The organism is Maribacter sp., from assembly GCF_016744255.1.
GTDB lineage: Bacteria > Bacteroidota > Bacteroidia > Flavobacteriales > Flavobacteriaceae > Maribacter_B.
This window is the reverse complement of the sequence record NZ_JADGES010000003.1, coordinates 1-105,512: the sequence shown is the minus strand read 5'-3', so window position 1 is coordinate 105,512 and position 105,512 is coordinate 1. Positions and strand designations below refer to the sequence as shown.

Annotated in this window: 76 protein-coding genes, 2 tRNA genes and 1 other RNA gene; 50 read left to right on the top strand and 29 right to left on the bottom strand. The window is 33.0% G+C overall.

Annotated features, from left to right (window positions below; all coding sequences use genetic code 11):
* From QZZ51_RS01485 to QZZ51_RS01400, 18 genes are all read left to right on the top strand, one after another.
* Positions 1-2,734, top strand: a 2,734-nt coding sequence (locus QZZ51_RS01485) for a SusC/RagA family TonB-linked outer membrane protein (protein ID WP_291864881.1), incomplete at its 5' end; no start/stop codon positions are given.
* A 13-nt stretch (positions 2,735-2,747) separates the two neighbouring features.
* On the top strand, positions 2,748-4,382 hold the full coding sequence (locus tag QZZ51_RS01480; protein ID WP_291864878.1) for a RagB/SusD family nutrient uptake outer membrane protein: 1,635 nt from the start codon (positions 2,748-2,750) through the stop codon (positions 4,380-4,382).
* 29 nt (positions 4,383-4,411) lie between these two features.
* Positions 4,412-5,338: a DUF5017 domain-containing protein gene (locus QZZ51_RS01475; protein ID WP_291864875.1), complete on the top strand. Its 927-nt coding sequence runs from the start codon at positions 4,412-4,414 to the stop codon at positions 5,336-5,338.
* Between the two features lie 438 nt (positions 5,339-5,776).
* The gene (locus QZZ51_RS01470; protein WP_291864872.1) at positions 5,777-8,728 is read left to right on the top strand and encodes a TonB-dependent receptor; all 2,952 of its coding nucleotides are present in this window, start codon (positions 5,777-5,779) and stop codon (positions 8,726-8,728) included.
* A 19-nt stretch (positions 8,729-8,747) separates the two neighbouring features.
* Positions 8,748-10,274: a RagB/SusD family nutrient uptake outer membrane protein gene (locus QZZ51_RS01465; RefSeq protein WP_291864868.1), complete on the top strand. Its 1,527-nt coding sequence runs from the start codon at positions 8,748-8,750 to the stop codon at positions 10,272-10,274.
* 103 nt (positions 10,275-10,377) lie between these two features.
* Positions 10,378-13,689, top strand: a complete 3,312-nt coding sequence (locus QZZ51_RS01460; RefSeq protein ID WP_291864865.1) for a VCBS repeat-containing protein — start codon at positions 10,378-10,380, stop codon at positions 13,687-13,689.
* A 259-nt stretch (positions 13,690-13,948) separates the two neighbouring features.
* A complete protein-coding gene (locus QZZ51_RS01455; RefSeq protein ID WP_291864862.1) occupies positions 13,949-15,211 on the top strand; it encodes a glycoside hydrolase family 88 protein in 1,263 nt (420 codons plus the stop codon).
* Between the two features lie 7 nt (positions 15,212-15,218).
* On the top strand, positions 15,219-16,748 hold the full coding sequence (locus tag QZZ51_RS01450; protein WP_291864861.1) for a sulfatase: 1,530 nt from the start codon (positions 15,219-15,221) through the stop codon (positions 16,746-16,748).
* Positions 16,749-16,758: 10 nt separating this feature from the next.
* A complete protein-coding gene (locus QZZ51_RS01445; RefSeq protein WP_291864858.1) occupies positions 16,759-19,401 on the top strand; it encodes an alkaline phosphatase D family protein in 2,643 nt (880 codons plus the stop codon).
* 65 nt (positions 19,402-19,466) lie between these two features.
* Positions 19,467-22,526, top strand: a complete 3,060-nt coding sequence (locus tag QZZ51_RS01440; protein WP_291864856.1) for a chondroitinase family polysaccharide lyase — start codon at positions 19,467-19,469, stop codon at positions 22,524-22,526.
* Between the two features lie 36 nt (positions 22,527-22,562).
* Positions 22,563-24,161 (top strand): DUF4955 domain-containing protein, encoded by a 1,599-nt coding sequence (locus tag QZZ51_RS01435; protein WP_291864853.1) that lies wholly within the window; start codon positions 22,563-22,565, stop codon positions 24,159-24,161.
* The gene (locus tag QZZ51_RS01430) at positions 24,140-25,618 is read left to right on the top strand and encodes a sulfatase-like hydrolase/transferase (RefSeq protein ID WP_291864850.1); all 1,479 of its coding nucleotides are present in this window, start codon (positions 24,140-24,142) and stop codon (positions 25,616-25,618) included. The genes QZZ51_RS01435 and QZZ51_RS01430 overlap by 22 nt, the downstream gene beginning before the upstream one ends.
* Positions 25,619-25,925: 307 nt before the next feature.
* Positions 25,926-26,294: a hypothetical protein gene (locus QZZ51_RS01425; protein WP_291864848.1), complete on the top strand. Its 369-nt coding sequence runs from the start codon at positions 25,926-25,928 to the stop codon at positions 26,292-26,294.
* Positions 26,295-26,311: 17 nt separating this feature from the next.
* A complete protein-coding gene (locus QZZ51_RS01420; RefSeq protein ID WP_291864845.1) occupies positions 26,312-28,477 on the top strand; it encodes an alginate lyase family protein in 2,166 nt (721 codons plus the stop codon).
* A gap of 174 nt (positions 28,478-28,651) precedes the next feature.
* A complete protein-coding gene (locus QZZ51_RS01415) occupies positions 28,652-29,632 on the top strand; it encodes a TRAP transporter substrate-binding protein (RefSeq protein WP_291864842.1) in 981 nt (326 codons plus the stop codon).
* A gap of 2 nt (positions 29,633-29,634) precedes the next feature.
* Positions 29,635-30,099 (top strand): TRAP transporter small permease, encoded by a 465-nt coding sequence (locus QZZ51_RS01410; RefSeq protein WP_291864839.1) that lies wholly within the window; start codon positions 29,635-29,637, stop codon positions 30,097-30,099.
* A complete protein-coding gene (locus QZZ51_RS01405; protein WP_291864836.1) occupies positions 30,099-31,394 on the top strand; it encodes a TRAP transporter large permease subunit in 1,296 nt (431 codons plus the stop codon). The genes QZZ51_RS01410 and QZZ51_RS01405 overlap by 1 nt, the downstream gene beginning before the upstream one ends.
* 116 nt (positions 31,395-31,510) lie before the next feature.
* On the top strand, positions 31,511-32,182 hold the full coding sequence (locus QZZ51_RS01400) for a sugar-binding protein (RefSeq protein ID WP_291864834.1): 672 nt from the start codon (positions 31,511-31,513) through the stop codon (positions 32,180-32,182).
* Here QZZ51_RS01400 and QZZ51_RS01395 read toward each other — a convergent pair.
* Positions 32,179-33,219, bottom strand: coding sequence for a substrate-binding domain-containing protein (locus tag QZZ51_RS01395; protein ID WP_291864831.1), 1,041 nt, complete (start codon positions 33,217-33,219; stop codon positions 32,179-32,181). The genes QZZ51_RS01400 and QZZ51_RS01395 overlap by 4 nt on opposite strands.
* 166 nt (positions 33,220-33,385) lie before the next feature.
* Between QZZ51_RS01395 and QZZ51_RS01390 the strand changes: the two genes are divergently transcribed.
* From QZZ51_RS01390 to nagB, 3 genes are all read left to right on the top strand, one after another.
* Positions 33,386-34,297 (top strand): sugar phosphate nucleotidyltransferase, encoded by a 912-nt coding sequence (locus QZZ51_RS01390; RefSeq protein WP_291864829.1) that lies wholly within the window; start codon positions 33,386-33,388, stop codon positions 34,295-34,297.
* A gap of 1 nt (position 34,298) precedes the next feature.
* Positions 34,299-35,390 (top strand): aminoglycoside phosphotransferase family protein, encoded by a 1,092-nt coding sequence (locus QZZ51_RS01385; RefSeq protein WP_291864826.1) that lies wholly within the window; start codon positions 34,299-34,301, stop codon positions 35,388-35,390.
* 440 nt (positions 35,391-35,830) lie between these two features.
* On the top strand, positions 35,831-37,759 hold the full coding sequence (gene nagB, locus QZZ51_RS01380; RefSeq protein ID WP_291864822.1) for a glucosamine-6-phosphate deaminase: 1,929 nt from the start codon (positions 35,831-35,833) through the stop codon (positions 37,757-37,759).
* A gap of 68 nt (positions 37,760-37,827) precedes the next feature.
* Here the strand turns inward: nagB and QZZ51_RS01375 are convergent, their stop codons facing one another.
* The 4 genes from QZZ51_RS01375 to QZZ51_RS01360 all read right to left on the bottom strand — a co-directional run bounded on the left by QZZ51_RS01375 (position 37,828) and on the right by QZZ51_RS01360 (position 43,206).
* Positions 37,828-37,953 (bottom strand): hypothetical protein, encoded by a 126-nt coding sequence (locus QZZ51_RS01375; protein ID WP_291864818.1) that lies wholly within the window; start codon positions 37,951-37,953, stop codon positions 37,828-37,830.
* 10 nt (positions 37,954-37,963) lie between these two features.
* A complete protein-coding gene (locus tag QZZ51_RS01370) occupies positions 37,964-40,039 on the bottom strand; it encodes a PepSY-associated TM helix domain-containing protein (RefSeq protein WP_291864816.1) in 2,076 nt (691 codons plus the stop codon).
* Complete coding sequence (locus QZZ51_RS01365; protein ID WP_291864813.1) at positions 40,039-40,341, bottom strand: hypothetical protein; 303 nt, start codon at positions 40,339-40,341, stop codon at positions 40,039-40,041. The genes QZZ51_RS01370 and QZZ51_RS01365 overlap by 1 nt, the downstream gene beginning before the upstream one ends.
* 438 nt (positions 40,342-40,779) lie before the next feature.
* Positions 40,780-43,206 (bottom strand): TonB-dependent receptor, encoded by a 2,427-nt coding sequence (locus QZZ51_RS01360; protein WP_291864811.1) that lies wholly within the window; start codon positions 43,204-43,206, stop codon positions 40,780-40,782.
* 183 nt (positions 43,207-43,389) lie between these two features.
* Here QZZ51_RS01360 and QZZ51_RS01355 point away from each other — a divergent pair, with 183 nt between their 5' ends.
* The 4 genes from QZZ51_RS01355 (at position 43,390) to QZZ51_RS01340 (ending at position 48,357) form a co-directional block, all read left to right on the top strand.
* Positions 43,390-43,728 carry a hypothetical protein gene (locus tag QZZ51_RS01355; RefSeq protein ID WP_291864808.1) on the top strand — a complete coding sequence of 113 codons (339 nt, stop codon included), beginning with the start codon at positions 43,390-43,392 and terminating at the stop codon, positions 43,726-43,728.
* 7 nt (positions 43,729-43,735) lie between these two features.
* Positions 43,736-44,422 (top strand): class I SAM-dependent methyltransferase, encoded by a 687-nt coding sequence (locus QZZ51_RS01350; protein ID WP_291864805.1) that lies wholly within the window; start codon positions 43,736-43,738, stop codon positions 44,420-44,422.
* 128 nt (positions 44,423-44,550) lie between these two features.
* Positions 44,551-47,043 (top strand): TonB-dependent receptor, encoded by a 2,493-nt coding sequence (locus QZZ51_RS01345; RefSeq protein ID WP_291864802.1) that lies wholly within the window; start codon positions 44,551-44,553, stop codon positions 47,041-47,043.
* A 3-nt stretch (positions 47,044-47,046) separates the two neighbouring features.
* Positions 47,047-48,357, top strand: a complete 1,311-nt coding sequence (locus QZZ51_RS01340; RefSeq protein WP_291864799.1) for a PepSY-associated TM helix domain-containing protein — start codon at positions 47,047-47,049, stop codon at positions 48,355-48,357.
* Positions 48,358-48,686: 329 nt separating this feature from the next.
* On the opposite strand, the gene ssrA is transcribed toward QZZ51_RS01340, so the two are convergent.
* Positions 48,687-49,084: a transfer-messenger RNA gene (gene ssrA, locus QZZ51_RS01335) on the bottom strand.
* Positions 49,085-49,315: 231 nt separating this feature from the next.
* Here ssrA and QZZ51_RS01330 point away from each other — a divergent pair.
* Entirely contained in the window at positions 49,316-50,521 is a 1,206-nt protein-coding gene (locus QZZ51_RS01330; RefSeq protein ID WP_291864797.1) for an NAD(P)-dependent oxidoreductase, read from the top strand.
* A 4-nt stretch (positions 50,522-50,525) separates the two neighbouring features.
* On the opposite strand, the gene QZZ51_RS01325 is transcribed toward QZZ51_RS01330, so the two are convergent.
* The 5 genes from QZZ51_RS01325 to QZZ51_RS01305 form a co-directional block, all read right to left on the bottom strand.
* Entirely contained in the window at positions 50,526-51,173 is a 648-nt protein-coding gene (locus QZZ51_RS01325) for a DUF1361 domain-containing protein (protein ID WP_291864795.1), read from the bottom strand.
* Between the two features lie 387 nt (positions 51,174-51,560).
* Entirely contained in the window at positions 51,561-52,961 is a 1,401-nt protein-coding gene (locus QZZ51_RS01320; RefSeq protein WP_291864792.1) for a DUF4173 domain-containing protein, read from the bottom strand.
* A 12-nt stretch (positions 52,962-52,973) separates the two neighbouring features.
* A complete protein-coding gene (locus tag QZZ51_RS01315; protein ID WP_291864788.1) occupies positions 52,974-53,429 on the bottom strand; it encodes a hypothetical protein in 456 nt (151 codons plus the stop codon).
* A 54-nt stretch (positions 53,430-53,483) separates the two neighbouring features.
* On the bottom strand, positions 53,484-53,774 hold the full coding sequence (locus QZZ51_RS01310) for a transcriptional regulator (RefSeq protein ID WP_291864785.1): 291 nt from the start codon (positions 53,772-53,774) through the stop codon (positions 53,484-53,486).
* Between the two features lie 31 nt (positions 53,775-53,805).
* Entirely contained in the window at positions 53,806-54,438 is a 633-nt protein-coding gene (locus QZZ51_RS01305; protein WP_291864782.1) for a hypothetical protein, read from the bottom strand.
* A gap of 96 nt (positions 54,439-54,534) precedes the next feature.
* On the opposite strand from QZZ51_RS01305, the gene QZZ51_RS01300 reads away from it, so the two are divergent.
* Positions 54,535-54,894, top strand: a complete 360-nt coding sequence (locus tag QZZ51_RS01300) for a DUF1801 domain-containing protein (protein WP_291864779.1) — start codon at positions 54,535-54,537, stop codon at positions 54,892-54,894.
* A gap of 29 nt (positions 54,895-54,923) precedes the next feature.
* On the opposite strand, the gene QZZ51_RS01295 is transcribed toward QZZ51_RS01300, so the two are convergent.
* Together QZZ51_RS01295 and kdsA are read right to left on the bottom strand one after the other, a co-directional pair.
* On the bottom strand, positions 54,924-56,900 hold the full coding sequence (locus QZZ51_RS01295) for a DUF3857 domain-containing protein (protein WP_291864777.1): 1,977 nt from the start codon (positions 56,898-56,900) through the stop codon (positions 54,924-54,926).
* Between the two features lie 42 nt (positions 56,901-56,942).
* Entirely contained in the window at positions 56,943-57,761 is an 819-nt protein-coding gene (gene kdsA / locus QZZ51_RS01290) for a 3-deoxy-8-phosphooctulonate synthase (RefSeq protein ID WP_291864775.1), read from the bottom strand.
* Between the two features lie 85 nt (positions 57,762-57,846).
* Between kdsA and QZZ51_RS01285 the strand changes: the two genes are divergently transcribed.
* Together QZZ51_RS01285 and typA are read left to right on the top strand one after the other, a co-directional pair.
* Positions 57,847-58,392: a hypothetical protein gene (locus QZZ51_RS01285; protein ID WP_291864773.1), complete on the top strand. Its 546-nt coding sequence runs from the start codon at positions 57,847-57,849 to the stop codon at positions 58,390-58,392.
* Between the two features lie 114 nt (positions 58,393-58,506).
* Positions 58,507-60,306 (top strand): translational GTPase TypA, encoded by a 1,800-nt coding sequence (gene typA / locus QZZ51_RS01280; protein ID WP_291864772.1) that lies wholly within the window; start codon positions 58,507-58,509, stop codon positions 60,304-60,306.
* Positions 60,307-60,379: 73 nt separating this feature from the next.
* On the opposite strand, the gene ppgK is transcribed toward typA, so the two are convergent.
* The gene (gene ppgK, locus QZZ51_RS01275) at positions 60,380-61,129 is read right to left on the bottom strand and encodes a polyphosphate--glucose phosphotransferase (protein ID WP_291864769.1); all 750 of its coding nucleotides are present in this window, start codon (positions 61,127-61,129) and stop codon (positions 60,380-60,382) included.
* Between the two features lie 146 nt (positions 61,130-61,275).
* Positions 61,276-62,031, bottom strand: a complete 756-nt coding sequence (locus QZZ51_RS01270) for a DeoR/GlpR family DNA-binding transcription regulator (RefSeq protein ID WP_291864767.1) — start codon at positions 62,029-62,031, stop codon at positions 61,276-61,278.
* Between the two features lie 191 nt (positions 62,032-62,222).
* Here QZZ51_RS01270 and QZZ51_RS01265 point away from each other — a divergent pair, with 191 nt between their 5' ends.
* The 5 genes from QZZ51_RS01265 (at position 62,223) to murQ (ending at position 70,190) form a co-directional block, all read left to right on the top strand.
* Positions 62,223-65,309, top strand: a complete 3,087-nt coding sequence (locus QZZ51_RS01265; protein ID WP_291864765.1) for a SusC/RagA family TonB-linked outer membrane protein — start codon at positions 62,223-62,225, stop codon at positions 65,307-65,309.
* Positions 65,310-65,319: 10 nt separating this feature from the next.
* Positions 65,320-66,627 carry a RagB/SusD family nutrient uptake outer membrane protein gene (locus QZZ51_RS01260; RefSeq protein ID WP_291864762.1) on the top strand — a complete coding sequence of 436 codons (1,308 nt, stop codon included), beginning with the start codon at positions 65,320-65,322 and terminating at the stop codon, positions 66,625-66,627.
* Between the two features lie 80 nt (positions 66,628-66,707).
* The gene (locus QZZ51_RS01255) at positions 66,708-67,898 is read left to right on the top strand and encodes a DUF1343 domain-containing protein (RefSeq protein WP_291864761.1); all 1,191 of its coding nucleotides are present in this window, start codon (positions 66,708-66,710) and stop codon (positions 67,896-67,898) included.
* 24 nt (positions 67,899-67,922) lie between these two features.
* A complete protein-coding gene (locus QZZ51_RS01250) occupies positions 67,923-69,374 on the top strand; it encodes a sodium:solute symporter (protein ID WP_291864758.1) in 1,452 nt (483 codons plus the stop codon).
* Positions 69,375-70,190, top strand: a complete 816-nt coding sequence (gene murQ, locus QZZ51_RS01245) for an N-acetylmuramic acid 6-phosphate etherase (RefSeq protein WP_291864756.1) — start codon at positions 69,375-69,377, stop codon at positions 70,188-70,190.
* A gap of 50 nt (positions 70,191-70,240) precedes the next feature.
* On the opposite strand, the gene QZZ51_RS01240 is transcribed toward murQ, so the two are convergent.
* A complete protein-coding gene (locus QZZ51_RS01240; protein ID WP_291864754.1) occupies positions 70,241-70,924 on the bottom strand; it encodes an ATP-binding cassette domain-containing protein in 684 nt (227 codons plus the stop codon).
* Positions 70,925-71,107: 183 nt separating this feature from the next.
* Between QZZ51_RS01240 and QZZ51_RS01235 the strand changes: the two genes are divergently transcribed.
* The 4 genes from QZZ51_RS01235 to QZZ51_RS01220 all read left to right on the top strand — a co-directional run bounded on the left by QZZ51_RS01235 (position 71,108) and on the right by QZZ51_RS01220 (position 77,425).
* The gene (locus QZZ51_RS01235; protein ID WP_291864752.1) at positions 71,108-74,125 is read left to right on the top strand and encodes a tetratricopeptide repeat protein; all 3,018 of its coding nucleotides are present in this window, start codon (positions 71,108-71,110) and stop codon (positions 74,123-74,125) included.
* A gap of 42 nt (positions 74,126-74,167) precedes the next feature.
* Positions 74,168-75,922, top strand: coding sequence for a TonB-dependent receptor (locus QZZ51_RS01230; protein ID WP_291864749.1), 1,755 nt, complete (start codon positions 74,168-74,170; stop codon positions 75,920-75,922).
* Between the two features lie 126 nt (positions 75,923-76,048).
* A complete protein-coding gene (locus QZZ51_RS01225; RefSeq protein WP_291864747.1) occupies positions 76,049-77,182 on the top strand; it encodes an OmpA family protein in 1,134 nt (377 codons plus the stop codon).
* 24 nt (positions 77,183-77,206) lie between these two features.
* Positions 77,207-77,425, top strand: coding sequence for a hypothetical protein (locus QZZ51_RS01220; RefSeq protein WP_291864746.1), 219 nt, complete (start codon positions 77,207-77,209; stop codon positions 77,423-77,425).
* A 27-nt stretch (positions 77,426-77,452) separates the two neighbouring features.
* Here QZZ51_RS01220 and QZZ51_RS01215 read toward each other — a convergent pair whose 3' ends face one another.
* A complete protein-coding gene (locus QZZ51_RS01215) occupies positions 77,453-79,090 on the bottom strand; it encodes an ABC-F family ATP-binding cassette domain-containing protein (protein WP_291864744.1) in 1,638 nt (545 codons plus the stop codon).
* A gap of 179 nt (positions 79,091-79,269) precedes the next feature.
* Positions 79,270-79,809, bottom strand: coding sequence for a DUF2911 domain-containing protein (locus QZZ51_RS01210; RefSeq protein WP_291864742.1), 540 nt, complete (start codon positions 79,807-79,809; stop codon positions 79,270-79,272).
* A 245-nt stretch (positions 79,810-80,054) separates the two neighbouring features.
* On the opposite strand from QZZ51_RS01210, the gene asnB reads away from it, so the two are divergent.
* From asnB to QZZ51_RS01195, 3 genes are all read left to right on the top strand, one after another.
* The gene (gene asnB / locus QZZ51_RS01205) at positions 80,055-81,719 is read left to right on the top strand and encodes an asparagine synthase B (protein ID WP_291864740.1); all 1,665 of its coding nucleotides are present in this window, start codon (positions 80,055-80,057) and stop codon (positions 81,717-81,719) included.
* Positions 81,720-82,124: 405 nt separating this feature from the next.
* Positions 82,125-84,065 carry a DNA topoisomerase (ATP-hydrolyzing) subunit B gene (gene gyrB / locus QZZ51_RS01200; RefSeq protein WP_291864739.1) on the top strand — a complete coding sequence of 647 codons (1,941 nt, stop codon included), beginning with the start codon at positions 82,125-82,127 and terminating at the stop codon, positions 84,063-84,065.
* A gap of 71 nt (positions 84,066-84,136) precedes the next feature.
* Positions 84,137-85,147, top strand: coding sequence for a DUF6588 family protein (locus tag QZZ51_RS01195; RefSeq protein WP_291864736.1), 1,011 nt, complete (start codon positions 84,137-84,139; stop codon positions 85,145-85,147).
* 57 nt (positions 85,148-85,204) lie between these two features.
* Here the strand turns inward: QZZ51_RS01195 and QZZ51_RS01190 are convergent, their stop codons facing one another.
* Complete coding sequence (locus QZZ51_RS01190; protein WP_291864733.1) at positions 85,205-85,585, bottom strand: hypothetical protein; 381 nt, start codon at positions 85,583-85,585, stop codon at positions 85,205-85,207.
* Between the two features lie 255 nt (positions 85,586-85,840).
* Between QZZ51_RS01190 and QZZ51_RS01185 the strand changes: the two genes are divergently transcribed.
* The 3 genes from QZZ51_RS01185 to secDF all read left to right on the top strand — a co-directional run bounded on the left by QZZ51_RS01185 (position 85,841) and on the right by secDF (position 90,719).
* Positions 85,841-86,767 (top strand): malate dehydrogenase, encoded by a 927-nt coding sequence (locus tag QZZ51_RS01185; protein WP_291864730.1) that lies wholly within the window; start codon positions 85,841-85,843, stop codon positions 86,765-86,767.
* A 135-nt stretch (positions 86,768-86,902) separates the two neighbouring features.
* A complete protein-coding gene (locus QZZ51_RS01180) occupies positions 86,903-87,526 on the top strand; it encodes a hypothetical protein (RefSeq protein WP_291864728.1) in 624 nt (207 codons plus the stop codon).
* 211 nt (positions 87,527-87,737) lie between these two features.
* Positions 87,738-90,719: a protein translocase subunit SecDF gene (gene secDF / locus QZZ51_RS01175; RefSeq protein ID WP_291864724.1), complete on the top strand. Its 2,982-nt coding sequence runs from the start codon at positions 87,738-87,740 to the stop codon at positions 90,717-90,719.
* A 157-nt stretch (positions 90,720-90,876) separates the two neighbouring features.
* Here the strand turns inward: secDF and QZZ51_RS01170 are convergent, their stop codons facing one another.
* The 7 genes from QZZ51_RS01170 to folE all read right to left on the bottom strand — a co-directional run bounded on the left by QZZ51_RS01170 (position 90,877) and on the right by folE (position 96,644).
* Positions 90,877-92,118, bottom strand: a complete 1,242-nt coding sequence (locus tag QZZ51_RS01170; RefSeq protein ID WP_291864721.1) for an ATP-binding cassette domain-containing protein — start codon at positions 92,116-92,118, stop codon at positions 90,877-90,879.
* Entirely contained in the window at positions 92,115-92,633 is a 519-nt protein-coding gene (locus QZZ51_RS01165; RefSeq protein ID WP_291864717.1) for a GNAT family N-acetyltransferase, read from the bottom strand. The genes QZZ51_RS01170 and QZZ51_RS01165 overlap by 4 nt, the downstream gene beginning before the upstream one ends.
* A 4-nt stretch (positions 92,634-92,637) precedes the next feature.
* A complete protein-coding gene (locus tag QZZ51_RS01160; protein WP_291864715.1) occupies positions 92,638-93,126 on the bottom strand; it encodes a DUF192 domain-containing protein in 489 nt (162 codons plus the stop codon).
* Between the two features lie 16 nt (positions 93,127-93,142).
* Positions 93,143-94,105 (bottom strand): prolipoprotein diacylglyceryl transferase, encoded by a 963-nt coding sequence (gene lgt, locus QZZ51_RS01155; RefSeq protein WP_291864713.1) that lies wholly within the window; start codon positions 94,103-94,105, stop codon positions 93,143-93,145.
* Between the two features lie 92 nt (positions 94,106-94,197).
* Positions 94,198-94,422 (bottom strand): membrane protein insertion efficiency factor YidD, encoded by a 225-nt coding sequence (gene yidD / locus QZZ51_RS01150; RefSeq protein WP_291864711.1) that lies wholly within the window; start codon positions 94,420-94,422, stop codon positions 94,198-94,200.
* Positions 94,423-94,467: 45 nt separating this feature from the next.
* Complete coding sequence (gene cysS / locus QZZ51_RS01145) at positions 94,468-95,946, bottom strand: cysteine--tRNA ligase (RefSeq protein WP_291864709.1); 1,479 nt, start codon at positions 95,944-95,946, stop codon at positions 94,468-94,470.
* A 17-nt stretch (positions 95,947-95,963) separates the two neighbouring features.
* A complete protein-coding gene (folE, locus tag QZZ51_RS01140) occupies positions 95,964-96,644 on the bottom strand; it encodes a GTP cyclohydrolase I FolE (RefSeq protein WP_291864707.1) in 681 nt (226 codons plus the stop codon).
* A gap of 138 nt (positions 96,645-96,782) precedes the next feature.
* Between folE and QZZ51_RS01135 the strand changes: the two genes are divergently transcribed.
* Both QZZ51_RS01135 and QZZ51_RS01130 read left to right on the top strand, forming a co-directional pair.
* Positions 96,783-98,588, top strand: a complete 1,806-nt coding sequence (locus tag QZZ51_RS01135; protein WP_291864705.1) for a T9SS type B sorting domain-containing protein — start codon at positions 96,783-96,785, stop codon at positions 98,586-98,588.
* 130 nt (positions 98,589-98,718) lie between these two features.
* Complete coding sequence (locus QZZ51_RS01130; protein ID WP_291864702.1) at positions 98,719-100,161, top strand: T9SS type B sorting domain-containing protein; 1,443 nt, start codon at positions 98,719-98,721, stop codon at positions 100,159-100,161.
* Positions 100,162-100,213: 52 nt separating this feature from the next.
* Here the strand turns inward: QZZ51_RS01130 and QZZ51_RS01125 are convergent, their stop codons facing one another.
* Together QZZ51_RS01125 and QZZ51_RS01120 are read right to left on the bottom strand one after the other, a co-directional pair.
* Complete coding sequence (locus tag QZZ51_RS01125; RefSeq protein ID WP_291864699.1) at positions 100,214-101,716, bottom strand: outer membrane protein transport protein; 1,503 nt, start codon at positions 101,714-101,716, stop codon at positions 100,214-100,216.
* A 40-nt stretch (positions 101,717-101,756) separates the two neighbouring features.
* The gene (locus QZZ51_RS01120) at positions 101,757-103,049 is read right to left on the bottom strand and encodes a hypothetical protein (protein WP_291864696.1); all 1,293 of its coding nucleotides are present in this window, start codon (positions 103,047-103,049) and stop codon (positions 101,757-101,759) included.
* A gap of 95 nt (positions 103,050-103,144) precedes the next feature.
* Here QZZ51_RS01120 and proS point away from each other — a divergent pair, with 95 nt between their 5' ends.
* From proS to rpsT, 4 genes are all read left to right on the top strand, one after another.
* Complete coding sequence (proS, locus tag QZZ51_RS01115) at positions 103,145-104,620, top strand: proline--tRNA ligase (RefSeq protein ID WP_291864694.1); 1,476 nt, start codon at positions 103,145-103,147, stop codon at positions 104,618-104,620.
* Between the two features lie 76 nt (positions 104,621-104,696).
* A tRNA-Glu gene (locus QZZ51_RS01110) sits at positions 104,697-104,768 on the top strand.
* Positions 104,769-104,808: 40 nt separating this feature from the next.
* Positions 104,809-104,880 (top strand) — tRNA-Glu (locus QZZ51_RS01105).
* 47 nt (positions 104,881-104,927) lie between these two features.
* Entirely contained in the window at positions 104,928-105,179 is a 252-nt protein-coding gene (rpsT, locus tag QZZ51_RS01100) for a 30S ribosomal protein S20 (RefSeq protein ID WP_291864691.1), read from the top strand.
* 119 nt (positions 105,180-105,298) lie between these two features.
* Here the strand turns inward: rpsT and QZZ51_RS01095 are convergent.
* Positions 105,299-105,512: transposase (locus tag QZZ51_RS01095; protein WP_291864689.1), on the bottom strand; the 214-nt coding region annotated here is incomplete at its 5' end.

Below are 105,512 nucleotides of genomic sequence, written 5' to 3'. Positions count from 1 at the left end.
TTTTGATGAAGCTTTAGCAGGGCGAGTAGCAGGCGTACAAGTAAGTGCGGGTAATGGAGAGCCAGGAAGTGGCTTAGATATTGTAATTAGAGGAGGTAATACAGTTAACGGGGATAATTCTCCTTTATATGTTATGGATGGGTTTATTATAGATAATTTTAACCCAGGCCTTATTGATCCTTCAGATATTGAATCCATGAGTATCTTAAAAGATGCATCTGCAACCGCTATTTATGGAGTAAGAGGAGCCAATGGGGTTATTATCATTACTACTAAAAGGGCAAAGTCAGGGAAAACTAAAATCACATATCAAACTAGATTAGATGTGAAAAATGTTTCCGAAAAATTAGATGTTTTAGAACCTTATGAGTTTTTAAAACTTTCATCAGAAATTAATGAATCGAGTACAACTAGTAGGTTTCTTTCTGTTTATGATGAAAATTTAGGACAGAGTGTAAGAGCTGGTGAGCTTGAAGATTATATAGGAGTCAAAGGCAGAAACTGGCAAGACGAAGCTTTTAGAACAGCATATTCTAAAACCCATAAGCTAAATATATCTAGCGGTGGTGATAGAACTAGTTTCAACGCTTCTATTAATGCTATTGAAGATCAAGGCTCGTTGTTAAATTCAGAATATAACAGACTAAATGGTAGAATGACTGTAAATCATAAAGTAAATGATAAGCTAGATGCCACTTTTGATGTGTTATACACGAACTATACACAAGAAGGTTTAGATACCCAGGGTACATCATCTTACTCATTTATGAGAAATCTTATTACTTATAATAATGTTAGTAATAAATTTATAAATTATCCAAACGGTTTTGATCCATTAGACGATGTGAGCGAAGATTATGACTTAATAAACATTGTAAGCTGGCACCCAATAGTATCATTAAACAACGAATATAGAAAACGAGAAACAGACCAATTTATAGCTAACTTTAGCTTAAAATATAGATTGTCTCCAAACTTTAGATTAGAAACTAAAGCAAGTTTCAATAGACAATTTAGAAATACAGGTCTTTTTAATAATAGTAAAACGGTATACGGTAGGTTAGTAAATAAAATTGATGGAATAAGTGGATCAATAGATAACCAAAGGAATAGAAATTTCTCAACGGTTAATACATTAAATTATAAAAAAACATTTAATGACCACTCTATAAATGCTTTAATAGGAGCAACATTAAATATTAGAAAAAGCAATCGTACGCTAGTTAGGTATATCGATATACCACAGTACTTAGAAGGCCTAGGAATTAATTCCTTAGATGGGGGTACATTAGATGACTCCAACGATATTAATGGAGATGATGAATCAAGAATTTTTTCGTTATTAAGTAGAGTTAATTATGATTACAAAGGAAAGTATTTATTTACGGCTTCTTTAAGACGAGATGCATCTTCAAATTTCCCAGAAAAAAATAGAGTAGGTTACTTCCCATCTGCAGCAGTTTCTTGGAATGCAGATAGAGAATCTTTTATAAATAAGTTAGGTGTATTCTCTCAATTAAAGTTTAAAGCTGGTTATGGTAAAACGGGTAACGATAGAATCCCAAGCTCTGCTAGGTTTGAATTTTTAACAGATATAGATGCTTCGTACTTTTTTAACGGAGAAACCATACAGGGGCAACGACCAACAAGTTTTGGAGCAAACCCTAATTTATTCTGGGAAACTACAGAACAATATAATGTTGGTGTAGATATGGGGTTTTTTAACGACCGCATATCTTTTGGAGTTGAAACGTACCAAAAAGACACCAATGATTTGCTTATAAATGCTGATACAGCCTTGTCTCAAGGTTTTGAAAGTGTTTGGACAAATACGGGACAAGTAAGAAATAGAGGATTAGAGATTAGTTTAAACACAACCAATATCTCTTCTAAGGACTTTAAATGGACAACAAGTTTTAATATCTCATTCAATCAAAATACCATCGTATCGTTACCAGATGGAAAACCAATTTTTGGAAGACCAAATTATTACAGTAGACTAAGTACTAATCAATTTCTTGTAGAAGAAGGACAGTCTTTAGGAAATATGTATGGTTATGTGTCTGATGGGGTTTATCAAATAAGCGATTTTGAAAATTATGATTCTACCGCTTCTATGCACACTTTAAATTTCGGAGAGCCTAGTTATAAAAGCCACCAACCAGGAGATGAAAAATTTAAAGATTTAAATGGAGACGGACAAATAACTAGTGGAGATAAAACTATAATTGGAAATGCTTTACCAAAACACTTTGGTGGTTTAGGAAATACATTTAGTTATAAGAATTTTCAGTTGAGCACCTTTTTTCAATGGTCTTATGGAAATGATATTTTAAATGCAAATAGATTAGTCTTTGAAAGTATGTCAGTACCTAATCAAAACCAATTAGCTAGTACATTAAACAGATGGACTCCAGAAAATCAAGATACAGATTTACATAGAGCAGGAGGACAAGGCTTTGAAGATGTATCGTCTAGAGTTATTGAAGACGGTTCTTACATTAAATTAAAAACGGTTAATTTTTCGTATAATTTTTCTAAAAACACGCTAGAAAAATTAAAGTTAAATAGTTTAGAGTTATTCTTATCTGGACAAAACTTAATTACATGGACAGAATATACAGGTTTTGATCCAGATGTGTCAGTTGCAAGTTCGCTAATAACACCGGGTATAGATTATTCTGCATACCCAAAACATAGAACTATTAGTTTAGGTTTAAATGTTTCATTTTAAAAAAAATAAAACCATGAAAATAAAATTTATATTAATTATAATTCTTACCACCTTTATATTCCAAGGTTGTGATGATCAATTAGAAATTTCTCAAAACGATAATATTACTTCAGAGAACTTATACAATACTCCCTCTGGTGCACTAGCTGGTTTGGCAGGTGTGTATAGCCGTGTTGTTTTGGTTTATAGAGATGCTGTAATAAATGCACAGTATCCTACCAACTCAACAGATGAAGGACATTATAATAGAAAGGGAATTAAAAATATTCTTAAAAATAATTTCACAGCATCAGAACCATTGTTAAGAAATATATGGGGTACTTATTACGAGGGTGTTTCAGCAGCAAATACCTTATTAGTAGGTCTTGAAAATTCTTCTTTGGAAGAAGGTGTTAAACAAGAATTTTTAGCAGAAGCACATTTTTTAAGAGCGTTTCTCTTTTTTGATATACAAAGAGCATTTGGAGGTATAGAAGGTATACCAATGCCTACAGAAGAAACTAATAAGCAATTATTACCAAGAACACCAGGTATTGATGTATACAAACAAATTGTTTCAGATTTAGAATTTGCAGAACAATATTTACCTAGTGCAGGGGAATCTATAGCAGGTAGAGCAAATAAAAGTGCAGCAAGAGGGTTGTTAGCAAGAGCATATTTATATATGGCAAGCCAGCCTTTTAACGAAGAAGGAGCTTATGAGAAATCTAGAGATTGGAGTAAGAAAGTTATCGACGATTCATATCATCAATTAAACTCTAGTTATGAAGATATATTCAACCAATTGGGAATGGGAAATTATGAAACAAAGGAAATGTTATTCCAAATAGGTTTTTCTTTTGCTAATTTAGATTCCAACCAATCTTCAAAATTAGGTTCTGCTTTTGGAATGAAAATTGACGATGAAGGTTGTGGAAAAGGCTATGCTTTAACCTATGCAACGATTCCATTAATTCAAAAATATAGATCTGATCCTACAGATGAAAGAGGCTTTTGGAATACTTATCCTTATTTTAATAAAAGGAATAATGATTGTCAATTAAGTGTTATAAATAACCAATTTATATACCCAGCATCAAAATATCGTAGAAATTTAGAACCCAATAATACGAATTCTAGTTATGGCCCACACCATTGGCCAGTACTACGATTTTCAGATATGTTGTTAATGTATGCAGAAGCAGAAAATAAGTTAAACCCTGGATCGGGTCTTGCATTAAACGCAGTAAACCGTGTTAGAAACAGAGCTAAAGCAACACCTCTAACGGCTATTGATGATACATCAATTCAAGAAGAACGTTTATTAGAACTTTGTTTTGAAGGACACCGAAAATACGATCTTGTAAGATGGGGAATATTAGAGGAAAAAGTAAATGAGACAAAGAATATAATGGAAACCTTAGCAGCCAATACTAATTTTATTAATGATGATTGGACATCTTATGGGGAGCCTAATTTGGGCCCAGATGGTATTCCAGAAAGTGGAGATGAACCTTCTAGCCGTAATATTAGAAAGAATGCGCTTCATGCATCTTTTAATTATTTTGATGGTTATAATGATTTTGATGCAAGTAAGCATTATATACTTCCAATTCCAGAACAAGAATTAGGGGTAAACACAAATTTAAAGCAGACCATAGGTTGGTAAAAGGTATATTAATTAAAAAACATACAAAAATGAAAAAACAATTATATATATATTCAACATTGCTTATCGTAGCTTTTATTTTTCACAGTTGCGAAGATTTAGAAGTTGTAGAAGAGCCTGACTTTGAAGTAGCTTTTAATACTACAGTAAAAGTTGGGGAGCCAGTTAATTTTAAAATAAATAACGCACCAGATTTCTTATATTTTTATTCAGGAGATTTTCAGCATCAATATAAATTTAAGGATAGAACTAAAGCAAAAGGAAAAGTAACTATGTCTTTTTTAAACTCACAAAAATGGGGAAAAGGTTCTAATGCAACAGAAACACTGTCAGTTTGGTATTCTAAAGATTATGATGGAAGTGGTACAGCTGAAGCAGTAGGTAGTGCAAGTTGGACGGAGATTACCGATAGGTTCAACATATCTACACTTTACGATTTTACATTCCAGAGTTCTGGTGTTGTTGAGATTACAGATTTAGCCGATGAAGACCTTATTTATTTTGGTTTTAAGTATTTTTCTGATAATGTAACAGATAGGGGTGCTGAGTGGTATTTTGATGATTTTACTATTAAGGCAGATGTAGAAGGTGCTCCTGCGCCACTTACAGTCGCAAACGATAATGATCCAGGATTTCAAACAGTTGATGTGCAAGGGATACATACAGGATGGAACCGAGCTAAATGGTATTTTGATACAGGAAAAAAGCATTGGAGAATGCGAGGGAATAGCAATAAAATAGTTAATGAAGATTGGTTAATTACCAATGCCATTAATTTAACAAAAGTAAGTCCAGACAAAGGTATTGCGTTAAAGACATATTCCGAAAAGTTAGAGTCTTTTACCTATACCTATACAGAAGCAGGAACATATACTGTAACCTTTCTTGGTAAGAATGAGACTATACACGATAAACAAGAAAAAAATCAAGAATTTACAATTACTGTGACGGATTAATGAATCCTCTAGTTTAAGAATTTCTAAGGGGCTCTAATTTTTTAATCTTTTTAGAAAGTTCTCTTTTTAATGAAACAAATATATTTAAACCTAAATACTGCGAGCGAGCTCAAAGTATTTAGGTTTCATTATTTATATAGCTTTCCTTATATTAAAAATATAAGTTTCTAAAAGTTAAAGGTTTAATGCATAAAGTTAGTGGGTGTTTAAAAAAGAGGAGATTTTTATACTTTTAAAAAAACCACATCCAGAGCCTCTTTAATAGCTATAGAAAAATGATTACTATCCTGAGTTCTTGCAGGCTGCTTTCATACTTAATAGAGACTAGAGCAGTAGAAATGAACAAATAATCCCTCTATTTTGAATATTTACCCCCCTATATTTTCAGAGACTAATAATAATCTTTGTTACTAAATAATTAACTAAACTTTAACGAATATGAAATTTTTTTCTAACTTTTTCTTATGTAAAGTTAAGAATAGACTGGGTCTAATCTTAATTGTTTTTTTTATTGGTTTGGGAACAAACTCTGCTAGTGCTCAAGCTAAAACAGTCCAAGGTACAATTACCGATGAATCAGGGGAGCCACTCCCAGGGGCTAATGTTATTGAACAAGGAACATCTAATGGGGCGGTATCCGATTTTGATGGTAACTACATTATTGATGTATCAGAAGAAGCTTCTCTTGCTATTTCTTATGTAGGTTTTGATACGAAGGTAATCGTAGTTGGCTCACAAACCATTATTAATGTAAGTCTAAACGCAAATAATGTTTTAGACGAAGTGGTTTTGGTAGGCTATGGTACACAGCGTAAAAGTGATTTAACAGGGTCTATTTCTAGTATAGGAGCTAAAGATTTTGAAAAACAACCCATTTTTAGGGTCGAAGATGCTTTGTCTGGTCGTGCATCTGGTGTGCAAGTGAGTAAAAACTCTGGTGCTCCTGGAGCAGATATAAAAATACGTATTCGTGGAGCTAACTCTATCAGTAGTAATAATCAACCTTTAATAGTAATTGATGGTATTATTGGCGGGGAATTAAAATCTATAAATACCAACGATATTCAGTCAATGGAAATTTTAAAAGATGCATCGGCAACAGCAATATATGGTTCTAGAGGTGCAAATGGTGTTATTCTAGTTACTACTAAAAAAGGTAGTGGTAAAGCCAAAATTAATGTGGGCTATTTTACAAGTGTTTCAGAAGTGCCAGAATTTATTGATTTATTAAGCTCTCAAGAATTTGCCACTATTAATGGCCTCACCGTTACTGAAGGTGGAGCAGACTATCAGAAAGAATTTTTTCAAACAGGCATAACAAATAACTTACAAGTATCCTTAAGTGGTAGCGATGATACATTTAGTTACTTTATTTCAGGAAATAGTGTAGATCAAAGTGGTGTTAGTATAAATACAAATTATAAAAGATATTCATTAAGGTCTAATTTAAATGCAAAGGTTAATGATAAATTATCTATTGGTTTAAACTTGTTTGGGGGCATAGAAGACTCTCATAATTTAGTAGCTAATGGAGAAAGAACATCTACAGATGTAAGAGGAGGAATAACTGCTGTTTTAGGATGGGATCCAACTTTACCTGTTAAAAATGTAAATGGTAATTATAATTTAATGTCTCCAAATGGTGTTGGGTTAGTAAACCCTATTGCTGTAAGGCGCGAATCGGATGTCAATGTAACAACCAATAGTTTTAATGCAAATCTTAATCTTTCATATAAAATTGTTGATAATTTAACACTTAACGTTGTTGGTGGTTTGTTGCATAAGAATAAAATAACAGAGGGTTATAGAGGTGTGCCAGCAGGTAGTAGTGTAGAGCCACCTTCTGCTAATGGTTCATTTGCAAGTGATATTACATTACAAAACAGTAATATTCTTACTTGGAATAAAGACTTTACTAAAAGTAATTTAAAACTTACGGGTATTTATGAAATTTACAAGAATGTAAATAGAGGGTTTTCTGCAAATGGCGGACCAATGAACATTCCGGCTAATTTTTTCTCTATACAATTAGGTACTACTCCAAATATAAGCTCAATTCTTAAGCCACGTACTATGGAGTCTTGGATTGGTAGAGGAGAATATAATTACAATAGAAAATTATTCTTAACTGCAACAATTCGTTCGGATAAATCATCTGTATTTGCATCAGGTAACCAAACAGGTATATTTCCTTCAATATCTGCCGCATATCAATTAGATGATATATTTTCAGATAATTCTTTTATAAATAGGTTAAAATTAAGAGGAGGTTATGGTGAAACAGGAAACCAGTCTATAGCGCCTTTTTCTACTTCGAATACCATCTCGCCTGGCGAGGCTAATTTTCCAATTAACGGTTTGTCAGAAAGCATAGGAATAGCCCTAGGAGCTACAGGTAATCCAGACTTAACTTGGGAAACAACAACACAAACCAATATTGGTGTAGATTTTTCTTTTTTTAACAGTAGAATAAATTTAAGTGCTGATGCGTATAGAAAAAATACTACAGACCTTTTATTGGCAGTGCCAATACCTGCGTATGAAGGAGGAGGAACTATTTTGAGAAATATAGGAGAGGTATCTAATAATGGTTTCGAGTTTAATTTAGACGCTAAAGTTGTTTCAACGGATAAATTTAATTGGATCTCCGCTCTTAACTTTTCAACAAATAAAAACAAAGTTGTTAGCTTAACGGAAGGGCAAACTCAAATTTTTGTAAACCCAGCTGGAGAAAATTCAAACTCAGCAGGTAGTATGGGTATTATTAGAGTAGGTGATCCTTTAGGACAATTTTATGGGCCAACATTTTTAGGTACACATCAATCAGGCGCTACAGATGGCACCCCTGGTGATGCGCGTTACCTAGAAGATACTGATGGTTTGGTTTTAGGTGTTACAGGTAATGGTACACCAGATTATACTATTGGTTTTAATAACACACTTACCTACGGGAACCTTGATTTAAACTTCTTAATAAATATGGTACAAGGCTTCGATGTGTTAAATCTTTCTAGAGCTTTTGTATCCTTACCAGGAGGTGCAATAAATAATGCAACTATTGGGGAGTATAGAAATAGATGGACACCTACTAATGAAACTAATATTCCTGCCACGGGGAATAACTTTATAAACTCATCAAGATTTATTGAAGACGGTAGTTTCTTAAGATTAAGTAACATTTCTTTAGGGTACAATATTAAAGAGGTAAAAGGCTTTAACTCCCTTAGAGTTTATGCTAGTGCTCAAAATCTATTCACTATTACAGATTACACAGGGTATGATCCTGAAGCAAGTTCAACAAGTGCTTCTAGCGATTCGGGGTCTTCAATAGATTGGGGAGCATCTCCAAATCCTAGAACATTTACTTTTGGAATTAATATTGGGTTTTAATATAAAAAATAAAATAAAGATGAAAAATAAATTAAAAATAACAAGGCGAGTGATTACTATAGTCGCTCTATGTGTAGTGTTTCTTACTGCATGTGTTAATTTAGAGGAAGATGTTTCTGCTGCTAGGTTAGATCCTGCTAACTTAACTTCTTTAGAAGGTCTAGAGGCTTCAGTTGTTGGTGCGTATAAACAAGTAGGTTTATCTGTAAAATGGGCGCAATTTTGGATTAATTCATTCGGAGCCGATGATCTTACGACACACAGTGGTAAAAATAAAATATCTTTTAGAGAAGCGGACAGAAGAACCTTAACTTCAGCATCTGGCAGAATTAATACAGCCTGGGAAGAGTCTTATAAAGTTATTAAATCAGTAAATAATATTATTGAAAACAAAGATAATTTTGAAGGTAAGGAGAGTGACAGAGTCGCTATTAATTCTCTTATTGGAGAAGCATATTTTTTAAGAGGTTTGTATTACTTTAATTTAACCCAAACTTTTGGAGAAGTACCTTTAAACCTTACCATAGAAATAGATCCTGATTTAGGTAAATCTGAAATTAGTGAAATCTACACGCAAATTGAGTCCGATTTTCTTAATGCCGAAAGTTTACTTCCTGTAAAATACCCTGGCGTAAACGCTGCAATTAGACCTAATAGTGGTTCTGCTAGAGCGTTTCTGGCCAAATTGTATCTTCATTGGGCGGGTTGGCCTTTAAAAGATAGTGGTAAATATGCATTAGCAGCTTCTAGCGCTAAAACTGTTATAGATAACGCAGGAGCACATGGTTTTGCTTTAGTACCAGATATGAACACACTATGGTCTATAGCAGATGAAAACAGATTGAATTCAGAAATCGTGTTTGCGGTAGCACATTGTGTTGATTGTGGTAATTCTTACGCAAATAGGCATACTGGTAAATTAGGATACGCATCTTCTGTAGGTGGTTGGAACGAGGTATTTGCTGAAATAGCCTTTTTAGAAGATTTTCCAGAAGGACCAAGAAAAGATGCTACCTATGTTTTAGAAGGTAAATTAAAAAAAGATGATAGTGATGGTATTCATAAGAAAGGAGATATTGTTAATTGGACAATTTTTGATGATGAGGCACACCCAAGTTTTAAAAAAGTAACAGGTCTTTTAGAGGAGATTCCTACGGGTAATTCTTCAACGAGTATGACTACTTATTTTATGAGGTACGCAGATTTACTATTAATATATGCTGAGGCTGAAGGACGATCTGGCGGCAGTTCTGTGGAGGCTTGGGAAGCTTTAAATAAAGTTAGAAGAAGAGCTTACGGAAATAGTAATGTTGATTTAAGTACAGGCGATTTGGCTGAGCTAGCATTTACAGAAAGAAAATGGGAGCTTGCAGGTGAATTTATTCGATGGGGTGATCTTGTTAGAATGGAAAGAGTAGCAAATGCTTTAGCAAACAGGTCTACAAATGAATTGGTAGGTCCTGTTGAAGGAGACACATCTCCTGCAAACTATTTTTCACCAATACCACAGTCAGAAATTGATAGAGCACCACAATTGAGTAATTAATTGTGTTTTATATTTGAGTTAGTTAGTTGAAAAACCTTATGGACATACCATAGGGTTTTTCTTTTAATAATTAATATTTTCCTATTAATATCATTTTTATAAAATGAGAAAAATAACCTTTATTTTCGTATTTCTTGGCGCATTTATTACATCATGTAAAAAAAATGCCCCTCTAGTAGCTACAGGAACTAACTTATTTGAATCAATATCATCTGAATATTCCGGTGTACATTTTTCAAATGAACTGGTAGAGTCAGAAGATTTTCATTATTATAAATATATCTATTCCTATAACGGAGGTGGAGTAGCCGCTGCTGATTTTAATAGGGATGGACTTATCGATTTGTTTTTTACTTCAAACCTAAAATCGAATGAACTTTATATAAATGAAGGTAATTTAAAGTTTACAAATATTACTAAAAAAGCAGGTTTCAAAAAAAATGATGGTTTTAATTCTAGTGTTTCGATTGTGGATATAAATAACGATGGTTTTCCAGATATTTATATATGCCGAGCCGGGAAGTTTGATGACCAACGGCTAGTAAATCAACTTTATATTAATAATAGAAATTTAACTTTTACAGAGAAAGCAGAAGAATTTGGATTAGCAGATGCCAATAGATCAACAGCAGCAACATTTTTTGATTTTAATAAAGATGGTTATTTAGATTTGTATATAGCAAACAGTCCTGTAATAACAAGAGATTATCGTGAGATTAAAAACTTAAAAACAATTCAAGAGGATCCAAAAACGATTGCTTTAAAAGGAAGCGATAAATTGTATAAAAACAACGGAAATGGAAAGTTTATTGATGTGTCTATTGAGTCTGGGATATTGCCAGATAGAGCTTTCGGCTTAAATGCCCAAATAGGGGATTTAAATAACGATGGATGGCCAGATATTTATGTGAGTAATGATTTTGAAATGCCAGATTTTACTTATGTTAATAATAGAGATGGTACCTTTTCTGAGAGTAGAAATCAATTATTTAAACACATGTCTTTTTATAGCATGGGAGGAGATATTGCCGATATTGATAATGATGGTTTAATGGATTTAATGACATTAGACATGAGTCCTGAAGACTATGTAAGGTCAAAAACAACCATGGCAATGACCTCTATAAGTAAGTTTAAAACGATGGTAGAAAAAGAGTACCATTACCAGTATATGCATAATATGTTGCAGGTAAATAATGGAAACGGAACCTATAGTGAAATTGCTCAAGCAGCTGGCGTTGCTAATACAGATTGGAGTTGGTCTGTTTTGATGGCAGATTTTGATTTAGATGGGTATAATGATATATATATTACCAATGGTGTGTATAGAGATGTTATTGATCAAGATAAAACCAATGAAATAAAGAGTATAATAAGAAGTAGCAAAAGTAAGCCTACAGACAAGGACCTCTTAAAGTTTACGCAAATGCTTCCACAGCAAAAATTGCCAAACTATTTTTTTAAAAATAAAGGAGACAGAACATTTAGTAATGAATCTAACCATTGGATAAAACAAAAACCAACATTTTCTAATGGAGCAGTTTATGCAGATTTAGATAATGATGGTGATTTGGATATGGTTGTAAATAACTTGAATGAAGAGGCAACAATACTTAAAAATAAAGCTAGAGAAATAGGTAGCGGAAATTATATTCAAATTCAATTTTCTGGATTAAAAGAAAATGTGTCAGGAGTTGGTGCTAAAGCGGAACTAATTTTTAATCAAAAAAAAATTCTTACACGAGAACTAGTAAAGTCTAGAGGGTATTTATCTTCCGTGTCAAATAAACTACATTTTGGTTTAGGTAAAGAAAATGTAATTCCCGAAATAAAGATTACTTGGCCCGATGGTAAAACACAACAATTGTTTCATGTAAAGTCAAATCAATTGCTTGAAGTGGCGTATAGAAATGCAAAAATTACACAAGAAAAATCAGAAAATAAACAAGCAATTTTTATTAAAGAAAAATGGAATGTTTCGCATGAAGACCCAGTATATGACGATTTTAAAAAGCAACTACTATTACCACATAAATTGTCTCAAACAGGTCCAGCACTTGCTGTGGCTGATGTTAATAATGACGGTATCGATGATGTGTATTTGGGAGGAGCATATACTATGGCGGGTAAGTTGTTATTGGGGGAAACCTCTGGAAAATTCCAAAAAATAACAACCAAAGCGTTTATTACAGATAAAAACCATGAAGATGTAAGTGCTTCTTTTTTTGACGCTGATAATGATGGAGATTTAGACCTTTATGTAGTAAGTGGAAGTTATGAGTTTGGTGTTAATACACAACCATTGCAAGACCGTCTTTATTTTAATAACGGAAAAGGGGAATTTACAAAATCGTATGATGCATTGCCTATAATAAATTCAGCAGGATCTGTGGTTGTCTCCGCAGATTTCGATAAGGACGGAGATTTAGACCTTTTTGTAGGAAGTAGAGTAATTCCAGGCTTATACCCATATGCTCCAATAAGTTATTTATTAGTTAATAATGACGGTAAGTTTTCTATAGAGACAAAAAATAAAGCTCCTCAATTAGAGAAAATAGGAATGATAACGGATGCTATTTGGAATGATATCGATAAAGATGAGGATCTAGATTTAATAATTACAGGCGAATGGTTAGGTATAGAGGTCTTTGAAAATATATCTGGTAAATTATTAAGATCAAAAAAATATAATAACCTATCTAAAGCCACAGGTTGGTGGAATAAATTACTGGTTGCTGATGTCGATGGCGATGGCGATAAGGATATTATTGCTGGTAATTTAGGGTTGAATTATAAATTCCACGCTTCTAAAGAGAAACCTTTTCATGTGTATACTTCCGATTTTGATCATAACGGAGTCGCTGATATTATGCTGGCTAAATATTATAAAGATAAACAAGTGCTTGTAAGAGGTAAACAATGTACAGCAGAACAAATACCAGTTCTAAACGAAATTGTACCTACATATACAGATTTTGCTAACAGAGATATTAAAGGAATTGTTGGTAGTAATTTAGATAAGGCATTACATTTTATGGCAGTAGAATTTAGGTCGGGAATTTTTTTTCAAGATCAATATAATGAATTTACTTTCTCTCCTTTTTCAAATGAGGTGCAACAATCACCAATCAATAGTATATTGTTTGAAGATTTTGATGAGGATAATAATAAAGATATTTTATTGGCGGGGAATAATTATCAATCAGAAATTGAAACCACTAGGTCAGATGCCGGGATTGGTTCATTTTTAAAAGGAGATAACACAGGGAATTTTCAATTTATTCCTAATAGAGAACATGGTTTTTTTGCAAGCAATGATGTTAGGAATATGGCAATAGTAAATACAAACCAAGGTAAAGTTGTATTAGTGGTTAATAATAATGATACGCATTATTACTATCTTTTTAAGGAGTAATAATGTAGACTTTATAAGATAAAATCAATTATGCTTTTATAGAGTAGTAAATAAAAAACTAATAAACGTTTATGCCTTTAAGTCTTTTTGTTCTATAAGTTACTTGTGCAAAATTAAAATGCTTTCTCCGAAAATTAAAGAATAATAGTTTAATTGATCAATATACACCTGTGCTATGAACGCTTACACCTCCTTCTTTTTAAAGAAGCATATCTAATTTAGCTATCTAAATTACGGCAACTATAAATAAATTTTTTTTATGAAATTAATTAACCCAAGATATAAAGTCTTTTTGACTTTGATATTATTATGTATTCTTACTTGTATCGTAAGTTGTAAGGACAATAAAAACCAAGATCAATTAGTAAAAACCGATAGGGAGGTTAATGTAAAAAGTAGTTTCAATTTAAATAAAGAAATTGAGAATTGTGAAATGCAATTAACTACCTCGTCATCTAAACTCACAGATTTAACAAAGCATCCTCGTTTAATTGAGAAAAACCAGACAGAATGGAAAGAGGTTTCTAATAATAAACTGGTGTGGACTTCTGGTTTTTATCCAGGAATTTTATGGTACATGTACGATGTTACAAATAATGAAAAATGGAAAAATGAAGCTATTAAACGTACCGAAGTATTCGAGGACTTTAAAAACATTACCGAGCACCACGATATTGGTTTTATGATGTTTCCTGCTTATGGCAATGGATATAAAATTGGGGGTAAAAAAGAGTATAAGGATATTTTGTTAACATCAGCAGCCTCTTTAGCAACAAGATTTAATCCAAAAGTAGGTACTATAAAATCATGGTCAGTAAAAATGCATCCACGTTGGAAACAACATCTTACCATTATAGATAATATGTTAAATTTAGAATTACTGTTTTGGTCCGCTAAAAACGGTGGTGATTCTACGCATTATGATATAGCAGTAAAACATGCTGAAACTACAATGAAAAATCATTTTAGAGAGGATTTAACCTCTTGGCATGTTTTAGAATACGATTCTATTTCTGGTAAAGTATTAAATAAACACACAAAACAAGGTTATGCAGATAATAGTAGATGGTCTAGAGGACAGGCTTGGGGCGTTTATGGTTATACTATGGTGTATAAGCAAACCAAAGATAAAAAGTTCTTAGATTTTGCTGAAAAAATAGCAAATAAATATCTGTCCTTGCTTCCAGAAGATATGGTGCCTTGTTGGGATTTTGATGTTCAAAATGACCCAAAAGAAGAAAAAGATGCCTCTGCCGCAGCAATTGTGGCTTCTGCATTGTTAGATTTAAGCACGTTAGTAGAAGATAAAGAAGATCAAAAGCGGTATTATAATGCAGCAGTAAATATGCTAAAATCTTTAGGGTCAGATAAGTATTCTGCAGTTGGTAAAGCAGATTCATTTTTATTACACTCAACAGGAGCTAAATCTTTAGGACACGAAATAGATGTTGCTTTAATTTACGCAGATTACTATTATATTGAAGCCTTATCTAGATTAAAAAAATTACAGACGAAAAAATAAGCCTTAAATGTTCATAATAAAATCCTTTTTTAGAAATTTAGTAATATTACATTCCGTGGTATTTATATTTGGTTGCTCAAGTATTACAAAAAAAGAAACCAAAGAAAATATTATTGAAAATGAACAAGTAAAACCAAATTTACTATTCATTTTCCCTGATCAATTAAGGAATTCTTCAATAGGAATAAATAAAGAAGACCCGGTAGTTACCCCTCATATAAATAAATTGGCAGAAGAAGGTATTACTATGTCTAATGCTATTAGTAATTATCCATTATGTAGTCCGTATAGGGCTATGTTAATGACCGGTAAATTACCATATAATAATTCGGTTTTAACAAACAGTAATTCTGGTAGATATAAGTATAATAATTCTTGGCAAAAAAAGGATGTTAGTTTTTCAGACGTATTGGTTAAAAATGGTTATGATGCAGGTTATGTGGGTAAATTACATCTTACATCACCACCACCTATCGATGGTAAAGATTCCTTAATCTGGGATGCTTATACACCAAAAGAACTTCGTCACGGATTTAATTTTTGGTATTCATATGGTACTTTCGATATACATAACAATCCGCACTATTGGATAAATGATGCTAAAGAAGAGGAATTAACTTATGTTAATGAATGGTCTCCAAAACATGAAGCCGATATTATTATAGATTATATTAAAAACCCATCGGCAAAAACAAGGAATAAAGATAAGCCGTTCGCATTATTTTGGTCTATAAACCCTCCACACCCACCTTATCAATACGTTCCAGAAAAATATTTAAAGTATTATAAAGATAAATCATTAGATGAATTGTTGGTAAGAGAGAATGTAGTTTTAGATTCAGATGCTAAAGATTTGGCTTTTCACTCGGGCGCATCAAGAAATAGAACGCATTTAGCCAAAGAACACGTTCGAGATTATTTTGCGATGGTTACGGGTGTAGATGATCAAATAGGGCGTGTTTTAAAAGCCTTAGAGGAACAAGGTTTAGATGATAACACCATTGTAGTTCTTACTTCTGATCATGGCGAAATGATGGGTAGCCATGGCTTAATGTCTAAAAATATTTGGTACGAGGAAGCACTCAATGTACCTTTTATTATTAGGTGGCCAAATAGAATTAAAAAAAATCAAAAAAACGATTTAATAATAAGCGCCACAGATATTATGCCAACCCTTTTAAATATGATAGAAGCCACGGATGGTTTCCCAACTAATTTAGATGGTAAAGATTTATCATCGATCATATTAAACGGAGAAGGGGATAAACCAACATCTGCTTTATATTATTTTATTAAAGAAGGACAGCCCGAATCTGGACATAGAGGTATAAGAACCCACAAACACACCTATGTGATTACTATCGATAAAAAAAATATTGAACGTAAGTTTTTGTATGATAATGAAAATGACCCATACCAAGAAATAAACCTTATTGGTAAGGAGGTTACAATAGAAAAAAAACTACATAAAGAGTTGCTTAAAAACTTAAAAGAAAAGAAAGATCCTTGGTTAGGAAAATATCAAAACTTAAAATAATGCTCTCATAATGAAAACATGTATATTTCGTTTTTTTTATATATTAAAAGTACCTTTTAGGACTGCTAAATGGTCTCTTGTAATTGGGTTTTTATTGCTAATTGTTAGTTGTAAAAATGAAAATAATACGACTACTTTTAAAAGTGATTTTAAAAGTGTAGCAACTAGAACATTTATTAGTCCTCAATATTGGGCAAATCCTATGCAAGATTGGCAAGTAGCCAATGATAGAATAGAGTGTTTGGTAAGTAACGAAAATAGAAATATCCATTTATTAACAAGGCAACTTTCAGAACAAGAAGGCAGCTTAGAAATGCGAGTTCGTTTAGGGTTTTTTAACAATGAAGTATCAAACCTGAATAAAAATTGGGCTGGTTTTAGTATTGGTTCTAAAGGGCAATTTAATGATTATAGAGACAATGCTGTTTTTGGTAAAGGAATTAATATAGGAGTTAGCACAAATGGCACTTTATTTATTGGTAAACCAAGACCTAATAATGATAATAATAAAAATGTAATTAAGGCTTTAAATACGGGTGTTGAGTTAAAAGTTTTAGTAAGCCCCAAACAAAATAAATATACCATAGATTTTTCTGTAATTGATGTAAAAACAGGAAAAACGATAAGTCATATTTCTAAATCAGATATTTCGCCAGAGCGTCTTATTGGGGACGTTGTTTTAGTAAGTAATTTTGAAAATAAAAACGGAGCAAAAATCAACAATACAAAAAGTGTATGGTTTCAAGATTGGGAAATAGCAGGCAGTAAAATTGAAAAACATGATGACCGTTCTTTTGGGCCAATTATGTTCTCACAATACACTTTAAGTCGCAATACTTTAAAAATAACAGCGCAAATGGCGCCAGATGATAATGAGGGTAAAGATGTTGAATTTCAAATAAAAGAAAACAACATTTGGAAAACAATATCAAAAGCATCTATAGATAAAAAAGCCCGTACAGCAAGATTTAAAATAGAAAATTGGGAGGATACTAAAGCGTGTAATTACAGATTAGCATATGTTTTAAACGAAGCAAATAATAAAGTAAAAACATATTATTGGGAGGGTATTATTAGAAAAAATCCTAGGGATAAAAAAAATATTGTAGTTGCTGGTTTTACAGGAAATAACGATTTAGGCTTCCCTAATAACGATATTGTAGAACAAGTAAAATATCAAAATCCAGATGTGTTATTTTTTTCTGGGGATCAAATTTATGAGCCTGTTGGAGGTTACGGTATTCAGCGAGAACCTTTAGATATAGCCACCTTAGATTATTTGCGAAAATGGTATATGTATGGCTGGGCGTATAGAGAGATATTAAAAAGTACACCTACAGTTGTAATAACCGATGACCATGATATGTATATGGGCAATATTTGGGGAGAAAATGGGAAAGCCTCACTGAAAAACGGAACACGTACAGAAATCCAAGATAGTGGTGGTTATAGAATGTCCCCAGAATGGGTAAATATGGTAGAGCGCACGCAAACAAGTCATTTGCCAGACCCCTATGATGCAACTAGTGTAGAAAGAGGTATAGGTGTTTATTATACACAGATGAACTATGGTAATGTTAGTTTTGCGATTATTGAAGATAGAAAATTTAAATCGGCACCAAAAGCATTACTTCCAGAAGCAAAAATTGTAAACGGTTGGCCGCAAAATAAGGCGTATAATATTAAAAAGGCAGATGTGCTATCCGCAAAATTATTAGGAGATAGGCAATTAAATTTTTTAAGTAAGTGGTCGTCAGATTGGAGTTATGGCGCAGAAATGAAAGTCCTATTATCACAAACTATTTTTGCAAATGTAGCAACACTTCCGGAAGAAGCTATGACAGATGCTATTGTACCAACACTAAGAATATTAAAAGCAGGTGAATATCCTAAAAATGATATGCCTGTAACAGATATGGATTCTAATGGTTGGCCTCAGACAGGAAGAGACAATGGTGTTAAAGCCATTCGCAAAGGATTCGCTTTTCATTTAGCAGGGGACCAACATTTAGGTAGTACTATACAATATGGAGTAGATAATTTTAACGATAGTGGTTATGCATTCTGTGTGCCTTCTATTTCTAATTATTGGCCTCGTAGATGGTACCCAATGTTTGAAGGGGAAAATAGAAAAGAGGGCTCTCCAAAATATACAGGACAATTTGAAGACGGTTTTACAAATAAAATTACTGTAGAAGCTATTTCGAACCCTTTGTATACAAATAAGCTTCCATCAGAATTACATGATAGAGCTGCTGGGTACGGCATTGTGCGTTTTAATAAAGAGTATAGAACAATAAAGATGGAGTGCTGGCCTCGTGGAGCAAACCCTCAAAAAGGCGATTCGGAGCAATATAGCGATTGGCCAATAACCATAAGCCAAACAGATAATTTTGGTAAAGAGTGGGGAACTACATTGCCAAAAATTAAAGTGATTGGTTTAGTAAATCCTGTGGTTCAAGTAATTGATGAAGCTAGTAAAAACATACTTTACACTTTAAGAATTAAGGGAGACTCGTTTACACCTAAAGTTCCAAAAAAAGGCAGTTATACAATAGGTATTTCTGAGCCAGATAAGAAAATTAGTAAAAAAATGTACAATATTAAAGCATCAAAAAATAATACCGAAAAATTATTTTTCGATTTTAACTAGATAAGGGCATTAAATTTGTCTTACTCATTATTTAAAATAAATATTTTAATTATAAAGAGGTACTTATGAATCTATTCAATAAAACAATAGTATCTACATTTTTAGCATTCTTAGTAGTATACTTTGGTTATTCGCAAGAAAGCAAAAAACCTTCTGTAGAATCCTTTGAAAAAGAGACTGTTTTAAGCGAGTATAAAGCTTCTAATAGTAGTTTGTCTACAAGTTCAGCTCATTTTAAATTTGGAAAAAAATCCTTGCAGTGGAGTTGGAGTGGACAAAGTAATTTTGGAACATCAAATTTTAGAATTTTAAACCATGATGAAAGCCCATTGGCATATGGAGATTATTTTCCTGCATCTCCCACTTTAGCAATATCATTATATAATGAAACCCCTCAAGAAGGAACAATAACTATTTCTTTTGAAAAAGAAGGTGTTAAAGAAGTTTGGTTTAATCTAGAGCTGTCTTTTAAAGGATGGAGGCGTATCTGGGTGCCTTTTTATGAAATGCAAGGTAACAAGCCAAAAAAAGGAGCAGCCATTAGTTACGATTATTTTAGAGTAAGTACTAATACTAATAGTGGAACCCTATTTTTTGATGATATTATTTTTTCTCAATACCAAGATGATAGGCACCAGTATCCAGATACTATGGTGCCATTTATTAAATCAAAAATGCAATCGGGAGAGGATCATTGGATGCCTTTAATTAGTAATTACGAACGTATAGAGAATATAGATGCTAAGCCTATTTCTAGTCCAATAAGGGGGGATTTAAAAAAAATCGAAGAATATATAGATCAAGATTTATCGGTAGCCAAAAAGGGCGGGGTTTATATGAATACTCTAAAAGAATTATTCCAAAGTCTAAATATTAATAATGTAGGAAAAACGGTATTAGGGCCACCATTAACTTTTAAAGCTGAACAGGAATATTTTAATGTAAAACAACAAGGTCCCAATAAGTTTAATGATATACACGACTTAGGGAAAGTGATGAAAAAAATTGCCAGTTTTCATGGCAAAGCCAATGATTTAGAAAGGCAAGAAATTGAAAAGATGTTTATTACAGGCGCAGGGTATTTTTTAGATCAAGGGTGGCAAGCTGGTGCATCTGGAGGCACAAGACATCATATTGGTTATGGTGTTGGAGAAATTACCGAAGCCTTTTTTATAATGCGCCAATTATTACATAAAGAAGGTTTGTTGAATGATGTAGGATCGAGTTTACATTGGTTATTTAATCTAGGAATGGTTTTAGATAACGAAAAAGAGTTCCATGTAAATATTGATTATTTAAATACACAATCGTACTACCATTTAATGCTTATTTTTTTATTAGATAGTCAAGAAAAGCAAGCAGCTTTATTAAGAGCATATTCTAAATATACGTCTATTATTTTAGCACAACAGAAAGAAGAATGGGGGTTTAAAGCAGACGGTACTTCATGGCACCATAATGGTCATTATCCGGCATATGGTATGGGCGCATTTAAAAAAGTTCCAAAAGTTATAAGGGCCTTATCAGACACAAAATTTCGTATAAGTACAGATGGACATAGAAATTTTAAAAAAGCATTTTTAGCTACACGTACTTATAGTCAATTATACGATTGGGGTTTTGGTAATGCAGGCAGACACCCATTAGATGGTACAAGTTCAATAGCATCTTTAAAAAATCAATACTTATTAATGGCATATTCTGGAAACCCAGAAGGAACCTCAAAAATAGATAAAGAAGTTGCGGCAGCCTATTTACGTCTTTGGGGTAAAGATGATATTGTCAATACGTTTGTTTTTACAGAAGATGGTGTTCAGAAAGAAATTTTAAGAGGTTACCATACAATGCCTTATGCAGCTACCGCTATATATAGACAGAATGATTGGGCAGCTATAATTAAAGGGTATAGTAGATATGTTTGGGCATCAGAAATTTATGTAGCTTCAAACAGGTATGGTAGATACCCAGCTAACGGAACGGTTCAATTATTAAATAGTAAAGGAGAAAAGAGTAGCGGGTTTCACCAAGAAGGATGGGACTGGAATCGTTACCCAGGGGCAACCATTATCTATTTACCTTTTAAAGAGTTAGAGCCTAATTCGCCTTTACTCATGTTTAGGTCTAATGAAACATTTGCCGGGGCAGTTAAATTAGATGGGAATGGTGTTTTTGGAATGATATTGAATGAGGAAAAAGGTATTAATGCAGAGCCACCTAACAAGCAATTGGGTTTTCCTGGAAGGTTAAAAGCAAAAAAAACGGTGTTTTCATTTGGGGATAAGATTATATGTATTGGTACAGATATATCTAGCGTAGATGATAAAAACCTTACACAGACTAATTTGTTTCAAACGTTTTTAACAGATAAAAAAAATCCTATTTATACTTCAGATAAAAAAATTACAAAATTTCCTTTTGAAGGGCAGTTGCCTAAAAATACAAAAGCAGAGAATTGGTTAATAGACCCCTATGGAAATGGATACCATATTTTATCTAACCATGCCGTTAACTTTAAGAAAGAAAAACAAAGTTCGTATCATAATAAATACTCTATAAATACGGGTAAAATGAACCGTAAAGGGAAAGGAGTAAAGGAAACCGAAGGTAATTATGCTTCTGCGTGGATTAATCACGGACTAGCCCCTAAAAATGAAGGTTACCAGTATGTTATTTATCCTTTTAATAATGAATTGCAAATAAATAGTTTTAATAAAAAAATAAAAAAGGATACGTCTTATGCTATTTTAAGAGCAGATAGTATTGCTCACATTGTAAAAGACTTAAAAACAAACACCACAGGTTATGTGGTTTTTGAGGCAAATACCAATATAGAACAAGGTATTTTAAAAACAGTTTCTAAACCAGTTTTGATAATGGCTAAGGAAGAAAGTACCCAAAAAACAACATTAAGTGTTGTGCAGCCAGATTTAAACTTTCCAGAAGACAAGAATGGAAAATTAAAAAACTTTAGTGAACCACTAAAATTTGCTATTACTGTGAATGGAAGATGGTCAACTTTAATAACAGATAAAGTTATTTCTGTAGATAATTCAGAAGAGGTAACCACTATTTTTTTAGAGCTTAAAGATGGCTTTTCTCAAAAAATAACTTTGTTTAAAATGTAATTTTTAGCAAATATTTTAACCTTTTTTACTATAATTATGCGAATTTTTTTTCTTTTATATTTTATAGCTTCAAGTGCTTTTGCACAAGAATCTATAATTTGGAAAAAGTTTACAGGGGAAATTTCAGATCCTAAAATTCCTAAACTTTTCGATTATTCGTATGCAGGTTATAAATTAGGTGAAGAAGGAATTCCTAAACGTTTTAAAAAGGCAACTATTTTTAATGTAATAGATTTTGGAGCCATACCAAACGATTCTTTTTCTGACCAAAAAGCTATACAATCCGCAATTAATGCTGCCGAAAAAAATAATGGAGGCATTGTTTTTTTTCCTAAAGGCGAATTTTTAGTAAATGTAAGTCCCCAAAAAACGAACCCAATCACAATAAAATCCTCTAATATAATTTTAAAAGGCAGTGGTTTAGGTAGAAACGGAACAGTGATACATATGCAAAATCACATGTTACAAAGCTATCCTAATGAACCAGAGTGGAAAGTAAGTTATATGTTTAAATTTTATTCTAATAAGAGTAAAAATGTTGCAACTAATATTACAATAAATGCAGAAGAAGGCGCTTTTGTAATTGAAGTAGAAAACCCTAATATTTTTAAAAAAGCTAAATACATTCGGTTAGAAATGCCTTTTAGTATAGATGCAATTTCAGAATCTTTAGGTGGTAAAAATACGCGTCCGCATTGGGAAAAGATAAAAGAAAAAGGAGTAACTTTTGTAGAGAACCATGAAATAAAAAGTATTTCGGGTAATAAAATAACCTTAAAAGATCCTTTGGTAAATACTCTCAAAACAGAGTATGATTGGCAAGTGATGCCTTTTTATCCTATAGAAAATGTGGGTGTAGAAGACATTTTTTTTAAAGCAAATTTTAAGGATAAATTTATACATCATAAAAATTTTATCCATGATAATGCCTGGTCTATGATTTCTATGCAAAACGTTTCAAATTCTTGGGTAAGAAGATGTAGATTCAGTAACATTACAGGCGCTGTTTCAATAAATGCTAGTTACGCTTCTTCTCTTTTAATGCTATTAGTAGAAGGCAATAGTGGACATAAATTAACCAATGTAACCCAATCAACAAGGGTGTTAACAGGTTTAGTTTTTGATGCTACAAATAATGGGCAATGGCATGGAGCATCTATGTCTCATAAAACCTCGGGCTCTGTAGTTTGGCGTGTAAAAACCCCAAAGCAAGGGTGGGATTCGCATGCAGATATTCCAAAAAACAATTTAGTCGATTTGTATGAAGCATCTAAAATGACTGCTCATGGCGGGTTTTACAAAAACGAACCACACCATTTAAAAGGTTTAACACTTTGGAATTATAAAAGGGTAGGCAATACGGTTTTAGATTATGATTTTTGGAGCCTTTCTGGCAAAGGTATGTATTGGGGATTTTCTGCAGTAAATCCTATAATTGTTGGTTTACACGGCTCTAAAACTACATTTAATAAAGATAATATTGGTTATTTAGAAAGTTTGGGAACTAAAGTTTTTCCAGAATCTTTGTACGAAGCACAATTAAAATATAGGATAGGGAGAATGCCAAATTGGATTCGTAAAAGCCAAAAAGAATGGAAAAAAATAGAAAAAAAATGGCTACGAGAAAAACTATAAAGGTTAGACAAAGCAAAATAATATTGTTTTTATTTTTAATTGGTATTCTAATTTCATCTTGTAAACAGAGTGAAAAAAAAATACCAATTGAACAAGATGTAGTTTTAAATCAAAACCAACCAAATATAGTTTTGATTGTTACGGACCAACACCAAGCCGAAGCTTTAAGTATTGCAGGGAACTTAAATGTAAATACACCAAATTTAGACAAGCTAGCAAAAACAGGAATACGTTTTAAAAACGCCTATGTAACATTTCCGTTGTGTACACCTTCCCGATCTAGCATGTTTACAGGTAAAATGTCGCATACTTTAGATGTAAATTCTAATGAAAAAGGGGATAATGTTATGCAGCCTCAAGATAAAAAGCTAGGCCTAGGAAATGTTTTAAAGAATGCTGGCTATGATTGTGCTTATGGCGGAAAATGGCATGCTCATGAAGCCGCTATTGTAGAAGGTAATGGTTTTGAGAAAATAGCTGATTTTGGAGATATTCCACTAGCAGAAAAATCGATTAACTATTTAAAATCTAGACAAGGCAAAAGACAACCTTTCTTCTTGGTAACATCTTTTGATAACCCTCATAACATTTGTGAATGGGCAAGAAACCAGCCTTTACCTTATGGTAATATTCCTCCAGTGCCTTTAAACGATACTCCAGAATTACCAGTTAATTTTATGAAATCAGAAACTTTTCCTGAAGCTTTACAAATAGAGCAAAATGCTTCTGTAAAAACATATCCAACAAAAAATTATACCAAAGAAGATTGGCGTCAATACCGATATGCTTATTACAGATTAGTTGAAAAAGTAGATAAAGAAATTGGTAAAATTATTAATGCTATTGATAGTTTAGGTTTACGAGAAAAAACGGTAATTATATTTACTAGTGATCATGGAGATGGTAATGCATCTCATGGTTGGAATCAAAAAACAGCCTTATTTCAGGAAAGTATAAAGGTGCCTTTTATCATTAATTATAAAAATACTTCCAAAGAAAAAATAAATTCCACTTTAATTTCTAACGGACTAGATTTATACCCAACAATTTTAGACTATGCAGGTATTCCTGTTTTCGATGGTCTTTTAGGAAAAAGTATTAAACCGCTTATTGAAGGTAAAAGCGATTATGAAAAACACGATAATATAGTTGTTGAAACCAAATTTGAAGGTAAGCAAGCTTATGGTACTACAGGAAGAGCTGTAATTGGTAAACGCTACAAATATGTTATTTACAATTGGGGTAAAAATAGAGAGCAATTTTTTGATTTGGAATACGACCCGTATGAAATGAATAACCTTATTAACTCTAAGAAACATTTACAAAAGGTAGATGAATTTCGCAGAAAATTAATCGATTGGTGTAAGCAAACAAAGGACACCAAGTTCTTAAAAAAGGTCATGTTGCCAAGTCATACCGCTATAAACTCAAGCGAGTTGTTTGATAAACCTTATTAAAAAGCGTTAATGTATCTGTTTTAAATTACAAATTTTTACTATTTAAATGGATGAAGAGTTACTCCTTAGTAACTGTTATTTATAAGAAAATTTTAAAGGATTATAAAAACTAAACTTTAGAACAATAACCAAATAGAAAAGACTATTTAGAAATAATATGTAATAGGTTTTTAGAAGTTAAAGGGTGCCTAAAGTTAACAATGATAAACCTTAGGTAAATGGTTATTTTTAATTAGTTGGAGTTAATAATAACAGGATGTTTCAAAATTTTGAAGTTATACAGTAGAATAAATTTAGTAAATTTTAAATGAAAAAACCGAACCTAAAAACAATAGAGTGGATTTTAAGAATAGGTATTTTTATGACTTTTTTAGGCCATGGTGTTTTTGCAATTCAAGGAAACCCCAGTTGGATTAAGTATTTAGAAACTGTTTATATCCCAACAGAATCTGCTCATACTTTGATTGTATATATTGGTTGTTTAGATGTTGTTGTAGCTTTATTTATACTATTAAAACCTTACAATAAAATAATTATTTGGGCTGCTATTTGGGCTTTTTTAACAGCTTTAATTCGCCCAATATCTGGAGATTCTATTTGGTCTTTTATTGAACGTGGAGCTAATTTTATGATGCCATTAGCGCTGTATTATACCCTTAAAATGAATAAATTATAACACGTATGAATTTAAAAATGAAGTTAGCATATAGCAAGGCAAGTACTTTTCTACTTTTAGTAATGTTTATTTGCGGAAGTTTTGCTCAAAATAAAGACCAGGGTATTTTTAATAAGCTCAATTTTAATGAAGATTTATTAAAATCAGTAGAGAAATCTATAAAAAGTAATCAAAAGGATCAAGCATTAAAAGACTTGCTTACTATTTATAGAGAAAAAGATAATTTGTATTTACAGGTTAATGAAAATGATGTTGTTTTTATTAAAAAAGAATATCCAGAAAATGTTAGGAAAACCATGAAAGTGGCAAATGATGTTCTAAATCAGTATTTTCTATTTCGAGATGATTGGGATATGGAAAAAACAAATATTCCATATCAATTTAAAGGAGAAATAGATTGGACTGTAATACCAAACGGGGATGAAGAATGGTGTTATATGTTAAATAGGCATAAGTTTTGGATTGATTTAGGAAGAGCCTATTTGCTCACTAGAAACGAAAAATATGCTAAAAAATTCGTAAAACAAGTAACGCATTGGATAGATAGCAATCCATTAAAAGACGATTTAAAGCACTTTACATGGCGGAGAATCGAAGCGGGCATTCGGTGCGAAAACTGGATAAAAGCTTTTGAGTATATTAAAAATTCTAAACACGTAACTCCTGAATTTCTAGAAAAATTCTTAACCTCATTATATGAGCATGGAGAATATATAAACAGTTCGTTTAATAATTTCTCGCAAACCAGTAATTGGGGAGTTCTAGAGTTTCATGGATTATTTAATGTGGCTCATTTTTTAACAGAATTTAAAGTAGCCAAACAGTGGCAAAAAGAAGCTTTAGATAAATTAACTACCTGTGTTAAGTTGCAAATTTTACCAGACGGAACACAGTGGGAGCAATCTCCTATGTACCATAATGAGGTGTTTCATTGCTATATGAATGTTAATTTATTAGCGCAACGGAAGAATATTAAGCTTCCAGAAATTATTATTCAGAAAACTAAAGATATGGCATATGCCAATGTAAAATGGCAGAAACCTAATTATCATCAGCCGTTATTGGGAGATAGTGATGATACAGATTTAAGAGGATTGTTAACACTTGCTTCTTCATTATACAATGATTCGGTTTTAAAATCTAGAGCTTTTGAACAACTAGATTATGAAACTTTATTCATAACAGGTATAAAAAATAAGGATATCTATAATAATATGACTTCAGAATCGCCTAGTTTTTTAAGTACATACCAGCAAAGTTCTGGCGATTTTTATATGCGAACTTCATGGGAGCAAGATGCAACATATACAAGTTTTCATTTAAAAAAGTTAGGCTGTGGACATGGGCACGATAACTTGTTGCATTTTACCATTTTTGCTAATAATAGAGATTATTTAATTGATGGAGGCCGTTACTCTTATGTGGATGATAAATGGCGAGAATTTTTTAAAAGTAACATAAGTCATAATACATTAGGGGTAGATGATATGCCCAATACGGTATATAAAGATTCTTGGACTAACACTTTTGAAGCACGGTCTAATGCCATATTTACAGAATCTACAAAAACGTATGATTATGCAGAGGCAGAAAATACGGCCTATAAAAGATTAGAACATCCTGTTTCTATGAAACGAAGATTATTGTTTTTAAAGCCCAATATATGGTTGGTTTTCGATAGTTTTTCATCAAATGGTAGCCATAAATATTCGCAATATTTTAATTACCCTAATAAGAAGGTTAAAATAGAAAATGATGGATTAGTAACCACGTATGATAAAAAAAATTTAAGAATACAGCCAATTAATGATGTTGATATTAAATTAACCGACTCTTGGTGGTCACCAGAGTATAATTTAAAAAAAGAGAATAAAAAAGCCGAACTATTTAAAAAGGTAGAAGGCTCTACTTCATTTATTTCTCTTTTGTATTTCCCCGAAGAAACAAAACTCAGTTTTAAAAAAACACTAGTTTATACCAGAAATAATGTGGTGTTAAAAGATGAAGATGCAGAGGCGATAACAATTACTATCGATGAAAAAGAATATACACTACTAGTAGTTCATAACTCATCCGTACCAGCAGCGCATTTTTTAAAAGTAAATAACCAATTTGTAAGTGGAGAGGTAGTTTTAATTGAAAAAAGCAAATTAGAAAACGATATTCACATCATTAAGGATTAAATAAGTAGGTGTTTAGTGTTAATTTGCCCCCTCTTGATTGAGCATTTTCCCCCCTTGTGTTTTCATATTTAAGGAGGAACTTGCTACTTGTAATACAATGTTAAAAATCTTTAAAATACAAAATGTAATAATGTTTTTTAAAGTGATTTGTATATAGAATAAAAACGGCTCTACATGAAAAAAAATCTTATCCTGTTTATACTTTCACTTGTCATGCTAGTATTTAATTCTTGTCAAACTTCACAAAAACAAAAAACAATCAAATTAGCGCATGGGTTAGATATGAGTCACCCTGTACATAAAGCCATGCAGCTTATGGGTGAGGAACTCGAAAAAAACTCTAAAGGGAAATTAAAGTTAGAGATATATCCAAATCAGCAACTAGGGTCAGAACGTCAATGTCTGGAGTTACTGCAAATAGGAAGCTTAGATATGACCAAAGTATCTGCAGCTGTTATGGAAAATTTTTCACCAGATATGAAAGTATTTGGATTGCCTTTTTTGTTTAGAGATCGCAAGCATACTTTTAATGTTTTAGATGGTGATATTGGTAGAGAATTATTAGATGGCGGAAAAAAATATTGGTTAAAAGGTCTGGGATATTATGATGCTGGGAGTAGAAGTTTTTATACAAAAGAAAAGTCAGTAGTGTCTCCAAAAGATCTAGAAGGACTAAAAATAAGGGTTATGGAAAGCGTTACTGCCATGAACATGGTAAGTAGTCTAGGTGGTTCTCCTACACCTATTTCTTCAGGGGAATTATACACAGCATTGCAACAAGGAGTTGTTGATGGAGCAGAGAATAACCCACCAACGTTTTATTTATCAAGACATTATGAGGTTTGTAAGTTCTTTTCTCTAAATGAGCATACTACTATTCCAGATGTGCTAATTATAAGTACACATTTATGGGAGCGTTTATCCAAAGAAGAACAGAATTGGTTGCAAACGGCTGTTGATGCTTCTGTAATATATCAAAGGAAGTTATGGGCAGAATCAGAATCAGAGGCTTTAGAGGCCGTAAAGAAAGCAGGTGTAAAAGTTGTAAGACCAGACAAATCATTATTTAAGAAAAAAGTGGAGCCTATTTATGAAAGTTATAGGGATAATGAATCTATATATAGCCTTATTAAAAGAATTCAAGAAAGTGAATAACTATGGAATTAAGAAAAAAAGTTGATCGCATTTTAGGGAAGGTACTTGCTATAATTATGGGGGTTATGGTTGTTAATGTATTATGGCAGGTTTTTACCAGATTTATAGTTGGTACACCAAGTTCCTTTACCGATGAATTGGCACGGTATCTTATGATTTGGGTGGGAGTATTAGGAGCTGCTTATATTTCGGGGCGGCGCATGCATGTTGCCATAGATTTATTACCAACAAAGTTAAATAAAGAGGGGCAAACAAAACTAAAAATATTTATCAATTGGATTATCATTGTTTTTTGCTTTTTCGCATTAGTAGTTGGGGGACTGCGTTTAGTGTATATAACATTTACTTTAGGGCAGTATTCTCCAGCCTTACAAATACCCTTAGCAGTAGTTTATTTTGTTATTCCGATAAGCGGAATTTTAATAATTTATTACAAACTTTCTGATATTATAAACAAACAATTATAATGGAATATTTACCTATACTCATCTTAGTACTTAGTTTTATTGGGTTATTATTAATAGGTGTCCCTGTAGCATGGAGCATAGCTATTTCGTCGTTATTAACGATGATGACAAGCATATCAATGCTACCTGCACTTACAACGGTGTCTCAACGTATGGCTACAGGTTTAGATAGTTTTGCTTTATTAGCGATTCCGTTTTTTGTCCTTTCTGGTCAGCTTATGAATAAAGGAGGGATTGCGCATCGTTTAATAGACTTTGCAAAAACAATAGTAGGTTCGCTTCCAGGAGGATTAGCTTTAATTAACGTCATTGCAGCTATGTTAATGGGGGCTATTGCGGGTTCTGCTATGGCATCAGCATCTGCTATGGGTAGTATTTTAGGTCCAGAAATGGAAAAAGAAGGCTATTCAAAAGAATTTGGAGCCGCAGTAAATATTACATCATCAACCACAGGATTAATAATTCCACCTAGTAATGTTCTTATTGTATATTCATTAGCAAGTGGAGGAGTGTCCATTGCTGCATTGTTTTTGGCAGGATATATACCTGGTATTATAACAGGGTTGTTTCTTATGATAGTAGCTTCGTTTTGGGCTAAAAAGAAAGGCTATAAAGTAGGTAAAAAAAGTACTTTAAAGGAAGTAGGAAGTTCTTTTGTAAGAGCATTTCCTAGTTTAATGTTATTAGTAGTAGTTATTGGGGGTATAGTTGCTGGTATTTTTACAGCCACTGAAGCATCTGCAATAGCCGTACTATATACACTCGTTTTAGGAATTATATATAAAGAGATAAAATATAAAGACCTATCACAAATTTTATTAGATTCTTGTGGCACAACAGCAATTGTAATGCTGTTAATAGGTGCTTCTATGAGCATGTCTTGGGTAATGTCTTATGAAAATATTCCTCAAAGTATTAGTTCTGTATTGTTGACTGTAAGTGATAATCCTATTATAATTCTTTTAATAATAAACTTAATATTATTGTTTGTAGGTATTTTTATGGATATGACACCAGCAGTTTTAATCTTTACACCAATATTTTTACCAATTATTGAAAAATTAGGAATGGATCCTATTCAATTTGGAATTATCATGGTAATGAACTTAAGCATAGGCTTATGCACACCACCAGTAGGCTCTGTTCTTTTTGTTGGGGTTGGTGTAGCAAATACAACCATAGAGAAAGTTATTAAACCTCTTTTACCTCTCTTTATAGCAATGATAATAGCATTGTTTCTAGTAACTTATTTCCCTCAGTTAAGTCTATGGTTACCTAGTTTATTAGATTTGTAAATAGGTGTTAGGTAAAAAATAGATTACTCCTAGGATTAGATTAGTATAAAAATGGAAGATTTAGGTATATTATAAGGCTTCTATTGTATGATAACCCAATTAAGAAACAAAGCCTAATGAACACAGTTACTATACAAGATAATAAAACAAAAAAATATAATGTATTGCCAATTAAGGCAGATTGTCTTAAAATAACAGGAAAGGGAATAGATCAAAATTGGAAATACGCCGAAGTATTATCAGAATTTGTTTCTCCTTGGGATAAAAAAGAAATACGTAAAATTGAATTTAGATCGCTATACGATACAAAAACGATTTTTTTTTATTTTAAAGTGGAGGACTCTAAAGTATATATAGACACTTCGGATAATAAAATTTCGAATATTAATAATTCAGATAGAGTAGAGCTTTTTTTTAGGTCGAGCAAATCTATGGATCCATATTATTGTTTAGAAATTGATCCAGATTCAAGAATTATGGATTTTATGGCACGCCCAAACAAGCAATTTGATTTTGATTGGAATTGGCCAGCAAATGATATAACCGTTAAATCATCTATTGAGGCCACATTTTTTACAGTAGAAATAGGAATAAGTATCTCTTCGCTGAAAAAGTTTGGTTTATTAAGAAATGGAGAGATTGAAACCGGAATATTTAGGGCAAAGTACAATAAAAAAGAGGGTAATAAGTACCAGCCTACTTGGATAACTTGGGTCGACCCTAAAACTGAAAACCCCAATTTTCATACCCCTAGCTCTTTTGGGATGCTAAAATTACATAACTTTTAATCTCCTGTATAGGTTTTAATGCTCTCAGAATTAATAATATTTATGGGTAATAATATTTGACTAGGAATTTCTTTATCGAAAAGAAAATGTTCAATTAAATGTTTTAGTCCAAGATAAGCTTGTTGCTTTGGATTTTGATGTATTAAAAAATCGATATTTCCCTTTTTTAAAAAGGAGATATTTTCACGTAATAAGTCATAACCAACTAATGCTATTTTTTTTTCATGCTCATTTTGAAGAATTTCGGCCACTTGATAACTCTTAGATGTTGTTACAAAAATCCCCTTCAATTCAGGGTGTTCTGCCATAATACTAGTTAATGTTTTTTCTATATTAGAATGTTTTAATTTGTAAGTTATAATGTTGTATTTGGGGGCGTTTAATTCCTGAAAATAGCTTTTAAAACCTTTTTCTTTTTCTTGCATATGTATGGCGTTATTGTATTTTTCATCAATATGAATAATTGCAAGACCTCCTTTACTTATAATGCTACTTAGTAGTTTAGCGCCAATTCTACCACTTTGAAATAAATCTTGTCCAATAAAATTTTTTGCAGGGGAAGAATTAATATGATTGTTAAATATAGAAACAGTGATTCCTGAATTACTATATTCTTCTATAATAGTACTAGCTTCTTTAAAAAATAAAGGAACTAATAGTACGGCATCTGGAGCTACTGCTTGTATAGTTAAATTAGCTTTTAAGAACGATGCAGTACTTGTTGGGTTAAAAAAGTAGATTTCCACATGGATTCCAAAAGCGTTAAATTCTAAAACAGCTTTGTTAATACCAACAATACAAGACTCCCAGTATGCATCCTTTTTAGGGTCGGGTAGTAAAACGCAAATGGTATAAATTTTATTATTCTTTAATTGTTTCGCAATAAAGTTTGGTTTAAAATCTATATCATCAAGTATACTATTTACTTTTTTTAAAGCAGTTTCCGATACTTTCCCTCTTTTATGAAGAACTCTATCAACGGTACCTTTAGAAACACCAGCTAACTTAGCAATATCTTTTATGGTATATTTTTTCATAGAGAACGAATATAGTAAATTCACTCTAGATTAAATATAATGTGCTCGAACACATTTTAAGCTTAAATCCTTTTATATCCCATAATAACATCCTATTTTTGTGCTGTAAAGAGGTGATTTTAGTTGCTTTTTTAAAACTATTAATGGCCTATAATTTATAATAATCATGAGTAATAGAAATACACCAACACTTGTAGTTTTAGCCGCCGGAATGGGAAGTCGTTATGGAGGGTTAAAACAAATTGACACATTTACTCCGGAGGGGGATAGTATTATTGATTTCTCGATATACGATGCTCTGCAAGCAGGGTTCGGAAAATTTGTATTTATCATTAGAAGAAGTTTTGAAAAAGAGTTTAAAGAAAAGTTTAATAAAAAATTAGAAGGAAAAGCGGAAGTTGTTTATGTATATCAGGAACTAGAAAATGTACCTAAAAAATATATTAACCCTGAAAGAACAAAACCATGGGGAACAGGGCACGCCCTGTTAATGGTAAAAGATTCTGTTACGGAAAATTTTGCAATTATCAATGCAGATGATTTTTATGGGAAAGAAGCTTTTGTTGTTATGGCAAAATCTTTAGCAGCCAAAAATAAAGAGTCATATGATTTTAATACAATGGCCTATTTGTTAAAAAATACAGTATCAGATTATGGGTTTGTTTCAAGAGGGGAATGTAAAGTAAATGAAAAAGGATACTTAACAGATGTTACAGAACGTACTCATATAGAAAAAATAGACGGTAAACTAATGTGTAAAGATGAGGAGGGTGAATTTATACCAATTGATGAAGACACAGTGGTTTCAATGAATTTTTGGGGCTTTACTCCAAAATGTTTTGAGTTTGGAGAGGAGTTGTTTCTAGAGTTTTTAGAAGCTAATAAAGAAAATTTAAAGGCTGAATTTTATATACCTTCAGTAGTAAATGAGATATTAAAATCTGGTACAGCTACCGTAGAAGTTTTAAAATCTAATGCAAAGTGGTTTGGTGTTACTTATAAAGAAGATAAAGAAACCGTAGAAAAGGCAATTGGGGAATTAAAAAAACAGAATATTTATCCACTAAATCTTTGGTAGTATGTTATTAGAAAAGCTAAAATATATTTTTAATAAATTTAACCATCAAGGCACCTTTGATTCTTATAAAGAATTAGCTTCTGGGTATATTAATGACACCTATTTAATAGAAACAAAAAAGAAACCATATTTTGTTCTACAACGTATTAATCACGATGTGTTTAAAGATGTGTCTGGTCTTATCGAAAATAAAGTTAATGTAAGTCGTCACCTTCAGGAAAAACTAGCAAACTTATCAGAGGAAGAACTAAAAAAACGTGTGCTAACATTTGTGGAGACAAACAAAGGAGAACCCTATTATAAAGATAATGATGGGGATTATTGGAATATGATGCACTATATTCATGACAGTATCACCTATGATATGGTTACAAATAAAGAAGTAGCTTATGAAGGAGGAAAGTTGTTTGGCGAATTTTTAAATCTAACGAGCGATTTTAACCCTAATAATTTAACAGAGATTATTCCAAAATTTCACGACATGTCATTTAGGTTCTCTCAGTTTAAAGCGGCTATGAAGGTAGCTCCTGAAAAGCGATTAATACAAGCAAAAGAGTCTATTGAATTTGTTGAAAATTTGAAAGAAGAAATGCATATTCTTCAAAATTTAAAAGATACTGGTGCTATAAAATTACGGGTTACACATAACGACACAAAAATTTCGAATGCTTTATTCGATTTAAATAATAAAGGACTGTGTGTTATTGATACGGATACAGTTATGCCTGGGATTATACATTATGATTTCGGGGATGCCATAAGAACTATATGTAATACGGCTTCAGAAGACGAGAAAGATTTAGCTCTTGTAAAATTTAATATAGAGTATTATGAAGCTTATGTTAAGGGGTTTCTAGAGAGATTAGGAGATTCATTAACGCCTATAGAATTAGAATACCTGCCCTTAGGAGCAAAATCTATCATATTTATTATGGGTTTAAGGTTTTTAACCGATTTTTTAAATGGAGACACATATTATAAAATAGAATATACAGACCATAATTTAGATCGAGCAAAAAATCAATTCAAGTTAGTAGAAAGTTTTTCTGATAAGTGGGATGAGATTCAAGAAATAATGAAGAAGTACCAATAAATAATATATTGAAACAAGAAGAGGTATAGTTCCTCAGAGTTAATAACAAAAAATAGATAAGTTATTGTTATAGTTACGCTAGCAAGGGGTTTTTGTTTCTAAGTTTTATAACTTAGATAAATGGGGTGTTCCTTCCCTTTCTGAAAACTATAAAAGATTAAGCGGTAGATAAATATTTTTTGTAAAATGAGCTATAAAAAAGGAGGTTTTAGTTTATTTAATAGAGTCTCCTTTTGGAGGTGTTATTGTATCTTAACTTTATGGTTTAATGGGGAATATAACAAACAAGAACAAGTAATAAATGGGGTAAATTTTTAATAAGAGATCAATTAGTAATTATCATTTTTTTCCTTGTTATGCGCTCATGCTATTGATAAAATCAAGAATAGAGAAGATAGGTAAAAGTATTTTATAATATATAACACAATAAAAATAATAAAATGTTTAAGAGTCATATTGATAAATCTACAGGTTTTGAAAAACGTTTTGAAAACGCAGGTACTATAGTCTATGAAAATTCAGCAGAAGCTTCAAAATCTGTTGCAAAAGAAATAGCAGATCTAATTAGGGTTAGGCAGGCTCAAAAACAGCCTTGCATTTTAGGATTAGCAACAGGGTCTTCTCCAAAAGGATTGTATGCCGAGTTGGTGCGTATGCATAAAGAAGAAGGCTTAAGTTTTAAAAATGTAGTATCATTTAACTTGGATGAGTATTATCCAATGGAGCCAGATTCTATTAATAGTTATGTACGATTCATGAAGGAACTGCTATTTGATCAGGTAGATATCCTTCCAGAGAATTATCATATCCCAAATGGAATGTTATCCAAAGAAGGGATTGCGGATTATTGTGACCAATATGAAGCAAAAATAGAAGCTTTAGGAGGTATTGATTTGCAAATTTTAGGTATAGGTGGTAATGGTCATATAGGATTTAATGAATCTGGGTCTTTACAGAATTCAAAGACACGTTTAGTAGCTTTAGATCATGTTACAAGAGTCGCTGCGAGTAATGATTTTTCAGGTTTAAATAATACACCAAGAACAGCCATTACCTTAGGAATTAAAAAGATAATGGAAGCTAAACGGGTGATACTTATGGCCTGGGGAGAAAGAAAATCCAATATCATAAAAGCCTCAGTTGAAGGAGCTATAACAAATCAAGTGCCAGCATCTTACTTACAAGAACATAACAATGCCACTTTTGTTTTAGATAAGGAAGCAGGGTCAAAATTAACCCGTATTAATACCCCCTGGCTAGTAGAGAAGATTGAATGGACAGATAAACTTATTAGAAAAGCTGTTTTAGGTTTAGCACTACATTTAAATAAGCCAATATTAATGCTTACAGATGCCGACTATATAGAAAATGGAATGAGTGATTTACTCGCTAATTCTGGACCAGCTTATGATGTTAATATCAATATTTTTAACAAACTACAAAATACCATCACAGGTTGGCCTGGAGGAAAACCTAATGCAGATGATAGTAAACGTCCAGAGCGTGCAGAGCCAGCAAAAAAACGAGTGATTATTTTTAGTCCACATCCAGATGATGATATTATTAGTATGGGTGGCACGTTTAAAAGATTGCATGACCAAGGGCATGAAGTACATATCGGTTATCAAACATCAGGGAATATAGCCGTAGCAGATGATGAAGCACTTCGTTTTGCAAGCTTTGTTTGTGATTATAACAATAAATTTGGAATTAAAAATACAGAGGCTGAAGATATTTATAAAAGAGCGGTAACTTTTCTGAAAAACAAAAAATCTAGTGAAATAGATACAGAAGAAGTAAGGTATATAAAAGGATTAATTAGAAAAGGGGAAGCAAGAGCTACCTGTCATTTTATAGGTATTCCAGACGAGCAAATCCATTTTATGGAGCTCCCTTTTTATGAAACTGGCGCGATAAAAAAGAATCCAATTGGAATAGCAGATGTAAAAATGACTTCTGATTTAATAGAAAAGATTAAGCCTCATCAGATTTATGCAGCTGGTGATTTAGCAGATCCGCATGGTACACATAAGGTATGTTTAGATGCCGTTTTTGAAGCCGTAAAGAGATTAAAACCCGAAAAATATATGAAAGACTGCTGGGTTTGGTTGTATAGAGGTGCTTGGCAAGAATGGGGTGTGGATGAGATAGAAATGGCAGTGCCAATGGGACCTGGTCAAGTATTAGAAAAACGAAAAGGAATTTTTAAACACCAATCACAAAAAGATGGTGTAGTGTTTCAAGGAACAGATAGCAGGGAGTTTTGGCAACGTGCGGAAGATAGAAATAGGGAAACAGCCGAATTGTATGATCAATTGGGGCTGTCTCACTACGCTGCAATGGAAGCTTTTGTGAGGTGGATATATTAATTAGTATCTAATTGTATTTCTTTTTTGATGCTAAAGAAGAGCAAATAAACCAAAAACCTGTAAATTATTTATTTACAGGTTTTTTTGTTTTTAAAATATTCAATAAGTAATGTCTTTACTATGGGGAGTTCTTTTCTTGCAGAACAACTTAAAACAGCAGGGCCAATTCCTAATAATATTAAAATAGGCTTCATTTTAGATTATTTATATAGCTTTTCTCCATTGGTTTAAATGGATAACTAAAAGGATACTTGCTGCTGCCATTAGTAATAAGATAAATATTTCAGAATAATTTGTAGCCTCGTGCATTATGGCTTCAGAAACATGGTATACATTAAATAAGGCAACTATAATAGCCCAAATAAAGGACGTCCATTGAAACCATTTTTGAGATAATTGTACGGTTAATAAGGCAAATAAAAAGGCTAATCCTTCCATTAAAATACGCCATTGATGCGCCCAAAAAGGAGTTTCTCCTGTAGAACCTTCTATAAATACAGATTCGTTGAAGAACACGCTTGCTAGTCCGTAAATATGATGAAAAATGAACCCTAATATTATAAAGAGCCATAAGCTGATAATTTTTGTTTTCATGGGTAAATAGTTTTTGTTATTACTTTTTGTTTTTGAAATTGGATTCATAGTAGTATTTGTATTTAGTGATTTTTTGGGTTCTATTTCTTTTAGTTTGGAGATGTTCTTATAGTCGATAGGGTTTTTTTGAAAAGAACTTTGTTCTTTAATTTGTGGTTTTGTTTTTAAGTAAAAAACAAGAGCGATTGTGGCTATTACTATCCAAAGAACATCAATAAATAGAATAGAAAATTGATTCTGGGAATAGGTAATCCAAAGCCAATTGCCAGTTACTATTCCAGAAGAGATAGGTACCAAAAACCCAAAAATAGAGCCAAGTAATAAGCTATATTTATTCGTGAAGTAATTATTTCTTTTGAACCGGAAAAAAAGAATTGCAATTAGCCAAGTAATAAAAAAGAAATAGTAGATAGCCGTTTGTTTATCTTCAAAATAACCATTAGATATTTTTACAAATAAAAAGGCTAGAGCGGTTACAGGGAGCATGGATAAACAAATGGATAGATATATATGGCCAACCTTAGCGGTATATAACCGCTGTTTAAGTGTCATACTCTTTTTATTGCGGGCTTCAATCCAAATAAGAACACCAGTTAGGATTACAAAGCAGGTAATAAAGGATAATATGAAGTAGATTAATTTTACAGGAACACCTCCAAAATCAGCAAAGTGTAAGCGGCCTAAAAGACGTTGTGAATCTTCGGTATAGGATAATTTGTTAGGTTTTTTTTCTTCTGTTATGGTATCTGTTTTTAAATTGTATACCAATCTACCTATGCCTATAAACTTTTCTTTGTCCGTAAGTTCACCAACTAAAATGTATTTCATATTAGAACCTTTATAGTTTTTAATGAACCCTCTGGTTAGGTGAGGGTTGTTCCAATAGGTGGTAGTTTTTTTTGCAAATGCGTTAAAACTAGGAATGTCTTTATTTGTGGTTTCACTCCACTCATAATTTTTTCTGGCGGGTCTTAGGTCTTCTAATAATTTTTCTTGATTATTATTATATAGAGCGTTTGCCGGAATTAAGACTAATATGCTTAAACAAAAATAGGCTCCTGTTACAGCGAAAATAAATTGAAAGGGTAGACCTATAATTCCTAGTGCGGTATGCGCATCTGTCCAAACTCGTTTCAGGGCTACTTTGGGATTAAAAGCATAGAAATTTGGAATTATTTTTTTCCAATGAATTATAACTCCCGTAACAATAGCAAATAAAAAAAAGAAAGCAACGAATCCGGCAAGGTAGATTCCAATATTTGGTATTTGTGCAAAGAAATGTAATCTATATAAAAATTCACCCAAACTATATTGTTGGGAATATGTTTTTGTTGTTGCGTCTTTTATGTCTACATAGAAGTAATTAGTTTCTTTTCCTTTTTCGGAGGCTAAAGAATCTTTACTGGCTCCGGCAAAAATATATATATGGTCGCTTTTTTCTTCAAAATTAATTTGTAAATCTCGACCAGTAAAATCATATTGATTGTCTAATTTTTTAAGTATCTTATCGTAATCAATATCCAGCCTTTCTATATTAGAAGTATGTTTTCCTTCTTCCCAAATTGCAATTTCATCTTTAAATAAGGCAAAAGCTCCCGCAAAGAAAATAACATATAAGGCAAAACTTATAATTATGCCACTAACCGTATGGGTGTTAAAGAATACATTGTAATTTCTTTTGCTCATTATATAAAGGGGTTATTTTTATTTCCTAGAAAGTATATTCCATATAAAAGCAGCGCAATTAGAATATATAATGCCCAAGCTTTCCATCCATTTTTAAATAAAAACGGTATAATTAAAAGGGTGCACCAAACTATAAAGGTTGTGAAAATAGAAGTTATTAAAACCGCTCTATGATTGGGTAGCCACAATGCTAAAGACATATGTAACAAAGCTGTAATAATGTAACCACCAAGTATTCCTGATGAAATTTTAGCAAATTGTTGCCAGGGCGATTTGTTTAAATATTTGAGATTTGCAGGCATTGTTTAAAATGTTAGTTCTAGGATGAAAAGGATTGTAAATAAGATTGAAATATGTTTGTATGATAGTTTTTGTAATGGGGTGATGAGGATAACCAATCCTAAAATTGTCATTAAGGAAAGCAACCAAAATAAGAATCCAGAAGTTTTTCCGAATATTGTAATAGCAGTTATCAAGGCAATGATAAGACATGAAAGGCCTATGAATTTTGAAACTTTCAGGTTTGCTTGTACCCACTTTTCAATGATCAAACTACGATGCAACATTACTTTCTCTGATGTGTTGTAGAGAAAAAAAATTCCTATAAGAATTACTAATAAACTACTTGTTATCATATTTCCTTTTTATAAACTAAGCAACCCTAAACAAAGTGCTTAGAGTTGCCCAAACTAACAAACTCAAAAAATCAACTAACTCAAATTATCCATTCATTATATATATTAAAACTTATAGGTAACCGTGGCTATAATAGAACGGGTTCTTTGTGGTGTAATAGTACTCCAGCCTTTGTAGTATTGCTTATCTGTTAGGTTATTTGCTTTAACACTAATTCTTACTTTATTAATATCATAATAAGCAGATGCATTAAAAAGGGTGTATGCAGGTAAGTAGAACTCACCAATGTTAGGGTAACCAGACACTGTGTTGTACTTACTGGCACCATTAAAACCTGCACCTAAGCCAAAGTTTTTAATAAAGCCATTTTGAAATTTATAATCTGCCCAAAAATTGTAAGATACTTCTGGTCCAGCTTGTTCAAAACGTTTGCCAATTAAGTCTGGTCTTGATAGTGATTTTGTTACTTCAGCATCGTTATAACTAGCTCCCCCTTTAATATTTAATCCACCAATGGGGTTGGAGTGTAACTCTAATTCTACCCCTTTACTTTTTACAGTTCCATCTTGTTGTTTTGAAGCTCCGTAGCCCATTACTTTATCATCTACAGTAACGTTGTAATAATTTATGGTAGCATCTACTTTATTGTTAAATAGATTAGATTTTATACCAATTTCAAATTGATTTGCTTTTTCTAAGTCGTAGGATTGAAGTGTTGTTCCTGCTGTTGGATCTGCGGAGTTAACAGGGATAATTTCAGGGTTAACATAGGTATATCCATTTTGATAATTAGCAAAAACAGATAATTTGTTTAATATGGGTTGATATACAACACCGAATTTTGGAGAAAAAGTTGATTTTATATATTCTTTTTCATCATCTGCTAGGTTGTTTTTATCCCCTTTGTAATTAAATCTATCGTAACGAACTCCTAATGCTAAGGATAGTTTAGGAAGAATATTTATAACATCGGATGCATAAATACCTAAGAAATTCTGATTGGTATCTGTATTAGAATTTTGAGTTCCACTTATAACAGCTTCAATACTGTTATTATTTATTGGTAACCCTTGAAGTACTTGTCCTTGAGCATTTACCCCTTGTACTAATCCGTATCCCGAACCATTATCAATGATTTGAGACTCTAAATAATCCGCTCCAATTACGATCCGATTTCTTACAGAAGCTAGTTTAAAATCACCAATAAAATTTTGTTGTAGGTTTAGTGTGTTCGTTTTTGCATCCGTTCTTTGCGCATATAAAGCAAAATTAGGAGTTGGTTGGGGAGTACCTGAACTCCAATCAGCGGCATTCCACAAATACGAATAATACCCTTTTGATTTTGCACTACCACCAGAAAAAATAGTTTGAGAAGACCAGTTATCTGTTATTTTGTATGCAATTTCTCCACGATAGTTATGTGTTGGGTTTTTAATAGTAACACTATCATCTGTTAACGATTTGTTGTAATCATAATTTAACTCCTCCAGATTATTAAATGCCAATGGTGCAGACCTGTTTAAAAATAAGAAAACGGCATTGGTTTGTTCGGTGTTTGATGCTTCTAAGCTTAAGTTTAAGGTTAGCTTATTGTTTACTTTGTAAGAAATTGCTGGAGCCATAAATACAGATTCATTAAAGCCCGCATCTTGCCAACTGTCTTGAGATTGAAAACCAGCATTAAAACGTAATGAGAATTTTTCACTTGCTTTATCCGTTACATTTAAATCGATAGTCGCTTTTTTAAAATTGAATGAACCACCTGCAACAGAAATATTTCCTCCTGTTCCGTTATAGGGTTTTTTAGTAACAATATTAATTAGTCCGCCATAAGAACTCACAGAGTTACCAAACAATGTCGCAGAAGGTCCTTTTATAACCTCTATGCGCTCTACGTTAGAAGGGTTTATAAAACCATTAGTAATACCAGCAATGCCGTTTACTAATTTTGGCTGTATAGAAAATCCTCTTAAGGAATAATAACCAGCACCATCGCCACTTCTACCCGTTGAAGGCCATAATTGATCTACACCAACTGCGTTTTGGAGAGCTTCAGAGAAAGTGGTTACAGATTGAGACACTAATATTTCATTAGTAATTGTAGAGTATACTTGAGAGTTTTCTAAATCTTTTAATGGTAATTTAGAAACATAGGCCGTTTTTTTTCTGGAGAATTTATTTCTACGTTCACCTACCACTACAACTTCGGTCAATAGTTCATTACCTTCATATAGGATAATTGTATCTAAAGTACTTGTCTCGTTATTAAGTATCGAAAATGGAATCTCTTTAGTTTTAAAACCCAAATAGGAAATAATAAGGGTGTAATCGCCATTTTCAACGTTCGTTATTTCAAATATTCCATTCTCGTTGGATTGTACACCTTGGGTTGAATTTTTAATCAAAATGTTAACTCCCAAGATTGGTGTTTGGGTATTATCGGTTATGGAGCCTTTTATACTTCCGTTTTGTGCAAGGGAAGAAGCAAACGATAATAGTAAAGCTAGAAGGGGAAATAATCGGTTTTTCATTTAATTATAAATTGTGTGTTAATTAGCACTTATTCTTATTTAGAATAAATAAAAATAATATTATATTTGCAGCAAATCTATGTAGAATGATTCTAAATAAAAAAATATTTTAATTTTTTTTATCAATTATTTATTTAGATATAGGAATAAAATATTCACATAACATTTAAATAAAGGGGTAGTATGAAATTAATTTATGAGAACAATTTTGGAGCATGCTATAAGGTGAGTAGCACTATAAATGCTAACAGCTCGTTGCAAATGATTCTAGGAATTGTGGGGGTTTTTATGTCTACCAAAGAGTTGGCTAATTTATTAGATATTGTTCGTAATGCTGACCAACCATGTAATTGTGAACAGTGTAATGGAAAGCAATGCAATAAGATATGGACAACTACTCCTTTAATTGACATTTGTTTAAAAGTAGATAATGACATTTTAGAAGAACTAGAAGATTTAATTGTAGGAACTCAGTTTATTTTAAATATGGACGCCACTTTTAAAAAAAATAGGATTAAATAAAGTGGTAATGGGTAAACAAAAGAAGGTACCTACTGTAAGTGTAGAAAATTTAAAAGAAATTGCTGCTCAACTTAGTTGTCCATCTGGTAGTGAAGGAAAAGAAATAGGTGAATTGTTACATTTTAGTAACGAAGGAATGATTAAGGAAAGCGTTTTATCGCTTAAATTAAAAAATAACAAGAGAGTGCTAGAACTAGGTCACGGAAATTGTTCTCATTTACCAGATCTATTAAAAGAAGGGGCTCAACTTCGATATTTTGGAATGGAGATATCAGAAGTAATGCAAAAAGAAGCGCAACGTATAAATGCTTCTTATGTAGAGAAAGGGCAAGCTTTATTTTCGTTGTATGATGGTCAGAAAATACCTTATGTCCTTAATTTTTTTGACAACGTATTTTCTGTTAATACTATTTATTTTTGGAATAATCCAGTTGCTCTTTTGAAGGAAATATATAGAGTACTAAAACCTAATGGAAAATTTGTACTAACATTTGTTAATAGTTCCTGTATGGAAAAATTGCCTTTTGTGGCGCAAACTAATTTTTTTGAATTGTATGATTCTCCAAAAATAATAGATTTAGTGGATAAAACCGATTTTGTATTGATGACAATAACTAGTAAAAAAGAGAAAGTAAAGAGTAAAACTGGAGATTGGGTGGATAGAGACTATTCTATCGTTGTTTTAACTAAATAAAAAGAATATAAGTAATGAAAGAAGTAAGAGCTCCTTAAATAAAAAAAAACCAGTATGCCGTCGACAAACTACATACTGGATAAATGCGAATCAATCCTTAAAATTAAATTAACATTTTTTATAAAAATATGAAATATTTTACACTTAATATACGCACATCATATGTAGTAAAAATAGCTATGATTCTCTTGTGTTGTTTTAAAATACAATCTTGTGTAGCTCAGACGAATACAGAGAAATTTGAAGTAGCAGGAAAAATAACTACTGAAAATGGTAGTCTGGTCCCATTTGCAACCATAGTGTTAGAAAATACAAGTTATGGTACGTCTTCAGATGAAAACGGAACTTTTAATTTGTACGCTCCACAAGGAGAGCACATTATGGTAGTTAGCTATATAGGCTATAAAACTATTAGAAAAGAGATTACTGTTGGCTCTACAGGATCTAATACCGAGAATTTTATTTTATTAGAAAATAGTACGCAATTACAGGAGGTAGAAATAATTGGAAGAAAAGCCAAAACATATAAGAATGATGAAACCTTTGCAGCAACAAAAACAGCAACAAAAATAAAGGATATCCCGCAAGCTATAAGCTATGTAACCAAAGAAATATTTGCAGACCAACAGGCATATCGTGTCAACGATATTGTAAAAAATGTAAGTGGTGTAAACCAATATTCTTGGTATGATGATTTTTCCATGCGAGGCTTTAGGTCTGGGGAAACTTATATCAATGGTTTACGTGTAATAGGACTGTTTGGTCCACAACCTTTACTTGCTAATATAGAGCGTGTTGAAGTATTAAAAGGACCTGCATCTGCTATGTTTGGTAATTCTAGTCCAGGAGGTACTATGAACAGGGTAACCAAGAAACCTCTTACCGAAGATAGAAAATCTATCAACTTTACAACAGGTAGCTTTAATACTTTGCGTTCATCTTTAGATTTTACGGGGCCAATGAACAAAAGTAAATCATTGTTATATAGGCTTAATATTGCCTACGAGAATTCTGATTCCTTTAGAGATTTACAAGAAAACAAAACGCTGTTAATCGCTCCTTCCATATCCTTTCTACCAACAGATAAAACCAGTATTAACTTTGATTTGGTAATTCAAAAATTTGACGGAAAATTGGATAGAGGACAACCTATTTTTGGAGCATCGGCTGGAGCAAAATTGGATGACCCCAATAACACACCTATTAATTTTGCTATTGGTGCCACCAATGATTACCATATAAGTAATGTAAATTATTTTACATTATCCCTTAACCATAGGTTTAGTGATAAAATATCGTTCAATTCTTCCTATATGAAATATATAAATGAGGAAGATTTATTTGAGCATCGTACTTCTAACAGATTTGCACTCGATGCTAATGGTAATGAAATACCTACACTAATGGGCATGCGAATTTCGGCAAGACAGCAAAAACGTGTTACGGACAATATTTCTAATTACTTTGTTTTCAATGCGGAAACAGGACAGGTAAAACATAAAATACTCTTAGGTTTTGATTATGCGCAACAGGTTAGACCCCTAGGTGGTGGTGCAATTTGGACAGGAAGTAATGATTATCTTAAACTTGATGGTACCGTTGGAAGTTTTAACCCAGCTAATATTTCAGATTTTCAATTGGATGGAGATGGAAACCCAATACCCAACATTCCACATTTTGACCTTGTAAACCCCAACTATACCTTAGCTTATCCTAACGATTATATTTTAAGAAGCCGTGGTTATGATGCTACCAAGTACTTTACCACAGGTTATTATTTACAGAATCAAATTACAATAAATAAATTACAGGTGTTATTAGGAATGCGTTTTAATAACTATTATGATTACGAAGGGTATAAGACCAGCGAAGAAGAAAAAATAAAGCAAAATAAACTTATACCAAGAGTAGGATTGGTTTATGGTATAACAGACAATATTAACGCATATGGCACATATACGGAGAGTTTTGAGCCACAGAGAGCTAGCAATCTTGCCATCGATGTAGGAGGCCCTTTTGATCCTTTAGAAGGTCGAATGGTAGAATTTGGTTTAAAAGGGGAGTTCTTTAGCAATAGACTTGCCGCAAATTTGGCTATTTATAGTATCGCACAAAAAAATGAACTGGTTGATGACCCAAATAATTCGGATAAATTAATTCAAATAGGAGAAACAAGTTCCAAAGGATTGGAACTGGATGTTATGGGTAGAGTAAATAAAAACTTTAGTATTACTGCCAATTATGCATTTAATGAAGCCATTTTTGAATCTACTCCAGCAGATTCAGATTTTAAAGAAGGTGACACTAGGCAAAATGCACCAAAACATCAAGGAGGTGTATTTGCGAAATATGCAATTACAAATGGTGGGTTAAGTGGAATTAGTTTTAATCTTGGGACAAACTTTGTATCCGAAAGAAATTCTACAGACGGGCCAGAACTTAAATTTCCTTCATATACAGTTGCCGATTTCGGAGTAAGTTATCAAGTAGACAAATTTGCTTTAAGAGCAACTATAAACAATGTTTTTGATAAAACACATTGGGTTGGAGGTTACAATTATGTCAGGTTATTTCCTGGTGCACCAAGAAACTATTTATTAAGTGTTGGTTATACCTTCTAGGGAATGACGCTAAAAGTTAATAAAAAACTTTTTTTTAAAATCCATAGTTGGATAGGTATCAAGTTAAGCATACTATTTTTTATAGTATGCTTTTCTGGCACATTGGCTACGCTTAGCCATGAGATGGATTGGCTGTTTATCCCCGAAATAAGGGCAATACCTCAAAAAGAAGTAGCTTCTAGAAATCATATTTTAGAAAATTTAAAAGAAGAATATCCCAATGGAAAGGTCACCTATTGGATGCGGTCAGAGGAGCCTTATTTATGCGATATTATTTATATGGATGATGGTATTTCTGGCAAAACGTATGTCCTTGCAAATCCATATACCGGAAAAATACAAGGGAGTGCAAATCTTACTTTTCAACGTTTTTTTAGAGACTTGCACTATTTTTTATTTATACCTTTTCAAATAGGAAATTTTACAGTATTAATATTCGGATTTCTGCTGTTCATTTCTATGGTAACAGCATTGGTGTTCTATAAAAAATGGTGGAAAAAATTATTCAAGATTCAAACGGGAAAGGGAAGTCTTGTTTTTTATAGAAGTCTTCACAGATTGGTAGGCTTATGGTCAATTCCGTTTACAATAGTATTTTCCGTGACAGGAATGTGGTATTTTATGGAACGAGCTAATATTGGCAATTTAGGGAGTGCTGTAAATCCGCGTTACCCAGATGTAAACACTCCAAAAAATGTAGATAGTGTTGCCAATATTAGTTATAGCATAGATTATGATAAAGCAGTGGCTATTGCAGAACAAGAAATATTAAATTTTAAGGTGGGCAGTATTGCCCCATCCGAGAATAGAAAAGATGTCATTTATTTAAGAGGGAATTCCGATGTGTCTCTTGTTAGGCAAAGGGCTAACCGAGTTTATATAGATCCTAATACGTATAAAGTTTTAAAAGTTCAAAACGCAAACAAGATAAGCACACTAATGTGGTTTAATGATATTGCGGACCCTTTACATTTTGGTTATTGGGGAGGCTTAGCAACTAAAATAATTTGGTTTTTTGCAGGGCTTGGAATATCGTCATTAGTATTATCTGGTATTTGGATTACTTTGAAGAGGAAAAGAATAAAGCAAAAAAATGAAGGAACAAAAGTTATGGGAGCTTGGAAATATGCGAATTGGGTTTTCTTTGCAATCATTTTATTTTTCATGTATGCCATTATTATAACGAAATATAGAGCTTCATTGAAGTCGGTTTTTATAATAAGTATAGGTTGGTCTATTTTTATAGCGTTAGGATATTATATTTTTGTGTATCGTTTAAACAAAATTATAAGCTTAAGAGAATTTAGAAAATAATAGTTTATGATTTAAGTCTAATAGAATAGTTTCTGGTGTTTTAAGGTTAAAAGTATTGTGGTATTTTAACACCTTTTTCTTTCAACTTGTTCATTCGAGAATCTCATTTGGGTGAATCTATTTTTCGATTAAAACTTATGGATGCTCGCCTCCCATAATTATTAGGTGTAATCTGGCTTTTCTTTCTTAGCGCAGTATTCATCTCTAATGATAAAAAAGATATAAAAAAAGAAAATTTTTCAGCAATATTTTTTTATGCCAAATGGGAGTAAATAAAAAACCTGTAAATCATAAGATTACAGGTTTTTTGTTTTTGGTAGATACCATTTTAGTGGAGCCGGAGGGAATCGAACCCTCGTCCAAACAAGTAATTAAAATACTTTCTTCATGCTTAGTTTCTATTTGGTTTTCGATACGTACCTGACTAGAAACAGCCCAATACATACTTAGCTTCTTTAAGTTTTAGTGATACTGCCAAAGCAACAATATCCTTATATCGACATTTATGGTGCCCCGAGTTGAATCGCCGTCGACAGAGGCTATTCAGGGACATCTCGCTTCTCTACCTGGTAGAGACGAGGCTTATCTTACTATAATTCAGATTAAGCGGCAAGAGCGTAATTATTTTCGCCTATTAAAAGTGTGTAACATGAGATTAACGAGCCACATAACAAAGCTCGGCATGCTTATATTCCAATTAGTCTCGCTGTCAAAACCAGTCGGCCCCTTAATGTTTAATTAGGTATTTAAAAACACCCAAAACCATTATTTTTTTCAAGGAACTTTACTTTATATTTGCAATCTTATTTATTGCAATAAATGCATTTATAAATTAGCAATAGTAGAAGTAGCTTACAAAGGTACTTCAAAAAGTATTCCAAAAAAAAGTTTTGTTACAGCAGTTCTATTTTGTTATATTTAAAACTTTTGCATCGTAATAAGTTATAAAAATATATTTATGAAATTCGGAATTATTCAAGAGCGTAAAAATCCACCAGACCGTCGTGTGGTTTTATCACCAAAGGCATGTAAAGAATTGACGGGTAGGTTTTTAGACGCAGAGATTCTTGTGGAACCTTCGCCAATTCGTGTTTTTAAAGATGAAGAGTACGTGGAAGCAGGTCTGTCTTTATCCGACAATATGGCAGAGTGCGATGTTCTGATTGGTGTAAAAGAAGTTCCTATGGAAGCCCTAATTCCGAATAAAAAATATTTTTTTTTCTCCCACACTATAAAAAAGCAACCCTATAATAGGGAGCTATTACGTACTATATTGAAGAAAAATATAGAAATGTATGACCATGAAGTAATAACCAATACAAAAGAGCAGCGTGTCGTAGCTTTTGGTCGATATGCCGGAATAGTAGGTGCTTATAATGGGATTAAAACTTATGGTTTAAAGTACGATTTGTTTCATCTGCCAAAAGCGGAGAGTTTAATAGATCAAGATGATTTAATAAAAGAGCTGCGCAGTATAAAGCTTCCGAACATAAAGATTTTGCTTACTGGAAATGGTAGAGTGGGGAATGGTGCAAAGGAAATGCTAGATGCCATGCATATAACTAAGGTAAATGTAAAAGAGTATTTACAAGGGGAATTTAAGGAGCCTGTTTATTGCCAGATAGATGCATCGGAATATAATACACGTAAAGATGGAGAACAAGGTAGTCTAGGTGATTTTTTTGCTAATCCAGAGGAGTACAAAACTAATTTTACCCGTTTTGCTAAAGTAACAGATTTTTATATAGCAGGTCACTTTTATGGAGAGGGTGCCCCATATTTATTTACAAGAGAAGACGCAAAGCATCCTGAATTTAAAATAAAAGTGGTTGCAGATGTAAGTTGTGATATTGATGGTCCTGTGGCAACAACTATTCGACCGTCTACTATTGCAGACCCTGTATATGGTTATGAGCCAGTATCAGAAACAGAATCAGATTTTAAAGATGCTAATGCAATAGCCGTAATGGCCGTAGATAACCTGCCATGCGAGCTTCCTAGAGACGCGAGTATTGGTTTTGGAGAAGCATTTGCAAAGCATGTAATTCCGGCCTTTTTTAATAACGATACCGATGGAGTTCTTCAAAGAGCAAGAATGACACAAAATGGAAAACTTACAGAAAGGTATGCGTATTTACAAGATTTTGTAGACGGTAAAGAATAATTTTTTAAGAATTTTTAGTTTTTAAAAGAGGTTTAAGAACCAAAAAGGAAATCCACATAAAGCTACCAAAACCAATAGCCCATAACCAAGCTTCATATAAGAACAGGCATTTGTAAAGACAATAGAGTAAAATTTTTGGGCGGGCTACTATGTCCCATGAGTTAAAGCGTAGAAAACGGCCAATAAAAACACCAAAACCACTTAAATAGCAAGCTGTAAATAAAGTAATGGCAGCAATTTTTTGATTGTATTTTTTGGTAATAGAATGAAACATATCTACCATAGAAAGTGTTCCTAATAATACACCATTTAAAGCAAAAATAAAGAGCATAAATAGGTCTATCCACATCGTAGAAATACCCGTTTCTAAATGGATGAAATCAGTAATTATATAAGGGCTATTAGGTAAAAATAGTATCCAAATACCAAATAGAATAACCATTGCCGTATTAGAAGAGTTTACTTTAGTATTATACCTAATAATCTTTGAAATTATTAAAGGTAGAAGTGCTAAAAAAAGATTCCACAAAAGAAAAGTAAAGAGTATAGTTTGTGTAGTCGCTACACGGTAAATTAATACCAAAGTGCCTAACAATGTAAGCAATGCCAATCTGCCGTAATACGGGTTAATACGTAAATATGTAGGCTTCATTTTGTAAATATTAAAATTTGGGGTATTCATAAAACGTTTGTTGTATATTTTTGTTGTAAGAAATATCTTTCTTTTTGGGTTTGTGCCTCATTTATACTTTTATAATAAAATACACGTATAGTCCTGCAATTGGCCAGTTGAGTAATAATAGAAACAGTATTGTAATATGCTCTTGCATTTTTTTTGATTTGGTTAGCATATTTATAAATATGGTAAACAACGCGATGGAGTTGCTAAGGATAAAAAGACATAGGAATAGCACACCTAACATAAGAATAAATTTATGCTTAGATATTAATAATAACAGGAATATGAAATTACCTAGCGCAAAGCATAAAATGACCAATTTTGCTGCCCTTTGGTGATGTGTAAGTGTAAAATACTTCATTACTTATTACCATTATCTGTTAATTGATAGAGGGTGTATTCTTGCCATGTGCGTTCCGATTCTGTTTTTGTAAAGGAGGCGTATTTAGAGTTTATACGTTCTAATTCTCTTTCTTTTATTTCAACTTTGTTGCTTAAAGAATAGTTGTGTAATTGTGTGCTATTAGTTTTCCCTAACTTTATTAAATAGTTAATATCCGGATGTTGTAATTGTGTTAAATTGTACTCTGTAATGGCATTATCCCATGGAACTAGTGCACTTATAAAAAGACAATAAAATAGTATTGCAATATTCGTACGGAGAAGAAAGTAGAAATTTTTTAATTGGTTTACTTTGATGTAAGTTGTAATTAGACCAATGAGAGTAAGTCCTATATAAACAAATACTCCAATGCGTTTATAAGTTAGCCCAAGAGCCTCTACGTATTGATAGTTCTTTATACAGGTAAATAATGCTAAAGTAATATTAAGGCCTATCCATAAGAAAGTTAGAGCTTTTAATTGTTTGTTTTTTTTATAAAAATTTAGGTTTCCTCTAAAGAAATATAAAATTAAGATGATAGCGCAGATAATAGAAAACATTAAGGCGTAAATTCCTTGATGAACAGAGGAGGAATAGGAAGCGTTTGTACTTGAGTTTTCTTGCAACAAATAAATAATATCAGTAGCTAAGAAAAATACCAGCAATATATTTAGAGCAATAAAAATGATGCTCCCTAAGGTGTGTTCTTCCTTTATTTGTTTAAGAGTTTTTAATAAAAATGATTGTGTTGGTTTTTCAAGGCTGTTTCCTATTTTTTTATCCTGTTCTATTAAATCTTTAGGATTGTAAGGACGTAATATATGTTGGAATAGAACATACCCAATAAGTGTAAAAAATAGCCAAGGAATACGGATAAAGTTAAAACTTATCTGATTGAGTAATTCATTAAAAACGGGATTGGCATTTTTGTATAATAAAGAGAATGTAAAAAGGAGAAAAATAGCAGCAATAACCCCTTTTATATAGTTTATGGAAGTATTTGAAATTAATTTTTTAGAAATTTCAGGACTCTTAGTACGTTCGTTATAATTTATAGCAGAAGCAACTATCATATTCATAACACCTATAGACCAAGAGAGGTAAATAGGACTATTAGGGGCTATAGATTTTCCAATGAATAGGAGGAATGCCATTAAATGAACAAATATGGTGTAATTTGTAGGGTTTATAAAAACCAGTAAAGCACTAATTAAATATATAACTGGAAATTTCCAAGAAGTATAATGCTCTTTTTTTAAGGTCATTAATAGGCTAACGACAAGTATAGAAATTAAAAATAAATTTAAACCTAAGCTTTTACTGTAAAACAAAAAACTAAAGGCAAGCGCGGATAAAATAGATTTAATAGGAGTATTCATAAAAGTATAGTTTTATTGAATTTTAAAAGTTGATTTTATTCTTTCTGTTGGCTGTTGTAGCATTTTTAGGAAATTTAGCGGATAGAAAGGATGGGCTGCTTTCCCTCGTTTATATGCTTTGATAAATAAGGAGATATAATCGGGGAATAAAGTAGTACCTAATACTATGACAGTAAATAAATAGATACTGCGCTTGCCATTACCTAAAAGGTAATATTGCATGCTAATCTCTTCATGTACCGTAGTGCCTGTGTTTGTAAGAATATGAAATATATCATGGTTTTCTAGCTTGGCTTGTACTTGGAAGTTGTTACCCTTTAGAAACTGTCTTAAATGATACCCAAGACTTTCTTTGTGGTAGTGCTTTAGTTCCGCTTCTGAAATGTTCCAAGGCAGATTAGTTTTCATAATTTTTTGGTATGGTTTTTTACTCCATTCATATAATATTTCTAATAATTTCACTCTCATTTGTATACTTCAAAGTACTTTTAATTTCAAAGTAAAATATTAAAAAAATAGATATCACTTTCCTATTAATTTTTCTAACGCGTTGATGTGTTTTTTAAAAGCAGCCTTTCCTAAAGGAGTTGTAGAATACCTGGTATTTGGTTTTCTTCCTATAAACTGTTTTTCAACTTTAATATATGTCTCCTTTTCTAAAGCTTTGGTATGGCTAGCCAGATTACCATCCGTGGCTCCTAACATTTCTTTCAGCATATTAAAATCGGCATAATCATTAACCATTAGAATAGACATTATGCCTAGTCTTATTCTATGGTCGAAAGCTTTGTTTATATTGTCAATTAAGCTCATAGTTGGTGCTTAAATACGGTTAAGGTCTTTTTTAATTCTTTTTATCATATTTAAAATACATAATAGATCCATAGAGAATATGAAATACGCCAAAACCTAAGGCCCAAAAATACAAACCATAACCTATAAACTGTGTAGCAATTAGACCAATTATTATATTAGCAAAGCCCAAATAGCGAACATCTCTTAATGTGTATTTACTTGCATTAACACAGGCAAGTCCATAAAATAATAAGGTAGCAGGGGCAACCAAACCATATATTTCATTCTGTATAAGGCTTAAGCAAAAAAGACCACCAGTAAATAGGGGAATTAAGAAATTAAAAACCAATCGTTTACTGGTAACATCCCACATTTTTTCGCCACTCTCTCTAGATTTTTTAAGAGTTAATAGTACACCAGTAATTGCAGCAGCAATAATAACACCGATTGCAATAAAATACAAATTGTTAAGATTGAGCATGCTATATCTAGTAACATCTGTTTTAGACGAAAACATATATAGCGGATTCTTTACTAATATGCTATGTGCTAAATAAGCACCTATTAAAGCATATATTCCTGCTAAGATTCCAGATATTCCACTTAAGGAAATGAATCTAGAAGAACGACTCATCATATTCTTAATTTCAGATATATCTTCTAAATATTTATTTTGCTCCATATTTAAAGTACTTTGAAATACAAAGTTAATATATTTTTATAACCAAGCAATTCTTTTTTTAGTTTTTTAATTCAATTATATAATTTAAATTGAATTATGAACCCAGCAGAAAACTACATTCTTCAGCAAACAGAACCTTTTAGAAGTATCTTATTACATGTTCAGATGATAATTGAGCATACTATCTCGGATGTAGAATTAAAATACAAATACAAGGTTCCTTTCTATTATGTTAACGGAAGGCCTTTTTGTTATTTAAATAAAAGTAAAAATTATGTAGATATAGGGTTTTGGAATGGAGGGCACTTAACAGTCCATACGGAGTTAATGGTAACTGCAGGCAGAAAAGTTATGAAATCCTTACGCTACACTACATTGGAAGAAATACAAGATACTATTCTAAAAGAAGTTCTCTTAGATGCTTACCAGGTAAAGGATAAAAAGTTCTGGAAATAAAAGCAGCCCATATAATGAAACATAAACTCTTAATCTGTCTTTTTGAAAATTATTAAAGAATTATTCTGAATGTTAGTAACATACTTAAACAACTCTTTAAGACCAGTATAATTTTCAGGTTCCAAATGAGTTTCTTTTAGCGATAAATCAAAAGATAGGGCAATCCTATCGCTATTCTGCTGTGTCTCAAAACGAAAATCGCCATAATTATCTCCAAATTTCACATTCTTACTTTCTGGTAATTCATGCACTGTATAGCCTTTGGGGACTTCTATATTTATTAAATAAGTATACCTTCTTTTATATCCAAAGTCAACTGGGAAATTTCGTTCCTCGCTTAAAAAGGGATTGCTTTTAAAGAATTTCACGAAAAACGGATTTAGATAAACCATTTTTTCTTTAAAACTATTTTCTATTTCAAATTGAATTATTTCCTGCGTTTTTAAGCTTGTATTTTTTTCTTTATCAAATAGGTAGTCTACAATAACAAAATCTTCAGAAATATCTTCTTCTATTTTATCAATATAATCCTCCTCGCTTAGTTCCTCTTTTTCTTTATGCTTTTCTATTCCTGTATAACCGGAATGGATAATTCTTAGAGTACCTCTAGTCTTTTTAGTTTTTGTATCAAACTTTATTTCTCCCATAACAGCTTCTCTGCTTCCATGTTTAGGAGTTATTTTTTCCCAAGAGCTTTCATTTTTAAAATCCATAACACGCCCATAATGGTTTAATGCTTTGAAAGGTAAAGAGCCAAATGGCATATACTTGTTAGTGGCATCTAACAAATAGGTTTCGCCATTAATATTTGTTTTGGCAAGAATATAATTAAAATCATTCATGACCGGATGTGTTGTTTTGGGTAAGCCATTCTGCCGTGTAGAAACGAGCATCATTTTAGATGGTATCCCTGCCGCATTTAATAGGTTAATAAGGGACATGTTTATTTCCCACGCATTGCCTTTTTTATTATTAAACGCCTCTTTAACCCTAGCTCTTCCATAGGAAGAATTTTTGCCATCCCAAGAAAAGTAGTTTTGAATAAAACTATATATTTTTTTAGCCCTTTCTAGTGTGTCTTTTTCACTAGTAAATAAATCTGCTGGAACATTTTTTTCAAAGAAATTCTTTTTGGTTAATTGTTTTCCAAAATCTTTATCTGTTCTAAATTCTTTATCCACATTTTTCCACGATTTAGTGTATTTGTGAATTATGTCATCGAAACGGCGATGTTCTGAGAGTTCAAATTCTATTTTCGATTTGTAATTAGATGCAGCTAACATATATTCTTCTTGCTCATTAAAAGCAGGAATATCTTTCATAGCATATTTTAAAACCTCGCAATCTGCAGATTGTGAGTACCCATCTATATGAAAACAGCTTTTTTTTATAGTAGCATCATTAACATCTAATTTTAAGAAACCTTTTAAAACCCTATTGTAAATATAATTTCCGGGTATTTTGGCATTAAATTCACTATAAATTTTAGGAATGTTAGATTGGAATTCCCAACCATTAAAATTAAAAATGTATGGAGATATTTGTTTGTATTTATATTCTAAAATACTGCCTTCTTTTATATTAGGGAAAGTAAAGGTTTTTTCTTTCCACCTTTCGGATAGGTCTTTTGTAAAGACTTTACTGGATTGAAGATGTGTTTTTATATTCTCGTTATGCGTAATAGCTTTTAAATCTGTTAGGGTTTCATGACTGTCATCATTATGGTAGAGGTTGATCGCAATTGTACCAGCATCAAACCCTTTTTTGTTTAGAATTTTAATTTTTACATGGTACTCTTTAACTAACTTAATTCTGTTATCTATTACCTTAAAATAGTTGTCTCCTCGTTCATATAATACAACCGCATTTGCAGTACTATCCTTATCATAAGTTATTAGATTCCTTTCGGAAAGTAGAAGTTCACCAAAGGGGTGCCCTTTTTTGTTTTGAGAAAAGGAAAATAACGAAAAGACTAAAAAGAGTGTTAAAAGAATTTTTTTTGGCATACTAAAAGAAATTATTATCTAATAGCAAATCTAAATAAATTCCTACAATAAGTTAACTGTTTTCCTAATAGTGACTAAATTAGTTAAAAGCCCTTCTAAATGGTCTAGATGTAACATATTGGCGCCATCGCTTTTTGCATTAGCTGGATCAAAATGAGTTTCTAAAAAAATACCATCTGCGCCAGTAACTATACCTGCACGTGCAATAGTCTCTATCATATCTGGTCTACCACCAGTTACTCCTGAGGATTGATTAGGTTGTTGTAAAGAATGGGTAACATCCAATACAACAGGTGCAAATTGTTTCATGGTAGGGATACCTCTAAAATCTACCACCATATCTTGGTATCCAAACATAGTACCGCGATCGGTAACCATAACTTGCTGGTTATTAGAATCGATTACTTTGGTTACGGCATGTTGCATACTTTCCGGACTCATGAACTGTCCTTTTTTTAAGTTTACCACCTTACCAGTATTTGCGGCTGCAACAACTAAATCTGTCTGGCGAACCAGAAAAGCTGGAATCTGAAGAATATCTACATATTGAGCAGCTCTTTCTGCATCTTCATTAGTATGTATATCTGTTACGGTAGGAACATTAAAAGTTTCCGATACTTTTCTTAATATTTTTAAGGCTTTTTCATCACCAATACCCGTAAAAGAATCTACTCTGCTTCTGTTGGCCTTTTTAAAACTCCCTTTAAAAACGTAAGGAATTTTAAGTGTATCTGTGATAGATACAATTTTTTCGGCAATTCTAAGAGCTATATCTTCTCCTTCAATGGCGCAAGGACCTGAAAGTAAAAAAAAGTTATTGCTATCAGTAAATTTCAGTTGCGGTATTAGGTCTAGGTTCATTTTGGTACAATTAAGTTGGTAAAGATACAGTTTTGGCTTGATGTTTGATAGTTTTGAAAACGTAAATAAATATCAGAAAATTCTTATGAAAAACACCAGTCTTTTAGTTCTTTTTTTTGGATTAACAATAATAGCAAATGCGCAATCTGCTAAAAATGTGGAGGAGAATCAGTTTGTTATTAACGTTTTTACACCAGGGTTTGTGTATGAAAAAGGAGTAACCACAAATACAACTTTAGCAACTGAATTTACTATAGGTTTTGAAGCTAGAGGATGTACTGGTTGCGAAACGGCATATGGGATTTACCCTGCTTTTGTTGGTCAATACCGTTATTATTATAACATGGAAAGAAGATTAGGGAAAAATAAAAATATTTCTGGCAATACCGGTAATTATATATCAGGTACTCTTTGGTTGCAAAGTGGAAACCCAATATTGGGAAATTTGCATAAGAATTATAATCTTACGGGTGTAATTGCTCCGATATATGGCTTTCAACGAACCTATAAGAAAGGTTTTAATTTTAAGATAGAGGGAGGCGTGGGATATAGCTTTAATGACTATGAAAATGGTCTCGGAGTTATTTTGCATACAACCTTTGGGTGGGTGATTCGAAAGAGGAAGAAGTAATTTGCTGATAGTCAGCAACATAAAATTAACAGAACTATTTGCTAGCATGAAAAAAATTAAGGTATCTTTGCACGCTGAAAATAGCATTAAGAAAGCTATTAAATAAATTACTTTATGTCAATAACAAAGAATATTGCAATCATTGCACACGTAGATCACGGTAAAACAACCTTGGTAGATAAAATTATGTACCACTGTCAATTGTTTCGTGAGAACCAGAATACAGGGGATTTAATTTTAGATAGTAATGATTTGGAACGAGAACGTGGTATTACTATTACCTCGAAAAACGTTTCTGTTGTTTATAAAGGAACAAAGATTAATATTATAGATACTCCTGGTCACGCCGATTTTGGTGGTGAAGTAGAGCGTGTATTAAACATGGCAGATGGAGTATTGTTGTTGGTAGATGCTTTTGAAGGGCCTATGCCGCAAACACGTTTTGTATTGCAAAAAGCAATTGATTTAGGTTTAAAACCTTGCGTGGTTGTAAATAAAGTAGATAAAGAAAACTGTACTCCAGAGGAGGTACATGAAAAAGTTTTCGATTTAATGTTCGAATTAGGTGCCGAAGAATGGCAGCTAGATTTTCCAACAGTATACGGTTCAGCTAAAAATAACTGGATGAGTGATGATTGGAGAAATGAAACAGAGAATATAGAGCCATTGTTAGATATGGTTATTGAGCATATTCCAACTTTTGAACCAAAAGAAGGTAATACGCAAATGTTAATTACATCTTTAGATTTCTCTTCTTTTACAGGGCGTATTGCTATCGGAAGATTACAAAGAGGAACATTAAAAGAAGGACAGCAAGTTTCTTTGGTAAAAAGAGATGGGTCTATCGAAAAATCAAAGATAAAAGAGCTTTTCATTTTTGAAGGTCTAGGAAAACTTAAGGTGCAAGAAGTAGCAACAGGAGATATTTGTGCTATAACAGGTATAGAAGGTTTTGAAATTGGAGATACTATTGCAGATTTAGAAAATCCAGAAGGTTTACAAACTATTGCTATAGATGAACCAACAATGAGTATGTTGTTTACTATTAATGATAGTCCATTTTTTGGTAGAGACGGTAAGTATGTAACTTCTAGGCATATTAATGATAGATTACAAAAAGAACTAGAAAAGAATTTAGCTTTACGTGTAAATGCAACGGATAGTGCAGATAAGTTTTTAGTATTTGGCCGTGGGGTATTACACCTTTCTGTTTTAATAGAAACTATGCGTAGAGAAGGTTATGAATTACAAATTGGGCAACCGCAAGTAATTATAAGAGAAATAGACGGAGTAAAATGTGAGCCTATAGAATCTTTAACTATTGATTTACCAGAAAATGTTTCAGGAAAAGCAGTAGAATTTGTTTCTATGCGTAAAGGAGAAATGACAAGTATGGAAGCTAAAGGAGATCGTATGGTATGCGAATTCTTAATTCCATCTAGAGGTATTATAGGTCTACGTAATCAGTTGTTAACAGCTACAGCTGGTGAGGCAATTATGGCACACCGTTTCTTAGAGTATCAACCAATGAAAGGAGATATTCCACAAAGACAAAATGGTTCTTTAGTCTCTATGGAACTTGGTAAAGCTATTCCTTATTCTATTGATAAATTACAAGATAGAGGTAAATTTTTCGTAGAGCCAGGAGAAGATATTTATGAAGGACAAGTTATAGGAGAGAATTCTAGAGGAGATGATATGACAGTAAATATCACCAAAACTAAAAAAATGTCTAACGTACGTTCTTCAGGAGCAGATGATAAAGCTAAAATTGTTCCGGCAATTAAATTCTCTTTAGAAGAAGCTTTAGAATATATTCAGAAAGATGAGTATGTTGAGGTTACTCCTAAGTTTTTACGAATAAGAAAAATATACTTAACAGAAAATGAACGTAAACGTAATAAAATAGCGTAAGTGTTCTATTTATATATACTAAAAAAGCTCCAAATTTTTAATTTGGAGCTTTTTTAGTTTTAAGTATATTTTATTAATCTTTCGGAGCTTGATGTAATGCCGCCGCTGCTGCCCCAATAATACCTGCATGGTTTTGTAATTCTGATGGAATTACAGGAGTATCTATAGTAATACACTCGCTATATTTTTCAAAATCTTTAGAAGAACCTCCTCCTAGAATAATAAGGTCGGGACAAGTGATTATTTCTACTAAGCTTAAAAATTTATTAAAGCGCTTTCCCCATTTTTTATAACTAAGTCCTTCGCGTTCTTTTGCTGAATTTGCAGCCCATAACTCAATTTTGTCGTATTCTTTGTAAGGTATTTGTCCCAGTTCAAAGTTCGGAATTAATTCGCCATCTAAAAACATACCACTACCAAGTCCAGTGCCAATAGTTATCATAACCACTAGACCTTTTTTACCTTTGCCAATACCGTAATTCATAGTAGCATAACCAGCAGCATCGGCATCATTAATTACGGTTACTGGTAGTCCCGTTGTTTCACTGAAAAGTTCATGGATATTAACATTGAGCCAAGAAGGATCTAAATTTCCAGGAGATTTGCAAACACCATGCTTTACTATGGTAGGAAAACCACAACCAATAGGGCCTTTGTAATTAAAGTGTTCTACAATTTCTTGAATGACTCTCGCCATTTCTTTAGGTTTTCTACTAGGTGGTGTAGGGACTCTAAACCTTTTGGTGGTCATTTCACCTGTTATTGTGTTTACTAGAGCTCCTTTCATTCCAGAACCACCTATATCGATACCTAAAACTTCCATGAATTATTATTTGTTATGTTAACAAAGTAACGAAAAGAATTAGGAAAAGATTGTTTGCCTAGTATTGGAATACTTATTATTTTTTTACTTGTACTAAAAATAGAGTATTCAATAATATCTTAAATTTCTTTTTAGAGTTTAAAAACTTATAAAAGAGTTATGTTTTCTTTTTGGTATTTATTAAGTATTGGGTCTTCCGTATTAAGTTCCGTTACTAGAATATCAATAGCGCTTAAATCTCCAATTTTGTATCTATTAAAGGTATTTATTTTTTCAGAAATAGCCAGAGAAACTACTTGCTTAGATGCCTTAATCATCGCTTTTTTCATTTGAGCAATTTCCCAATCTACTTCAGTAATTCCGTGCTCAATATCTAAATACCCAGTTCCTAAAAAACAAATATCTGCTTTTATTTCAGATAAAATATTTATTGTGCTACCTCCGGTTGCTAATTGAGAACTTCTAGATAATTTGCCTCCAATTAAATATACATCGTATTTGTTAGAGGTGTTATTTAATAGTTCAACAGCCATTTGTAAGCTTGGTGTAAAAAAGGTAAGGCCCATTTTTCTTGGTAATAATTTAATCAGTTCTATATTGGTAGATCCACCACTTATAAGAATAACATCCCCTTCTTTTAATAGGGTTATACCTTTTTTTGCGATTATCGTTTTGTTGTGTAAATCATATATTTCGCTAGTTTTATCTGTATTGATGTTAAAACCATTAGAAACAGCTCCTCCATGGACTTTTTTTAAGCTTTTTTTAGAGTCTAGCTCTTTAATATCTCTACGAACAGTATCCATAGAAACATTTAAAATAGTTGCTAAATCACTCAGAAGAACTCTATTGTGAATATGAACTTCGTTTAGAATAATTTGATGCCTTTTGTCCTTTTTCAAAAAAAATATATTTAAATACAATGATAAGAAAAATTACGCAAAATAAATGCTACTTAAAGCGGCAAAAAATTAGTTTTTGTTGCTATTTACGCAATTAAACATGTTTATTTTAGCAATATTTGCAATTTAATATTGCAAATATTAAATTATAACGATATGTTTGCGATGTAAACATTCAAAAACTCACTATTATGAAAAAAAATCTTTATGTATTTCCATTAGTACTTTTCCTGCTATTTGCCCATACTGTTTTTGGACAAATGACTAATATTACAGGAACTGTGCTAGCAGATGATGGGCTTCCATTACCTGGTGCTAGTGTATTGGTAAAAGGAACAACAAACGGAGGAGTTTCTAATTTCGACGGTAATTTTAGTATACAAGTAAATCAATCAACAGATGTTGTATTGGTTGTAAGTTATATTGGATATAAAACAAAGGAAGTTCAAATGTTAGACGGACTAACTCCAATGACTATAGTATTGAATGTAGATGCTAATGCCTTGGACGAAGTAATAATTGTAGGGTCTTCTATAACGCAATCCCGAAAAAAGTTGGGTAATGCCATTACAAGTATAAAATCTGCAGCAATAGTTAAAGCTGCACCAGTAAATATTACGGCATCTTTACAAGGAAAAGTTCCTGGGGCTCAAATAACTCAAAATTCAGGAGATCCAGCAGGAGGGTTTTCAATTAGATTAAGAGGGCCTAGTACTATAAAAGGTTCCTCAGAGCCCCTTTATGTTATCGATGGAGTGGTTACAAGTAATTTAACAACCAATGTTACCAATTTAAATGTTAGTGCAGGCGATGCGCAGCCCGGACAGAATAGAATGATAGATATAAATCCAAATGACATAGCTAGTATTAATATATTAAATGGAGCTGCTGCTGCTGCAATATATGGTTCGCGAGCATCCAACGGAGTTGTTGTAATTTCCACTAAAAAAGGTGGTAATACTACAGATGGACCAGAATTATTTTATAAAACTACATTTAAGGCAAGCAAAATAAGAAAAAAGCTAGACCTAAATTTAACAGGAGAGCAATTCGAGACCGTATCTAATAGTAGCTTATCAGGAAGACTATGGCCTATTTTTGGGTTTGATACAGTATCTGGAAATTTAACGACTTTTAGTAATTTATCTTCCAATAAATTCAATGTAGAAAGGTATGATTACCAAGATGAAATATTTCAGACAGGTTTTGGTACCGATAATTATTTTTCCATACGTGATGGAAATGATACGATGGGCTATAATGCCTCTATTGGGTATTTAAGCAATGAAGGAATTGTTAAGAATACGAAGTATAATAGATTTTCTGCCCGATTAAATTTTAATCATTCGGTAAATGACTGGTTGTCCTATGATATAGGATTGTATTACTCTAATAGTAATTCCGATGAGAAACCAGATGGTAATGTTTTCTGGAGCCCAATTAATGCAATAAATATTACAAATAATATTTATGATATTACCCAACGAGATTCAAATGGAGATTTATTAGCTGTTGAAAATACAAGAGTTAATCCATTATCTATAATAGAAACTTTTGATATAACCCAGAAAGTGAGTCATTTTATCCCTAATGCACATTTAAAAATAACTCCTTTTAAAGGAGTGTCTATTGATCAGATTATTGGTGTAGATACCTATACGCAAAAAGGACATATTTCTATTCCAATTTATCCGTATGCAAATGTAAATCCTGCCTATTTTAACAATGGGTATTTAGGAGATGCAGAAGCAAAAATATTTAATTGGAATTATGATATTAATGCTAGTTATGATGTTAATTTAGGTGAAACGATAGAATCTAAAACAACCGCAGGTTACAGTTTTCAATCTAGTAAATTAGAATATAGTGGAGCGCAAGGGAGAGATTTAGATGCGAATGGAAGTCCAACTGTTCCTTTGCAAACAAACCCGATAGATTCAAACTTAGATATATATGGGTTTTTCTTGCAAGAAACATTATCCTTTAACGATAAATTGTTTTTAACCTTAGCTGGTCGTGTAGATGGAGCCACTAATTTTGATGTAGATAATAGATCTAATTTTTATCCTAAAATTTCAGGATCCTATGTATTATCTAATGAAAAGTTTTGGGGAGAGTCTAATTTTGTTAACTCAGCAAGACTAAGAGCTTCTTATGGAGAAGCAGGTAATCTTACCGCAATTTCTCCTTATGAGAGATTCGGAAGTTATAGTTCTTCAGACTTTTTAGGCTCTTCTACCTTACAACAAAATAATAGATTGGGGAATGAAGGATTAGTGCCAGAACGTACTAAAGAATTCGAAATAGGAACGGATCTTAGTTTTTTTAACAATAAAGCTTCTTTATTATTTACATATTATAAGCAAAATATAGAGGACCTTATTGTTAGTCGAGTTTTAGCACCATCTATAGGCGGAGCTACAAGAACGGAAAATGTGGGTAAAATGTCTAATAATGGTATAGAGTTGTATGCTAGAATTACCCCAGTGAAAACGGAAGATTTAACTTGGGATTTAAACTTCAACTATAGTAGTAATAAAAATGAGGTTATAAACACAGTTGGTGGGGATATAACAATTGCTACCGTTACAGGAGCCCCTCCAGTAGTAAAAGAAGGGGAGGCATTAGGAGTTTTTTATGGAACTTATTTTGCAAGAGATGATAGCGGAGAATTAATATTATCAGGGCCTTCAAGTACAGGAGCTCCAGAAGGGGTGCCACAACAAGAAAGGGGAGATTTAGTAACAGGACTGCCTACTAGAGATGCCAATGGGCAACCAATAGGGGATGTGTTGCGAAAAGTAATAGGAGATCCTAACCCAGATTATATTTTAGGAATAGGAACCGATGTAGCTTATAAACGATTTTCATTTTCGATGCTTTGGGAAGCCGTACAGGGGTTCGATGTTTTTGATGCGGATAAACGAACTAGGCAGGGTGTTGGTTTAGGAAGTTTGGCAGGAAAAGAGCTCTCTGGGGAATTGCCAAGAGGATATATTGCTGGTATATACCCAATCCAAGAATTTAGAATGGAAGACGGTTCATTTGTAAAGTTAAGAGAGTTGTCTTTAGGATATGAGTTCCCTTCATTGTTTAATGATAGTTTAAAGAATGTAAAATTGTCTTTGATAGGTAGAAATTTAATATCGTTTGATAATTTCTTTAGTTATGATCCTGAAACAAATGCAGGTGGGCAATCTAATTTACTAAGAGCAGTAAATTTTGGAAATGTACCTATCCCTAGCACTTTTGCAATTTCATTAAGCGCAAATTTTTAAATAAAAAAACATGAAAAATATACTAAAATTTATAGCTTTAAGTCTTTTGGTATTAACAGGAGTATCTTGTAATACAGAATATTTAGACCCCAATTCTACTCTAGAACCAGATGTAGTTAACAGCACAGATAATTTAATAAAACTAATTAACGGAATACAACAACGATGGAGTTCTGACCGTTCTGGTGTATTGTATACTAACACCCATATTTCGGGGCTAAATACTGGCGAGCTTCGATTATTAAATCCTGGAAATTTAGGAGAAAATGGTTTAGTCCTAGGTGGTGTTAATGTGGATGGCGGTAATGAAATATTAAACAATATTTGGACTAATGCAATGTTATGCCGTAAAGAAGCAAATACGATAATTAATGCTGCGGATCAAGCTACCGATAATACAGAATTAGCAAATTCTTTAAAGGCTTATGGCTTGTTTTATAGAGCATTGGTACATGGAACTTTAATACAGGTTTATGAGAGAATTCCAGTAGAAATTATAGAAAACGCTCCTTTTGTTGATAAAAGTGCAGTACTACAAAATGCTATTGCAGACCTGGAAGAGGCAAAAAGTCATATCGGCACAGGTATTTCTTCTGAAGTTGTTTCTGGTGTATTTGGTTCTGTAGATATAGAAAATTCTGTAAATGCACTATTGGCTAGATTTAATTTAATGGCAGGGAATTATACCGAAGCAGTAACAGCAGCTACTGAGGTTGATTTAAATGTAAAAAGCACCTGGGAGTTTGATGCTGCAGTACCAAATGCTCTTGCTTTTTGGTTTGGCTCTCAAAATGTAACACAAGCAAAAGACACTTCTTTTGGTTTGCCTGGAAGTCTAATGCCAGATCCAGCAGATGCTAGAATTCCATTTTATGTAACAGCAGAGGATTTTAGTATTCCAAGTCCAAATTACCAGGTCGTTGGCTTTTATACAGATAATTTAGATGAGGTGCCTGTTTATTTACCAGGAGAGATGCTTTTAATTATAGCAGAATCGCATGCAAGAAATAATAACCTTGTAGATGCAGAAATTGCATTGAATGCCGTACTTACTAAAACGGCAACTACCGATGTATTTGGTTTGGGAGCTGGGTTGCCAGTATACTCCGGAGCGCTTACACAAGAAGCTTTGTTAGACGAGATTTATAAAAATAGAAGAATAGAATTATATCTATCTGGCTTAGGGTTAGAAGATACAAGGAGGTTTGGAAGACCAGGGGCGCAAGAAGCAGACGCAGAAAGAAATAGAGATTATTACCCTTATCCTAATGCAGAAAGAGATAATAATACCAATACTCCAGTAAACCCAACGTCATAATTAAATTTTTGAGTTAGATTAAGTTTACGCCCAGAACACTATTGTTTTGTTCTGGGTTTTTTAACCGTAAAAATTATAATATGAAAAAAGTTTTAACCGGTTTAGATGTACTTAAAGGAGACAATAAATTAGTTTCAGAATTTAAAGGAAATGTAGCCTTACTTTGTCATAATGCCTCTGTAGATGCTAATTGCCAACATGCTACTTTTGTCTTTCAAAATTTATTTAAAAATCGATTTGTAAAGATTTTTGGTCCACAACATGGGTTTTCAACGGATGCTCAAGATAATATGATTGAGACAGATCATACGATACATCCTTTTTTTAATATACCAGTATATTCTTTGTATTCAGAAACGCGAACCCCTTCAGATGAAATGTTAGAAGGGATTGATCATTTGTTTGTAGATATGCAAGATGTAGGTTGTAGAATGTATACATACATATATACTTTAACCTTACTATTAGAGAAATGCGCAGAGAAAAGCATTGAAGTAATTATTTTGGATAGGCCTAATCCACTAAATGGGGAAACAATAGCGGGGAATATATTAGATATGTCTTTTAGCTCCTTCATAGGAAGGCACCCTATGCCAGTAAGGCATGCAATGACAATGGGTGAAGTAGCACAAATGCACCAAAAATTTTGGGTAACCTCTAAAGCTAATGTTAGGGTAATAAAAATGAAGAATTGGCAAAGGAGTATGTACTTTGGGGATACTAAAATACCTTGGTTGCTTCCTTCTCCCAACTTGGCAAGAACGGAGAGTGTTTTTACTTTTCCGAGTACAGTTTTATTTGAAGGAACAGAGCTTAGTGAGGGTAGAGGAACAACACAACCTTTAGAGATAATAGGTTCTCCTAAAATAGAACCTTTCTCATTCTATCATGGTTACTTGTCTGAAGCAATAAAAAAATCAAAATTGAAAGGTTTTGTAGCTAGACCCATAGCTTTTTTGCCCACTTTTCAAAAACACTATGATAAAGTTTGCGGAGGAATTCAGATACATGTTACAGATAGAAAGTTGTTTGAGCCATGGCGGACAGGCCTGTTTTTATTAAAAGAATTTCGTTCTTATTTAGGAGATGATTTTAAATGGAAGCAACCGCCTTATGAATATAATTGTACCCAAATGCCAATAGATATAATTAACGGAACAGATAAACTAAGGAATTGGGTTGAGAATAATGAATCTGTGGCTGCACTTAATTCGTTTGAACATTTGGATGAATACAAAAGACAATTACAAGAAATTAAACTGTATGAATAAAATAATCGATAAAATAGAAGGCTATTGGAACCAATTTTAGTTGTAGGTATTATTATAATTTACTTTGTTCTATTAATGTTTATATCGCATTATACTTCTAAAGGAGCAAGTGAAAATTCTTTTTTTACGGGAGATAGAAAATCTCCGTGGTTTTTAGTAGCATTTGGTATGGTTGGTGCCGGATTATCTGGTGTTACCTTTGTATCATTACCAGGAATGGTAGGGAATAATAATTTTTATTTCTATCAATTTATACTGGGAAATATTGTAGGGTATTTGTTTATAACCTTTGTGTTAATTCCACTTTATTTTAGATTAAGATTAGTGTCTATATATGGGTTTTTAAAAGAGAGATTTGGTATACGTACGTATAAAACGGGTTCCCTCTTTTTTCTAGTATCGCAATCTTTTGGAGCGGCACTTAGGCTCCTTTTGGCAGCAAAAATACTTCAGTTTGCTTTGTTTAATGCATTAGGAGTTCCTTTCTTTATTACAGTGATATTAATTTTAGGTTTGGTATGGTTATACACCAATAAATCGGGTATTAAGACTATCGTATGGACAGATACTATGCAGACCACTTTTTTAATCCTGGGCGCAGTTATTAGTATTTATGCTATAACAAGTTCTTTAAATTGGTCCTTGTATACTTCATTTCAGGAGGTTGTTAATCACGATTATTTTAAAGTGTTTAATTGGGAGTTTAAATCCAGTAACAATTTTTTTAAACAATTTATAGCAGGAATATTAGTCGCTATTGCTATGATTGGTTTAGACCAAAACATGATGCAGAAAACGTTAACCTGTAAAAATCAGTGGGATGCACAAAAGAATACATTAGTTTATAGTTTTATTTTAGCGCTAACTCAATTTCTTTTTTTAGGCCTTGGTGTATTACTCTATATATATGCAGATAAAAATGGCATAGAATTAGCTTTAGGGGAAGATGGAAAATTGCTAAATACAGATGCTCTTTTTCCAAATTTAGCACTTAATTATTTCGGTATTTTTGCAGGAATAAGTTTTTTGTTAGGAATAATTGCAGCTTCTTTTTCAAGTGTAGATTCAGCCTTAACAGCACTTACAACCTCCTTTACGTATGATTTTTTAGACATTTCGAGAAAATCTAAACAAGAGAAAGAAAAACTTAAAAACATAGTATTGTTAGGGTTTTCAGGAGTAGTATTTTTAATAATTATGTTGTTTTCAGAGAGTAAAGGCGATGTAATATCCTTGATATTTAAAGTAGCGGGGTATACCTATGGTCCTCTTTTAGGTCTATATCTATTTGGGATGTTCACAAAAATTAAGATAAAAGATAAGTGGGTTGTATTAGTTTGCTTGGGAGCACCTATACTTACCTATCTATTAAGTGCTTATTTTGTTAAAGTATTCAGTTTTGATTTCGGATTTATAAATATTGCAGTTAATGCAGGGTTAACTGTTCTTGGGTTATTACTAATAAAAGAAAAATAGATGAAAAATATAAAACCTACGACAGAGGAATCTTCCAGATATACCAATTTAGAAAATAGGAGTACTGAGGAGTTACTTAGGAGTATAAACACGGAGGATAAATTAGTTCCTTTGACAATAGAAAAAGTTATCCCGAAGATTGAAAGTTTTGTAGATGTTGTAGTTGATAAAATGAAAAAGGGTGGTAGGTTGTTTTATATTGGTGCAGGAACTAGTGGTAGATTAGGTGTGTTAGATGCTTCTGAATGTCCTCCTACCTTTGGCGTTTCTTCAGATTGGATTATTGGTTTAATTGCAGGAGGCGATATAGCACTTAGAAAAGCAGTTGAAAATGCGGAGGACGATATATTCCAAGCCCAAAAAGATTTAGAAAAATATAAAATAAGTGAAAATGATGTTCTTTTAGGTATTGCGGCTTCAGGAACCACACCCTATGTTGTTGGGGGTTTAAAATTTGCATTAGATGAAAATATAACTTCGGGCTGTATTGTATGTAATACAAACTCGCCAATGGCAGAATTAGCGAAATACCCAATAGAAGTAATTGTAGGGCCAGAATTTGTAACCGGAAGTACAAGAATGAAAGCCGGAACAGCTCAAAAGTTGGTGCTAAATATGATATCTACTGCCGTAATGATTAAACTAGGAAGAGTTATGGGAAATAAAATGGTAGACATGCAATTGTCTAATAAAAAACTAACTAATAGAGCAATGAAAATGGTCGTTGAAGCACTTCATATTTCCGAAGATTTAGCTAGCGAATTGCTAGCTAAAAATAATAGTGTTAGAGCGGTAATAGAAAATTATAAGGCCTAAAAGTGCTAAAAATGTTTGTTTTAGGTAATTGATAATTTAAAAATTTTTTTTTAAACCGCTTTTTGCACTACCTCAAAAACTTTGTTAGCATCACATTTGAGTGTTTTTGCGGGGTATTTTAAAATAAGAGCATAATCATGGGTAGCCATGAGAATGGTTTTCCCTGCTTTATTAATTTCTTGTAATACTTTCATTACTTCAACACTGGTTTGTGGATCAAGATTTCCAGTAGGTTCATCAGCAATAATAAGTTCAGGATTGTTTAGCAAAGCTCTGGCAATAGCAATTCGTTGTTGTTCTCCTCCAGAAAGTTCGTGTGGAAACTTAAATCCTTTGGTTTTCATTCCTACCTTATCTAAAACTTTTTCTATCTGTTGGTTCATTTTACTTTGGTCTTTCCAGCCGGTGGCTTTTAAAACAAAAAGTAGGTTTTTATTAATAGTTCTGTCTGGAAGTAATTTAAAATCTTGGAAAACAATCCCAATTTTTCTTCTTAAAAAAGGGATGTCCTTTTCTTTAAGAGTCTTTAAATTAAAGTCTACAATGGTTCCGGAGCCTTTTTTTAAAGGTAAGTCGCCATATAGTGTTTTCATAAGGCTACTTTTTCCACTTCCTGTTTTACCAATTAAGTAAACAAATTCTCCTTTTTCAACGGTTAAATTAACCTCGTTAAGGATTAAACTTTCCTTTTGAAAAATGGCAACATTATTAAGCTCTAAAATATTCTCTTCCATATTGGTATTGTTGATATAAAAGTAATAAGTTCTGTTGTATTCTGCTACAACCTTTTTTAAAAATCTTTTTGTTTAATTAGCTTTGGGTATTATTTAGGAATAAATTAAGACGCATCCACTTTTTTAATATACTTCGGAACAATATTTGCCGTTATATATTTTAGTTAATAGTTAGAGAACGCTATGTTTAGAAAATACACCGCATTACTTCCCATGATTATGGGAATGGTTTACATTGGTACAGCCCAAGAAACCAAAATTTATACCCACAAAGAAAAAGAATATCAAAACGCATTGGCATTGTACAATAATGAACAATACCAAGCAGCGCAGACTATTTTTGAGAAAGTAAAGGCTAAAACGGAAGATGAAGAAACTGCCGCGAATAGTGCTTATTATTCTGCTAATGCAGCAGTAAGGCTTAATCAACTTGGGGCAGATCGTCTTATGGAAGATTTTGTGGAAAATTACCCAACATCGACTAAAAAGAATGCTGCATTTGCCGATGTGGCTGAATATTATTTTAAAACAGGAAAATACCCTTATGCTTTAAAATGGTATAATAAATTAGATCAAGGTGCTCTTTCTAGAAAAGAGATGGATAAGTTTAATTTTAATTATGGATATTCCTTATTTTCTTCTAAGAAAACAAAAGAAGCCGAAAAATATTTAAGTAAAGTTACTTCTTCCCCAATTTACGGTTCTCAGGCTAAATATTACTTAGGGTATATTTCGTACCAGCAAGATGATTATGAGGCTGCCAATGAACGTTTTGATCAAATAACAGATCAGAAAGTTTTAGAAGAAAAATTATCTTATTACCAAGCGGATATGAATTTTAAGCTTGGTAAGTTTGAGCAAGCTATTGCCTTAGCAAAAAAACAATTGCCAAAGGCGGATCGTAAGGAAGTCTCGGAGTTAAATAAAATTATAGGAGAAAGTTATTTTAATCTAAAGCAATATTCTAACGCAATACCCTATTTAGAAGAGTATAAAGGTAAGCGCGGAAAATGGAGCAATACAGATTATTATTTGTTAGGATATGCCTATTACCAACAACAAGATTACGCCAATGCTATACAGCAGTTTAACAAAATAATAGGAGGAACAAATAGTGTTTCGCAAAACGCTTATTATCATTTGGCAGAATGTTATTTAAAATTAGAGAAAAAGCAAGAGGCATTAAATGCTTTTAGAAATGCATCGCAGATGGATTTTTCTCCTGAAATTCAAAAAGATGCCTATTTAAACTATGCTCGGTTAAGTTATGAAGTGGGGAATGCTTATGAGCCAGTACCTCAGGTAATATCTAACTATTTAAAACAGTATCCAAATGACTCTCATAAGCAAGAAATGCAAGAGCTTTTAGTGGATTCGTATATAACATCGAAGAATTTCTCTGGAGCAATGGAGCTGTTAGAGAAGAATAAAAATTATGCTAGTAAATCTACCTACCAGAAAGTAGCTTTTTATAGAGGGGTAGAATTGTTCGTGGATGCAGACTATGGTACAGCTTCGGAAATCTTCGAGAAATCTATCGCAAGTGCGGAAGATGCAAATTTTAAATCTAGAGCTGTTTATTGGAAAGCAGAATCGGACTATTTGTTAAACAAGTTTGATGCTGCTTTATCCGGATTTATGTCTTTTAAACAAAGCCCAAATGCCTCTTTACTATCAGAGAATACAGAAATAGATTATAATTTAGCATACACCTATTTTAAAAAGAAGGATTACACTAACGCAATAACCTATTTTAATAGTTATACGAGTAGTGGCACATCCGATAATCAGAAGTTAAATGATGGGTATTTACGTTTAGGAGATAGTTATTTTGTTAGTAGAAAGTACTGGCCGGCAATAGAAACATATAATAAGTCTTTAGCTTTAACTGGTCCAGAAAAGGATTATGCTGCCTACCAAAAGGCTATGAGTTATGGTTTTGTAGATCGTAAAGCAAAGAAAATAGATGGGTTAAATAATTTTGTGTCTACCTATACCAAATCAACCTTACGAGATGATGCTTTGTTTGAATTAGGAAATACATACGTAGCCGAAGGGCAAGAGGATAAAGGCTTAAGGGCTTACGATAAATTAATAACCAATTTTAGAGGCAGTTCCTTAGTGCCTCAGGCCTTAGTGCGTCAAGGTTTAGTACATTATAATGCCAATAGAAACGAACAAGCATTAGGGAAATTTAAAACGGTAGTTCGCGATTATCCTAAAACACAAGAAGCAATACAAGCAGTATCTACTGCCAAGCTGGTATATGTAGATTTGGGGAGAGTTAATGAGTATGCTGCTTGGGTTAAAGATTTAGATTTTGTAGAAGTAACAGATAGCGAATTAGACAATGCTACTTTTGAATCTGCTGATAAGCAATATATAGAAGGGAATAAAGATGCGGCAATCCGTGGGTTTCTAAATTATATTAAAGAATTTCCTAATGGCCTTCATAGCATTCAGGCTAATTTTAGTATTGCACAGTTATATTTTGGAAAAGAACAGAAAGAAAAAGCAATACCTTATTATCAATATGTTGCGGATAGTGGCGCTAGCGAATATTCCGAACAAGCTTTAACTAGAATTTGCGAGGTTTATATTGGAGTTAAGAAATATAGCACTGCATTGCCTTATTTAGAAAGGCTAGAGAAGGTTGCTAATATTTCCCAGAATAGAACTTTTGCACAATCGAACTTAATGAAAGGGTATTACGAGCAGAAGAATTATGATAAAACTATAGCTTATGCCGAAAAAGTATTGGCAACACCAACTATAGATAATAGAATAAAGAGTGATGCACAGATAATGATAGCCCGTTCTGCAATTAAGACGAATGACGAGTCGAGAGCTAAAGAAGCGTATGCTAGAGTTCTGAATATTGCAACAGGAGAAACAGCGGCGGAAGCATTGTACTACGATGCTTATTTTAAATATAACGAGGGTGACTTTGAAGCATCCAATACCGCTGTACAGAAATTAGCAAAAGATTACTCTAGTTATAAAGAATGGGGAGGTAAAGGGTTGGTTATAATGGCTAAGAATTTCTATGCTTTGGATGATGCCTACCAAGCTACTTATATTCTAGAAAGCGTCATGGAAAACTTTAGTCAATATCCAGATTTGGTAGCAGAAGCCAAAGGGGAATTAAGAAGTATAAAGGCAAAAGAAGCGAAGAGTAATTCTTCCATAAATCCAAACTAAAATAATTTGTATAACCGATTTTTCGGAACAAAAGAACATTATATGAATAAGTATATTAAAGTAACTTTTATAGCAATTTTAAGCTGTATTCAGTTAGGAGTGGCACAAGAAACAGAAGAGGACGATTTAGGTACGGAAACAGTAACTGTTACTAAGGCGTATTCCCCGACAGTGTCAGATGCTTTTAAAATAAAATCATCCCCTATAATGAACGACTCTATTGCGCTTCAAAAAAAGCCAATAGAATATAGTATTTTTTCTGTGCCAGTTGCATCTACATTTACTCCAGCAAAAGGAAAGGCATCCACTGTTAGTAAGTTGCCGCCACCAGAATTATTTAATTCGTATGCTTCTGCAGGTATTGGTAATTATGGAAATACTACTGCCGAATTTTATACCAGTAGGGCTTTAAATAGAGATGAAAGATTAGATTTGGGATTAAATCATAATTCTTCTAGAGGAGATTTAGATGGGGTGGTTTTAGATAATATTTTTTCGGATTCTAAATTAGATGCTTCATATTCTAAAAGAGATAGAGATATGGATTGGGGTGCAGATGTAGCCTTGCAACATCAATTATATAATTGGTACGGCTTGCCTTCTAGTATTACAGATGTAGATGTTATTGATGGGATTGATGCGCATCAAAATTATTATATGGGTGAAGCTGCGGCACATATCAACGTAGAGGATGCAATTTTTAAAAAGGCAGATTTAAAGTATAGAAGATTTTGGGATGCTGTTAAATCTGGAGAAAATAGAGTGGTTTTTAATGCCACGGCACAGTTTCCTGTAAATGACGAAACTTTAGATGTCAATGCTAATATTGATTATGTTAATGGAAAATTTAAAAACGATGATATTAATAATACTGCAAACTTAGCAGGTAGTACCTATAGGAATATTCAAGTGGGTATAAACCCTAGTTTAACTATGTTGCGAGATGATTTGTCGCTGCGTTTAGGGGTTAATTTGGTATACGGTGTAGATACCGAAAATAGCGATACTAACTTTTATATATACCCGGCAGTTACAGCCTCCTATAGATTGATAGATGAAACCGTAATTGCATATGGAGGAATAGTAGGGGAGCTAAAGCAGAACTCATATTATGATTTTGTGGAAGAAAACTCCTTTGTGTCACCAACTTTGGAAATTGCCCCAACAGATAAACAGTATAATGCGTATGGAGGATTAAAAGGACAACTATTGCCTAATCTTAGTTATAATATAAAAGCCTTTTACTCGGCGGAAAATAAAAAACCTTTGTATAAGCTAAATCCTATAAATAATTTTAGGGATGATGAGAAAGGATATTTTTACGGAAATTCTTTTGAAGTCTTTTATGATGATATAAAAACACTAGGTTTCTTTGCGGAATTAAATGTAGATGTAAATAGAAATTTTACGCTTGGAGTAAATGCTGAATTTTTGGATTATAGTACAGAAACAGGGAACTCTGCTTGGAATTTACCAACAACCAAAGCCTCTGTATTTATGGATTATCAAATTGGTAAAAAATGGTTTATGGGTGCTAATTTGTTTTATGTAGGAAAGCGTCAAGATTTTTCTACAACTGTAGTGCAAAATGTATTACCAGCAGATTATCCAGCAACCATTATAGATTTGGATAGTTATTTAGATGCCAATGCTCATGTAGGATATCGCTATACCAAACAATGGTCTTTCTTTTTAAAGGCAGCGAATATCGCAAATACAGATTACCAACGTTGGGCTAATTACCCAGTGCAAGGAATTCAAATTTTAGGAGGAGCTACGTATAAATTTAATTTTTAGATTTATTTGTAATAGAAGGTTTGTCGTATTATTGATAAAGAGTTATACTTTTTTATTGTAGTTGTCGTTAGGAATATATAATATTGTAAGTTAATACTTACATTAAAATATATTAAATTCCCCTATATGCGTTTATTTAAGTTCTCTTTTTTAGTTTTAATTCTGTTTCATGCAAATTGTATTCAGAGTCAAAATTTGGTAAAAAACCCTAGTTTCGAAAATTTTGAAGATTGCCCAAAAGAATTGGGGAATGTAACTACAGATGTTCGGAGTTGGAGTAGAGCCACAGAAGGAACATCAGATTATTTTAATGAATGTAGTTCTAAAATGGGTGTCCCCGAGAATTTTAACGGAACCCAGACTGCGGCTTTTGGAAAGGGCTATGCGGGAATGTATTTATTGGCTCCTAATAATTATCGGGAGTACTTACAAGGAGAATTAAACCAAACACTTAAAAAAAATAAACGCTATGGTGTTACCTTTTATTTAAGTCTTTCCGAAAAATCAATATTAGCTATTCAAGAGTTAGGAATATTACTTTCAGAGAAGCGTATAGATGTGCAAAGTACTAAAGTAATAGGAGGTGAAAGTTTTATTAATGGAAAATCTTTAAAAAATTACAGTTATAAAAAAGCATATAATCCTAAGTTTTATATAGACAAGAAAGGGTGGATGAAAGTCTATGTTGAAATTATAGCTAAGGGGAAAGAAAACTTTATAACCATTGGTAATTTTAAAGATAATTCTAATACCAAGACAGAAAAGACAAAAGGGACAAAATCGGCATCTTATTATTATCTAGATATGGTCTCTGTTATGTCAATAGAAAGTGATTTTTATGATAATTTAGAAGTAGATAAAGTCTATGCTTTAAAAAATGTTTTGTTTCCGATAGATGAATATAAATTGAATAATAAATCTAAGTTCGATTTAAAAGTGTTGTATAATCAGCTTAAAAAAAATCCAGAACTATTTATTGCAATTCATGCACATACGGATAATCAAGGAGCTAAATCTTATAATAAAAGTCTTTCTGTAAATAGAGCAAAGAGTGTTGCAAATTACTTAATAAAATTAGGCGTAAAAGAAAAACGTATACAATGGTATGGTCATGGAGATGAAAAACCTGCGGTAGATAATTTAACGCCAGAAGATAAACGAAAAAATAGGCGAGCAGAGTTTGTTTTGTCTAAAAGAAGATTTGCTCCAAGTGCCAATAGAGGTTCCTTCGCCGAAACTAGGTTCGAGGAGGACAATTAATTTTTTTTGATAAGATGTTTCTTTTTGGGTCACACCAATACAGGTTCCTATTTAAGAAAGAGCATTTCTAAAATGCACTTGTCTAAGTTAAATCTTGATTCTAAGACATATTTAGAAATTGGTTACAGTAATTTTTATAAGGATACTAGAGATTGGGTTTTAGTACATACTCAGTTTAGGGCTACAGAGAAGAAAATGCAACAAACAAAGAAAATTCTAAAAATAGAAGAGTGGAATTTGTAATAACCAAAGGATAAAAGGGTTTGTCTGTTAGCCTTTTAAATCCATTTCTTTAAGACTTTCTATTCTATTCCGTATTAGGAAAGCATCAATAGTTTCAAAATGTTCAATCACTCGTTTTTCTTTAAACTCGAATACTTTTTTGGATAGTCCTTGTAGAAAATCTCGATCGTGAGATACTAAAATTAAAGTACCATCAAATTCTATAAGAGCTTCTTTTAAAACGTCTTTAGATTTTAAATCTAAATGGTTAGTAGGCTCATCTAGTATTAAAACATTTACTGGGTCTAGTAAAAGTTTAACCATTGCTAATCTTGTTTTTTCTCCACCAGATAAGACTGCTACTTTTTTGTCAATGACATCTCCGCTAAACATAAACCTTCCTAAAACATTTTTTACTTGGGTTCTTATGTCTCCTTTAGCAACTTCGTCTACAGTTTGGAAAACCGTTAGTTCAGGATCTAATAAAGAAGCCTGGTTTTGGGCAAAGTACCCCACTTTGGCATTATGTCCTAAAGTACACGTACCTTCAAAATCTATTTGGCCCATAATAGCTTTAATCATCGTAGATTTTCCTTCCCCGTTTCTTCCAACAAAAGAAACTTTTTCTCCTCTGGCAATACTAAGGTTCGCATTTTTAAAAACTACATGTTCGTCATAGCTTTTAGAAAGTTCTATTGCAGTTACTGGGTAATCTCCAGAACGAGGAGCAGGAGGAAAGCGCAAGCGCAATGAGCTATTGTCTACTTCGTCTATCTCTATAATTTTTAGCTTTTCTAGCATTTTTTCTCTAGAAGAAACCTGATTTGTTTTGGAGTAAGTGCCTTTAAAACGATCTATAAAAGCTTGGTTATCGGCAATAAACCTTTGCTGTTCTTGGAATGCTTTTATTTGGTGGCTTCTACGGTCTTCTCGTAGTTGTAGATAATGTGTATACTTTGCTTTGTAGTCATAGATACGCCCCATAGTTACTTCTACGGTACGGTTGGTTATATTATCAATAAAAGCACGATCATGCGATATTACTAGAACTGCTTTAGCTTTGTTGATTAAAAAATCTTCTAACCATAAAACAGATTCAATATCTACATGGTTGGTAGGTTCATCTAATAAAATTAAATCTGGTTTTTGTAATAATATTTTAACCAGTTCAATACGCATTCGCCAGCCACCACTAAATTCACTTGTTGGTCTATGGAAATCATCTCGTTTAAATCCTAAGCCACCTAAAGCTATTTCTACTTCAGCGGCGTAATTTATGTCTTCTAGAGCATAATACTCTTCTCCTAAATCGGATACTTTTTGAATGAGTTTCATGTACTCTTCAGATTCATAATCTGTGCGCGTTTCTAACGCAGTGTTTATTTCCTCAATTTCATCACGCATCGTAAAAATATGGCTAAATGCTTTGGATGCTTCTTCAAAGACGGTGCAATTGTCTTCTGTAAGTAAATGTTGAGGTAAATAAGCAATAACGGCATCTTTAGGGCATCGAATATTTCCTCGAGTAGGGTTTTGAATTCCAGCAATAATTTTCATTAGAGTAGATTTGCCAGCTCCATTTTTACCCATAAGGGCAATTTTGTCTTGTTCGTTTATGACAAAAGAAACATCGCTAAACAAAGTATCGCCACTGAATTCTACTGCTATATTATCTACTGAAATCATAGTGTTTTTTTAAAAATGCAAAACTAGGTAAAACCAACAAATGTTAAGCCTATAACTTCTTTTAAAAAGAAAATCTTAAGCAAGTACAATAATAAGGATGGTGAAGGGATTATGGATAAGCCTGAAAATATAAAAAACCATGGTGTAGCCATGGTTTTTTATAAATGTTTTAATTATAACTAAAGGGTAATAGGAACGGAAACCCTTGTTTTTCCCCATCCCATAACTAAATGAACTTCTTCATCTACCTTATTAAAGCTAATAGAAAAAGCCTCTAAGGATTCTTTGTCATTATTAGGCGTAACTTTTATACGTGCTACATCGCTATCCTTATCGTAAGTGTATGCGCCCCATTGGTTCAATTTGGAATTAAGTATTATAGTCCACTCTTTTTCTCCTGGAATAGAAAATAAAGAATAAGTTCCTGGTTGAATAGTTTCTCCTGCTAGTTTTACTTCTTTATAAAAAATAATTTCAGAAGCTTCATTAGCTCCTGTGCGCCATACCTCATTAGAAGGAGCAAGCTGTGCAACAGAACGACCTTTTAATTGCGGTCTGCTGTAGGTTACACGGACTACTTTTTCAGATATTTTATAACTACTAGGGTAAGTAGCCATATCCATTGGACTTTTGTCTAAGCCATTGAATTTTTGAGCGTTAACTTGGGAGGAAAATACCAAAGCGAATGCCATAGTTGCAAGTACAAGAAAGTTTTTCATAATAGTGATTGTTTTATATAAGAATCAAATCTAGTGAGTTCTTCACTTTAATTTTGATAAAAAGTCGTTAAAATTTCAGCAACTTACAAAACGTAGTTTGCAAGGAGGTTTAATTTTATTTTTTATGCTTAATTGTTACATTTGTATTAAAAAAAGTTTCTATTTGTAACCAAATTAATGTTTTGTGTTTTGTAATTGAAAGATAATATGCATCTTTGTTTAAGAATTGATATAATTATAATGATATGTGTGGAATTGTATGTGCATTTGATGTAAAGGAGAGCACAGAGGCGTTAAGACCTCAGTTATTAGAGATGTCTAAGAAAATTAGACATAGAGGACCGGATTGGAGTGGAATATATGCAAATGATAAAGCTATTTTAGCTCATGAGAGATTAGCTATTGTAGATCCAGCCTCCGGAAAGCAACCTTTATTTAGTGAAGATAAAAAATTGGTGTTAGCTGCTAATGGTGAAATTTATAATCATAGAGAGTTAAGGGAGCAATTTAAAGGAAAATATAATTTTGCAACAGAATCGGATTGTGAAGTGATATTGGCATTGTACCAAGAAAAAGGAGCTGATTTTTTAGATGAAATGAATGGCATTTTTGGTTTTGCAATATATAATTCTGAGGACGACTCCTATTTTATAGCTAGAGACCATATGGGTATTATACCTTTATATATGGGATGGGACCAAAATGGAACTTTTTATGTGGCATCCGAATTAAAAGCTTTAGAAGGTGTTTGTACAAAAATTGAATTGTTTCCTCCTGGACATTATTTAGAAAGTAAAGATGGAGAGCTTAAAAGGTGGTATTCTAGAGATTGGATGGAGTATGATGCTGTTAAGGAAAACGAAACAAGTATACAAGAAATAAAGGAAGCTTTAGAGGCAGCTGTTCATAGACAGTTAATGTCAGATGTGCCTTATGGAGTTCTTTTATCTGGAGGTTTAGATTCATCAGTAACTTCTGCGATTGCTAAAAAATATGCACAAAAAAGGATAGAATCCGGGGATACTACAGATGCATGGTGGCCTCAATTACATTCTTTTTCAGTGGGATTAGAAGGTTCTCCAGATTTAGCCGCAGCACGTAAAGTGGCAGATCATATAGATACGATACACCATGAAATAAAATTTACAATTCAAGAAGGGTTAGATGCTATTAAAGATGTAGTGTATAACTTAGAAACGTATGATGTTACTACTATTAGAGCATCAACTCCTATGTATTTAATGGCGAGAGTTATTAAGTCTATGGGGATAAAAATGGTATTGTCAGGAGAAGGGGCAGACGAACTTTTTGGAGGGTATTTATACTTCCATAAAGCACCAAATGCAGAGGAATTTCATGAAGAAACTGTTCGTAAATTAAGCAAGCTTCATATGTACGATTGTTTGCGTGCAAACAAATCGTTAGCGGCTTGGGGAATAGAAGGTCGTGTTCCTTTTTTAGATAAAGAATTTATAGATGTAGCAATGCGTATTAACCCACAAGATAAAATGATTAATGGGGAGCGTATGGAAAAATGGGTTGTTCGTAAGGCTTTTGAGGATATGATTCCAGAAAGTGTAGCTTGGAGACAAAAAGAACAATTTTCAGATGGAGTAGGATATAGCTGGATAGATACTTTAAAAGAAGTAGTGGATACAGAAGTTACGGACGAGCAATTAGAAAATGCAAAGTTTAGATATCCGTTACAAACACCAACATCAAAAGAAGAGTTTTATTACCGTTCTATTTTTGAACAACATTTTCCTTCAGATGCAGCGGCATTATGTGTGCCTCAAGAAGCATCTGTAGCATGTAGTACAAAAATTGCATTAGAATGGGATGAAGCATTTAAAAATATGAATGACCCTTCAGGAAGAGCAGTAGCTCATGTCCATGAAGATGCATATTAATTTATGCGTTGTTAGCAGTAATGCTGTTTGTCTATTCGTAAGAGTAGAGCCAGTTTTTTATTTTAATTAGTCCTTAAGAAGCGCCCATTTGGGTGCTTCTTTTGTCATAGGAAGTAAGTTTGTTTAATGCTTGAAAATCAATTATTGTAGGTAATTGATTTTTTTATAAAAGAGGTATATTAAATTAAGAGGTTTTTTAGAGACTTTTAGGATAATAGTTAAAGTATATTTTTTTATAAAAACTTATTTAAGACCCTTTTAAGGCTTTTTTACGAACTTTTTTAGATTTTAGGTAAATGTTGATAACTATTTAATATCGGCTTAAAATCATTTAAAAAAGAATATCCTTTATTTTATCTTTGTTAAGTTGCTATTGCAATAAGTATAATAGGAATAAAAATTAATATGAGCGAAGAAGCAAAAAAGAATAATTATTCGGCAGACAGTATTCAGGCCCTTGAGGGAATGGAACATGTACGTATGCGTCCTTCTATGTATATTGGAGATGTTGGTACGAGAGGTTTACATCATTTAGTTTATGAAGTAGTAGATAACTCTATTGATGAAGCAATGGGAGGTTATTGCGATACGATTAGTGTTGTGATAAATGAAGATAATTCTATTACTACAAAAGACAATGGTAGAGGTATACCTGTAGACCTTCATAAGAAAGAGGGAGTATCTGCCTTACAAGTTGTAATGACTAAAATTGGTGCCGGAGGTAAATTCGATAAGGATTCTTATAAGGTATCTGGTGGTTTGCACGGGGTAGGTGTCTCTTGTGTTAATGCGCTTTCTAATCACTTAACAGCAACAGTTCATAGAGATGGTGTTATTTGGGAACAAGAATATGAGAAAGGAAAAGCATTATATCCAGTAAAGCGTATAGGAGAAACGGAAGAAAGAGGTACGATTGTAACTTTTAGACCAGATGACACTATATTTACCCAAACAGTAGAATATAATTATGAAACTCTTGCGAATAGAATGCGGGAACTATCTTTTTTAAATAAAGGTATAACCATTACTATAACAGATAAGAGAAATAAAGACGATAAAGGAGAGTTTATATCTGAAGTTTTTCATTCAACTGAAGGACTTAAAGAGTTTGTTAGATTTTTAGATGGTACTAGGGAATCTTTAATACAGAATGTTATCTCCATGGAAGGAGAAAAGAATGACATTCCTGTTGAGGTAGCTATGATTTATAATACTTCGTATACAGAGAACCTTCATTCGTATGTGAATAACATTAATACCCACGAAGGGGGAACACATTTATCTGGTTTTAGAAGAGGACTTACTAGTACTTTAAAAAAGTACGCAGACGCTTCTGGGATGTTAGATAAGTTAAAGTTTGAAATTCAAGGGGATGACTTTAGAGAAGGCTTAACTGCAATTGTTTCTGTAAAAGTAGCAGAGCCACAGTTCGAAGGGCAAACAAAAACAAAATTAGGGAACAGAGAGGTCTCTTCCGCAGTAAGTCAGTCAGTATCAGAAATGTTGACTAATTACTTAGAGGAAAATCCAGACGATGCTAAAATTATTATTCAAAAGGTGATTTTAGCAGCGCAAGCACGTCATGCAGCAACAAAAGCTCGTGAAATGGTGCAGCGTAAAACGGTAATGAGTATTGGTGGTTTGCCAGGGAAATTATCCGATTGTTCTGATCAAGACCCAGTTAACTGCGAAGTATTCTTGGTTGAGGGAGATTCGGCAGGTGGTACTGCCAAACAAGGAAGAGATAGAATGTTTCAAGCGATACTTCCATTAAGAGGTAAAATTCTTAATGTGGAAAAAGCTATGCCGCATCGTGTTTTTGAGAACGAAGAGATAAAAAACATTTACACAGCTCTTGGAGTTACTATTGGTACAGAAGAGGATAGTAAAGCTTTAAATTTATCTAAACTAAGATATCATAAAGTAGTTATTATGTGTGATGCCGATGTAGATGGTAGCCACATTGAAACACTTATTTTGACTTTCTTTTTCCGTTATATGCGCGAATTAATTGAAGGAGGGCATGTGTATATTGCTACGCCACCATTATATTTAGTAAAGAAAGGTACTAAAAAGAGATACGCTTGGAATGATGAAGAGCGAGATGCTATTGCTGAAAGTTTTAATGGAAGCGTAGGTATTCAGAGATATAAAGGTTTAGGGGAAATGAATGCAGAACAATTGTGGGATACCACCATGAATCCTGAATTTAGAACTTTAAGGCAAATTGTAATAGATAATGCCACAGAAACAGATAGAGTTTTCTCTATGCTTATGGGTGATGAAGTGCCTCCAAGAAGAGAATTTATTGAGAAGAATGCTGTTTATGCGAACATTGATGTATAAGAAAAGCTAGTTACACAACAAAAAATCGCCCCTAAAGGGCGATTTTTTTAGTTTTAGGAAAAATTTTAATCATGAAAAAAATATTTTCCTTATTAGTGTTGGTCTGTAGTTTACAGGCAGTGGCGCAATCTAACATCAACGATTTGTTGGCAGCAGGATTAAATGACGCTGAAAAATTTACTACGGCATATATGACCCCTGTTTCAGAAGGGTTAATGTCTAGTATGTCTAATGGTTGGTATAATTCTGGAAAAGCAAAACCTTTAGGTGGTTTCGAGATTTCTATTATTGGTAATATGGCATCCTTTAAAAATAACGATGACAAAAAAGCATTTGTATTAAATACGGCGGATTATGAAAATATCCAATTTCAAGATGGCAGTACTTCCAATTTGGTGTCTACTGCTCTCGGAGATATAGAAGGTCAAAATATTGTAATATCGGCTACTGTTAATGGTAATAATGTAAACGAGACTATAGAGTTGCCATCTGGGTTAGCATCGGAAAATATTAATTTTATTCCTTCCGCTTTTATTCAAGCTAGTGTAGGGTTAATAAAAGGAACAGAGCTTAAGGCTAGGTTTTTGCCTAAAATTGATGCAGACGGATCAAAAGTTGGTTTTTATGGAGTGGGGCTACAACATGAGTTTACTAAGCATTTGCCAGCAGATAAGATTCTTCCTGTTGCTATATCGGGTGTAATAGGGTATACGCATTTAGATGGTACGTATAATTTGGAAAGTACTAACGCAATTTCAGGAGCCAACCAAAGTTTAGATTTAGTAATGAATACTTGGGTGTTTCAGGCCGTGGTATCTACTAAATTACCTATAATTAATTTTTATGGAGGGATTGGTTATGTGACAGGAACATCGGAAATCGATGTTTTAGGTACGTATGAAGTTTCTGCAACACCATTACCTATAACGTATACAGATCCATTTTCTTTGAATAATAAAATAAGTGGAGTAACGGGTAATGTAGGAGCAAAGTTAAAACTAGGATTTTTTAGATTACATGCAGATTATACTTTAGCAGAATTTAATAGTTTGTCTTTTGGAGTTAATTTTGGATTTAGATAAAAAAATTAAACCCCGCTTTTTTAACTAAAGAAGCGGGGTTTAGTTTTTTTTATTTTATTATTCTCTTAAGGCAATTAAGTTGCCTGTAGGGTCTTCTAGAAGGATACTATCTGGTGAGTTGTCTACAATAACTACTGTGTCGTTTGGTTTATCTGGTAAGCCAGGATAGGTGATAGTGTACACGCCATTTTTTTGACTCCATCTAAAATCTGTTTTCATGATAACTTTACCATTTTGTAAATCGTGGTACCTTCCCAAGTAAGCATCATTAAAAATCCATTCTTGCTTATTTGTGGTCAACTTTTGTGTTGTGCTATTAGTATCGGTATTTGCATTAGACCAAACACCAATTACGGGGTCGTTGTTCTCTTCAATTCTGGAGCAATTGCTCACTAGAATGATAGCTAAAATTGTTAGGAATGAAAAAACTTTTTTCATTGTGTAGGTTTTTGAGATTTGGGGGTTCAATACTTTTTTAACGTAAAACAAGAGTTTGGTATTGCTAAAATTCGACGTATTGCACAATAATTCCGATTTCTTCGTTGAATTACATTTGTTTTTTATATAAGTGGTATTTCATCGGTGTTTTCTATTCTATAAATAGTACAATTTTGCTGATTTTCATCATATTTTTTTGAAGAGAATTCAGTACTTTTGAGGTGTTAAAAAATTGAAATTTTAAAATATAATAATATGAAAATTACCGTAGTAGGAGCAGGTGCCGTTGGCGCAAGTTGTGCAGAGTATATTGCTATTAAAGATTTTGCATCAGAAGTAGTTTTGTTAGATATTAAAGAAGGCTATGCGGAAGGCAAAGCAATGGATTTAATGCAAACAGCTTCCTTAAATAGTTTTGATACAAAAATTACAGGTGTTACTAATGACTATTCTAAAACAGCAGGAAGTCACATTGCTGTAATTACTTCTGGGATTCCTAGAAAGCCAGGGATGACTAGAGAAGAGCTAATAGGTATTAATGCTGGAATAGTAAAAACAGTTTCTGCTAGCTTAGTGAAAGAATCTCCAAACGTTATTTTAATTGTAGTGAGTAATCCTATGGATACCATGACGTATTTAGTGCATAAAACTACCGGATTACCTAAAAGCAGAATTATAGGTATGGGTGGTGCTTTAGATAGCGCTCGTTTTAAATACAGATTAGCAGAAGCTATGGAAGCTCCTATTTCTGATATTGATGGAATGGTAATCGGTGGACATAGCGATGTAGGGATGGTTCCTTTAACTTCACATGCTACAAGAAATAGTGTAAGAGTTTCTGAGTTTTTATCAGAAGATAGATTAAATCAAGTTGCTGCAGATACTAAAGTTGGCGGAGCTACACTAACTAAATTATTAGGAACAAGTGCTTGGTATGCACCAGGAGCTGCTGTATCTGGATTAGTACAAGCAATTGCTTGTGATCAAAAGAAAATGTTCCCATGTTCTACTTATTTAGAAGGCGAATACGGATTAAATGATATTTGTATAGGTGTTCCTGTGATTTTAGGAAAAGATGGAATAGAGCGTATTGTAGATGTTCCATTAAGTGATGCTGAAAAGGCCAAAATGCAAGAAAGTGCAGCTGGTGTAAGCAAAACAAATGCCCTTTTGGAATTATAGTCTTTAATATAGATTTAAGGAAAAGCCTTTGTAGTTTAACTATAAAGGCTTTCTTTTTTTTATAATGAGAAGTTTTAGAAATATATATTGTAAAAAATATACTACGTAGTACATCTTTATTTTTATATTTGCCGCATGAATACAAAATGGTACATAGGTACTTTAATTATTATTCTAGCCCTAATAGGTCTAAATCAGGAGCAAGCTAAAGTCGCTAACCAGCAGATTGTACTACAATTTACGGATGTAGAAATGACTTCGGTAGCTAATCATGATGATGCTTTGGCAACAATTACCAAAAAGCTACAAGTCTTAGGTGTTGCTAATATTGAAATAATAGAAAATGATAGTACACAACTAAGTATCCGCTATTATAGTGATATTGATGCCATTAGTGTTAAAGAATTCCTTTCTCATGATAGTGAGTTATCACTAGCATATAAAGATGTCGATCAATTACCTTTTGACTTTCCAAAAGATAAACTTCCTGAAAATTATAGCCTAGTAGTTTCTGATTTTCAGCAACAAACAGATGACGGATTAAGTTTAAACGGGAAATTTGCTTTTGAATTAAAGCAAGATTATAAGAGATTTTCTAATCCGATAGTTATACAATTTAATGATTCAATAGTATTTAAACAAGATGCTATTGTACTCTTGGCTTACAAAATAAATAGAGTTATTGCAATTGCAATAGATAATACTTCACACGCTATTCCAGAAGTAAGGGCAGGACCTTATGTTTGTGGAAATAGCTAAAATGCTTGTTAGCATAGTTTCTGTTAATAGACAAAGAATTTCCATAAAAAGAATACCATTAAAGAATACCATTAAAGAATTTAAATACTTTGTATAAAGTACTAATCTTTAAGTCTTCTAAAAGAACAACATCAAAATCAATATATTAATCATTAAAGATATTTTTTAGCATAACAGCTATAGGGTATCGAAAATTTAAATTAAATAACCAATGCAAAATAAAGGACTTATAAAGCTTTTTGCTTTATTATTTGGGTTAGTTAGTATCTACCAACTTTCTTACACTTTTGTTACCAGCAAAGTGGAAGGAGAAGCGGAAGTATATGCTACTAGCCAAATTTCGGAAACTGAAACAGATTATATCGCTAAGCGTGAAGCGCTAGGAGCTAGTTATTTAGACTCCATAGGTAATAATTCTATTTTAGGGTATACTAACTACAATGAAGCAAAAAAGAAAGAGTTAAATAAAGGACTGGATCTTAAAGGTGGTATTAATGTTACACTTCAGATTTCTGTAAAAGACATCTTAAAAGGATTGTCTAATGATAGTAAAAACCCAGTGTTTAATAAGGCATTAGTAGATGCAGATGTATTATCTAAAGATAGTGATGATACGTATGTTAACTTGTTTTTTGAAGCTTTTGATAAAATAAAAGGAGATACGAAACTTGCTTCTCCAGATATTTTCGCAAATAAAGGGCTTAGCGAAGAAGTTAATTTCCAGATGACAGATGATGCTGTTAAGCCAATAATCGAAAGAAAAATCGATGAGTCTATCGTTTCTGCTTTTGAAGTATTAAGAGAACGTATCGATGGTTTTGGTGTTACACAACCAAATATTCAAAGAGAAGGTAATTCTGGTCGTATTCTAGTAGAGCTTCCAGGAGCAAGAGATATTGCTAGAGCGCAAGGTTTACTTTCTAGTACTGCGCAGTTAGAGTTCTGGGAAACACATAAACAAGGGAATCCAAGTTTTAATACTTTCTTAATCTCGGCTAACGAAAAGCTAAAGGCTATTGTAGATCTTAAAAAGACAGATGAGCCAGAAGTTCTAGAGACAGAAATAGATTCTTTACTTTCAGATGTTGCTGCAGATTCTTTAGATTTAGCAAGTCAAGTAAATCCTTTATATGATTTATTGATACCTGCTAACCCAGGGAGTCATGCAATGTTTAGAGTTGCTATTAAGGATACCGCTGAATTAGGTAGTTACTTAAGAATGCCTCAGATAAGAAGATTGTTACCTGCAGATGTTCAATTTACAAAATTTGTATGGGAGCGCCCTTCTAATGAAGATGTAGAGGTAGTAGAATTATACGCTTTAAAATCTAATAGAGATGGAATACCAAGAATTAGTGGTGATGTAGTTAGTGATGCAAGAGCTGATTTTGACCAATTTAGTAAACCAGCAGTATCCATGACTATGAATACAAAAGGTGCTAAGCTATGGGAGAAGTTAACTGGTGATGCGTATACGAACCAAACTGGTATTGCTATTGTTTTAGATAATAAAGTATATACAGCTCCTGGCGTATCTTCAGGTCCAATTTCTGGAGGTCGTTCAGAAATTACAGGAAACTTTACAGTAAATGAAACTAAAGATATTTCTAATGTATTACGTGCTGGTAAATTACCTGCTTCTGCAGAAATTATTCAGTCAGAGATTGTTGGTCCTTCTTTAGGACAAGAAGCTATAGATAGTGGTTTTATGTCTTTCTTAATTGCAATGTCTATTGTCTTATTATGGATGATATTTTATTATGGTAAAGCAGGAATATTTGCAGATATAGCGTTACTATTAAATATTTTATTAATATTTGGTGTTCTTACGAGTTTAAATGCGGTACTTACTTTACCTGGAATAGCAGGTATTGTATTAACTATAGGTATGTCGGTAGATGCTAACGTTCTTATCTTTGAACGTATTAAAGAGGAGTTAGCTAAGGGTAAAGGAAAATCACAAGCAGTAGCAGACGGTTTTAGCAATGCACTATCTTCTATTTTAGATGCAAACATTACTACAGGTCTTACGGCAATAATATTGTTCGTATTTGGGTCGGGTCCTATTAAAGGATTTGCTACTACCTTATTAATTGGTATTCTTACCTCTTTGTTTACAGCAATCTTTATTACAAGATTATTAGTAGATTGGTATTTAAGTGGAAAAGGAAGAAAATTAGATTTCTCTACCGCGATCACTAAAAACTTATTCCAGAATATAAATATTAACTTCTTAGTTAAAAGAAAAATTGCTTACGTAATTTCAGCAATATTAGTTGCTATAGGATTGTTCTCTTTGTTCTTTGGAGCAGGATTGCAACAAGGGGTAGATTTTGTTGGAGGACGTTCGTATCAAGTACGTTTTGAACAACAGGTTAATCCTTCAGAAATAGCATCAGAACTTAATACTGTTTTTGGGAGTGGTACTAATGTAAAAACATACGGAGAGGGGAATCAAATTAAAATAACAACTCCTTATAAAGTAGATGTAGAAGGTATTGAAGTAGATAATGAAATTCAAGCTAAATTATTTACGGCATTGCAAAAGTACTTACCAGATGGTATCTCTAAACAAGATTTTATCGTTGGTAGTAATGATAAATCTATCGGTATTTTACAATCTGTAAAAGTAGGCCCAACAATAGCGGATGATATTAAGAACAATGCATTTTTAGCCATTATTGGTTCTCTTGCAGTGGTATTCTTATATATCTTATTGCGTTTCCGTAAATGGCAATTCTCATTAGGAGCAGTAGTAGCTGTTTTTCATGATGTTTTAATTGTACTAGGTATATTTTCTATACTAGGAAAACTAATGCCTTTTAATATGGAAATAGATCAAGCATTTATCGCAGCCATACTGACCGTAATTGGTTATTCGCTGAATGATACCGTGGTTGTGTTTGACCGTATTAGAGAAATCATTGGAGAAAGAGGATGGAATAATGGAGAAAATGTAAATTCTGCAATTAATAGTACATTAGGAAGAACGCTGAATACTTCTTTAACAACCTTAGTTGTGTTGTTATCAATATTTATTTTCGGAGGTGAATCTTTAAGAGGATTTATGTTTGCTATGATTATTGGTGTAGTTGTAGGAACATATTCTTCTGTATTCATTGCGACTCCTGTAATGTTCGATACTTTAAAGAAAAAAATACTTTCTGGTGAAGCAGAAGATATTGTAGAGTAAATACAGAATTATAATTATAAAAAAGGGCCTTAAGAATATTCTTAAGGCCCTTTTTTTGGTTTAATATCCAGATATTTTGCTTCTAAATATATAGGATTAATTCTTTTTGTTGCCTCGTAGACTTGCCTCGAGTTAGTTTACTTAAGGTAATAGTGATTTAAGATTGTATAGCTCCTGTAGAGCCATTTGTACTTGGACTTAGTATAAAATGCTTGGTAGGGTTTAACCCTGCCTCGGGTCTATGAGAAACAAAAATTATTGCTGTTGTAGATTCTGAAGCTATTTTATTTACAAAGGAAACCAGTAAATGTGCAGAGGCATCATCTAAGCCAGTGGTGGGTTCATCTAAAATTAGTAAGTCTGGGTGCTTAACCATTGCTCTGGTGGTCATAACTAAGCGTTTTTGCCCCATAGATAGGTTGGTGTAAAGACTATCTCTTAAATCCCACATTTGGATTAATGTAAGCCATTTTTTGGCTAATTGCTTTTGAATTTCAGTTGGTCTTACATATAGGCCTATAGAATCATTAAAACCAGAAATTAGCATTTGTTCTACAGAATGGTATCCAGTAAACTTATCTGTCATTGCCGGAGTAAAATAACCTATTCGTCTTTTTATATCCCAAATGCTCTCTCCGCTCCCTTTTTTTCTTCCGAATAGAAATAACTCTTGCCCGTATCCTTTTGGGTTTTCTCCGGTTATCATAGATAATAAAGTGGTTTTTCCACTTCCGTTATTTCCTATAAGTTGCCAAAAGGAACCCTGTTCAATCGTCCAATTAATATTTTGTAATACCTTTTTGTCCTCAAAGGAGACATTTATATTTTTTAAGTGAATGAGTATTTTTTCGGTATAGTCAGATGGTTTTATTGGAGGGGGAATAGCGCCAAATAATTCTACCTCTTTTTGGAAGGTTTTTATTTCTTTAAGCGAGCTATACGTGTGGAGTTCTTCTTTTTCTAGAAACGCATAATTGGTTATAAATGGCAGCAAATCTTCTTTTCTGCTTATAATCTGAATAAAAGAAATAGTTTCGGCCTTTTGTGAAAGCGTTTCTTTAAGATTTTCCTGAGAGCTAATGTCTAAATTATCAAAAGGATTATCTAAAATAATGGCTTTTGTATTGTTGTTAAATAAATATTGGAGTAGCGCTTTTTTTTGTTCACCACTAGATAAGGTTTTTAGTGCCTGTTTAGAATCTTGGGTAAGTGTCTTTTCATCGTGGCGGTCCTCTTCATCAATAAAATGTTCAATAGTTATTTTAGAAAAAAGAGCAATGTTTACATTAACAAAAGCGGTAAGCTCTTTGTAGTGTCCTTTTTTTAATAGTTCTTGTGCAAACCTATTTTTGTTAGATTCGTTAGTAATAAAAATTGCCCAGTGTTGTTTAGTTCTCATAATTTTATTCTGTATATGTGTACTGGGTTATTTTTATAAGTTGTTGTTTTGTCTAGAAACATACCGTTTGCTATAGCTACTTTTTGGGAAGGAATGTTATCTATATGAATAATAGATATAATGGATTCTGAAATTTTGTTTGCAATGGCAAAATTTTTACATTTTTTTGCGGCTTCTGTAGCATAGCCTTGTTTCCAATATTTTGGTAAAACAGAATACCCTATTTCTATTTCGGGAATACAATCTACTTTTTGTACTAAGAGGCCGCAGATACCTATAAAAGCATTGGTGTTAGAATTTATTAGGGCATTCATGCCGCCTAGCTTATTGTTGTATCGTTCAAAAATGGCCTTAAACTGATTTTTACAGGCTTCTAGGGGGATTTTTTTTTCGCCTTCCCAATATTGGGTGCTAAGGGGTTCTTCATGGAAAGGAAGCCAAGAATTGAAATCGGAAGGTGTTATTTTGCGGAATGTTAACCGTTTGGATTGTTCCCCGTCTAATAATAAATACACCCTTTTATTGTTTGCTATATTCCACTCTATCGCCAACCTCTAAAATCCATTTTTCGGCTAAACCTGCATTTACTTCTAAAACATATTTAACAGGAACAATAGACGACAGTCCTTTTTCATCAAAAGGTTTTGCGTTTTCTTGAAAGCTAGCTATTCTTAGATTTTCATCAATGTAAATAATGTCTAACGGAAATTGCGTATTCTTCATATAAAAAGAGTGTACGGCAACGTCTGGGAATATAAAAAGCATGCCTTGGTTTTGTACTATTCCCTTTCGGTACATTAAGCCAGTTTCTGTTTCGTAATCGCTTTCTGCAATTTCAATGTCTAATTGAGTAAGAATAGAATCTTTTTCTCCTTTGTATATAGTTAAAGAGCCTTCTTTATGAAAAACAATAGGTTTTGTTTCTACCACTTTTTTAGTTTCGCTTTTGCAACTGATTAATATTCCAATGAAGCAAAATAGAAAAAGGGAAAGACTAACTTTTTTCATCTTTTTAAGGATTTAATTATTTGTTTGCTGTTTTTGGTTTAAACATAAAAAATAAACCTACTATAATGAAAGGAATGCTAAGCCATTGCCCTGTAGATAAAAGTCCTAAAGACTCTTCAAAACCACCTTGGCTTTTCTTTACAAACTCTACGATAAAACGAATAGACCAAAGAAGTACTAAGAATAAGCCTAGAAGATATCCTGGTTTGTCTTTTTTATCTGTCTTCCAGTATAAGAAGTAAAGGAGTACAAAAACAAAAATATAACATACGCCTTCATATAATTGAGCAGGGTGTCTGTATGGAATCTCTGCTAAGTATTGCGAAAATTCGGGATTGTTTTCTATTGCATCATAAGCAGCAGTAAGTGTTTTTTCTTTCGTAACGGCTAGTGCTTTACTTGGGTGTAAGTCATCTGAATCTCTTATAAAACGAGTGGCAAAGGCAAAAGACTCATCTACGGGTTTGCCATTAATTTCGGAATTAAAAAAGTTACCTAAACGCACACAGAAAGCTCCTATAGATACAGGTACAACTAATCTATCTAATATCCATAGAATTTTAAATTCAGGATATTTTCTAGTGTATAAATACATGCCAATAATAATACCAATCGTTGCTCCATGACTCGCTAATCCTGTAAAGCCTGTAAATTCATATCCGTTAATAAAACCAAATAATTTTTCACCGACACTTTCTCGGATAGGTAATAGTATTTCTATTATATGATTTTGGTAATAAGGCCAATCATAGAAAAAAACGTGGCCTAAGCGGGCACCTAGCATTGTTGCTAGAACCGTATATATAAAAAGAGAATCTAATTGTTCTATTGTTTTCTTCTCATTTAAGAATATCTTTTTCATTATGTACCATCCTAATGCAAAAGAGGTTATCCATAATAGATTGTAATATTTAATTTGAATGAAACCAATATTGAAAAGAGTTTCGTTTGGATTCCAAGTAAAGCCTAAGAAAAACATAGTAGATTTTATTTTTTTGAATGACTAAGATAAGTATTTACACTAAGTAACCTTAAAAAGAGATGTTAGTATTTTTTTAAATTATAAATTGGTTAGGGTACTGGGTCGTAGCCTTTTCCTCCCCAAGGGTTACAGCTAAAAATGCGTTTGGTTGCTAGCCATCCTCCCTTAAATAAGCCGTGTTTTTTTAAGGCTTCTAAAGTGTATTGTGAACAGGTGGGAGAGTAGCGGCATGTTGCAGGGGTAAAAGGAGATATTACAGTTTGGTAAAACCTAACTAAAAAAATGAATGGAGCTATGAGTATTTTCTTTATCATGCTATTTGTACATTTTTTTAGTTAGGTTTTTTCAAGGTAGTTTTATTAAATATTAAAAGTGGTTCCGTCTTTACCATCTTTTAATTCAATACCCATTTCGGCTAATTGATTTCTAATTTTATCTGAAGTGGCAAAATCTTTATTTTCTCTAGCTTCTTTTCTTAATTCTATTAATAGCTCTACAACGCCTTCTAATTTTTTGCTGCCATCATTAGTGTTGTTTCTGTTTTCTAGTCCAAGAACATCAAAAACAAAACTATGTAAGGTTTCGGTTAAAATAGATTTGTCTTCTTCTGTAATGCTCTCTTTTTCTTCTCTAATGAGGTTAATTTGCTTTACGGCCTCAAATAACTTAGCAATAAGAATAGGGCTATTAAAATCGTCATTCATGGCATCATAACATTGTTGTTGCCATGCTTTAAAATCGAAAGAAGAAGTGTTTTTTGTTGGAATTTTTTCTAGATTATCTATAGCTTCCATTAATTTGTTGTAGCCTTTTTCAGAAGCCAATAAAGCGTCGTTACTAATGTCTAAAATACTAGTATAATGCGCTTGCATCATAAAAAATCGAACAACAGAAGGGGAAAAGGCTTTACTTAAAAAGGGGTTTTCTCCAGTAAAGATTTCATTAGGAAGAATACTATTTCCTGTGGATTTTGCCATTTTTTTTCCGTTCAAGGTAAGCATATTAGCATGTAGCCAATAGTTTACTGGGGAATGTCCATTACAAGCCTCGGCCTGAGCAATTTCACATTCGTGATGTGGGAATTTTAAATCCATTCCGCCTCCATGAATATCGAACGTTTCTCCTAAGTATTTGGTGCTCATAGCTGTACATTCTAGATGCCAGCCAGGGAAACCGTCTCCCCATGGAGAAGGCCAGCGCATAATATGCTCCGGTTCTGCTTTTTTCCATAGAGCAAAATCTTGAGGGCTTCTTTTTTCACTTTGTGCAGCAAGTTCTCGTGTGTTAGAAATCATATCTTCTAACTTTCTGCCGCTTAGTTTACCATATTCATGAGATTTATTAAAAATATTTACATCAAAATAAACAGAACCATTCACTTCGTATGCGAATCCTTTTTCTAAAATATCTTTGATAATTTCTATTTGCTCAATAATATGCCCTGTTGCTGTAGGCTCGATACTTGGTGGTAAAAAGTTGAATTTCTCTAAAATATTATGAAAATCAACCGTATAGCGCTGAACCACTTCCATTGGTTCTAGTTGTTCTAATCTTGCTTTTTTTGCAATCTTGTCTTCCCCGTCGTCAGCGTCATCTACCAAATGGCCTGCATCGGTAATGTTTCGAACATATCTTACTTTATAGCCCAAGAGCTTAAAATATCTAAAAATCATATCAAAAGACATGAATGTTCTGCAGTTTCCTAAGTGAACATTGCTGTACACGGTTGGGCCACAAACATACATACCAATATGCCCTTCGTTTATAGGTTTAAAAATTTCTTTTTTGCCGCTAAGAGAATTGTGTATTTTTAATGTCTGATTTTTAGTTGTTTGCATTCGTAAGTGTAATGGTATTAAAATTTAGTTTCTAATTTTACGAAGTTTAAAAATTCACTCCTAACAGCTTCTTCTTTAAACTTACCGCCATATTCAGCAGTAACCGTGCTACTTTCAATATCTCTAATTCCTCTAGAGTTTACGCATAAATGCTTTGCATCTATAATACATGCAACATCTTCCGTGCCTAGAGCTTTTTGTAATTCTCTAACAATTTGAATGTTTAGGCGCTCTTGCACTTGTGGGCGTTTGGCATAATAGTCTACAATACGATTCATTTTTGAAAGCCCAACAACGGAGCCATTAGAAATATAAGCAACATGAGCTCTTCCAACAATAGGAAGTAAATGATGCTCGCAAGTAGAGTAAACTGTAATGTTTTTTTCTACTAGCATTTCACCGTATTTGTACTTATTGTCGAAGGTAGAAGCTTTGGGTTTACGTTTCGGATTTAGTCCGCTAAATATCTCATTAACAAACATTTTAGCAACTCTTTGTGGCGTTCCTTTAAGGCTGTCGTCCTCTAGATCTAATCCAAGAGTTTGTAATATTTCTTTAACGTTCCCTTTAATTTTTTGTATTTTCTCTTCATCGTTTAATACAAAAGCATCTTCTCGCATTGGAGTGTCTTCAGAAGAGGCCAGATGGTTATCTCCGATGTCATCATATTCCTCATTCAATGTGCTGTCCATTTTCATCTAAATTCAACTTTTAAGAAGGGCAAAGATATACATAATATGCCACTTTATATTACTGTGGTGGTGTTACACAACATAAATTAGTGTTAAGAAAATACCTTGGTTATTTTTATAAATTCCAATTTCTTAGTATTATTTATGAGCCGTTTAGGAGCTATATTATATTTTCTTTTTATTGCTGGGGGGTTCTGTCTTAATGGACAAGTTTCTCCAGACTGCTCTAATGCGGTTCCTATATGTAGTAATACACCCGTAAATGGCGGTACTGTTGGGTATGGCTCAGATGATTTTAATGGAGCGAGTGAAAGTGGCTGTTTGAGGGAAACAATGTCTGGGGTTTTAGAAACTAATTCTGCTTGGTATAGATTTAGAACAGGTGCAAGTGGACAATTAGGTTTTAATATAGGTTTTGATGTTTCTGAAGATTGGGATTTTGCCTTATATAAAGCATCCGATTGTAATAATCTAGGAGAACCAGTTCGTTGTAATTTTTTCGATAATGCAGATGCTAACTCTTTTATGGGGGTAGGGGTGGATCCAGCTGGGGATGAAGATACTTTTTTATATGAAGATTGGTTACAAGTAGAAGCAGGAGAAGATTATTTTTTGCTACTTAATAATTTTAGCAATACAAACTCTGGTTTCTCTATTCAGTTTTCTGGAGATATTTTTGTAGCCAACCCATACGATGCTTTAGATTGTTCTATTATTAATAACTTATTGGGGCCTCCAGTGTCAGCATGCGATATAGATACTATTGTTTTAGACGCTACTATATTAGGAGCTGTTACGTATGAATGGTTTTTAGATATTGGTACAGGTTTTTCTAAAATACCAGCAGAAAGCGGGCCAACTTTGGCTGTTGCGGTTTCTGCTCTTTATAGAGTTGTTGTAATAATGCCCACGAATGAGAATATAATTAGTGAGGCTCAAGTAGCTTACTCTCCTTCTCCTATCACTTATACTTTGAAGGATGAAATAGTTTGTTCGGATGATTCTACATTTAATTTAACAAAAAAAGACACGGAGGCCTTGGGTGTACAAAGTCCCGATGATTTTATGGTTACTTACCATTTATCACAGACAGATGCTTTGAATGGTGTTATGGCTATTGCTAAAGACGAAAATACTTTTTTAGGTACGCATACCATTTATGTGCGAACAACATCGATAGAGAATTCTAATTGTTATGACGCATCTGAACAGTTTAATTTAGAGGTTATAGAAAAACCAACTTTAAATTTCTCTGATGAATTGTTTTTATGTGCGAATGAAATTTCAGGCACTATTGGAGAAATAGTACCAAACTCTAATTACACCTATTTATGGGATACAGGAGAAATCACTTCTAGTTTGGTAGTGACCCAAGAAGGGGAGTATACGCTTACTGCAACCCAAACAAGAAATGGAGTTAGTTGTTCTAATACCAAAACTATTACCGTGGTAATTTCAGAATTACCAGTAATTACGAATATTGATATTGATGATTTACAGAGTAATAATGTTGTTTCCGTAACTTTAGATTTAGAAGAGAATTACGAATATCAATTGGATGAAGGGAAGACTCAATTATCAAATATTTTTAAGAATGTATTACCAGGTGTGCATTTAGTAACTGTTATTGATCCAAAAGGTTGTGGTTCGGTTACAGAAGAAATTGTGGTGGTTGGTTTTGATAAATTTTTCACTCCAAATGGAGATAATCGTAATGATGTTTGGTTTGTAAGTGGAATGTCTGTTTTGCAGAATCCTCAAGTATATATCTATGATAGGTATGGAAAATTCATTAAACAACTAAATGCTAATTCCGTAGGTTGGGACGGTACTTATAATGATTCTCTCTTGCCAGCATCCGATTATTGGTTTAAATTGACTTATGAAGATGATAACGGACAGTCTAAAATAGCGAAATATATAAATAATCACTTTTCTCTAAAAAGATAGTTTTAAGCCGTTTTTCTATCAAAAATTATGCTGTTCATCGATTAACAGTATAATTTCTCCGTTGTATATAATAAACCTTCTTAGTGGCAGTTATAGTAGTAATCACTAGTGTAATGTTAGCCCCATATCTATGCGATCACTTTTTTATGTTGTTTGCTTTTTCTTGTTTTTTACAATAAGTAGCAAAGCTCAAAACTCGGCAGATTGTAGAACTGCTATTCCTGTATGTGCAGATGCGCCAATTTTTTCTGAAGCCGATGGTGGAGGGGATATTGATGATTTCGACCCAGATGTAATTCGGGAAACGGGTTGTCTTGAGAAAGGAAGTGTGTCTTCTGCCAATATTGAGCACAACACTTCTTGGTATGTTTTTAGAGCAGGTACTGGTGGTCAAGTTGGTTTCGATATTGAAGCAATGGCTGTAGGTGGCGGAATGACTACTACCGCAGAATGGGATTTTGCTGTATATGGTCCCGATGTAGATTGTGCAGATATTAGTGCAGGTGTCGCACAACCCATACGTTGTAATTATGAGGTAAACGATACGGAATTTACGGGCATAGGGGTGAATCCTGAAAACGGGCAAGTAGGAGCCCCTTTTTTAACTGGTAGTCAAAACACCTATGACGAGTGGCTAGATGTTCAGCCAGGAGAAATTTACTATATTTTAATAAACAATTTCAATACAAATTTTGATGGAGATCCAGAACCTTATTCTTTAACGTTTACAGGGAGTTCTGTAGATGCAGATCAGAATACAGCTTTGGATTGTACTCTAAGAGATGAGTTTTTAGGACTAGATATAGTTGCTTGTGATGGCGACCCAGATATTATTTTAAGTGCTCTTAATTCTCCTGCGGGAGCAGATATAGCTTCTGTAGAGTGGACTGTAGATTATGATGAAGATGGGAGTGATGATGCTACTTTAACTGGTACAGGGCCATTCGGGGCAGAATTAGTGGTTCCTAGTGGTAGTTCTGGCAGGTATTTTGCGGTAATAACCACTATTTCTGGTACTCCACTAACGGTGGAGCACCCTGGAGGGATACTCATTACTTTTTATGGTGACCCTGTTTTGGATAGGGTAGAAATATTGGATACTAATTTATCTATTGATCCAGATAAGAATAACGTAGAATTTTTTGTAGTAGGGAATAGCAGCTATGAATTTGCAATTAATGGCGGAGAATTTCAAGATGATTCTATATTTACAGATGTGCCACCAGGGTTAAATACGGTAATAATAAATGATAAAAATGGCTGCGGAATTACTGAGCCAATAGAGTTTTTAGTAGTCGCTTACCCTAAATTTTTTACACCGAATAATGATGGTTTCTATGATACTTGGAATATATTAGGAATTGAAACATTGATAAATCCTACAGTGTATATATTTGACCGCTACGGAAAATTATTAAAACAGCTAGATAATAATACTATTGGTTGGGATGGTACTTTTAATGGTAGGTCAATGCCTTCTTCGGATTATTGGTTCCGTTTTGAGTATGATGAAGACGTATCTAATATTATAGTGGCAAAAATACGAAAGACACATTTTACATTAAAAAGATAAAAAAATAGCCTTTGAATAAAGGTGATTTTTTTATCTTTTTTTTAAAACTTCTTTAGAAGTTAATAGTGTAGCTTAAAGTCCCATTGGTATTTATTCTATTTACCATTGCAGGAGTTGTAATCCCGGTGCTAAATAGACGCTCACTAGTATCTTGTTCCGTTCGGTTTAAAGCAAAATCTAATCTGCTTCCACCAAAATTATAACCAATTCCTGTGGAGTATCCAGTTAATTCCCCAGCTAAATTACTATCAGCGTAAGGGCTTTGCTGGTAACGATAACCTGCTCTTAAACTTACTTGAGATATGCGGTACTCTCCACCAACTTTAAAAGTAGAAACCGCATTTAAGTTATTGCGAATATTGTTGTTTTCAATAGCAAAATTGCTATCCGTTGTAGGTCTTAATTCTGCTTGCGACATATCTTGATATATGTAATCAAAACTTAGTAAACCATCTTTGCCAAAAATAAGGGCTAAGCTTCCTGTTAGTTTGCTCGGCGTTTTTATGGTGTAGGTATCAAATAAATTAACAACATTAAAGTTTATGTAGTTAATATCTTCATCTGCTAAGTCAGAATCTATACGTTGCGAAAATTCATCTGTTAAGCGGTACCATGTAGGGGATTGGTAGCTACCACCAATACGTACATTTTTATTTAATTTGGCAATTGCTCCAAGGTTTAAGGATATTCCACTTCCTTCCGTACGTAAGAAACTATCGAAAGTAGTTTGTTTTATTCGAGATGTGGTATTGTATCCAGTTTCGGTAAATTCTTTATACTCTTCATATAATACATTGTGAAAGTTTATAGAAGCTCCAAAGTAGAGATTGTCTTGGTACTGCGATGCTATATTTAAAATTAATTTACTATTGAAACCCGAAGTGTTTTTAAGTAATTCTTGATTTACAGTGGTATAGTCTGCAGTTCTTGTGTACTGCGTATTTTCATCAACTTCATTGATAGGGTCAATAATTCCTCCGTAATACCCTAAGAAAGCTTGTTGGCTAGCAAATCCTTGTTTAGAGCCAATATCTAAGTAGGCATTTTCTAAGTATTCCCCTTGTTGTCTGCTTATAGAGCCAAGAGATGTACCTTGCGCAAAATCTAAAAAATAATTATCAATTCCTTGTGGACTATTTCCCGAGGTAATTACTTTGTTTTCAAAATTACGAGCAACATCATAGTTGATGGCTAGAGCTACCTTTTTCCAATTAGAATTCCCAGAGCTTTTAAGGATAAAAACACCACCAGCTTGGTTTATGTCTATATAATATTCTTTCGTTTTGTTTCTGGTGTTGGAGTATAAAGAAGAATTATCTTTTTTGTAAGATGTTCCAGAAATGGTAATTAAACTGTTGTTGAAGACTGCAGACCCTGCGGGATTTACATTTAAAGCGGATAAGTCTCCTCCTAGGGCACCAAAAGCACCACTCATGGATTGAAAACGGGCTGTTCCTTGGGGGTTTTCTAAACTGTAACGGAGTACATCGGTGCTGTTTTGAGCATTAATAGTAATGCATGCCAATAGCGTTATGAAAGTTAGTATGTTTTTCATTTTTTTTTGTCTTTTAAATAGTAAAATAATAGGACTCTTTTTATTGTCTACGACTACTGCTTCTGCTGCTAGAAGAAGAAGATCGACTAGGGCTACTGCTACTACGAGAGCTACTTCCAGAACTATAATTACTGCTTCTACTAGAGGAGCTGCTTCTTGTAGAGCTAGAACTTCTGCTAGGGCTGCTACTTCTTCCTGAGCTATAAGTGCTTCTACGCGGAGAAGAACTTCTGTAAGATTGATTCGTTCTGGAACTATTTGTTCTGGTGCCAGAATTACGGTATGTAGATGTTCTTGGGGCTGTTTGTGTACTTCTAGAAGTAGAGCTTCCGCTTCTAGAAGTACTTGTTCTTGGAGTGCTACTTCTGTATGTTTGGCTTGTTCTAGAGGAGCTATTATATCTAGGAGTTGCTCTTGTACTTCTACTTGTCCTGTAGCTTCTATTTTGGTCTACTCCAACCGATCTTCCTGTGGTAGTATTACTTCGATATAATCTAGAGCTACGAGAAGTAGCACTGTTTCTGTTTGTAGAAGAGCGTGTAGAGCTTCTGTATCTTGGAGAAGTACCTCTTGTATTTACATTAGATCTTCCTCTTAATGCTACGCTAGAATTACTGTTAGTAGAGCTATTTCTGTTGTAATAGCCTCTTCTTGTATTGTTATAAGCGTAGGTTCTGCTATTGTATCTTGTATGGTATGGGTATCTATTGTATCCGTTATAACCATACCCAGACCCATAATAGTAAGAATTCCAAGGGTTATAGCGACTTCTGTATCCGTAGCCACCCCATCCCCAAGGGTTGTTGTATCTGTAAGACCAAGGACTGTAGTAGCCCCATCCATAATCGTAATAAGCATACCCCATTCCATAACCATAGTTACCCCAACCATAATCAATCCAATTAGAGTTATTCCATCCATTAGTATGGTACGTAATGCTTATATTAGATGTATTATCTCCCCAATTACCATATCCCTCATAATCATTATCTGTAGTGTAATAATCGGTTAATTGACTATCTTGTATACTGTCGTTTTCTACCTGACTAGTATAAGAATCTACGTCTGTAAAAATTTCACTATCGAGTATTTCATCATATTGATCTGCTTTTTGACCAAAATAATCAGTATAAGTGTCATTTTCTTTCTGTTTTTTTATAGGTCTTTTTTGTCCTTGTTCAGCAACGGCAACTGGCGTGTTTCCTTCGGAATAAATACCGTCATTGTCATAGTAGGACGCCGTTTGATAGGATCCACAAGAAATTGCAAAAATGCCTAAAAGTGCTAACGAAAACGCTGCACTTAATCGAGAAAGGGGTAGAGAATGTATCATCGTTGTAAAATTAATTGTTGAACATAGTAAAAATAATTAGTTTTACCGAATTATTTCGATAACATAAACACAAGTTTTGTGCCAAACTACATATAATGAGTAAAAAATTAACGAAGAGAAGCGAGGATTATTCTAAATGGTATAATGAGCTTGTAGTAAAAGCGGATTTAGCTGAAAATTCTGGAGTTCGCGGTTGTATGGTGATTAAGCCTTACGGCTACGCTATATGGGAAAAAATGCAAGCAGCATTAGATAAAATGTTTAAGGAAACGGGTCATGAGAATGCTTATTTTCCGCTTTTTATACCTAAATCTTACTTGAGTAAAGAAGCTAGCCATGTAGAGGGCTTTGCTAAGGAGTGTGCTGTTGTTACGCATTATAGATTAAAAAATGCAGAAGATGGTTCTGGAATAATAGTAGACCCAGATGCGAAATTAGAGGAAGAACTAATTGTAAGGCCAACATCGGAAACTATTATTTGGGATACGTATCGTAGATGGGTACAGTCTTACCGAGATTTACCATTACTTATCAATCAATGGGCAAATGTAGTGCGTTGGGAAATGCGTACGCGTCTTTTTCTTAGAACAGCGGAATTCTTATGGCAAGAGGGGCATACGGCTCATGCTACCGAAAAAGAAGCTATTGAAGAAGCAGAACAGATGATGCATGTGTATGCAGATTTTGCAGAAAACCATATGGCAATGCCTGTGATAAAAGGGGTAAAAACCGAAAGCGAACGTTTTGCTGGGGCTATCGAAACGTATTGTATAGAGGCTTTAATGCAAGATGGTAAAGCTTTACAGGCAGGAACATCGCATTTCTTAGGGCAAAATTTCGCAAAAGCTTTCGATGTTAAGTTTGCCAATAAAGAAGGCAAGAAAGAATATGTATGGGCTACTTCTTGGGGTGTTTCTACACGTTTAATGGGGGCATTGGTAATGACTCATAGTGATGATAATGGGTTGGTTTTACCTCCAAAATTAGCGCCAATACAAGTTGTTATTGTTCCTATTTATAAAGGGTTGGAACAACTAGATGCTATTTCGGAGAAAGTGAACCCATTAGTAAAAGAATTACGAGCTAAAGGAATATCTGTAAAGTACGATAATAGAGATACCTACAAGCCAGGATTTAAGTTTAATGAGTACGAGTTAAAAGGTGTTCCTGTTCGTTTGGCGATAGGACCTCGCGATTTGGAAAATGAAACTTATGAAGTAGCAAGGAGAGATACTTTTGAAAAAGAAACGGTTGCAGCAGCAGATGTAATCGCTAAAATTGAGTTTTTAATGGAGGATATTCAGAATAATATTCACCAAAAAGCATTAGATCATAGAAAAGAACATATTACGGAAGTAGATACTTATGAAGAGTTTAAAGAGGTTCTAAATGGTAAAGGAGGTTTTGTTTCTGTGCACTGGGATGGGTCTATTGAGACAGAGGATAAGATAAAAGAAGAGACAAAAGCAACCATAAGATGTATTCCAATCGATGCAAAAGAAGAAAATGGTGTAGATATTATCTCTGGAAAACCCTCTAAAAGAAGGGTCTTATTTGCAAAAGCATATTAATTTGAAAAAAAATAAGTACAGGTGTTGCGATAGTGAAAAATAATTGTATTTTTGCATCCGCATTTACACAATGTATGGTCCGTTCGTCTAGGGGTTAGGACGCCAGGTTTTCATCCTGGTAACAGGGGTTCGATTCCCCTACGGACTACAATTGAGTTCTGAAATATTGAATTTTTAAATGTCTTAACGGTCCGTTCGTCTAGGGGTTAGGACGCCAGGTTTTCATCCTGGTAACAGGGGTTCGATTCCCCTACGGACTACAAATTTGGGATAGTATCCCTAACAACAACATAATAATAAAGATAAGATGGCAAATCACAAGTCAGCATTAAAGAGGATTAGAAGAAACGAAGCGGTACGTTTACGTAACAGGTACCAGCATAAAACAATGCGTAATGCATTGCGTAAGTTGCGTTCTGAAGAAAGTAAGAAAGATGCAGAAGCATTTTTTCCTACGGTTGTTAGTATGATTGATCGTTTAGCTAAACGTAATATTATTCATTCTAATAAAGCGGCAAACTTAAAAAGTAAATTAGCGAAGCAAGTAGCTGCGTTATAGTATTACTTTTTTATTACAATATTAAAAAGCGTTCAACTGAAGAGTTGAACGCTTTTTGTGTTTTTATAATTCTTGAGACCTTATCCGGGTCAAGTATAATTTTAGGGGACTAGTAAGATTTATGCATAAATTATGGATAGTCTGTAGAGGAAAAATGTAATGTCTCTGACTCCTCTAAACTGTGCTCTGAACTCTTTTATTTTGGCATTGAAAGATTCCGCTGAAGCATTGGTGCTTCTGTTATTAAAATAGTTCAATATTGTTTTATAATGCATTTGTATAGATCTTGAGATTGTATTGAACGACTTGAATTCTGTTTTTTCAACCTTTTCA

Coding starts and splice junctions, on each gene's coding strand:
- QZZ51_RS01480 (WP_291864878.1), top strand. CDS start 2,748: ATGAAAATAAAATTTATATTAATTATAATTCTTACCACCTTTATATTC.
- QZZ51_RS01475 (WP_291864875.1), top strand. CDS start 4,412: ATGAAAAAACAATTATATATATATTCAACATTGCTTATCGTAGCTTTT.
- QZZ51_RS01470 (WP_291864872.1), top strand. CDS start 5,777: ATGAAATTTTTTTCTAACTTTTTCTTATGTAAAGTTAAGAATAGACTG.
- QZZ51_RS01465 (WP_291864868.1), top strand. CDS start 8,748: ATGAAAAATAAATTAAAAATAACAAGGCGAGTGATTACTATAGTCGCT.
- QZZ51_RS01460 (WP_291864865.1), top strand. CDS start 10,378: ATGAGAAAAATAACCTTTATTTTCGTATTTCTTGGCGCATTTATTACA.
- QZZ51_RS01455 (WP_291864862.1), top strand. CDS start 13,949: ATGAAATTAATTAACCCAAGATATAAAGTCTTTTTGACTTTGATATTA.
- QZZ51_RS01450 (WP_291864861.1), top strand. CDS start 15,219: ATGTTCATAATAAAATCCTTTTTTAGAAATTTAGTAATATTACATTCC.
- QZZ51_RS01445 (WP_291864858.1), top strand. CDS start 16,759: ATGAAAACATGTATATTTCGTTTTTTTTATATATTAAAAGTACCTTTT.
- QZZ51_RS01440 (WP_291864856.1), top strand. CDS start 19,467: ATGAATCTATTCAATAAAACAATAGTATCTACATTTTTAGCATTCTTA.
- QZZ51_RS01435 (WP_291864853.1), top strand. CDS start 22,563: ATGCGAATTTTTTTTCTTTTATATTTTATAGCTTCAAGTGCTTTTGCA.
- QZZ51_RS01430 (WP_291864850.1), top strand. CDS start 24,140: ATGGCTACGAGAAAAACTATAAAGGTTAGACAAAGCAAAATAATATTG.
- QZZ51_RS01425 (WP_291864848.1), top strand. CDS start 25,926: ATGAAAAAACCGAACCTAAAAACAATAGAGTGGATTTTAAGAATAGGT.
- QZZ51_RS01420 (WP_291864845.1), top strand. CDS start 26,312: ATGAAGTTAGCATATAGCAAGGCAAGTACTTTTCTACTTTTAGTAATG.
- QZZ51_RS01415 (WP_291864842.1), top strand. CDS start 28,652: ATGAAAAAAAATCTTATCCTGTTTATACTTTCACTTGTCATGCTAGTA.
- QZZ51_RS01410 (WP_291864839.1), top strand. CDS start 29,635: ATGGAATTAAGAAAAAAAGTTGATCGCATTTTAGGGAAGGTACTTGCT.
- QZZ51_RS01405 (WP_291864836.1), top strand. CDS start 30,099: ATGGAATATTTACCTATACTCATCTTAGTACTTAGTTTTATTGGGTTA.
- QZZ51_RS01400 (WP_291864834.1), top strand. CDS start 31,511: ATGAACACAGTTACTATACAAGATAATAAAACAAAAAAATATAATGTA.
- QZZ51_RS01395 (WP_291864831.1), bottom strand. CDS start 33,219: ATGAAAAAATATACCATAAAAGATATTGCTAAGTTAGCTGGTGTTTCT.
- QZZ51_RS01390 (WP_291864829.1), top strand. CDS start 33,386: ATGAGTAATAGAAATACACCAACACTTGTAGTTTTAGCCGCCGGAATG.
- QZZ51_RS01385 (WP_291864826.1), top strand. CDS start 34,299: ATGTTATTAGAAAAGCTAAAATATATTTTTAATAAATTTAACCATCAA.
- nagB (WP_291864822.1), top strand. CDS start 35,831: ATGTTTAAGAGTCATATTGATAAATCTACAGGTTTTGAAAAACGTTTT.
- QZZ51_RS01375 (WP_291864818.1), bottom strand. CDS start 37,953: ATGAAGCCTATTTTAATATTATTAGGAATTGGCCCTGCTGTTTTAAGT.
- QZZ51_RS01370 (WP_291864816.1), bottom strand. CDS start 40,039: ATGAGCAAAAGAAATTACAATGTATTCTTTAACACCCATACGGTTAGT.
- QZZ51_RS01365 (WP_291864813.1), bottom strand. CDS start 40,341: ATGCCTGCAAATCTCAAATATTTAAACAAATCGCCCTGGCAACAATTT.
- QZZ51_RS01360 (WP_291864811.1), bottom strand. CDS start 43,206: ATGAAAAACCGATTATTTCCCCTTCTAGCTTTACTATTATCGTTTGCT.
- QZZ51_RS01355 (WP_291864808.1), top strand. CDS start 43,390: ATGAAATTAATTTATGAGAACAATTTTGGAGCATGCTATAAGGTGAGT.
- QZZ51_RS01350 (WP_291864805.1), top strand. CDS start 43,736: ATGGGTAAACAAAAGAAGGTACCTACTGTAAGTGTAGAAAATTTAAAA.
- QZZ51_RS01345 (WP_291864802.1), top strand. CDS start 44,551: ATGAAATATTTTACACTTAATATACGCACATCATATGTAGTAAAAATA.
- QZZ51_RS01340 (WP_291864799.1), top strand. CDS start 47,047: ATGACGCTAAAAGTTAATAAAAAACTTTTTTTTAAAATCCATAGTTGG.
- QZZ51_RS01330 (WP_291864797.1), top strand. CDS start 49,316: ATGAAATTCGGAATTATTCAAGAGCGTAAAAATCCACCAGACCGTCGT.
- QZZ51_RS01325 (WP_291864795.1), bottom strand. CDS start 51,173: ATGAAGCCTACATATTTACGTATTAACCCGTATTACGGCAGATTGGCA.
- QZZ51_RS01320 (WP_291864792.1), bottom strand. CDS start 52,961: ATGAATACTCCTATTAAATCTATTTTATCCGCGCTTGCCTTTAGTTTT.
- QZZ51_RS01315 (WP_291864788.1), bottom strand. CDS start 53,429: ATGAGAGTGAAATTATTAGAAATATTATATGAATGGAGTAAAAAACCA.
- QZZ51_RS01310 (WP_291864785.1), bottom strand. CDS start 53,774: ATGAGCTTAATTGACAATATAAACAAAGCTTTCGACCATAGAATAAGA.
- QZZ51_RS01305 (WP_291864782.1), bottom strand. CDS start 54,438: ATGGAGCAAAATAAATATTTAGAAGATATATCTGAAATTAAGAATATG.
- QZZ51_RS01300 (WP_291864779.1), top strand. CDS start 54,535: ATGAACCCAGCAGAAAACTACATTCTTCAGCAAACAGAACCTTTTAGA.
- QZZ51_RS01295 (WP_291864777.1), bottom strand. CDS start 56,900: ATGCCAAAAAAAATTCTTTTAACACTCTTTTTAGTCTTTTCGTTATTT.
- kdsA (WP_291864775.1), bottom strand. CDS start 57,761: ATGAACCTAGACCTAATACCGCAACTGAAATTTACTGATAGCAATAAC.
- QZZ51_RS01285 (WP_291864773.1), top strand. CDS start 57,847: ATGAAAAACACCAGTCTTTTAGTTCTTTTTTTTGGATTAACAATAATA.
- typA (WP_291864772.1), top strand. CDS start 58,507: ATGTCAATAACAAAGAATATTGCAATCATTGCACACGTAGATCACGGT.
- ppgK (WP_291864769.1), bottom strand. CDS start 61,129: ATGGAAGTTTTAGGTATCGATATAGGTGGTTCTGGAATGAAAGGAGCT.
- QZZ51_RS01265 (WP_291864765.1), top strand. CDS start 62,223: ATGAAAAAAAATCTTTATGTATTTCCATTAGTACTTTTCCTGCTATTT.
- QZZ51_RS01260 (WP_291864762.1), top strand. CDS start 65,320: ATGAAAAATATACTAAAATTTATAGCTTTAAGTCTTTTGGTATTAACA.
- QZZ51_RS01255 (WP_291864761.1), top strand. CDS start 66,708: ATGAAAAAAGTTTTAACCGGTTTAGATGTACTTAAAGGAGACAATAAA.
- murQ (WP_291864756.1), top strand. CDS start 69,375: ATGAAAAATATAAAACCTACGACAGAGGAATCTTCCAGATATACCAAT.
- QZZ51_RS01240 (WP_291864754.1), bottom strand. CDS start 70,924: ATGGAAGAGAATATTTTAGAGCTTAATAATGTTGCCATTTTTCAAAAG.
- QZZ51_RS01235 (WP_291864752.1), top strand. CDS start 71,108: ATGTTTAGAAAATACACCGCATTACTTCCCATGATTATGGGAATGGTT.
- QZZ51_RS01230 (WP_291864749.1), top strand. CDS start 74,168: ATGAATAAGTATATTAAAGTAACTTTTATAGCAATTTTAAGCTGTATT.
- QZZ51_RS01225 (WP_291864747.1), top strand. CDS start 76,049: ATGCGTTTATTTAAGTTCTCTTTTTTAGTTTTAATTCTGTTTCATGCA.
- QZZ51_RS01215 (WP_291864744.1), bottom strand. CDS start 79,090: ATGATTTCAGTAGATAATATAGCAGTAGAATTCAGTGGCGATACTTTG.
- QZZ51_RS01210 (WP_291864742.1), bottom strand. CDS start 79,809: ATGAAAAACTTTCTTGTACTTGCAACTATGGCATTCGCTTTGGTATTT.
- asnB (WP_291864740.1), top strand. CDS start 80,055: ATGTGTGGAATTGTATGTGCATTTGATGTAAAGGAGAGCACAGAGGCG.
- gyrB (WP_291864739.1), top strand. CDS start 82,125: ATGAGCGAAGAAGCAAAAAAGAATAATTATTCGGCAGACAGTATTCAG.
- QZZ51_RS01195 (WP_291864736.1), top strand. CDS start 84,137: ATGAAAAAAATATTTTCCTTATTAGTGTTGGTCTGTAGTTTACAGGCA.
- QZZ51_RS01190 (WP_291864733.1), bottom strand. CDS start 85,585: ATGAAAAAAGTTTTTTCATTCCTAACAATTTTAGCTATCATTCTAGTG.
- QZZ51_RS01185 (WP_291864730.1), top strand. CDS start 85,841: ATGAAAATTACCGTAGTAGGAGCAGGTGCCGTTGGCGCAAGTTGTGCA.
- QZZ51_RS01180 (WP_291864728.1), top strand. CDS start 86,903: ATGAATACAAAATGGTACATAGGTACTTTAATTATTATTCTAGCCCTA.
- secDF (WP_291864724.1), top strand. CDS start 87,738: ATGCAAAATAAAGGACTTATAAAGCTTTTTGCTTTATTATTTGGGTTA.
- QZZ51_RS01170 (WP_291864721.1), bottom strand. CDS start 92,118: ATGAGAACTAAACAACACTGGGCAATTTTTATTACTAACGAATCTAAC.
- QZZ51_RS01160 (WP_291864715.1), bottom strand. CDS start 93,126: ATGAAAAAAGTTAGTCTTTCCCTTTTTCTATTTTGCTTCATTGGAATA.
- lgt (WP_291864713.1), bottom strand. CDS start 94,105: ATGTTTTTCTTAGGCTTTACTTGGAATCCAAACGAAACTCTTTTCAAT.
- yidD (WP_291864711.1), bottom strand. CDS start 94,422: ATGATAAAGAAAATACTCATAGCTCCATTCATTTTTTTAGTTAGGTTT.
- cysS (WP_291864709.1), bottom strand. CDS start 95,946: ATGCAAACAACTAAAAATCAGACATTAAAAATACACAATTCTCTTAGC.
- folE (WP_291864707.1), bottom strand. CDS start 96,644: ATGAAAATGGACAGCACATTGAATGAGGAATATGATGACATCGGAGAT.
- QZZ51_RS01135 (WP_291864705.1), top strand. CDS start 96,783: ATGAGCCGTTTAGGAGCTATATTATATTTTCTTTTTATTGCTGGGGGG.
- QZZ51_RS01130 (WP_291864702.1), top strand. CDS start 98,719: ATGCGATCACTTTTTTATGTTGTTTGCTTTTTCTTGTTTTTTACAATA.
- QZZ51_RS01125 (WP_291864699.1), bottom strand. CDS start 101,716: ATGAAAAACATACTAACTTTCATAACGCTATTGGCATGCATTACTATT.
- QZZ51_RS01120 (WP_291864696.1), bottom strand. CDS start 103,049: ATGATACATTCTCTACCCCTTTCTCGATTAAGTGCAGCGTTTTCGTTA.
- proS (WP_291864694.1), top strand. CDS start 103,145: ATGAGTAAAAAATTAACGAAGAGAAGCGAGGATTATTCTAAATGGTAT.
- rpsT (WP_291864691.1), top strand. CDS start 104,928: ATGGCAAATCACAAGTCAGCATTAAAGAGGATTAGAAGAAACGAAGCG.